Annotated in this window: 96 protein-coding genes and 1 pseudogene (1 of these 97 running past the window's edge); 22 read left to right on the plus strand and 75 right to left on the minus strand. The window is 51.9% G+C overall.

The genetic code is table 11. The features are described 5' to 3' along the window. Window positions 1-363: 363 nt before the first annotated feature. The gene (locus L1N82_RS18975) at window positions 364-2,265 is read left to right on the plus strand and encodes a rhamnogalacturonan lyase (RefSeq protein WP_407946782.1); all 1,902 of its coding nucleotides are present in this window, start codon (window positions 364-366) and stop codon (window positions 2,263-2,265) included. A gap of 74 nt (window positions 2,266-2,339) precedes the next feature. On the opposite strand, the gene L1N82_RS18980 is transcribed toward L1N82_RS18975, so the two are convergent. Beyond that, window positions 2,340-3,743 carry an outer membrane protein assembly factor BamB family protein gene (locus L1N82_RS18980; protein WP_235289037.1) on the minus strand — a complete coding sequence of 468 codons (1,404 nt, stop codon included), beginning with the start codon at window positions 3,741-3,743 and terminating at the stop codon, window positions 2,340-2,342. 153 nt (window positions 3,744-3,896) lie between these two features. Here L1N82_RS18980 and L1N82_RS18985 point away from each other — a divergent pair, with 153 nt between their 5' ends. Beyond that, complete coding sequence (locus L1N82_RS18985) at window positions 3,897-4,247, plus strand: DUF2642 domain-containing protein (RefSeq protein WP_235289038.1); 351 nt, start codon at window positions 3,897-3,899, stop codon at window positions 4,245-4,247. Window positions 4,248-4,376: 129 nt separating this feature from the next. Here the strand turns inward: L1N82_RS18985 and L1N82_RS18990 are convergent, their stop codons facing one another. Then, window positions 4,377-5,450 carry a sensor domain-containing diguanylate cyclase gene (locus L1N82_RS18990; protein WP_235289039.1) on the minus strand — a complete coding sequence of 358 codons (1,074 nt, stop codon included), beginning with the start codon at window positions 5,448-5,450 and terminating at the stop codon, window positions 4,377-4,379. A gap of 249 nt (window positions 5,451-5,699) precedes the next feature. On the opposite strand from L1N82_RS18990, the gene L1N82_RS18995 reads away from it, so the two are divergent. Then, a complete protein-coding gene (locus L1N82_RS18995) occupies window positions 5,700-7,322 on the plus strand; it encodes a carbohydrate binding domain-containing protein (RefSeq protein ID WP_235289040.1) in 1,623 nt (540 codons plus the stop codon). Here L1N82_RS18995 and L1N82_RS19000 read toward each other — a convergent pair. The 5 genes from L1N82_RS19000 to L1N82_RS19020 all read right to left on the minus strand — a co-directional run bounded on the left by L1N82_RS19000 (window position 7,272) and on the right by L1N82_RS19020 (window position 10,974). Continuing rightward, window positions 7,272-8,117, minus strand: coding sequence for an alpha/beta fold hydrolase (locus L1N82_RS19000; RefSeq protein ID WP_235289041.1), 846 nt, complete (start codon window positions 8,115-8,117; stop codon window positions 7,272-7,274). The genes L1N82_RS18995 and L1N82_RS19000 overlap by 51 nt on opposite strands. Next, entirely contained in the window at window positions 8,117-8,662 is a 546-nt protein-coding gene (locus tag L1N82_RS19005; protein WP_235289042.1) for a PadR family transcriptional regulator, read from the minus strand. Before L1N82_RS19005 ends, L1N82_RS19000 begins: the two co-directional genes overlap by 1 nt. Window positions 8,663-8,787: 125 nt before the next feature. Beyond that, complete coding sequence (locus L1N82_RS19010; RefSeq protein ID WP_235289043.1) at window positions 8,788-9,273, minus strand: PH domain-containing protein; 486 nt, start codon at window positions 9,271-9,273, stop codon at window positions 8,788-8,790. A gap of 91 nt (window positions 9,274-9,364) precedes the next feature. Then, entirely contained in the window at window positions 9,365-9,928 is a 564-nt protein-coding gene (locus tag L1N82_RS19015) for a type 2 periplasmic-binding domain-containing protein (RefSeq protein WP_235289044.1), read from the minus strand. A gap of 101 nt (window positions 9,929-10,029) precedes the next feature. Next, window positions 10,030-10,974 carry a proline dehydrogenase family protein gene (locus L1N82_RS19020; RefSeq protein WP_235289045.1) on the minus strand — a complete coding sequence of 315 codons (945 nt, stop codon included), beginning with the start codon at window positions 10,972-10,974 and terminating at the stop codon, window positions 10,030-10,032. Between the two features lie 320 nt (window positions 10,975-11,294). On the opposite strand from L1N82_RS19020, the gene L1N82_RS19025 reads away from it, so the two are divergent. Beyond that, the gene (locus L1N82_RS19025) at window positions 11,295-11,663 is read left to right on the plus strand and encodes an aminoacyl-tRNA hydrolase (protein WP_235289046.1); all 369 of its coding nucleotides are present in this window, start codon (window positions 11,295-11,297) and stop codon (window positions 11,661-11,663) included. Between the two features lie 10 nt (window positions 11,664-11,673). Here L1N82_RS19025 and L1N82_RS19030 read toward each other — a convergent pair whose 3' ends face one another. Further along, window positions 11,674-11,892 carry a DUF5316 domain-containing protein gene (locus tag L1N82_RS19030; protein ID WP_235289047.1) on the minus strand — a complete coding sequence of 73 codons (219 nt, stop codon included), beginning with the start codon at window positions 11,890-11,892 and terminating at the stop codon, window positions 11,674-11,676. 186 nt (window positions 11,893-12,078) lie between these two features. On the opposite strand from L1N82_RS19030, the gene L1N82_RS19035 reads away from it, so the two are divergent. Beyond that, window positions 12,079-12,249 carry a hypothetical protein gene (locus L1N82_RS19035; protein WP_235289048.1) on the plus strand — a complete coding sequence of 57 codons (171 nt, stop codon included), beginning with the start codon at window positions 12,079-12,081 and terminating at the stop codon, window positions 12,247-12,249. Window positions 12,250-12,488: 239 nt separating this feature from the next. Then, a complete protein-coding gene (locus tag L1N82_RS19040; RefSeq protein WP_235289049.1) occupies window positions 12,489-12,617 on the plus strand; it encodes a YjcZ family sporulation protein in 129 nt (42 codons plus the stop codon). 92 nt (window positions 12,618-12,709) lie between these two features. On the opposite strand, the gene rnhA is transcribed toward L1N82_RS19040, so the two are convergent. The 26 genes from rnhA to L1N82_RS19170 all read right to left on the minus strand — a co-directional run bounded on the left by rnhA (window position 12,710) and on the right by L1N82_RS19170 (window position 47,396). Continuing rightward, window positions 12,710-13,369: a ribonuclease H gene (gene rnhA, locus L1N82_RS19045; protein WP_235289050.1), complete on the minus strand. Its 660-nt coding sequence runs from the start codon at window positions 13,367-13,369 to the stop codon at window positions 12,710-12,712. 64 nt (window positions 13,370-13,433) lie between these two features. Further along, window positions 13,434-14,567 (minus strand): N-acetylmuramoyl-L-alanine amidase, encoded by a 1,134-nt coding sequence (locus L1N82_RS19050; RefSeq protein WP_235289051.1) that lies wholly within the window; start codon window positions 14,565-14,567, stop codon window positions 13,434-13,436. Window positions 14,568-14,760: 193 nt separating this feature from the next. Next, window positions 14,761-17,196, minus strand: a complete 2,436-nt coding sequence (locus tag L1N82_RS19055) for a X2-like carbohydrate binding domain-containing protein (RefSeq protein WP_235289052.1) — start codon at window positions 17,194-17,196, stop codon at window positions 14,761-14,763. Between the two features lie 502 nt (window positions 17,197-17,698). Continuing rightward, a complete protein-coding gene (locus tag L1N82_RS19060) occupies window positions 17,699-18,094 on the minus strand; it encodes a (deoxy)nucleoside triphosphate pyrophosphohydrolase (protein ID WP_235289053.1) in 396 nt (131 codons plus the stop codon). Window positions 18,095-18,107: 13 nt separating this feature from the next. Next, window positions 18,108-18,842: an NAD-dependent protein deacylase gene (locus tag L1N82_RS19065; RefSeq protein WP_235289054.1), complete on the minus strand. Its 735-nt coding sequence runs from the start codon at window positions 18,840-18,842 to the stop codon at window positions 18,108-18,110. A 249-nt stretch (window positions 18,843-19,091) separates the two neighbouring features. After that, a complete protein-coding gene (locus L1N82_RS19070) occupies window positions 19,092-20,216 on the minus strand; it encodes a hypothetical protein (RefSeq protein ID WP_235289055.1) in 1,125 nt (374 codons plus the stop codon). 187 nt (window positions 20,217-20,403) lie between these two features. Next, complete coding sequence (locus L1N82_RS19075) at window positions 20,404-22,308, minus strand: zinc ribbon domain-containing protein (protein WP_235289056.1); 1,905 nt, start codon at window positions 22,306-22,308, stop codon at window positions 20,404-20,406. Between the two features lie 40 nt (window positions 22,309-22,348). Continuing rightward, window positions 22,349-23,158, minus strand: a complete 810-nt coding sequence (locus L1N82_RS19080) for a zinc ribbon domain-containing protein (protein WP_235289057.1) — start codon at window positions 23,156-23,158, stop codon at window positions 22,349-22,351. A 264-nt stretch (window positions 23,159-23,422) separates the two neighbouring features. After that, a complete protein-coding gene (locus tag L1N82_RS19085; protein WP_235289058.1) occupies window positions 23,423-25,996 on the minus strand; it encodes a rhamnogalacturonan lyase in 2,574 nt (857 codons plus the stop codon). Window positions 25,997-26,338: 342 nt separating this feature from the next. Then, on the minus strand, window positions 26,339-28,024 hold the full coding sequence (locus L1N82_RS19090; protein WP_235289059.1) for an alpha/beta hydrolase: 1,686 nt from the start codon (window positions 28,022-28,024) through the stop codon (window positions 26,339-26,341). A gap of 148 nt (window positions 28,025-28,172) precedes the next feature. Continuing rightward, the gene (locus L1N82_RS19095) at window positions 28,173-28,463 is read right to left on the minus strand and encodes a hypothetical protein (protein WP_235289060.1); all 291 of its coding nucleotides are present in this window, start codon (window positions 28,461-28,463) and stop codon (window positions 28,173-28,175) included. A gap of 146 nt (window positions 28,464-28,609) precedes the next feature. Beyond that, entirely contained in the window at window positions 28,610-29,065 is a 456-nt protein-coding gene (locus L1N82_RS19100) for a DUF6376 family protein (RefSeq protein WP_235289061.1), read from the minus strand. Between the two features lie 361 nt (window positions 29,066-29,426). Continuing rightward, window positions 29,427-30,410: a BtrH N-terminal domain-containing protein gene (locus tag L1N82_RS19105; protein ID WP_235289062.1), complete on the minus strand. Its 984-nt coding sequence runs from the start codon at window positions 30,408-30,410 to the stop codon at window positions 29,427-29,429. A gap of 74 nt (window positions 30,411-30,484) precedes the next feature. Beyond that, window positions 30,485-30,745 (minus strand): hypothetical protein, encoded by a 261-nt coding sequence (locus L1N82_RS19110; RefSeq protein ID WP_235289063.1) that lies wholly within the window; start codon window positions 30,743-30,745, stop codon window positions 30,485-30,487. Window positions 30,746-30,933: 188 nt separating this feature from the next. Beyond that, window positions 30,934-31,506 (minus strand): hypothetical protein, encoded by a 573-nt coding sequence (locus L1N82_RS19115; protein ID WP_235289064.1) that lies wholly within the window; start codon window positions 31,504-31,506, stop codon window positions 30,934-30,936. A 184-nt stretch (window positions 31,507-31,690) separates the two neighbouring features. Continuing rightward, complete coding sequence (locus tag L1N82_RS19120) at window positions 31,691-32,710, minus strand: endo-1,4-beta-xylanase (RefSeq protein ID WP_235289139.1); 1,020 nt, start codon at window positions 32,708-32,710, stop codon at window positions 31,691-31,693. A gap of 55 nt (window positions 32,711-32,765) precedes the next feature. Further along, window positions 32,766-34,868 carry an alpha-glucuronidase family glycosyl hydrolase gene (locus tag L1N82_RS19125; protein WP_235289065.1) on the minus strand — a complete coding sequence of 701 codons (2,103 nt, stop codon included), beginning with the start codon at window positions 34,866-34,868 and terminating at the stop codon, window positions 32,766-32,768. 66 nt (window positions 34,869-34,934) lie between these two features. Next, window positions 34,935-35,858, minus strand: a complete 924-nt coding sequence (locus tag L1N82_RS19130) for a carbohydrate ABC transporter permease (RefSeq protein ID WP_235289066.1) — start codon at window positions 35,856-35,858, stop codon at window positions 34,935-34,937. Window positions 35,859-35,934: 76 nt separating this feature from the next. Further along, the gene (locus tag L1N82_RS19135) at window positions 35,935-36,909 is read right to left on the minus strand and encodes an ABC transporter permease (protein WP_407946783.1); all 975 of its coding nucleotides are present in this window, start codon (window positions 36,907-36,909) and stop codon (window positions 35,935-35,937) included. A 158-nt stretch (window positions 36,910-37,067) separates the two neighbouring features. Further along, window positions 37,068-38,756, minus strand: coding sequence for an ABC transporter substrate-binding protein (locus L1N82_RS19140; RefSeq protein WP_235289067.1), 1,689 nt, complete (start codon window positions 38,754-38,756; stop codon window positions 37,068-37,070). A 153-nt stretch (window positions 38,757-38,909) separates the two neighbouring features. Next, window positions 38,910-40,643, minus strand: a complete 1,734-nt coding sequence (locus L1N82_RS19145) for a sensor histidine kinase (RefSeq protein ID WP_235289068.1) — start codon at window positions 40,641-40,643, stop codon at window positions 38,910-38,912. A gap of 26 nt (window positions 40,644-40,669) precedes the next feature. After that, entirely contained in the window at window positions 40,670-42,262 is a 1,593-nt protein-coding gene (locus L1N82_RS19150) for a response regulator transcription factor (protein ID WP_235289069.1), read from the minus strand. 141 nt (window positions 42,263-42,403) lie between these two features. Further along, a complete protein-coding gene (locus L1N82_RS19155) occupies window positions 42,404-45,538 on the minus strand; it encodes an endo-1,4-beta-xylanase (RefSeq protein WP_235289070.1) in 3,135 nt (1,044 codons plus the stop codon). A gap of 464 nt (window positions 45,539-46,002) precedes the next feature. Continuing rightward, entirely contained in the window at window positions 46,003-46,176 is a 174-nt protein-coding gene (locus L1N82_RS19160; RefSeq protein ID WP_235289071.1) for a hypothetical protein, read from the minus strand. Between the two features lie 206 nt (window positions 46,177-46,382). Then, window positions 46,383-46,745, minus strand: coding sequence for a VOC family protein (locus tag L1N82_RS19165; RefSeq protein ID WP_235289072.1), 363 nt, complete (start codon window positions 46,743-46,745; stop codon window positions 46,383-46,385). Between the two features lie 156 nt (window positions 46,746-46,901). Then, entirely contained in the window at window positions 46,902-47,396 is a 495-nt protein-coding gene (locus L1N82_RS19170; RefSeq protein ID WP_235289073.1) for a hypothetical protein, read from the minus strand. Between the two features lie 123 nt (window positions 47,397-47,519). Here L1N82_RS19170 and L1N82_RS19175 point away from each other — a divergent pair, with 123 nt between their 5' ends. From L1N82_RS19175 to L1N82_RS19195, 5 genes are all read left to right on the plus strand, one after another. Then, on the plus strand, window positions 47,520-47,756 hold the full coding sequence (locus L1N82_RS19175) for a hypothetical protein (RefSeq protein ID WP_235289074.1): 237 nt from the start codon (window positions 47,520-47,522) through the stop codon (window positions 47,754-47,756). A 404-nt stretch (window positions 47,757-48,160) separates the two neighbouring features. Then, a complete protein-coding gene (locus tag L1N82_RS19180) occupies window positions 48,161-48,973 on the plus strand; it encodes a helix-turn-helix transcriptional regulator (protein WP_235289075.1) in 813 nt (270 codons plus the stop codon). 156 nt (window positions 48,974-49,129) lie between these two features. Then, on the plus strand, window positions 49,130-49,525 hold the full coding sequence (locus L1N82_RS19185; RefSeq protein ID WP_235289076.1) for a hypothetical protein: 396 nt from the start codon (window positions 49,130-49,132) through the stop codon (window positions 49,523-49,525). A gap of 95 nt (window positions 49,526-49,620) precedes the next feature. Then, window positions 49,621-50,085 carry a hypothetical protein gene (locus L1N82_RS19190; RefSeq protein WP_235289077.1) on the plus strand — a complete coding sequence of 155 codons (465 nt, stop codon included), beginning with the start codon at window positions 49,621-49,623 and terminating at the stop codon, window positions 50,083-50,085. Continuing rightward, window positions 50,082-53,975 (plus strand): S8 family serine peptidase, encoded by a 3,894-nt coding sequence (locus L1N82_RS19195; RefSeq protein WP_235289078.1) that lies wholly within the window; start codon window positions 50,082-50,084, stop codon window positions 53,973-53,975. Before L1N82_RS19190 ends, L1N82_RS19195 begins: the two co-directional genes overlap by 4 nt. A gap of 123 nt (window positions 53,976-54,098) precedes the next feature. Here L1N82_RS19195 and L1N82_RS19200 read toward each other — a convergent pair whose 3' ends face one another. The 6 genes from L1N82_RS19200 to L1N82_RS19225 form a co-directional block, all read right to left on the minus strand. Then, window positions 54,099-54,854: a permease prefix domain 1-containing protein gene (locus L1N82_RS19200; protein ID WP_235289079.1), complete on the minus strand. Its 756-nt coding sequence runs from the start codon at window positions 54,852-54,854 to the stop codon at window positions 54,099-54,101. After that, on the minus strand, window positions 54,841-55,194 hold the full coding sequence (locus L1N82_RS19205) for a PadR family transcriptional regulator (RefSeq protein WP_235289080.1): 354 nt from the start codon (window positions 55,192-55,194) through the stop codon (window positions 54,841-54,843). Before L1N82_RS19205 ends, L1N82_RS19200 begins: the two co-directional genes overlap by 14 nt. Window positions 55,195-55,692: 498 nt before the next feature. Next, window positions 55,693-57,699: a class I SAM-dependent methyltransferase gene (locus L1N82_RS19210; protein ID WP_235289081.1), complete on the minus strand. Its 2,007-nt coding sequence runs from the start codon at window positions 57,697-57,699 to the stop codon at window positions 55,693-55,695. 523 nt (window positions 57,700-58,222) lie between these two features. Then, entirely contained in the window at window positions 58,223-59,158 is a 936-nt protein-coding gene (locus L1N82_RS19215) for an SDR family oxidoreductase (RefSeq protein ID WP_235289082.1), read from the minus strand. After that, window positions 59,155-60,234, minus strand: coding sequence for a mannonate dehydratase (gene uxuA / locus L1N82_RS19220; protein WP_235289083.1), 1,080 nt, complete (start codon window positions 60,232-60,234; stop codon window positions 59,155-59,157). The genes L1N82_RS19215 and uxuA overlap by 4 nt, the downstream gene beginning before the upstream one ends. Before the next feature lie 19 nt (window positions 60,235-60,253). Beyond that, window positions 60,254-60,964 carry a GntR family transcriptional regulator gene (locus L1N82_RS19225; RefSeq protein WP_235289084.1) on the minus strand — a complete coding sequence of 237 codons (711 nt, stop codon included), beginning with the start codon at window positions 60,962-60,964 and terminating at the stop codon, window positions 60,254-60,256. 167 nt (window positions 60,965-61,131) lie between these two features. Between L1N82_RS19225 and L1N82_RS19230 the strand changes: the two genes are divergently transcribed. The 5 genes from L1N82_RS19230 to L1N82_RS19250 all read left to right on the plus strand — a co-directional run bounded on the left by L1N82_RS19230 (window position 61,132) and on the right by L1N82_RS19250 (window position 65,810). After that, entirely contained in the window at window positions 61,132-61,692 is a 561-nt protein-coding gene (locus tag L1N82_RS19230) for a TetR/AcrR family transcriptional regulator (protein WP_235289085.1), read from the plus strand. 10 nt (window positions 61,693-61,702) lie between these two features. Continuing rightward, a complete protein-coding gene (locus L1N82_RS19235) occupies window positions 61,703-62,128 on the plus strand; it encodes a DUF3995 domain-containing protein (protein ID WP_235289086.1) in 426 nt (141 codons plus the stop codon). Window positions 62,129-62,292: 164 nt separating this feature from the next. After that, the gene (locus L1N82_RS19240) at window positions 62,293-63,468 is read left to right on the plus strand and encodes a Kelch repeat-containing protein (protein ID WP_235289087.1); all 1,176 of its coding nucleotides are present in this window, start codon (window positions 62,293-62,295) and stop codon (window positions 63,466-63,468) included. Between the two features lie 847 nt (window positions 63,469-64,315). Next, on the plus strand, window positions 64,316-65,284 hold the full coding sequence (locus tag L1N82_RS19245; RefSeq protein WP_235289088.1) for an NAD(P)-dependent alcohol dehydrogenase: 969 nt from the start codon (window positions 64,316-64,318) through the stop codon (window positions 65,282-65,284). 196 nt (window positions 65,285-65,480) lie between these two features. Then, window positions 65,481-65,810: a hypothetical protein gene (locus tag L1N82_RS19250; protein WP_235289089.1), complete on the plus strand. Its 330-nt coding sequence runs from the start codon at window positions 65,481-65,483 to the stop codon at window positions 65,808-65,810. A 152-nt stretch (window positions 65,811-65,962) separates the two neighbouring features. Here the strand turns inward: L1N82_RS19250 and L1N82_RS19255 are convergent, their stop codons facing one another. The 3 genes and pseudogenes from L1N82_RS19255 to L1N82_RS19265 all read right to left on the minus strand — a co-directional run bounded on the left by L1N82_RS19255 (window position 65,963) and on the right by L1N82_RS19265 (window position 68,930). Then, window positions 65,963-66,874, minus strand: a complete 912-nt coding sequence (locus tag L1N82_RS19255; RefSeq protein ID WP_235289090.1) for a dihydroorotate dehydrogenase — start codon at window positions 66,872-66,874, stop codon at window positions 65,963-65,965. Then, a pseudogene (locus tag L1N82_RS19260) lies at window positions 66,871-67,650 on the minus strand (dihydroorotate dehydrogenase electron transfer subunit). The gene L1N82_RS19255 and the pseudogene L1N82_RS19260 overlap by 4 nt, the downstream one beginning before the upstream one ends. 119 nt (window positions 67,651-67,769) lie before the next feature. Further along, on the minus strand, window positions 67,770-68,930 hold the full coding sequence (locus tag L1N82_RS19265; RefSeq protein ID WP_235289091.1) for a hypothetical protein: 1,161 nt from the start codon (window positions 68,928-68,930) through the stop codon (window positions 67,770-67,772). 434 nt (window positions 68,931-69,364) lie between these two features. Here L1N82_RS19265 and L1N82_RS19270 point away from each other — a divergent pair, with 434 nt between their 5' ends. From L1N82_RS19270 to L1N82_RS19280, 3 genes are all read left to right on the plus strand, one after another. Then, a complete protein-coding gene (locus L1N82_RS19270; RefSeq protein ID WP_235289092.1) occupies window positions 69,365-70,243 on the plus strand; it encodes an NADH dehydrogenase FAD-containing subunit in 879 nt (292 codons plus the stop codon). A 1,128-nt stretch (window positions 70,244-71,371) separates the two neighbouring features. Continuing rightward, window positions 71,372-71,662, plus strand: a complete 291-nt coding sequence (locus L1N82_RS19275; protein WP_235289093.1) for a hypothetical protein — start codon at window positions 71,372-71,374, stop codon at window positions 71,660-71,662. Between the two features lie 14 nt (window positions 71,663-71,676). Continuing rightward, a complete protein-coding gene (locus tag L1N82_RS19280; RefSeq protein ID WP_235289094.1) occupies window positions 71,677-72,321 on the plus strand; it encodes an ABC transporter ATP-binding protein in 645 nt (214 codons plus the stop codon). Window positions 72,322-72,381: 60 nt separating this feature from the next. Here L1N82_RS19280 and map read toward each other — a convergent pair whose 3' ends face one another. From map to L1N82_RS19355, 15 genes are all read right to left on the minus strand, one after another. After that, window positions 72,382-73,128: a type I methionyl aminopeptidase gene (gene map / locus L1N82_RS19285; protein WP_235289095.1), complete on the minus strand. Its 747-nt coding sequence runs from the start codon at window positions 73,126-73,128 to the stop codon at window positions 72,382-72,384. A 104-nt stretch (window positions 73,129-73,232) separates the two neighbouring features. Next, window positions 73,233-74,192, minus strand: coding sequence for a 3'-5' exoribonuclease YhaM family protein (locus L1N82_RS19290; protein WP_235289096.1), 960 nt, complete (start codon window positions 74,190-74,192; stop codon window positions 73,233-73,235). A gap of 159 nt (window positions 74,193-74,351) precedes the next feature. Then, the gene (locus tag L1N82_RS19295) at window positions 74,352-76,145 is read right to left on the minus strand and encodes an ABC transporter ATP-binding protein (RefSeq protein ID WP_235289097.1); all 1,794 of its coding nucleotides are present in this window, start codon (window positions 76,143-76,145) and stop codon (window positions 74,352-74,354) included. 32 nt (window positions 76,146-76,177) lie between these two features. Beyond that, complete coding sequence (locus L1N82_RS19300) at window positions 76,178-76,768, minus strand: TetR/AcrR family transcriptional regulator (RefSeq protein WP_235289098.1); 591 nt, start codon at window positions 76,766-76,768, stop codon at window positions 76,178-76,180. Continuing rightward, a complete protein-coding gene (locus tag L1N82_RS19305; protein ID WP_235289099.1) occupies window positions 76,765-78,138 on the minus strand; it encodes an MATE family efflux transporter in 1,374 nt (457 codons plus the stop codon). Before L1N82_RS19305 ends, L1N82_RS19300 begins: the two co-directional genes overlap by 4 nt. A 239-nt stretch (window positions 78,139-78,377) precedes the next feature. After that, window positions 78,378-79,151, minus strand: a complete 774-nt coding sequence (locus L1N82_RS19310; protein WP_235289100.1) for a Cof-type HAD-IIB family hydrolase — start codon at window positions 79,149-79,151, stop codon at window positions 78,378-78,380. A 161-nt stretch (window positions 79,152-79,312) separates the two neighbouring features. Beyond that, a complete protein-coding gene (locus tag L1N82_RS19315; protein WP_235289101.1) occupies window positions 79,313-80,128 on the minus strand; it encodes a metallophosphoesterase family protein in 816 nt (271 codons plus the stop codon). 26 nt (window positions 80,129-80,154) lie between these two features. Next, window positions 80,155-80,985, minus strand: coding sequence for an HAD family hydrolase (locus L1N82_RS19320; RefSeq protein WP_235289102.1), 831 nt, complete (start codon window positions 80,983-80,985; stop codon window positions 80,155-80,157). A 238-nt stretch (window positions 80,986-81,223) separates the two neighbouring features. Then, a complete protein-coding gene (locus tag L1N82_RS19325; RefSeq protein ID WP_235289103.1) occupies window positions 81,224-81,757 on the minus strand; it encodes a glycerol-3-phosphate responsive antiterminator in 534 nt (177 codons plus the stop codon). 33 nt (window positions 81,758-81,790) lie between these two features. Beyond that, on the minus strand, window positions 81,791-82,594 hold the full coding sequence (locus L1N82_RS19330; protein ID WP_235289104.1) for a carbohydrate ABC transporter permease: 804 nt from the start codon (window positions 82,592-82,594) through the stop codon (window positions 81,791-81,793). A gap of 13 nt (window positions 82,595-82,607) precedes the next feature. Beyond that, window positions 82,608-83,468 carry a carbohydrate ABC transporter permease gene (locus tag L1N82_RS19335; protein WP_235289141.1) on the minus strand — a complete coding sequence of 287 codons (861 nt, stop codon included), beginning with the start codon at window positions 83,466-83,468 and terminating at the stop codon, window positions 82,608-82,610. A 54-nt stretch (window positions 83,469-83,522) separates the two neighbouring features. Further along, window positions 83,523-84,875, minus strand: a complete 1,353-nt coding sequence (locus tag L1N82_RS19340; protein WP_235289105.1) for an ABC transporter substrate-binding protein — start codon at window positions 84,873-84,875, stop codon at window positions 83,523-83,525. A 446-nt stretch (window positions 84,876-85,321) separates the two neighbouring features. Then, window positions 85,322-87,766 (minus strand): lamin tail domain-containing protein, encoded by a 2,445-nt coding sequence (locus tag L1N82_RS19345; RefSeq protein ID WP_235289106.1) that lies wholly within the window; start codon window positions 87,764-87,766, stop codon window positions 85,322-85,324. Window positions 87,767-88,059: 293 nt separating this feature from the next. Then, the gene (locus L1N82_RS19350) at window positions 88,060-89,403 is read right to left on the minus strand and encodes a HAMP domain-containing sensor histidine kinase (protein ID WP_235289107.1); all 1,344 of its coding nucleotides are present in this window, start codon (window positions 89,401-89,403) and stop codon (window positions 88,060-88,062) included. After that, on the minus strand, window positions 89,396-90,130 hold the full coding sequence (locus L1N82_RS19355) for a response regulator transcription factor (RefSeq protein WP_235289108.1): 735 nt from the start codon (window positions 90,128-90,130) through the stop codon (window positions 89,396-89,398). The genes L1N82_RS19350 and L1N82_RS19355 overlap by 8 nt, the downstream gene beginning before the upstream one ends. Before the next feature lie 181 nt (window positions 90,131-90,311). Here L1N82_RS19355 and L1N82_RS19360 point away from each other — a divergent pair, with 181 nt between their 5' ends. Continuing rightward, the gene (locus tag L1N82_RS19360; RefSeq protein WP_235289142.1) at window positions 90,312-92,123 is read left to right on the plus strand and encodes a serine hydrolase domain-containing protein; all 1,812 of its coding nucleotides are present in this window, start codon (window positions 90,312-90,314) and stop codon (window positions 92,121-92,123) included. Between the two features lie 71 nt (window positions 92,124-92,194). On the opposite strand, the gene L1N82_RS19365 is transcribed toward L1N82_RS19360, so the two are convergent. The 6 genes from L1N82_RS19365 to L1N82_RS19390 form a co-directional block, all read right to left on the minus strand. Beyond that, complete coding sequence (locus L1N82_RS19365; RefSeq protein WP_235289109.1) at window positions 92,195-93,082, minus strand: M56 family metallopeptidase; 888 nt, start codon at window positions 93,080-93,082, stop codon at window positions 92,195-92,197. Next, entirely contained in the window at window positions 93,079-93,495 is a 417-nt protein-coding gene (locus L1N82_RS19370; protein WP_235289110.1) for a BlaI/MecI/CopY family transcriptional regulator, read from the minus strand. The genes L1N82_RS19365 and L1N82_RS19370 overlap by 4 nt, the downstream gene beginning before the upstream one ends. A 91-nt stretch (window positions 93,496-93,586) precedes the next feature. Further along, window positions 93,587-94,273: a YceI family protein gene (locus tag L1N82_RS19375; protein WP_235289111.1), complete on the minus strand. Its 687-nt coding sequence runs from the start codon at window positions 94,271-94,273 to the stop codon at window positions 93,587-93,589. 303 nt (window positions 94,274-94,576) lie between these two features. After that, entirely contained in the window at window positions 94,577-95,932 is a 1,356-nt protein-coding gene (locus L1N82_RS19380) for an MATE family efflux transporter (protein ID WP_235289112.1), read from the minus strand. A gap of 197 nt (window positions 95,933-96,129) precedes the next feature. Next, on the minus strand, window positions 96,130-96,762 hold the full coding sequence (safA, locus tag L1N82_RS19385; protein ID WP_235289113.1) for a SafA/ExsA family spore coat assembly protein: 633 nt from the start codon (window positions 96,760-96,762) through the stop codon (window positions 96,130-96,132). Window positions 96,763-97,108: 346 nt separating this feature from the next. Then, window positions 97,109-99,124 (minus strand): pectate lyase family protein, encoded by a 2,016-nt coding sequence (locus L1N82_RS19390; protein ID WP_456238739.1) that lies wholly within the window; start codon window positions 99,122-99,124, stop codon window positions 97,109-97,111. Window positions 99,125-99,440: 316 nt separating this feature from the next. Here L1N82_RS19390 and L1N82_RS19395 point away from each other — a divergent pair, with 316 nt between their 5' ends. Continuing rightward, window positions 99,441-100,202, plus strand: coding sequence for an exodeoxyribonuclease III (locus L1N82_RS19395; RefSeq protein WP_235289115.1), 762 nt, complete (start codon window positions 99,441-99,443; stop codon window positions 100,200-100,202). Window positions 100,203-100,280: 78 nt separating this feature from the next. Beyond that, entirely contained in the window at window positions 100,281-101,048 is a 768-nt protein-coding gene (locus tag L1N82_RS19400; protein ID WP_235289116.1) for a TIM barrel protein, read from the plus strand. A gap of 71 nt (window positions 101,049-101,119) precedes the next feature. Here L1N82_RS19400 and L1N82_RS19405 read toward each other — a convergent pair whose 3' ends face one another. The 11 genes from L1N82_RS19405 to L1N82_RS19455 all read right to left on the minus strand — a co-directional run. Next, window positions 101,120-101,854 (minus strand): hypothetical protein, encoded by a 735-nt coding sequence (locus tag L1N82_RS19405; protein ID WP_235289117.1) that lies wholly within the window; start codon window positions 101,852-101,854, stop codon window positions 101,120-101,122. A gap of 18 nt (window positions 101,855-101,872) precedes the next feature. Beyond that, entirely contained in the window at window positions 101,873-104,419 is a 2,547-nt protein-coding gene (locus L1N82_RS19410; RefSeq protein WP_235289118.1) for an Ig-like domain-containing protein, read from the minus strand. Window positions 104,420-104,724: 305 nt separating this feature from the next. After that, window positions 104,725-105,471 carry a 4'-phosphopantetheinyl transferase family protein gene (locus tag L1N82_RS19415; protein ID WP_235289119.1) on the minus strand — a complete coding sequence of 249 codons (747 nt, stop codon included), beginning with the start codon at window positions 105,469-105,471 and terminating at the stop codon, window positions 104,725-104,727. Beyond that, window positions 105,471-105,809, minus strand: coding sequence for a hypothetical protein (locus tag L1N82_RS19420; RefSeq protein ID WP_235289120.1), 339 nt, complete (start codon window positions 105,807-105,809; stop codon window positions 105,471-105,473). The genes L1N82_RS19415 and L1N82_RS19420 overlap by 1 nt, the downstream gene beginning before the upstream one ends. A gap of 18 nt (window positions 105,810-105,827) precedes the next feature. Continuing rightward, window positions 105,828-106,397, minus strand: coding sequence for a CPBP family intramembrane glutamic endopeptidase (locus tag L1N82_RS19425; RefSeq protein ID WP_235289121.1), 570 nt, complete (start codon window positions 106,395-106,397; stop codon window positions 105,828-105,830). Window positions 106,398-106,560: 163 nt separating this feature from the next. Next, window positions 106,561-109,440, minus strand: coding sequence for an SAM-dependent methyltransferase (locus L1N82_RS19430; RefSeq protein ID WP_235289122.1), 2,880 nt, complete (start codon window positions 109,438-109,440; stop codon window positions 106,561-106,563). A 27-nt stretch (window positions 109,441-109,467) separates the two neighbouring features. Then, on the minus strand, window positions 109,468-112,023 hold the full coding sequence (locus L1N82_RS19435) for an ABC transporter permease (protein WP_328284500.1): 2,556 nt from the start codon (window positions 112,021-112,023) through the stop codon (window positions 109,468-109,470). 10 nt (window positions 112,024-112,033) lie between these two features. Further along, entirely contained in the window at window positions 112,034-112,747 is a 714-nt protein-coding gene (locus tag L1N82_RS19440) for an ABC transporter ATP-binding protein (RefSeq protein ID WP_235289124.1), read from the minus strand. After that, window positions 112,744-113,937, minus strand: coding sequence for a M50 family metallopeptidase (locus L1N82_RS19445; RefSeq protein WP_235289125.1), 1,194 nt, complete (start codon window positions 113,935-113,937; stop codon window positions 112,744-112,746). Before L1N82_RS19445 ends, L1N82_RS19440 begins: the two co-directional genes overlap by 4 nt. 82 nt (window positions 113,938-114,019) lie before the next feature. Then, the gene (locus L1N82_RS19450) at window positions 114,020-114,175 is read right to left on the minus strand and encodes a hypothetical protein (protein ID WP_235289126.1); all 156 of its coding nucleotides are present in this window, start codon (window positions 114,173-114,175) and stop codon (window positions 114,020-114,022) included. Window positions 114,176-114,259: 84 nt separating this feature from the next. Further along, a protein-coding gene (locus L1N82_RS19455) for a radical SAM/SPASM domain-containing protein (RefSeq protein WP_235289127.1) crosses the window boundary here: on the minus strand, window positions 114,260-115,343 show its 3' portion. 374 nt of this gene lie beyond the right edge of the window; only the last 1,084 of its 1,458 coding nucleotides appear in the window; the start codon falls outside the window, past its right edge — the gene reads right to left on this strand; the stop codon is at window positions 114,260-114,262.

The raw sequence follows: 115,343 nt of genomic DNA on the forward strand, positions 1-115,343 counted from the left end.
AGAAACAAGACAAAGCCCCGAAGTGGGGCTTTGTCGACAGTCTGGCCGCTGTCTTTCCAAGACAGCGGTTTTTTAATGCTTGCGAACCTCGGATATTTGAACAATTATGTCTGATTTTTCATTACTCTCTAATTTTGTAATCGTTTACAATACGATCAAGACGGAAATTCATGTCACGCTTCTGTAACAATTGGAGAGCCAACCGCCTCCATCATGCCGCGCGTGCATGAGGGACAGCCTTTACCTGCCCGTTCAGGCTGTCTCCCGTCTTTTGCTTATTTCATGCTAAAAGGAGGGGAATTACAACCTTCAGGCTTTCGTCCGTCCGCTGTTCAAAACGAATATTTTAAGGGAGGAATGTTTATGTTCAGCCGTTTGTCATCTCCTTACCGCTTGACTGCAAAGTTGCTACTGGCGGCCGCAGTTGCATTGGGTGCACTTCCGTTGTCCGCAGCAGATCCTGCTGCGGCAGCCTCTGCCCGCCAGATGGAGAAGCTGAGCCGCGGCCTGGTCGCCGTTAAGGTTAACTCCGGCGTATTCTTAAGCTGGCGGCTGCTCGGCACCGAAACCGCCTCTACCGCGTTTAATGTGTACCGGGGAAGCACGAAACTGAACAGCAGCCCGATTACCGGCAGCACCACCTATACCGATCCGCAGGGCAGCACGTCATTAAGCTACACGGTACGGGCTGTTGTGAACGGCCAGGAGCAGTCTGCCTCCTCCGCCGTTTCGGTATGGGGGCGACAGTATCTGGATATTCCCGTCCAGAAGCCAGCCGGCGGTACAACGCCTGATGGTGTAAGCTACAGCTACTATCCGAATGATGCAGGTACAGGCGACCTTGATGGCGACGGCGATTATGAAATCGTGCTCAAATGGGAGCCGACCAATGCCAAGGACAACTCGAAGAGCGGCTATACCGGTCCCGTCTATCTGGATGCGTACGAACTGAACGGCTCCCGCCTGTGGCGCATTAACCTGGGACGCAATATTCGTGCAGGAGCACACTATACGCAGTTCCTCGTCTATGACTTTGATGGAGACGGCAAAGCTGAGGTTGTCTGTAAAACCGCTGATGGAACTGTCGATGGAACAGGCGTTACAATCGGCAATGCCAATGCGGATTACCGGAATTCGGCGGGCTATGTCCTGGATGGCCCTGAGTATCTTACCGTATTCGCCGGTGCTAACGGACGCGCTCTTACAACTGCCAACTATGAACCTCCGCGCGGCAAGGTCTCCGATTGGGGGGACAGCTATGGCAATCGTGTTGACCGTTTCCTTGCCGGGGTTGCCTACCTTGACGGGGTGCGGCCCAGCATCATCATGGCCCGCGGCTATTATACGCGCACCGTACTTGCCGCTTACGACTGGCGGGGCGGCCAGCTGACCAAGCGCTGGATCTTCGACAGCAGCAGCCCGGGCAATTCAGCCTACGCCGGTCAAGGCAACCACAGCTTAAGTACGGCAGATGTGGATAACGACGGCAAAGACGAAATCATCTACGGTTCAATGGCGGTCGATGATAATGGAAGAGGCTTGTATTCAACCGGCTTGGGCCATGGCGATGCCATGCATGTAAGCGATTTCAACCCAGACCGTCCCGGACTGGAGGCTTTCCAGGTGCACGAGTCGAAGAGCGCACAGTACGGTGCTGAGATGCATGACGCAGGTACCGGCCGCATCGTCTGGGGTGTGCATACTGGCACAGATACCGGCCGCGGCATGGCGGCAGACATTGATCCCCGCCACAAGGGCGCCGAAATGTGGGCCTCTGGAGGAGTAGGTCTGCATACGGTCCAAGGCGTACGGATCAGCACTGCTGGCCCCAGTTCCTATAATTTCGCCATCTGGTGGGACGGCGACCTGCTGCGTGAGCTGCTTGACCACAACTGGTCCGGCTCCAGCGCCACCGGAGTCGGCAGAATCGACAAGTGGAATTATAGCAGCCAGCGCCTTAATACCATACTAACCGCTTCAGGCACCAACTCCATTAATCATACGAAGGGAAATCCAAGTCTGCAGGCCGACCTGCTCGGTGACTGGCGTGAAGAGGTTATCTGGCCGCGTTCGGACGGCAATGCGCTCCGGCTGTACACGACAACTGCCCCAACCTCCCACAAGCTGTACACCTTAATGCATGATCCGGTGTACCGGCTCGGTATCGCCTGGCAGAACACCGGGTACAATCAGCCGCCGCACACCAGCTTCTACCTTGGCGAAGGCATGACGGCACCCGGCCAGCCCAATATTTTTACCCCGTAATGGACATGAAGGGGGCTGTCCCATAAGTCATTGCGACTTAAGGGCCCCCCTTCTCCCATCTCCATAACAATTCCTTACCGCAGCGACTTCGGCAGCTTAACGGCGGTAAGCTTGCCCGGTGTCTGAATGATGATGATGCCATCTGTCTTCAAGGTAGGCGCATATTCCATTGCTCCCGTTCTTACCTGGAATAACGATTGGCCGGACGTCAGATCCATCCCGTGCAGTATACCGTTCTGCTGGCCTCTGAATAGTCCCTTACCGTAGATATCGATTTGCACAGGCACCCCTTCTGCCCGCAAATCAATTTTCTGGCCGTTTACCGTCTTCACGCCCGTCAGCTCACCCGTTTCAATGTTCCGGTACATGAGCCGTTCCTGCACAATCCCTACCAGCTGCAGCATGTTGTCATATGGGTTGGTGAAGGTGCGAACCGGCTTTGAACCTTCCTTGTAGCTCATAAAATCATATACAGCGATCCTGTCACCTTGCTCGATGTAGAGAGTATCCCCCTTAAGCAGAACCTTACCCGATACATGCGTGTAAGGAGGCTCACCCTCCAGCTTCCAGCTGTATACCCGCTCACCCTTCTTCACTCCGGTCTTCAGGTTAAAAGTATTGATCACGACACTCTGTTCCGGCTTATCTTCCTCCAGCATGGAGCTGTCATAAATAGAGTAGACCAACCCATTCTCAACCTTGAGCCCTTCCCCCTGAAGAAAATGTCCCCACAGCTTCTTGCCAGTCTTCTTGTCAAAGGCATCAAGCTGAACCGATGTAATCGCGCCCTGAATCATAAAGGTCCGAAGCACAACCCCGTCCGCTTCAACGAGATAATCAGTGCCATTGCCTTCGGCCATTGGCTCATTGGCCGACCAGCGCAGCTTGCCGCTAGCTGCATCAAAGGCAAAGGTCATACTTCCCTTAATCACATAAATGGTGTCCCTCGCCGGGATAATCGCTTCAGTCCGTACCCGCGTGTCAATCCAGGTGGATTCCTTCGATATCCACTTCTGCTTGCCGGTCTTGGCATTAACGGCATACAGCATGTGTCCGCTCGTAAATCCGTAGACGGTTCCTTCACCATACGCGACCATCGGCACCAAATCCTTACCATAGGTCCACATGCGCTTGCCGCTTGAAGCGTCCCACGCAGCCAGCTTCCCGCCGGTGAAAGCAAAGACCCTCCCATCCTCCGCCGCCGTTTGTGGAACTGGTCCATACTGCATTTCATGGTTCTTATAATTATCGACCTGGGCGGTCCATACAGGTTTAATGACGGGTGAAGAGTGTGTAAGCCCTGGATAGGTATGTCTCACCGAAATATCAGCCTGCTCAGCCAGGGCCGTACCCGGCAGCATCGTTATGCCCGCCTGAATCAGCAGAATGCCTGCCGCAGCACCCGCCAGCAGCGTTCTAGCCCACAACCTCTTGCACTTGTTCTTCTTATCGCTTGTCACAGATGAATGCTCATTCATATTAGCGCCTCCATTCTTATCTAGCGGTACCTGCCGCCAATCATTTGACGCCCTGTCCAAGCGGAAGGTTTCATTACCGCGGCTCTGAAGCTACATAACCCGCTTCGCAGCGGCATATATAATGAGGAATACGTAGTTGAGGGGGATTATACAATGGATAAAATGGCAACTACTTTGGGTCCGATTGTGCAGCCGCTGCAAATCGGGTATCAGCCGGCTGCCGGAACCGTGATCGGCGCTGTCCCGGTTGTGCCACAGCCCCACCACTATGGGCTTAGCTATGAACCTGTTTTCGTCGACCATCTAAGCAGGCATACCGGCCAGCGAATTGGTGTCGTGACGATAGCAGGCAGGGTGGAAGGAATATTGAGCGGCGTGGCTGTCGATCATATTCAACTGGATGTGGGAGGCAAAGCATTACATATGCGAATCGCCCAACTCGTATATTTTGAGGGGCTGCCCATCACTTACGAGCATCCTGCGGGTCCCGGCCTTCAACCATAACAATCCGTAGAAGCAGCTGTACTCCGGCCGGCAGGCATACGTAGGAAACAAGCAAAGGGAAGCAGGGCGTAAGGACGCCACGCTTCCCTCTGGTCTTTCTTTATGTAATAGGCATGCGCCTCACATCTCTTAGCTGGAAGTGCACTTCGCAGATAAGCTGATCCGGTCTCTTCCTGCCTGCTTGGCAGCATACAAGGCCTCATCCGCCAGGTAAATTAACTGCTCTGATACAGGCGCTTCTGCGGAGTCGACAGACGCCACCCCTATACTTAGGGTTACGAAGCTGCTGACCGGTGATGCCGAATGCGGAATTTGCAAGGAGCGAACTTCCCTTCTGACAAGCTCGGCTAGCTCCATGGCCGTCTCTGCAGACGTGTTATCCAGCACCGCCACAAACTCCTCGCCGCCATAACGCGCCACCTTGCAGGTATCATGATGGAATACGGAAGCCATTACTTGCGCAACCTGCCTCAGGCAGTGATCTCCCGCAATATGACCATAGGTATCGTTGAACTGCTTGAAGTGATCCACATCAATCATAACAGCCGAAACAGGACCAGCTGCCTCTCCCCCCGAATACCTGCTGCAGCCGAGAAGCTCCTCCAGAAATCTGCGGTTATACATTCCCGTAAGCGAGTCCGTATAGCTAAGCATACGGAGCTGATCGGACATCCGGTCAAGCAGGCGGTTCTTGTGCCGGAGCTCAATCTCCGACATCACCCACTGACTAAATTCCACAAGCAGATCCGTATCCGCCTCCGCCCACTCCCGAGTCTCCCCATCCATGAGAAACAGACTCCCGAGCACATTGCCCCTGGAGGAAACCAGCGGGACTCCCGCATAGAAGCGGACCGTATATTTTTGCAGCAGATCATTATGCTTAAATCTTGGATCCTCAAGCGCATTATGTACAATGAACGGCTCTCGGTAGGCCACCACATATTGGCAAAGCGACACCTCACGTTTAGTGGAACGGGCTTCTTCCAGTTCAGGAGGCAGTCCCAGACAGGATTTAAACCACTGCTTGTCCTCTGTTATCAGGGATATGGCACAAGCACCTGTACGAAAGACCCGCTGGATAATCCGGGTTATACGATCAAATGATTCCTCAGGGAGGGTTCCGACAAGATCCAGTTCTCTAAGCTCTTGAAGCCGGCTCTGCTCACCCGGCATTAACGTATAATCAATTTTCTCACTGTCCATAGACGATACATGCCTCCTTGCTGCCAATACCTGATTTTAGCATAAACCAGCCCCTTCGCCCGTTAAAATTTCTCCAAAGTCTATACTTTTTGTCTGCTGCTGTATAGTAGCTATTCGTCAAGCCCCGAGAAAATCATTAGACCATTTTGTCGAACAGGCCCGTATAACACCGCAAACATCCTGCCTAAAGCCCATCGGAATTGCTCGTTGCTCATGGTATGGTAATGGAAAGTGGAAGGAGTGTGCAGTTTGGCCAGGAAATTTTCTCGAAAACAGTTTGTTACCCTGCTCGGTGTGGCCGGGGCCAGCTTTCTGGGCGGGAGGTTCTTCCCCTCCGGCGCAATGCTCCCGGACACGGACATAGAAAGTGAGAGCATGGTTTATGCCAAGAGCTCGAATGCTGCTGATGAGAACAGTTCAAATGCGGTCTTAAAGCTGGGCAGAAGACTCTCCAAGGAGAAGACAGATGATGGACGCTTGCAGCGGGCAATACGCCAAGCACTGTCGTATCCGTACGCGGTTATTCAGCTGGAAGCTTCGGAGCTTGTTCTAACCCGTACCGTCAAGATAGATGTCTCCCGTTTTGCCGTTGCAGGTGTGGGGACTGTACTGAACTTTAAAAAGCTGCGTGATGCGACTGCCATTCACCTGTTTGCCTCTGCCGACTATATGAAGCAGTATCAGAACACGCATGTAGCCCTTCACGGGGTTACGCTTAAGGCCGCCAGCCAGCAAGACAGCCCGCTCAAAGGGACAACCGGCCTGCTCATTGGCGACTCCAAGTTCCCAAACAATTCCATGTTTGAGGTATCGGATGTTAATCTAGAGGGCTTCGCTTACAATATCCGGTTTACGCATAATGCCTGGCGGGTTAACTTCGTACGGGTCATCAGCCGCTGGGGAGCTCACTATGTGCCGCAGGAGCTGAAGAATATGGGAGAGAATATCAGCTTTGAACGCTGCGCGTTCTTCGATAACGGTGCCCATTGGGAGATCGGGACAGGCACCTTCCATTTTCACATGACCTCGTTCAATAACTCGAATATTACGGTCAACGGGGATGCAGTCGTCACCCTTGAGCAGTGCCACCTGGAACGGCCGGGAAGTAAAGCCTCAAAGTCGCACCGAATTCGTATCGAGCATCCAGGCGCCTCCGTGCATGTAAATAATTCGGTCATCGTCCCTCCCGGCGAACAGGTGGATGAGTTCCTCGATACGATGTTTTATGTCACAGATGACAACACGCAGCATGGCCTAACCCTTCATAATATCCGTCTAACGCCCTCCAGCAATTACTTGCCCTTCAAAAGCATGGAGCAAAGCGGCGGCGGACGGCAGCTGCTGGTAAGCGGCAGAGGTCGTGTGCAGGCGGACGGCCTCTCCATCGGCAACCACTCCAACAGCTTCGCAGTGGCTGAATCGTTAAACCTGATTTATAACGGGAATGCAAGCAAAAGCACGGATGGCTGGTTTGTCACAGAGGGCTCGTCGTTTGCCGTTGATCTTGCGGAGAAGAAGTTTGGCGGGGGCTCCTTCAACCTTTCCTCCACAGCCGGGACCACCTCCAGCGTATACCAGGACTTCCCCGTTACGCCTCAGAAGCTGCTGTGCGGACAGCTGTGGAGAAAAGTGAGGCTGACCGGCAGCGGCCGTGCCGAAGTTGATATCAAGTACTTTAATTTTGCGGGGCAAACCATCGATACGGCCATTTATACGAAGTATGAAGTGTCTAGCAATTGGGAGAACAAGAGCACCAATTTCTTCTCCGTTGTACCTCCGGGAGCCTGCAGGGCGCGGCTTATTCTTCGTGCGGTCTGTGATTCAGGACAAGTCGACTTCTGGCTGGATGATATCATTATTAATGTGGTCTAAGGAGCCGTCTAGGAAAGCCGCCAAAATCTTAACTGTTTCTACAGGATATTCAAGATGCGGATAGTGGCCGCTCCCCGCCAGGACGATCTTCCTCGAGTCCGGAAGCCGGTTAGCTAACAGCTGACAGGCCTTTCTGTTGAAGGGATGGTCATTCCCTGCTTCGATTATCATCACCGGCTGCCTGACCTCCTCAAGCCGTCCAAGCGCGTGAGGCTGCAGCGGCTTTGCAAGCGTTGGACGGCTGCTGTAGAATACCTTATTCGCTGTGTACATCTCCAGCAGCTTCTGCGCCCGGCTCTCGTTACGCGGTATGAGGTAGCGCCAAAATCTGCTGTTCATAAACCGCCGGGCAGCTTTCTCTATCCCCACCCGGTTCACCCGCAAGTAATCGGCCATGCCCTCCCACTGCATGCGCAGCGGATACTTCATGCCGTGAATTGAAGGAGCGACAAGCACAAGCTTGCTCACATATTCCGGATGTGCCAGTGTAAAATCGATGGCTGCTGCTCCCCCGAAGGAAGAAGCGGCAATATGTGCCTTGCGGATGCCGAAGTAGTCGAGAACGGACTTGATATCCTCATAGTAGGAAAATGGCTCTGAAGGGGCTGCGCTTTCTCCATAGCCGCGCTGGTCATAACGGATAACGGTATAGCTTATGGCCAGCCGTTCTGCAAGCTCATCCCAAACCGTCATGTTCGAATAGCCGCCGTGCAGCAGCAAGAGCACTTCTCCTTCTCCCTTTACCACTGTTCTTAGCTTCGTGCCGTTTACTTCACAGAATCCGTTCCACTCCATTAGCGACCCACTCTCCCTCCCAATAATTGCAGGGCTTCCCTGCACCAGCTGAGTCTGGCCTCCGTCGAGACAATCCCATAGCGTAGCGTGAGCAGCCAGGTCGGGAACTCTCTTGTCTCAGAGGCGGCCTTCAAATCTTCCTCCTGCAGCTTCAAAATATCGAGTCGCTGCTGCAGCTCCATCTTCTCCTGACGGAGAAGCCCCATGATAACCTCGTCTTCCTCCATCCCCGCGAACGATACCTTTAGCAGCAGTTCATCCCGGTAATTAATTGGATTGACAGGTTCGGACAGCCATGACCGAAACACCTCACGCCCCTCATCCGTTAAGCTGTAGACCTTCTTCTGCCGAGGATGGCCGGTTACACGCATCTCGGCATACCCCTTGCTCACCGCTTCCTTCAGCATGGGGTAAATCTGTCCGTAGCTCTCGCTCCAGAAATACCTCAAGGATTCGGTGAACTGCTTCCGGATGTCATAACCGGTTTGCGGGCCCCTCGTTAATATCCCGATAATGGCAAACATCGTGTTGTTCTTCCTGGCCAAATAAACACCCCGCTTGTTAATATATCTAATAGATATATCTGTTAGATATATCTTAGTCAGAATTTCCTCATGTGTCAACTACTTTCTCTACTGCATAAAAAAGACAGCCTGCATGGCAGGCTGCCTCACTCGATCCTTGCCTCAGGGCACCTTGTCTTCAGTTCATACAGAAACCGATCTTCATCCAGGGGCGAGATGTGAACAACGTCATACTTGTTGTAGTAGAGTTCGATTCTTCTGCGGGAGGTTGCCGCGCTTGCAGCCCATGAGCGAACCCGGCTGGCTGACTTCACCCTGCTGTATGGAATAACCTGCCTCATCGGTCCCGAACGAACGACAAGCTCCGATTCTTCCATCACGTAATACGTCCCCACCCAGAGCCAGGCCGTAAACAAGGCGAATCCCAAGCATGATATCAATAGAACCGCACTGCCCACAGGACCCGGACCGTCAAGGAAATAAGGGGACAAACCCGACAACACCAAAATTAGAACGCTTGACCAGATAACCGCTCCCAGCCATCCGTCTCTTCTCGGCACGAACTTCACAGCACCATCTCCTTTGGAAGAATGGGATTTAACCATCTGTATAATAGTGTACTTAATCCCCATGATACCGTCGACTTTCATTTTACTTACATTTACATTGCAGCCATGACAAACATGCATACGACGCAAAGGCCGTATGCATGTTGGCTCTTCTTTATTTGGCGCTGTCGTACCACTCGTTTACTTCCTTGGTAATCTGCTCGCCTCCGGACTTCTTCCAGTTCTCCACCATCGTGTCAAATGCGTCAAGCGGCTGCTGGCCGTAGATGATCTTGTTGTAGGTCTCATTCAGCAGCTTGTTCAGCAGCTCATTCTTGCTCTGCATCGTCTCAGTCAGCGGCCCCATATAATAGTTCTTCATCCGGATGTCCTTCTGGTCCATCACGACCTTCATGGCGTCAATGTTTTCCTGGGGACGGGTATTCGCTTCCTGCTTCTCGTAAGGCGTCTCAGGCTCCGCCCCCTCCGCCAGCTTCACTAGCGACTCGGCATACAGGGTCGGAATCCGCGCTCCCTCGAAGGTAAGCGTGTAATACAGCGGGGGAGCAGTCTGGCCCTTCAGCCCCGGGAATTCCTCCGGATACTTGGCAATATCGGCTGTAACGGTGCCGTCATCCAGGACGGCGTAATCGTAGCCCTCCGCAAAGCCGTTAGCAAACTCACTCCCCGGCTGCGGGTTGGCCGTGTTGTCGAAGAACCAGTTGTAATAATGCAGCACAGCCTCCGGATGCTTCGCATTCTTGTTAATGAACAGGTAACCGTTCGCCGGCGGATTGCCGCTGCTTGCATTTAACCGGCCCGTGCATGACGAACGATCCGCTACCCCGACCTCCTCCGCCTGCCAAGCATCCCGCGCATGACAAAGAACAGGTTAGCCGGGCGCTCTGCAATCCGCCTGGTAAAATAAGCGTACCACTGTTCGCCGAAGGGCGTGTAAACCCTAACCTTATAGCCTTCCTTTCTCAGCTCATCCTGAAGGTCCTCTGCAATGCCGTACAGCATTTGGTACTCACAGCGGACCGGCTTGCCTGAGCCGGTTCGCTTCACCTTCTTCAGCCGCTCAATAATCTTCCGGTCATGTGTGGCAATCGCCGTATAACAGCCTGCCCGCAAGTGCGCCTCTGCCAATGCAATGTACTGCTTGTCGACCTGCTTCTTATCCGTAAATGCGACATCGCCCGGCTCGCTGTAGGCCCCTTTTACAATGCGCAGATTCGCATCCAGCTTCTCCAGGCGCTTCCTGTCCCTCGCCGTACGGTACAAGTAGGATTGAATGACGACGCCTACATGATCGCCGCCGTGACGATCCCGGAGGCGTTCATAGATCTGCAGCGTAACCTCGGTAACCGAACTATCCTCCATATCAATTCGCACGAAATTACCCAGCTCTCTTGCCCTGCCCACTATCCGGTCCATCAGCTCCATGCAGTACTCTTCATCCAGCAGCAGTCCAAGCTGCGTCAGCTTGACGGATACATTGGAATCCAGCCTGTGTGCATGAATGGCCTCGAGCGTCCGCAGCACCACCTCCGCCGCCTCCGCCGCCATCTCCCTGCTGTCCACACTCTCTCCCAGATAATCCAGCGTTGCTGCAAGCCCCCGTTCATTCAGCTCCTTGACCTTATCTACCGTACCTTCCAGCGATTCTGCCGCCACAAATCTCCCAGCGCCTAGACGCATGCCGTATGTTGTAACAAATCCCTTGACCAGCCGGCTTCCCGTCACCGTCAGAATTGCTTTGCGAAACAATAGCACACGGCCCATCCGCTCGCCCCCCCTGGTTCATTCTGTGCGTTCTCACCCTCACCGTATTGTATGCGCCCAGACGGCCGGGTAAGCCCACCTAACCCTGCTTCAACCAAACATTAAACTGCAACAAACCTTCTCCCCTCTGCGTCTGTGATTATTACCGGATTGATACTGAGAAGGGCTTCGAGCTGCGGGAACGACAGAGGCCGCCGGGAGATTTGTTGTCCCGGCGGCCTTCGCTGTTTTGTATTTGTGGGATCATAATTCTATGTCTCTGTCGTATACTGATAATAGAGTCATAGACCTTTAGAATCTGAAAGGAATGAAGCCTGACGATGAATTTTGCTTCCAGCAAGGACAACCCTATCGTACAGTATTATATCGTGAACCATGATTTAGGCATGTCAGCCGGTAAAATTGCCGCTCAGACTGCGCATGCCGCAACCACTCTTACCCTGCATACCCTGCTGAATGACAAGGGAAGCAGCCAGGAGCTGTTCCGTGCCTGGCTCGAATCAGGGCAGCGCAAGATTGTCCTCAAAGCTAGGACCGATGAACTCACAGAACTTGCCAACAACGGGTACCTGGCCATCCGTGACGCCGGGCATACCGAGGTTCCGTCAGGCTCCCTGACAGTTGTCGTGCTGCCTCCGATGCTGAAGAGCGAGGCGCAGAAACTGACCGGCCGCTTCTCGCTGCTGTAACACGTTTATCTTAAAGCTTGCTCCCGATATAAGCCGAGAGGCCGGCCAGCAGGAAGAAGATAACGGCCAGCAATGCTGACCAATTAACAATCTTCCTCTTCAGCTGCCGGTCCTGCGGGTCTTCTGTCCGGTACTGGCCCTGTTCACGGTCTACGCTCGGGAACCCCCTCAATGCAAAACCCGATACCACCAAGCAAGCGAAACCTGCATAAATCAGCCATTGAACCACCTGTTGTGCTCTCCTTCCACGTAATGTCTGTCTGTTCAATACCTTACCATGAAATTTTAAGCGATGCATCCTTCGCAGCACGGAAACATTAATCATTTCTAACGATGATAATAGTTTGATGGAACGGGATACGGTTATATCTATAGAGAGCAAGATATTCCTTACTCTGGGAAGGAGGTTGTTCCGATGCTGAAGATGAAATGGACAAAGCTGTCGCTGACCGCCGTCATGAGTGTATCACTTGCTTTCGGTGCGGCCGCTTGCGGCAATGCTGATAACGATGTTACGCTGGACGGTCCAGACACACAACCGGACACAACGGTTGAGATGAACGAAAACAATACGCTGGCTGAGTAATAACATGTTTGCAGACAGACAATCACCGCCTTAAGACGGTTTTGCTGCCTGTTATATCACCCCCTCTGCTATATGCAAAAGGCACTTTTATTCCGGAAACGGAACAAAGGTGCCTTTTGTCTTAGCTGCTGCCCATTTCAGCTGTACCCCGTCATACGTCCATACCGGCTGTTGTGCCTCCACATATGCTGTGTTGAGAAGTGAGAGCTTCTAACTTTAAGGAATGGAGTGATTCTCAAATGGCATACGGAGCAGGCGTAGGTGCAGGTTGTGCCCCAGTTGGCGGTGCTGGTCTGTGGACATCGACTGGTGCGATTCTGGTTCTGTTCATTCTGCTGGTTATCATCTCCCGCGCATTCGTAATCTAATGCAAGCGAACTAAACATTTTTTAAAAGAAGGCTGTCCCCGGCAGATTCCTGCCTGAGACAGCCTTCTATTCTTGGAGTTTGGCTTTCTTCCTTACTTCCTGCCGTAATCCGCTTTGATTTCACCCCACAGGTGGGTCTGCCACTTCAAGATCTTGTTCGGGTAGGTGTGAGTCCGCAGCCATTGCTCAGCCTTATCAATCAGGAACCAGATCTCCCGTGTCGATTCATCCCGAGGGAGTGTGGTAGCCACCGCCTTCTGCTTGACCCACTTCATCGCATTAACAGAATCGCTGTACACCGTCTTGCTGCTGCCGCGTTCCTTAAGATATTCCAGCGCATGCACAATAGCCAAAAATTCACCGAGGTTGTTGGTTCCCTTACTGACCGGTCCGTAAGCAAACAGAACCTCCCCGGTACGTGTATCAACACCCTTGTATTCCACAGGCCCCGGATTGCCGCGCGTCCCGACATCGACCGAAATGCTGTCGTAATCGATCTCACCAGCTTCCTCCAGGGTGACAGCCGCCGGCCGCCTGAAGCTGCCTGCAGAACCGCTTCCGCTCTTGGCTCCCCCTTGTCCCCAGTGGGCCCCGGCCCCTTCCTTGAAGGCCTTCTCTGCCTCAGCTTGCGAGCTATAGGATTTAAACTTCGCCTGCGGAAACTTGTTAACCTGCTTTTGACAATCCGCCCAGCTTGTATAGATGCCTGGCTTATGGCCGGCCCATACGACATAATATTTATTCTGCGCCATTAAGTTGTTCGGCTCCTTTTATTCCCGGTTGCGGTCAATACCGCTTCTGACCCGTCTGCTCCCATCATTGCCAATAGTCCTGCAGCCCATCCGCAATGGCTGCTGCCGCCTTGCGCTGGTAGGACGTCGTTCGAGCCTGCGCTTCATCCCGCTCATTAGTGAGAAAACCAAGCTCCACCAGTGCAGATGGTACGGCATTTTCCCGCAGAACATGGTAGTCGCCATATGCGATGCCATTGCTCTTGATACCCGTATCTGCCTTGGAAAGCCGGGTTTCGATTGCCCTGGCAAGCTGCTCATCCTTATCTTCCGAGTAATAGAAGGTTAATGTTCCTGATGTATTCTTCGGAGATGAATTATAATGAATGCTTACGAAGGCAGAAGCGCCTGAGGCTGAAGCCAGCCCCGCCCTCTCGGCTAGAGACGGCTTGCCGTTGTCGCTTGTCCGCGTCATGACTACTTTAGCCCCTCGGGCTCTTAACTCTTCTGCCAGATACATAGAGGTGGACAGATTAATTTCCTTCTCTACGGTCTCATATGTAGTGCCGATCATGCCGGGGTCACTGCCGCCGTGACCAGGATCGACCACGATCGTCTTTCCTCTAAGAGATCCTGAGGAAGCGCCCCCTGTTAACGAGGCAGTGGTTACAGCCAAGCCGGCAGATGTACTGCCCAGCGTCACAAAATCTGCTGCCACCCATCCCTCTTCATCCGCTCCTGTGCGTATCTTAAGCCAGCCGTCACGGCTTTCCAGCACGATCAGAAGGTCTCCCTTCTTCACGCCGGTAACAACCCGGTACCCGAGTCCCGGACCCGACCGGACACGCAGCGTATTCGCTGTAACGGTCGCGCTTGTCCTGCTGCTGACAGCCGCCGCTGCGGACGGCTTACTTCCTCCTGAGGCGGTTGTCACGGCTGCTGTTTGAACTGCGGCCCCGCTAACCTTCTTGAGATAATACCCTGCTACCCATCCGGTTACATGCTCATTCGTAACATTCATCCACCCATGCGCTTCCTTGGTCACTCTCACCAAGTCGCCACTGTTCAGCTTCCCGACAACCTCAGCGCCCTTGGCCGGTTCACTGCGTACATTGAGTGAATCCGCATAAACCTTATACAGAGTGCCCGTTGTTCCTGCTGCGCCGAACGAAGACCAAGTTAAGCTCACAACTACGTATACAACAAAGACTGTCAACATGAATGCTCGCATAATTACCTCGCTTTGTTGGTAGAATGTTCTATCATTATATCAATCTTGGCCTCAGGGTCAAAAGGTTCCTAGATTCCAATTGACCAAATTCCCGGGAGAGAAGGCAAAAAAAAGAGAACGGCCCTTCTGGAATTAACCAGAATCGACCATTCTCTAATCGGCTTCAGCAAAAATGATTCGCTTAGGGCTCTATCCCCCACTTCAAGCTCCCGGAAATATAGACGGTTATCCTGGATGCATCAACGTGGCTCGCAGCAGTCCCGTTAAAGGAATAATCGTCGGTCTGGGTGTAGGAGCCCCAATCATTCTTGGCGACACGCAGCTGGATATCGATTGACTGCCCTGGGGCAAGACTGCCCGCTCCGCTTGTAAATCCGATCTCCAGATAAGTATCGGCTCCTGTCTTGGGCGAGGCCGGCTTCACGAACGCCCCTGTGATATTGGCGCTGTCCACATGAGACCAGTCAACATACATATTCTGAGGCTTATCGCCGTTAACGGTGTAATAGTAGCGCAGCTTCACATTCGACAGCTGCAGGCTGCTCGTTCCTGTGTTCACCAGCTTCAGCTTCGGATCAAGTGCATTGACAGCAGCGGCCGTACTTCCGTTATATGACTGCACCTTCAGGCTGCCGCTGTCCGCCGGAGGCGGAGTCGTTCCTCCTCCGCTGCCGGTTGAATCGCTGACGGTAATGACAAGTTCCGGATCGGAACCGGCGCTAAAATCAAATACGAGTGCAGTCGTGCCAACCGGGCGCTGTGCCAGATAGCTCTTCTTCAGCGTTACCGTGGAACCCGAGACCGCATAATCCGTTCCGGCGGCAAGTGCGGTGCCGCTGTGCCGTATGGCTTGCAGCGTATTTCCGTTAAGTTCCATCTGCACCTGAATATCGGCCTGTTTCGCGGTATTCTTGTCAAAGCTTGCTGCTCCTGGTGTTATTGTGGCGTTGGTCGGCGTGCCGCCTGTTGTAACTACTACCGGCAGCTCGACCGTTCCAGACGGCCACATTTCGAAGGTTACCGTAGCATTGCGGTCAAACATGTTCGCGAAATCCTTGCGAAAGGTAACTGTACTCTTATTATCATACGTATAGTCGCCGCCCCCTTCCAGATACTTCGTCCAATTGTTCACCTTATCTACTGGCTGGCCTGTCTCATCGACCGCCCACGCATGCTTGATCTTCATGCCGTTATAGTTGAACGGCACCACCAGATCACCGGTAAACGGCTGTGACTTATTAATGACAAGCGGCTGTACTGTGGCGGTCTTATAACGAATGACGTTGACCTCGTTATCCGCGCCCTGGCTGAACTTGAAGGTCAGCACCGCCTGCTGGCCAAGCTTGCTCGCATCCAGAATTTTAGTCAGATAACCTGCCTTCAGAGTAAAGGTTGTGCCGCTTACCGTGTAGTCCGTACCGCGCGTTAGCCTGGATGTGCCATTGTAGACATCCGTCAGTGTATTGCCGTACAGATCGAGCTGTGCTGTAACATCGGTTACCGCACTGCCTTCACGGATATAGAACTCGCCCGGCCAAACGAAGGAATTCGGGATGCCCTGCGCGGCATTTAGAATGTACTTGATATAGTTATCCGGCTTCATCTTCAGATTCACACGGTCAAAGCCGCTATTCCAGCCATCATCCCAGAACATCGTGGTAATGCCATTCTTGTAGGCTTCCTTGTTCACGTTATCCATGAAGAAGCGTGCTTCAGGCCAATAGACAATATCACTCATCATCGCGTACTCGCCTAGAATAACAGGAATACCCTTTGCCACATATTTATCATGCAGCTGCTTGAAGATGCCGGCCACGCTCGCTCTGTTCTCCGGTGTATTCCATACCGGCATATTCCAGCTGTTCGAGGCAAACTGATACGGATAGTAATGAACCGTCACTGCCACATTCGGATCATTCGGAGCTGTGAAGGATGCCAGCATTTTCTCCGGATCATTCCATTCGCCGCATACAACAACGAGCCGCTTGTCATTGTAACCGCCTGAGCTCCGGATCAGCTGCAGAATATCGTCGTTAATCTGCATCATCTGGGCCGATGTCTGATGCGGCTCGTTCAGGATTTCGAACACCAGCTTCTCGCTCTTGTTTTCAAACCGGTCTGCGATCTGGGTCCACACCTTCTTGAACTTTTCCATGCTGGCCGCATCGCCCGGCATCTTGTCCGCCCATTCCCAGGAGTCATGATGGACGTCCAGCATGACATAGAAGCCCCGTGCAAGCGACCAGTCCACTACCTGCTCAACACGGTTCATCCAGACCGGGTCAACTGTGTATGTCGGTGCAGGGCCAATATGAGCTGTCCATGTCACCGGCAGACGGATGCTCTTGAAGCCGGCGCTCTTCACCATATCAAGCGTCGGTTCATCTACAGGAAGGTTATTCCAAGAGCCTTCCGTAGGAATCGCATCCAGTGTATTACCGAGGTTCCAGCCCGGCATCATCTCCGACACTAGCTGCATGCGCGGCTTCTCCTGGAAAGCGGCAGCCTGCACGCTCTGTGACTGAGTGCCTTGGTCCTGTGCGGATGCAATGGAACCAAAAAGCGTAAGCAGCATGGCTGCCGCCATAATGACAGGCAGGCATTTCTTGTTCTTCATCATCATTCCTCCTAATTATGATATTGCTGTAGTTTGGACGGCTATCCCCGAATTCGTCGCTCTGCTGTACCGCCTCCTCACTCTTGATTATGGTCGGGTATCCCGACAGCCTAGAATGAATACGCTTTCATAGTAACATGTAAGCGTATTCCGCCAATACCTGCATAATTACACATAATTTCATGAGGAAATTACAGTTTTACCATTAAAGAGGTACCCTCCTCCCTGGCATCGGCAGATTGCCTTTCACCAGAGGCAGCCCTGCATATGGCGCATACTCAAATTGAAACGAAGCATACCAGGGGAAAATAGTGATATAAATTCGGAAGTGAGGCGGGCAGTGAACCTGTGTTGTAACCTCCTAAGAGTTTAATTTATAATAAAACAGCGATAGTCTAGACTGTAGTTCCAGTCCAGGACTATCGCTGTTTATATTCTCCTGACCAGTCAAAAAGCTGCGACAATTAGCGCCGGATCAGCACATTCACTCTGCTGCTTACTTTTACAGAGGACTTTCGCCTGCTGTCAGCATGTCAACAAACTTCAGATCTGCCGGAGCAAAGTTAAACATGCTCAGCTCATTCCTCGCTACCCAAGTGTAACGGTCATGATCGGCCAGCTGCACTTCCCCGCCTTTATAGGAGGCCATGCAGGCATGCAGCCGTATGGTCCGCTCACCATATGTATGAATGCTCGTACCCAGCAGCTCACCCGGCTCAATGTCCAGATTCATTTCCTCCTGCAGCTCGCGCTTGATACAGCTTTGGACCGTCTCGCCTGCTTCCAGCTTCCCGCCGGGAAATTCCCAGAGCCCCTCCTCGGGCTTGCCCGGCTTACGGCGCGCAATCAGAATATATCCCCGTTCATCCTCTATAACCGCTGCTCCCACTTCAATCATTCCCACCATCTCCTCAACTAAAAAGCGAGCCCAGTACCTTGCCGATCCGATCCCTGATAAGCAGCCGGGCCCGACTGTCATATGGTGTCGCGGATTCGTTAATCAGCACCAGCTTATTGCCTGGGTAATAACGGACAAGGCCTGCTGCCGGATTAACCGTTAGCGACGTGCCTCCAACGATTAGGATATCAGCTTCCGCGATAACGCTCGCTGCTTCTTCCAGAACCTCCGTATTCAGCATTTCTTCGTACAGAACGACATCCGGCTTGATTATCCCGTCACACACCCTGCATTTCGGAACGGAAGAAGCCGTTTCCAGCACATCATCCAGACTATAAAATGCCGAACAGTCCTTACAGTAATTACGTTGAACAGAGCCGTGAAGCTCCAGTACCCGCTTACTCCCGGCGGCCTGATGCAGCCCGTCGATGTTCTGGGTAACAACCGCTCGGAGCCGGCCTTCCTGCTCCAGCCTTGCCAATGCCAAGTGGGCCGGGTTGGGCCTTGCGTCCCGGTATACCATTTTTGACCGGTAAAATTCATAAAACAGCTCCGTATGCTCCATGAAGAAGCTGTGGCTTAATATTCGCTCAGGCGGATAGGCTTGATGGCTCTCCGACTGGTACAGTCCGGCGGCAGACCGAAAATCCGGGATGCTGCTCTCAGTCGAAACCCCCGCTCCTCCGAAAAACACGATTGTTCCGCCTTCCTTGATCAGATGCTTCAAGTCAGCAAACCGTTCCTCCATTATCCTATCCCTCCATACCAGTTCTATGACTATTGTAACATTAGGCAGGCTGTGTGCCAAAAATTGGTCACCGCTTCGTTTCATGTTGTGCGGACTTTTGCTCCCTGCTGGTGCTGCTTGGCAGATTAGCGGCTTGCTAAATGCCAGAATTCATACACAAAGAGCGTCCCCGCGGGGACGCTCTCTTCTCATATCTCAAAACTGAGCCGTAACGTTCAGTCATATTCCCTATTGTTATTATATAGGGCCTCAGCCTGCCAGCTCTTCATTGTTCCGGTAATATTCCGCCGACAGCATGCCATTCAGCTCTGTGGTAAAAGCCAGCTCCACGCGGTAGCCTGTTCCGTCAGAATTTGTTGTCAGGATCCAGTAGGTGCCCCGGGCGCCCGCCGCATCCATACTATCCCAGACGACGACGAAATGCCAGTCGTCCCCGTATTGCAGGTCATAGTCCCGTACTCGGTTCTCCGCCAGCTCCTCCCGGTAGACCGGCTCAATGACCAGAGACTCCACCGTACCGAAGCGATTAACCCAGTCAGTGAACGGCTTAATTGCTGCCCCGTCTTGTCCGCCAAAATAACTGTCATTCCCGCCGGCCGCCGCTGTGAAGGCAGCTTCATCCCCTTCTTGAGCCGCCTGATACAGCAGTGCAACCGTATGCTCCGGCGGCAGAATTGGGGCGGTATAGATGTCCGCTAGAAAACGCCTGTCCTCCATGGCGGCCGATATGCCGGCGTCAGCCAGCTCTTCGTGCGCTGCACCTGCACCCAGGCCATATGCGCCATCGTAGATCAACGCCTCGTCAACCACCTTCGCGCCGCCCCCCAGTGGTGTGACAATCCATAGGACCGTGTCAGACTCCCGCTTCTCCATCACAATCTCCGCCTGAGTGCCGTATGTATGTGCAAATTCCTGCAAGGTGGAGGGGGTAAGCAGTGTCTTGTCAAAAAGCTCCAATGTGCGTTCGGCGGGGGGGACCGCTGACGCTTCTTCCTGAACCTCGTTCAAACTGTCCGGAGTAAACATAACCCTCGGTATTTCCGCAGTCTGTGCGTAGCTCGGGCGGTCATCACGATACAGTGCCTCATACATCGCCCGGACTGTATCCACCGCTGCAAGCGGCTCCGCGCGATCGCTGCCATCCAGCTGACTGGAAGCCAGCGCAGCGGCTGACGCAGGGGCGGCAGTGCGCCCTGTTCCCGCAGATAAGATGCCAACCGCATCAGATTCGGCTTTAGCTTGTGTATCCGGTACTGCCGGCATCCCTCCTGGCTGTTCCGCATTCTTATCCGTGCATGCCGCCATAACGGACAGAGACAGCACAATAGAGACTGCAACAGGTACAATAACTGGTACTCGCCGTTTCCTTTTCATAGCAGATCCTCCGCCCGCGTGTAGATGAGAGAATTATACTAGTTCTTATGACTCTATTCTAACACATTTATTACTAATCAGGTCTATTCCTGTCGAGAAAATATAAAAAAAGACACTGCTCACGGTATATATCCGTCTGCAGTGTCTCTTCCTTCCCGGCTGTTCCTGCTACCTTATGCCCAGATAATTACACTTGCTCATCTGTGTTGATCAGCGTATGCAGCAGCCAGCCGTTTGTGTCGCTGAACACAACCTTGTACTTCGAGATAAACTTGCGGTTCTTGGACGTGCCGTCCTCGTAGAAGATGGTATAATGCTCAGCTGTTGTTACCTCGTAGGCTCCGTCACTGACTTCCTCTGCTTCTTGGACCTTAACGTCAAGAAGCTCTTCCGTAATCCCCTTCTTCTCCAGATAAACAATGTAATCCGCAGATTCCTTGTAAGCTGGACCGGAGGGCTCCATCAGCGGGGATACATAACTGAAATCCCGGTTGTTAATTGCATCAACCGAGGCAGTTAGATAGCCCGTCATGAATGTCTGCATCTGTTCCAGAGCTGAACCCGCCGGTGCGGCAGCTGCAGCAGCAGCCCCTCCCCCAGCCCAGACGCTGGTATGAAGCGCCGGCTTCTCTTCGGTATGTGTAACCATGCGCTCATCGCTAAAGCCATAATTATGTTCAACCAGCTCCACCAGCCATGTCTTCGCCGTCTCATCATATACGAGTGTAACTTCATACATAGTTGAGAGTTCTTCCAGAGCTGGTTCTTCATCGGGATAAAAATGGTCCTCCTCGACATGCTCGCGGGTGTTCAGTGTCACATACCACACACCTTCGCTGCGGTAAAGCTGGAAGGAATCGAGGTCAAAGTCCGTTGCAATGTATTTGCCTGCATACCCGTAACCGTGCTGCTGATTGTAGTCAACACTCTCCTGCAGACCCGCTTTATAATCTTCTGTCGCCGTCGTCATTCCATCTACCTTGCCTGATGTGAACGCCTCTAGAAATTCACGGGTATTAAGCACTACAATATCAATAATACCTTGCTGAAAATCCTCATTGTCCGCAAGATTGATTTCTACGTAGCTCCCCTCAATCGGCGATTTACCCGACTTCATCGTACCCCAGGGGTACTCCACTTCAATGGATGCTTCCATTGAGCCGTCTGTTAAGACCGGGCCAACCGCAGACTGCTCGAACGGATTAACGCCAGTATCTTTATCGTTAAGGAACAGCCTGGCCTTGAGCCCCTCTGTATCGTCCAGCGTGGTATACACCGATACATCCTGTCCATCCAAATATAAGTCTGCAGTATACTTACTGCCAACTCCAACCAAGCTGATGTCCTCGGTGCGGGAAAGCTCCACAATATCGCTGTTCAGCTTCGCTTCCAGTGTAAAAATCCCCGGTGCGTAAGGGCCAAATGTCTTGCTGTAGTCCGGCTTGTCGGTCACCGCAAGCTCCTTGCCCCCCAGAAGCAGGCTGACATCCTTATAATTGGTCTCTACGGTTATATAGACCGGTTCGACGGTCAGCTCGTATTTGTCGAAGACTAGAAACTGCTTTCCCTTCTTCTCCAGTACGACCAGACCATCCAATCCATAGTTATCCCGGGTACCGTCGTATTCGCTAGTCAGCGAGGAATTCTCATCCAGTCGAGAGGACTGACTCTGCAAGCTGGCGATCACATCCTTCACCGCATCCGGATTGGAGTCAAGATAACGCATGAATCCTGCGACGGATTCTTCGTTAATGACCAGCCGATCATCTGTTGAGGTCAAGTACCCCGCTACAGACTTAGCATCCTGCTTATTCAATGCCTGCTCAAACCCGGCTATCAGACGTTCCTTCCCAGTCAGATGAGCGCCAGCCAGATAGCCCGCTGCCAGCAGAATAATGAAGGAAGCACCTGCAATAAGCCGAATCTTCGATTTCCTGGACAGCGGCGCTCTCGGCTTTGCAGCCGCCTGCTGCACAGGCCGCTGCTGCCCTGCCTGAGCCTGAGCTGGTTGGGCAGTAACAGATGTACCGCAGGATTTACAAAATTGGGCCCCTTCCGAAAGAGCAGTACCGCATTCCCGGCAAAATGTCATGATGTCATATCCTCCAATGAACTAAAATACACACAAATGCCTAGTAATACGAGTAAAACGGAAGCTGACTGACAATCTGCTCGATGAGATAAGAAGCCATTAATATAAGGGTAATGAAGGTCGCTACATAAGTAAGGACCGTACCGTAGATGGCATCAAGCCCTGAGCCTGGACTGTGGTTAAAGCTGTTTACAACGAAAGCTGGAACGGTAAAGATGGCCCCCACAAACCCTAGCAGCAGGAATATGCCAAGCAGCGATGACTTCATGGCAGCAAACACAAGAGCGATGATCAGCAGCGCCACGAACGGCACAAGAAAAGCCCCGAATCTTGCTACTACTTCCTTGAAGCCTGCCGGGGATTTAGCCAATCTGACGGCTGCGAAGCAATAGGTGGCAACAAGCAGCATGAGAACAGCATAGGTAATGGCTGGTTTAATGACCATATTTCCAAAAGACGGCTGGAACCGTTCCCCTAATGTCAGCACGTAGAACATGAGCGGAATGAGGACCGCATACAGTACGATGGTGATTATTCCGTTCAAGAACTGCTCCCCGCCCATCTGGCGGCCGACTGCATAAGGGTTCTTAAGCGTATTTAGAAAATAATTCAGGTACATCTTGGAGCCGGACTTCGCCTTCTGCAGATAAGGGTTCAGCTGATCCGTCACAGAGGGCCCCGTGCTGCCTGGTCCTCCCTGTCCCCCTTGGTTTACATTCGTCATTATAGGCGCCGCAGAAGCTGCTGCCGTCTCTGCTGCTGCAGAATCGCCCGGTGCAAGCTTAGTCCCGCATTTCTCACAAAAATTCCCGCCTTCACCGGCGTGTCCACAATTTGAACATTGCATCATAATTCCCTCTCATTTCATCAATAGTATGGAAGCCCGGGCTGGCCAGCCCGATGATTCCTAGCATCTCCCCAAGTAATGGGTCAAAGATCACTCTATTATGATAGAATCGAACAATTTTGACAATGTTTTATCCTCCTTTTATCCTATTAATTCAATGTAAGGTTCCATAAGAACGAAAAAGAGAGAGCATCCGCCGGCTGCGGAAGCGCTCTCCCTCATTTTGTTGCTGCTCCTTATTCTTCAAGCATAACACTCCGGTTCCCGTTATACGCTCCGGCTCCACTCGGTCATCAGCCGCTTGACAAGAGCTGTCAAATTGTTCCGGGCAAGCTCGGATATCTGATCATTCTTTGTCTTGCCCTCCAGGTCGGATTTGAACTTCTCCATGAATTTGACCGCTTGCTCGAACGCTCCCTTGTCCGCATGGTGAAGCGCTTGCTTCAGTGAATTCTCCAGCTTGTCAGATACCGGGCCCTTCACATCCCCTGCTGCAATGTAGTCTGCCAGCATGCTGCTTAATTCAGCTCTGGAATCCGGTGCAGGGGCGGCAGCCGCATGCAGCGGTACTCTAGACCAGTCCATGTCGGAGGCAAAATAGAAGCTTGGGTATGCCGGCTGGTTGTAGCCCGAATTCTGCCAGGCAATTCCGGTCCGGTACTGCGCGTCATGCATCAGCGTATACAGCTTGCGGTCTGTCACCTCAGTGCTCAGATAGATCCGGATTGCCGTGCTGTCGGCAGTTCGGACAAGCAGCTCTTCGCGCCAATCCCCGAAGATGTCGGCAACCAGCGACGGATTGCCCTTCGTATGATTGTTCGTCCGTGTTCCTTCCGCGGTCAGAAGGATGCCCCGCTTCCAGTCTCGGATAACCGGTGTGGCATCGATCGCCCCGTCCACAATCTGGGTCGTCATGTTGGCCGCCCACTTAATATTCATGTTTGTGCCGGGTATTGTGGTCCCGATCTGCTCACCATCCGCCGTCCATAGGCCGACTGCCCATGTTTCCAGTCCCCGGTGATCCGGATCAATGTCGCCTATCATACCGCGCCCGGTATCCTTACCGGTGTAACCGCCGTAGATGACCTCGCCCGTCTTGGCATCGCGCAGCGCATAACCGTACGGTGCCCAAGGCCCGCCTTCGAAGACCATGAAGATTTCCAGTCCCGGCCGGTCCGGATCAATATCTGCAACATGCAGGGCATCACCATGGCCAAGTCTCGCTGTCGTTCCAGGCGCTCCGCTCTGCGGCGGCATCACGTCCATGGAGCTGTACAGCAGGGAGCCGTCATGATCAATCGTTGCCCCGCCGTATATAATTTCATGCTTGCCGTCCCCGTCCACATCTGCCGTGCTGAAGGAATGCGCACCTTGAGTTGTTATCGTGCCGAATTCCGGATCTGTTCCATCCCGTCCATGCGGTCCGTCGTTGAATGGATTGGTCATTGGTGTCCAACCGCTGTCCACATACCAGTATTCCTCAAGACTCTTGCCGTTCCAGCTGTAGGAAACAAGCGTGGCACGCGTGTAGTAACCTCTTGCAAACACCGCATACGGCTTCTTGCCGTCCAGATAGGCTACGCCTGCGAGGAAGCGGTCCACCCGGTTGCCCGGCTCGATCCGCGACATCGCATAATCGCCCCACATCAGACCGTCGTCATGGCGGCCAGGCTTATATTGAATGGTCTGCAGCTCGACTCCCGTCTGACCGTCAAAGACCGACAGATATTCCGGCCCTTCCAGAATGAAGCCCTCGAATGCCCGAAGGTTATTGCGTGCACTGCGGGAAGGCGCATACACATCTACAAAGTAGTCCGCAAGGCTCTCGGCATCAACACGTGACAGCGGATAAGAGTAACGCTGCTCAATCCCCCAGCTTTCTTCCAGCGTTTTCGGCCAGCTGCCGTTTACAACCTCTTCATGCTCATGCCAGCCCATAAACATCTTCACTAGATGCTCATAATAGTCGCTGCTGCTCATTCGGTAGTCATCCGCATGGCTGTAGCCTGCCGCGATATCCTCCTTCGGCATGGTGATGAACTTCTCTGAGGTGACATTCCCTTCCCGGTCATACCGGATGATCTTAGTACCCGGCGCGGTTTTGAACATGAGCTCCGCCCTGTTATCCCCGTCAAAATCGTACACCATAAACTGTGTATAATGAGCACCCGAACGAATATTAACGCCTAGGTCAATCCTGTACAGCAGCGTACCATCGATGGTATAGCAGTCAATATACGTATTGCCCGTGTAACCAACCTGCGAGACGTCCTTCGAGTTGGATGGATCCCATTTGACAAAGAACTCATACTGTCCGTCGCCATCCACATCTCCGACACTCATATCATTCGCGCGATAGGTATAAGCTTCACCTGCGGGGGTTACGCCATCCTCCGGCTTTGTCAGCAGAAGGTCATAATAGGCATTGGCCCAAGGCGATACGGCCTTGCTCTGGCCGGTCTCTCTGCCGCCAGATACGGCAGCTACATAATACTTGGAAGTTACACTGCCGTCCTTATCGAGGTAATTCGTGCTGTCGGTTACCGCTGCTATTCGCTTGCCATCGCGATAGATGTGAAAATCTGTTCCCGTCAGACCGTCAGCCGAATAACCGGTCGCTTCCTCCGCAAGCAGACGCCAGCTGAGGAACACACCTTCGGACGTGCGAGCGGCCACGAGTCCCCTGTCCAAGCTCTCCAGCTGCATCCCTGTACTCTGACCGCCTTTCTTGCCCTGAAGTTCAGCTGCAGTTAAGCCTGTGGCTCCCGTCAGCATGAGCGGTACTGTCAGAGCTGCTGTTATAATCGTCCGACCTATTGAAAATTTGCCCCTTGCTGCCATCCATGATCACCATCCTGTTTGTATTCATGGTTCAAGTTCGTCATCCCGTCGCTCCCCTGGCAGTCACCCGCTTTGATGCTGAGCTTCCTCATAACAAGCTATTGATTGCGCTTACATACCTGGTGTCAGCTTCACCTCCAGGGCCGGATTTGACCTGCTGGTCCTTTCAATTTCCCTTTCATTATAGAGTCACCATCCTTCCCCACACATGCAAAAATCCGAGTTTTTATGTGAAAAAACAGAGTTTTGGTATTCCATATCGGGAAACTCCGCCTTCCAGTTGCCAGCTGTATACGAAAAAGCACCCTGGCAGACCGTGCAGGCCTGCCAGGGTGCTCGCTTCTACCGATATTGGTACATGAAGCGTTCCATATAATACATAAAAGGACGGTTATAATAACTGGCGAAATACATGTCGCTGCCATGGCTGGCAAGCGGCATCGAGATTAAAGCAGCTCCACTGTTCCCTGCCGTCTCATAAGCTTCCTTAAACGCTTCTGCTATCCGCGGATCCACAATTCCATCATGCGTGCCTTGGTAAATTAATGATGGCGGACTATCCGCCTTCACCAGAAGGGCTGGATCGGTAAGCTCATCCGTCCCGTCTATCCCCACATATTCGGGAAGACCATTCGCCGGATAGAACGGTATTATCCCCTTCACGGTCAGCCGCGGATCGAGCAGCTCCTCGTATTCGCCGCCAGCCATGGCAAGGGCGACCGCATTGGCGAGCTGCCCGCCGGCTGAACCGCCTGATACGAAGACTGAAGAGAGGTCTGCGCCATATTCCTCTGCCCGGTCGGCCATGTAGGTAGTGAACAGTCCGATATGTCTCACCATGTCGTCAATCGTGAAGTCGCCTACAATATTTTCCGGCACCTCTGCGTAGTCGATGAACTTCTCTTGACTGCTTAAGCCGTACTGAACATCGAAGACGATATAGCCCTGTTCGGCAAAATACTTGTTAACCTCGGCAAAATTACCCGCACCCTTGTCCCCAATTGTCCAGCCGCCCCCGTGGATCCGGATGAGTACAGAACGGTTGCCCGGCAGCTGTTCAGATGGAGCTGCAGGCATGTATACATCGTAATGAAGCTTAATGCCTTTATCTGCACCCTCTGTTCCCTCGTAGAAGAGAACATTCTCCTTCACCGTGTAACCGCCAGACGGCGTGCCATAAAAGTATTCGGGGATGGAGAAGGGAATATCCATGAATGACGCATGTACCAGCGCAGCTGGTTTGGTACCGAACGCCCGTTCATACTCCGTATCTGCACTGCCCAGCATGGAAGGCACCCGGAACAGCGGCAGGAACAGGATGATGACGAGTGTAGCACCTATAATGCTTACAATACGATTAAACCATCCGCCGGCACGGTTCCGCCGAAGCTTAAGCAGCAGAGCCGCGGCCCCCAGCATCATCAACGCCAGAAACAGCGCATATTCAGGGACCATCACCTCCAGAATACCCGCACTCTTCTTCGTCAGCAGCTCGTAGCTGGTATAGATGCCCGCAAGCAGGATCAGGCAGCATACAACCATTACAGCGATTCTCACCGAGATCTTAAGACGTCCCGGACGATCGGTGAACCGGAACATGATCTCCTGCTCGGGGTACCGGAGCTTATTCAGGGCAAGCAGCCCGCCGAGCAAGAATAGAAGCAGCATAACCACAATCGCCAGCGGGCTTCTGGATGACAGATTCGTCACAGCCGACGAAGCGCCTGTGTTCATTGCCGGGACCAGCAGCATACCTGCCGTATGCAGCGCCAGATAGCTATAGGCAAGTCCTCTGTTCTGTTCCCCCCTGGCTGCCAGGATCGGATTGCCAATCAGCACATACAGCATAAGAAGGCCGTATGCGTTCCATAGCCCGCCGAACTCATCCGGCTTGACCGTTACGAATATTAGGCCCCCAGCCAGCGATATAACATTGAAGGCCAGCAGTACACCAGTTAGCACCGCGCCCAAGCCTGTCCTTGCCCCTGGACGAAGCGAGGTTTGCGGCGAGATTCCATAATACGCCATTGTTACAAACTCCCCCTAAGCATGCACATCAGATATGTATTCCAAGTCGACAGAAACTTACACCATTCTATTATCCTATCAAAGTGGCATAGCCGAGGCAACGTTTTAGGGGAGGAATCAGCATAGGAGCAAGGTCCGGCAGCACTAATTATGGCTTGTCGGCCGCCGACCATATAAGTCCGACAAGCAGGGGATACAGCATAAACAAACCGACTGTTACAGCGGATAACCAGCGGATCAGCAGGGTCTCCTTCGTCCTCTTGCCTACCAGAGTAAATACGAAAGCAAGACAGAAACCCGCCATGAACAAGGCGTACAGCGTGCTGTTGGTTATTCCGATATTAATGTTTAGCGTGTACAAGCCAAGGAAGATTGCGGATAGGATAAACATGATTCTGGCGCCAAGCATTTCAAGCACCTCCAGCGAATTTATACTCATTATTCATATATGGTTGTATATAGTAAACTTACTTCACCATATGTAACTCTCCCGAAACATTCTTCTCTTTAACGAAGGAAAGGCCGCCGGTCGTACCGGCAGCCTCCATTGTCCGTATAACTTTACTAGCCACTGCTCGTGCTGTTCTACTGTCCCAGCTGTCTAAGCTGGTCAAGGGTACCTGTAATCTCATTAAGAGTCTGCGCCATAGGCGAGTTTTGCAGGCTCTCCAGATTAATGGTGTTGTTCTCCAGCTGCTCCAGATACGTGTTAACTTCGGTAAGCAGCGTTTCATTATAGCCCATCAGCTTCTCGTGGACATTCTCCGCAAAGGCAGGTGCCGTAAGCTCGTTAAACTGGATGATGTCGTTCTTCATATCCTCGAAGGACTGCTGAAGCTCATCTCTAGCCGCAGGGTCCAGCAGCGCCTGCTCGGCCCGGTATGGAAGCGACTCGGCGAATGCGGCCGCATCCGTCACATACGAAGTCGCCTCATTAACGTAATCCAGCGACTGGTCTACCTTCTCAATCAGCGAACAGCCTGAGGTTATCAATACGCCGATCAGCAGCAGCGAAACCATCAAGGAACGTGTTAATATCATTTCACCAGCCTCCTAATTATTTGTGAACCTTATTCTTACCCTATACTACTCCTTTAGCTTAGACGAGGTTTCGTTATTCTAGAACACCGGGTGTTACAGAAGGCGGGCAACAACACGGGCAACCGAGGAATCGGCGCTGATGTGCAAGGGCAGTGCGATCACTTCAAAGCTTGCAGAAACAGGCAGCTTGTCAAGGTTGGTGAGATTTTCAGCTATAAGAATGCCGCTTCGGAACAGCAGCTTATGAACGTTAAACGGGTGCTAAGCTAAGCACGGCACACAAGGAGGAAGCTATATAAAAAAGATCGCTATGGTGTATTCACCCATAACGATTCGTAATTTCCAAGGAGCTAACCTACAGCTATGTACTGCTGACGTAGCGGTCACCGAGAAGCTCTTGTATTAACATTATGCTGTAGGTTTCCTGTTCAAGAACCCGCTGCAACCTGGATAGAATGCGTTTTTCATACGTACTGTTGTAATCCGAGAGATAAGATTTAATTATCAGGTTAGCAATAACCATCCAGCTTTGCTCCGCAGCTGCATAAGCATCGGCTAATTGCTGCTCTCCCACAGAAGCCAGATAGCGTTGTAAGTGGTATCGGGTATGAGATACCTCCCGAAGCTCATCAGCAAATCGTTTCAGGAGCTTTGTTTGAAAGGCCGTATCCCCGATTTGCCCGATTTCGCGGATAATGTCCTGTGAGGCGCTGACTGCCGGCAGTCCTCTCACTGAACCGGGAATGGATGGCATGTCCTGGTCCAGCATAGCTTTAACGTTATCAAGGAATACTTGCTCCCGAGCTAAAGGCACATTCACCGCCTGGTTATGGGGATCGCGCGGCCTGAGGTAATGGGTGTGTAGCTCTCCTCCCAATAAACCTCCCATGGAATACTCAATAACTTGGCTCATCTCTTGCAGGGATAGCGTTCCATGACAGTTATAATAGTGATCACAATATTCGAATTCCTTGTTCTTGTAGCCGATCAATTCAATGCAATGGTTCGCGTGCAGCTGTTCCTTGTAAGGGCTGAATGGAAGGTAGTACAGATCAGCCTCCATGATTACCGATTGATTCTCAGCCAGGTATTCCAGAATGGCTGCCTCATAATCCTCCTTGTTGTTCCATCTACCCGATTCAAGGTACATATAGGTCCGTTCCCTTATAACTTGGTCAATATTCTTATAGTAAGGATTAATTACAACTCCGTCATCTATTTTGGTAACGAGATACCCGGACTGCGTGAACAACGGAACCGTATCCACCTTTTTTCGGAGAAGTGCCGCTGCTACACATACATGAAAACAATTGAAGCGTGTTTCGTTATATAATGTAAAATCCATCTCATTCCCCTCCAATATAAGAAGGAGAGACAAGCAGTATGCTTATCTCTCCCGCCCCATAGATGGTATTAAGCTTATGCCATCGCTTTATAAGCAGGTCCCGCGAAGGAGGCCTGTCCTCTGTCATAATCGTTCAGCTGGAGTTCGCTTTTTGCCGGGGAAGAAGCAGCCTGGCTGTTAATCCAAGTGAACGAAGTCTGGGATGCCCCCGATTCGGTTACGGAATAGGATGTTACACTTGCAGTGGACGATGCCGCAGCAGGCAGTGCTTGGCCAACTACAGGAGATGCAAGTACAGCCGTAGCAACCACAACAGAATACACAACTTTTTTCATTGAAAATCATCCTCCTCATTGTAATTTACAGTCTTGGCCGAAACATACGAACAGAACAAAGCGCCGGCGAAGCACGGCTAGATTTGACGCCTTGGACTATCCTCCTTCCTGTAATGGGGTGGCTTGCCCATTCATCTTCTCATATTGACACTATAGTCACTCTGCTTATTGCAGGGATATCTGCCGCTTTATTTTTCCATAATCCCAGAGTCGGACTGCCTGTCAGCCCGCTGCTTCTCTTCTATCGTTATAGCAAATATATGCATGCAGAGATTATCCCCCAGCTTTATTCCATCAATAGCACATGGCAAATCAACGACCAAGCTTTCACACCACATTGTCGGCTTAAACTGCGGCAGAGCTCCTCCAATGCTGTGCAGACAGCTCATCGTAATAGCTGCTCTGTTGGTCGCGAAAGGGGTCTGTGAAATAAAGTAGGATAATCTCAACGGCTCCTCGTGAATACATTCGCGGTGTCTGAGCAGCGCAAGGGGCTCCATCATGTTGCCGTCGTTGCTTGCCCCCAGGACATGGATCACCGCAAGCTCGGATTCCGGGAATTCAATGATTTGCCCTTCGGGCACCACATTATCGAAGTCCGTTCCTCTGCTCATATAGAATGGAACATCGTCCACAACAAACACTTCGCAAAGCGGCAGCTCTTCAGCCGGATATGAGCAGCCTGATCCATTAAGCTCACCTTTGCCGAATTCGCTGATTGTCGTTATTCCCCGGTTATTCATGCAGCGGGTTAGATCCAAACATTTAAATTGGCGCAATGTCGCAGCCCCTTTCCGTACGATTTTACTTCTATACAGATAGGGTTACTGTAACTTCCGCAAGGCTGCTGCTGCTCGTTGTATCTTGATCTTTCGCAGGCACGAAACGCGAAATTTCCAAACACATACAAAAACAGAGCCCTCACGGGCTCCGTTATCTTGCAGCTCACTCTTCCCAATCCGCAATTCTCCAGAACGAAGACTTGGGCTCATGCTTCTCGTCAAATACGAACGGCCAGTTCTTGCGGCCCCGTACTGGAAAGTCATTCAGCCACGTATAGTCGTCAGCGGCACCCCAGAAGGTCACGGCCGTTATCACGTCCTTGTATTCGCGCAGCAGGCGGAATACCGCATCGTAGCGCTCGGACTGCTTCTCCTCCATCTCTGCGGTCGGCCTTACAAGCCCAGTGCGCCTGTCTTCGAAATCAAATACCGAAATATCCAGCTCCGTGATCTGCACCTGCAGTCCCAGCGAGGCATAGCCCTCGATGGCTGCCCGGATCTCTTCAAGGCTCGGGCCGTTCAGATTCCAGTGGCCCTGCATTCCCATACCGTGCACCGGAACGTCCTTTTCCTTCAATGAGCGGAGCAGGCGAATGATTTTATCGCGTTTAACAGGATCAGACTCATTGTAATCATTATAGAAGAGCACCGCCTCCGGGTCGGCCTCATGGGCGCAGCGGAAGGCTTCGGCGATGAAATCCTCGCCCAGAATATCCAGCCACGGAGAGCTGCGCAGCCAGATATCACTCTTATCCTCAATGACCTCATTCACGACATCCCATGCATACGCGCGCCCCTTGTAGCGGCCGACAACCCTATCAATATGGAATTTCATCCTCGACAGCAAAAGCTCCCGGCCAGCCGTCTGTCCGTCCTTCCCCTTAAACACCCACTCCGGCGTCTGGTTATGCCAGACAAGCGTGTGGCCCCGCAGCTTCATGCCATGCTCCTCCGCAAAGGCGGCGATCCGGTCCGCCGCTTCGAAGGTGTAATGCCCTTCCTCCGGCTGCAGCCGTTCAAACTTCATATCATTCTCAGCGGTAATACTGTTGTAGTGCTGCGCCAGCAGATCACGCTGCGACTTAATCGTTGTCAGGTTCACTGCCGCTCCAATATCAAAATAATCCTGGTACCGCGCAGCCAGCCCGGCTGCTCCAGTCTCGTTCCGCTCAACCGTACCCATTGCCTGCACCTCTTCTCCTAATAACATTCTATGCCACCAGAACTGAACCTCGTCTCTAGTAGATCACTCTTCCATGAGCATCGGGAATGCCGGATTTACGGTAAAAGTACGTATTGATCACATCGCGCCACTGCCTGGCGTTCTCAAGCTGCATCTGCAGCCGCTCCAGGATGTGGGCATAGCGGTCGGCATCCACCCTGTCCGCCTTCAGCTGCTTCCATTCTGCAATCCACTTGTCCACCTGCTCTACCCCGGCAAAATGGGTATCGTAGATATGCTGGATGACCGTTGCCCCCGACTTCAGAACATGCGTATAAGGCACATGATGGAAGAAGAGCAGCAGCTCATCCGGGCAGGTATCCAAGTGCTCATAACGTTCACCCACCTCTGGCTGATACTGAGCCGTATAGCCGGTGCCCGTTGCCTGCGTCCGGTCTACCCCAATCCCGTCCCGGTCGGCAAAATGGTACGTACCCCACTTCGAATACTCGTAGCCGTCCACATCCACCCCGTAGTGATAATGGGGCGATACCATCCAGCCAACACCAAGCGGAGCGGTATACTGCTCATAGGCAGGCCAGGATTCAAGCAAAATCCGGTGGGTGACAGCCGCGTCAGAATCTTCCCGCTTCAGTCCGAATGTCAGCCCGATCCATTCCAGAGCGATCTCCTCCGCGGACAATCCGGGATTCCAGAGCAGCCGGCCGTAGCCGTACAGGTTCGCAGCAGCAAGGTGGTGCCCCGTCCAGTTCGCGTCATCCCCGACGCTGGACACCGCCGTAATCCCGCTGTGCTTATACGGGTGAACCTCTCCAGCAGCAATCCGCCTCACCGTGCTGCCCTCCCCGCAGCAGCGGGTATCGAAGTCCAGCACTTCCTTCCACTGCGGCACCAGATAGCACACATCCCGCTGCTGTCCGGTATATTCCTGCGTAATCTGGAACTCGACCATCTGGTTCGTCTGCTCCATGGCACCAATCAGCGGAGATACCGGCTCACGCACCTGGAAATCCATCGGGCCATTCTTGATCTGTAAAATAACATTATCCTTGAACCTGCCGTCCAGCGGCTTGAAGTGGTCGTAGGCCGCCTTAGCCCGGTCAGTCGACCGGTCACGCCAGTCCTGATGGCAGTTATACACGAAGCAGCGCCACAGCACGAGGCCCCCGAACGGCTCCAATGCTTCGGCCAGCATGTTGGCGCCATCCGCATGATTGCGCCCGTACGTAAACGGCCCCGGCCTATTCTCCGAATCAGCTTTCACGACGACTCCGCCGAAGTCTGGAATATAGCGGTAAATATCCGCAATCTTATCCCTCCACCAGGAACGTACCGATTCATCCAGCGGGTCAGCTGTTCCCAGCCCGCCAAGCTGAATCGGACTAGCGTAGTTGACGCTCAGATACAAGGTTATACCATAGGAGCGGAACACATCGGCAATACGGGCAACCTGCGGCAGGTAACGCTCTGTGATCAGCTGCGTTTCCAGCTCATGCACATTGACATTGTTAACGGCAATGCCGTTGATGCCGATTGAGGCCATCAGACGGGCATAATCGGTGATCCGCTTCGAGCCGGCCAGCACCTCGCCGTCCCGGAAGAAGATCGACCTGCCCGCATAACCGCGCTCGATACTGCCGTCCATATTATCCCAATGGTTGATCATCCGCAGCGCGAAGGCTGGATTCTCCGTGACATCCAGCGCAGTAAGATCATGCCCTGTACGCAGCAGCCTGAGCAAATGGAATGCCCCGTAGAGTACACCCTTCTCTGTCATGCCCGCCAAAACAATGCAGCACTGCTGCGAAGCACTTCTCTTCCGTACACGTATACAGTAGCCTTCCGGGCCAACAATGCTACCGCCGCTGCTGCTGCCGCTCAGCACGTCATCAATGACAGCGGATGTCCTAGCTGTTCCGATTAGTACACAGCTGCCTGACCTTCTGGACTCAGCCACCACCTCCGGCCGCCGCCCCAGCAGAGCCTCAAGCCCCTCGGCCAGTTCCTCAACCGCTCTCGCTAACGGCCCGCAGCCAGCCAGGTCTGCAGTGACTGCAATTTGTTCAAGCCGGAGGCCGCCGCCTGCATCTAAGCCCGAACCTATTGACCCGGCATTCCGTCCGCTGCCCAGCCAGGCCTCGTATCCTATATCAGTCAAAGGCTGCTCCTCCTCCTGCTCTCTGTTGTTTCAGCATCTCTCAACCCCGTTAATTCAGCTTATGGCTTAGCCCTTTACGCCGCCGACCGTCATCCCCTTGACAAAGTACTTCTGCAGGAACGGATACACCATAATGATTGGCAGACTGGCAATAATCGTCATCGTGGCCCGGATCGAGGTTGGCGTGACCATTGACGCGCCGCTCTGACCGGCCGCGAACTGGTCAGCAGCCGACATGGAGTTAGCCGCCGTGTTGGACGTGGAGAGGATCTTCATCAGCTCATACTGCAGCGTGCTCAGCTCAATCCGCGAGGAATTGTACAAGAACACATCAAACCACGAGTTCCACTGGCCGACCGCCACGAACAGCGAGATTGTCGCCAGCGCCGGCACCGTCAGCGGCAGTACGATCCGGATGAAGGTCATAAACTCGCCCGCTCCGTCAATCTTGGCTGACTCCATAATCCCTTCGGGCAGCCCCTCTATGAAAGAGCGAACCACAATCATGTTGAACACCCCGATAATGCCCGGGAAGATATAGACCCAGAACGAGTTGATCAGGTCAAGCTCACGAATAAGCAGGTAGCCGGGTATCAAACCGCCGCTGAAATACATCGTAAAGACGAAAGCGATGGTCACGAACTTGCGCAGGACGAATTCCTGGCGGCTGACCGTATAAGCGAGCATCGCGGTGCAGAATACCGATATAACGGTGCCGACGATTGTCCGGAGCGCCGAGATCAAGGTAGCATGATAGATCGATGATTCATTGAAGATGTACTTATAGTTCTCCCATGTCCACTCCCTTGGCCACAGGTAGATACCGCCGCGGATGGAATCATTCGCATTGTTGAAGGAGAGCGCAAACATGTTGATAAACGGGTACAGCGTGACGACCACCAGCATGCACAAGAAGATGATATTGCAGATGTCAAAAATTTTATCGGACCAGCTGTTGTACCGTTTCCGGGACGCGCTCAAGTCACTCATCATGATGCCTCCTTGAGAATAAAGTCAGGCTGTACCGCGAGCCTGCGGCCGGCGCCTCTCCCCGGGAGGAGCCGGCTTAGAACAGCCTGCTCTCTCCCATCCGCTTCGCAATCGTGTTAGCCGACAGCAGGAATACGAAGCTCACAACCGTCTTGAACATGCCAGCGGCAGTCGCCAGGGAGTAGTTGCCCATGTCCATGCCATACTTCAGCACGAATATGTCGAGGTTGTCGGAATAATCGACGGTCATGCCGTTGCCTAGCAGGTACTGCGGCTCGAAGCCCGCCTCCAGAATATGCCCGAGATTCATGATTAAGAGGATAATGATTACCGGCTTCAAGCCCGGCAGCGTTATATGCAGAATGCGCTGGAAGCGGCTTGCCCCGTCAATCTCAGCAGCTTCATACTGGGAGGGGTCGATGGTCGTAATGGCTGCCAGGTAGACAATGGTATTCCAGCCGACATCCTTCCACACCTCCGATGCTCCGAGAATGCCCCAGAAGTATTCGCCCTTGCCAAGCCACAGAACCGGCTGGTCAATCAAGTTCAGTTTCATCAGCAGAATATTGACGATGCCCTCCGGCGCCAGCGCGGTTGAGATGATGCTCGCCGCTACAACCCAGGAGATAAAATGAGGCAGATAGCTGATGGTCTGTACGACCCGCTTAAACACAATATTGCGCAGCTCATTCAGCAGAATGGCCAGCGTAATGGCCGTCACAAATCCTAATACAAGCTTGATGGAGCTCATCACAAGCGTGTTGCGGAGCACCTGGTAGAAGGTTTCATCCTGGAACAGGAACTTGAAGTTGGCCCAGCCTACCCACTCCTGATCGTTGAAGGCCTTGGCCGGTCTGTACTTCTGAAAGGCAATTGTCCAGCCCCAGAGGGGCACATACTTGAATAGGAAGAGCCAGAGCAGGAAGGGTACGGACATCAGCACAAGCATACGCTGCTGCAGCAGCTTCCTGAAGAATGGCTGGAGGCCGCCGCCCCGTCGTGCGGGCTTCTTCGCCGTTACAGGTGCTGGGTTAATAATGGTTCTCTCCACCGGGTTGTTCTCCTTTCCGATAGGGCCTCACCTTGCGCCCGTCTAAATGACGGAGGACCGGAACGTATAACGCCTCCGGCCCTCTGTAACCATTGCCGCAGCGCGGAGCAGCCATCCCGCTCAATTGCTCCTGCCGCGCTAACCAGCGTTATGCCGAATTACCAGTTCCCCGCTGCACGGTCCTTCACAATCTTCGTCACGAATTCTTCGTACCCTTTGGCATCCAGCTTGCCGAACTCGCCCGTATATTCATTCCATATCGACTCAAATTCACCCGGCTTCGCCAGAATCAGACGCGGCAGGTATTTCTTCTGCAGGTCGCTCGCCTTCTGTCCAAACATCTGCTCCGGCGTGCCTTGGCCCTTGTTGATACTCCATGCCGGATACCAGGGACGATTGTCAGGCTTGGAGAAGTACCCGGAGAAGGTTTGCGCGCCGTAAGCCTCGAGAATTTTCTTGTCGCCTTCTGTATAACCCGCGGAGGCAACCTCAGGCTGATTGCCCACTGCGTAGGCGTTGCCGTCCGCCAGCAGCGAGTTGTTGCCGTAACGCGGCCAGCTGTACTCGAAGTACTGGAAGCCGAAGGTCCGCTTGAATTCCGGGTCATCCCGCTTTGTTTTCTGGTCATCATCCAAATAGAAGCGGCCATTCTCATCCACACTGTACGTCTCACCCTTGATGCCCCACTGCACAAGAATCTGGTTCTCTTCCTTCAGCAGGTTGTCGAAGTATTGAATAATCCTTACCGGGTCCTTCGCTTTGACGGAAATCCCGATACCGCGGTTGTTCACGAATGCAGGCGGATCAATATACTGGTCCTTGATCGTCTCGTCGAACACAATCGGCAGCGGCGCATAGCGCTTCTCGTCAATGCCTGCCATCTTCAGGTTGTTCGTTGCATCTCCGACCTGCCATCCGTAGTTGAAGTAGCCGAGCACGCGGCCCGAGGTCAGTTTAGCCAGATACTGGTCCTTGTTCATCACGAATGATTCGGGGTCGAATAAGCCTTCGGCGTTAATCTCGTTCAGCTTCTGTACCCAGCGCTTCTCGTACTCACCCGCTTGGTACACCTTCGCTTCGTGTGTCTGCATATCAACAATGACATCGCCGTCGTTCGGATAGCCTGCCAGGTGCATGGCTGGATTCGTCAAGGTGAAGAAGTTGTCAGCCACACCGGCGAATGTTACGAAGCCGATGATATCCTTGCCGTCCACCTGCGGATACTTCTCCTTGTACTTCTTGATCAGATCAAAGTATTCATCCAGCGTCTTAATCTTCGGATAGCCGAATTCCTTCAAAACCGAGCGCTGAATCCAGAAGGCGCCCTGGCTGATGTTCGGGTCCCCGATATAACCGATGTTAGCCGAGAAAGGCAGGTGATAGATTTTCCCGTCCGCCTGGCGGAATTTATCCATATAAGGCCCGTAAACACGCTTGATGTTCGGACCATGCTCTTCTATTAATTCATCCAGCTCAATGAACGCGCCAGCATCCATCAGCTTGTCGATCTCGCCCTCGGGAACGATGACATCCGGATAATCGCCGCTGGCGATCATGACACCCGACTTGGTCTTCACGTCTCCCACCAGGAATTCCATCTTCCAGTCGACACCTGTCTGCTTCTGCAATTCCTTGCCGATTACCGTGTCGCTGGCCATAACATCCTTGCCCGTAGAGAAGCTGTAGTAGGTAAAGGTAACTGGCTCCTGCTGTGCGCTGCCCTCGCCCGTTACTGCCGCCGGTGTATTCTCCGGTGTGTTGCCGCCCCCCGCTCCATTGCTGCAGCCGACCATTGTAACCGCAAGCACAGCCGCAAGGGCGGTGCTGAGCCATTGTCTTTTGCCCATATCCCGATCTGCCCCTTTCAAGTCACTTCGTTTTGTAAGCACTTTCATTATAAAATGAAAACGATTACCTGATTACCCGCCAAAGTTTAGTTCCTACTTTGAAAAGCATAGTGAAAACAATGATCTTCCCCGATATGGACAAAGCGCATTCGTTCAGGCAGGCTGCTGAAGCGGCAGACGGATGATAACGGTCGTTCCGCTCCCCTGCTTACTTTCGATATGGAAATCAAACGTTTCCTTATAGCAGAGCTTAAGCCGGTAGTAGGCGTTCTTCATTCCCACATGGTCGCCCATATGATCATCCTGCTGCATATAGACGAGCAGCTCGTTCAGCTTTCCCTCCGCCATGCCGATGCCATTATCGCTGAGCCTGAACACCAGCGAGTCATTCGAAATTCCCATCTGAATGACAATCAGGCCCATGCCCGGCGAGCCTTCGATGCCATGAATGCTGGCGTTCTCCACAAAGGGCAGGAATATCATCTTGGGGATATGCTGCTCCAGCACCGCGTCCTCCACTGTAAGCTGATACTGCAGCTTGTCGCCGAACCGGTATTTCTGGATTTCCAGGAAGCATTCAATTAGCTCCAGCTCCTCGCGCACGGTCACCCAGTCCCGGCTCCACGAGATGGATTTGCGGAAGATTTTGGCCATATGATGGACGGTTCTGGCCGTCTCGGCCTCTCCCTTAATCAGGCTGCGCATTCTTATCGTCTCCAGCGCATTGAATAGGAAGTGGGGATTGATCTGGCTGTGAAGCGCATGAAGCTGGGCCTGACGCCGCTTGATTTCCAGATCCTTCTTCTGAATATCGGCCACGTAAACATCATTGATCAGGCTGTGGATCGTCTCGGTCATTCGGTTGAAGGCCACCGTCAGCTGACCGATCTCATCCTTGGAATCCGCCTCCGGTATGGTCTCGAAATGCTGGTGCTTCACCCGCTTCATATAGCGCAGAATCCTCACCAGCCGCACATGGATCGACCGCGAAATCGCCGCAATGATCAGCGAGGGCAGCAGAAAGTTAATGCAGGCCAGATAAATAACGAACGTGCCCGACTTGTGCACATCCGCCAGCATCGTCCGTTCATCCATAATCCCGTGCAGGCTCCAGCCGTTCAGGTAGTTGTTGTTGGAGTATGCTTTGGTAAAATGGATCGACTTGTCCGGTGTTCTGACATCCGCCAGCACGATACTGCGTCCTCGCCAGTCCATATCCCAATCATTTGTATAGTGAATGGTCCCGTCCTGCCCGGTAAAATACAGCTTCCCCTGAAAACCCGTATTAAGGAACAGCTGCCGGACCGTGTCCATGTTCAAATCGATTTTAACCAAGCTCGAATAGCTGCCTGACTCCTTCAAATCAAGGCGCTGAACAAGGCTGAATACACCCCCGCTCTGTATGAGCACCGGGTAGGAGACCCGTGTTCTTAAAAATACCTGATACCAATCCGTCCCGGTCACATCCGGAGTCAGGGGCCGGATCGGCCCCGAAGCCATGATGGTCGGGTTGTCGGTGTACACGGTCGTCTCCCGGATGGTCTTGTACGCCTGCTCGGACTTATTGAATACCGCCCGCAGCTGGGTATGGTAAGCTTCGACGTATTCCACCTTCGTCGTGAAATGCTTGTCCATATGCTCGCTCAAAATGGGATCGATGTAGTAAAGATACGAAATTCCTGCCGCCTCATCGATAACGGCCCGCAGCTCCCTCTGCAGCTGTTCAATCGCAATATCCGCATCCCGTGTTTTCTGGCTCTTGATGTTATTCGTTGTGACCTGATAGAAGATGACATTCGTTAGCACGATCGGTATAAAGACCGATACCAGATACATCAGCAGGAATTTATCCCGCAGCTTGATGTTGTGTAGGCTGAACCTGCTCATGTTAATAACCGCCACCTGTTCCTGTTCTAAGGTTTGCCCGTCCTGCCCCGCAGCTTGTTGCGGTAGTCCGTCGGCGTCATATGCTCGAGCTTCTCGAATTGGGTGACAAAATAATCCGCATTGGCAAAGCCCACCTTCTCGGCAATCTCATACATGCGCAGGTCTGTCTGGCGGAGCAGCTGCTTCGCTTCGTTTACCCGCAGCCCGAGAAGGAAATCGTTGAAATAGATGCCATATGTCTTGCGGAACAGCTGCCCGAGATACACCGGGTTCATATAAAAGATTGAAGCGATTGATTTGAGATTCAGGTTCTCCCTGTAATTCGCTTCAATATATTTGCGGATCTTCTCGATGCCGCCCTTGGCCTGCTCCCCGCGAAGCCGGGAGATCAGCTCCGCCGCTTCCGCGGCAAATGCCGTCATCAGCTGCCTCAGTCCCTCCAGCCGGACATGCCTGCTCTGCCAGTCCAGCATAGCCGGCAGAGACTGCAGCTGGTTCTCATTCCCGTCCATCTTGCGGATGATGTTAATCACCCCGATCACGCAGCGGGTAATGGCATTGGTGACTGCATTTGGCGCAAATCGCTGCTCCCGGAACACCGCAAACAGCTTGTCAATCGATGCTGTATAAGCCTTCTTGTCATTCTCCTCCAGCTGCTCCAGCAGCGAGGCATACAGCTCCTGCGCCATGTCAAAATAATACAGCGGTGTCCCCCGGACATCGTCGATCATAATGATATCTCTGCCATCCTCGGCAAATTTATAGGACAGCGCCTCGTTGGCGCTCTGGTAAGACTCCTTCACATCCTGAAGCCGGTCCACCGTCTGGCCGACATACAAGGTCACAGCGGCATTCTTAACCTTGGACAATGCCCGCCTTAGCGACTGATACACCGGCATGGCTGACGGATCACCCTGCTCTGCGGCAAGCTTACGCAAATCCAGCAGCACGCCGTACATGCCGGGGCTCTGCTCGAACACCGGTATCCGGCTGTCTGACCGGTCCGCCAGCGGCTGCAGTGCGCATACCACGTCCTTCGCCGACCACTCCGGCGACCCCGGCGCCTCCTCCGGCGCTGCCGGGTGCAGCTCGGCGAGCACATAGACAAACCGGGACTCCTGAGGCAGCCCAATTGCGGACGCATACTGGCTTATATCACGCTCCTGGTAGGTTCCATGGAGAAGCGTCTCCATTATAGAGGCGGTTACGTGGTTGCCGCCGGCCAGTGTGGCGAGCTTGCGCATGCCCAGAACCCCGGCAAGCTTGCGCAGTGTGGCCGTGAGCTCCTCTTCATCAATGGGCTTCAGAATATAATCATTCACCCCGTAACGGAGCGCCTGCTGGGCATACTTGAAATCGTGGTAACCGCTTACAATAATAAAAGCCGGATTCAACTGCCGCTGGTTAATAACAGCCGCGATCAAGCCAAGACCATCCAGAACCGGCATCCGGATATCTGTCACCACGAGGTCCGGCTGGCATTCATCCATTAAGGCAAGCGCCTCTTCACCATTGTCCGCTTCGCCGCAAATATCATAGCCGAGCGCTTCCCAATCAATCAGATTCATCAGCCCTTTACGGACAAACATCTCGTCGTCAACCAGCAGTACTTTATACATGGCTTCTCCTCCCCTGCTCGCCTTCATTATAGAATATGTTCGCCTTGGGCACAGCACCAATAATTAGCTTACCCACGGCAAAGACCGCTGACCGGCATCCAGCCGGCAACGGTCTTAATCGTGCTCACCATGCAAAAGTCTTTAGTTGGCCAGATGAACAGCTCCGAATTTCGCTGTGCTCCGGTAGGAGTCACCTGTCTGATCGTTCCAGATCGTGACCGTATCCCGCTTGCCGTCGCCATCTTCATCATTGTTGACCTGAATATCGAAGCCGATCACCCGGCATGGCTTCGAGTCAGGCAGCTTGATCGCCGCTTCGACCACATAGCCGCCCTCTACGATCTTTACTGCCGACTGAATCAGTTCATCAGCGGCATTCCCGCCGAAGGTGCGGACGTTATGGAAGTTAATGCGGAACTGGCCGTCATCCGGCTCGTATTCGCTGCTTTTGCTGTTGTCCGCATCCAGGAAGATTTCAACCGAGTCCTGCTCATAAGCATTTGCGCTAGCATCACTGAGCAGGCGGTCATCGACCTTTGCCAGTACGTATAGGTAATTTTCATCCCACATGACCTTTACCTTCGCACTAGCGCCGCCTGTTCCCTGCACCTGGACATCCGTCGACAGCTCAGACGCTCTGCTCCATCCGCTGTCCTGGGCGCCGTCAATCACGGGCTTGCCCTTGACCGCCTTGTGGATCGATACAGCCTTAACCAGCTTAAGCTCGCCGAACCGGGATGTATCTGACTGCTGGCTTGCGGTCGTATCGCTCCAGGACACCTGAGCGCCGGTCGTATCCGCATCCGTAATGCGGATATCGAAGCCTTTAAGCCCGTTTTCCATCGCTGCGGTGATTGGAATAGAGGCTTCAAGCCGGTAGCCGCCGGAGCGCTCCTTCACATTGTAGGACACGCCGGAGACAGACTTCCTTGAGCGGTGCAGCGTGTAATGCTTGTCGTCCGCTTCATAAGCCGCCGTTCGGCCATTGTTATCATCGACGAACAGCTCGACCCGGTCGTTCGGGCTGCGCGTGCTGTCATTCACATCCACCAGAACATAGAGCCTCTTGGCATCCCATAACGTTTTGAATGAAGCGGTAACGGTCTCCGAGCTGAGGCGGACTGCCTTCTGGGCCTGCCAGAGCAGCTCCTCCTGCTGGTCTACCTTGGCGGTACCGAAGGCTGCATCATGGCTTTCGTAACGTGCAGGCAGCCTCGACGGATCTACTATCGCCCAGAACGCCGGCTTGGACTGCAGCTGCTCATCGAAGAGGAGCGGCAGGTCAAGACGCGCAATCGGAAAGTTTTTGAGCCATGTGTTGTCATCTGCCATGCCCCAGAAGACGACAGAGCTGATATAAGGCTTCAGCCGGATGAACGCCTGCATCAGCTCGCCGTACCGGTAGCCCTGCTGCAGCAGCACCTCCTCCGGAACCGTTTCGTATTTATCCGTATCGTTGCTGTAGACCGTCACATCAAGCTCGGTAATCTGATTGTCGAGGCCCAGCTTGCCGAACATCTCGATGGAATCGGTAATCTGCTTCAGTGATGGTGAATCAATGCGAATATGAGTCTGGTGGCCGACTCCGTCGACCGGAACACCATCCGCCAGCAGCTCCGTGACCAGATTGTACAAGTCCTGCGCCTTGCGCGGGGAATGTGTATTGTAATCATTGATGTACAGCAGCGTGCCCTCCGGCGCGTACTTGCGGGCGTAGCGGAACGCTTCCTTGATATAGTCCACTCCGCAGATCCGATACCACTTGCTGTCCCGCAGCCCGGCTGAATCCGAGATGACCTCATTAACAACATCATAAGCGTAAACGTCTGTGCCAAAATGCTCGACGACCGTCTTGATATGCGTCTCCATCCGCTTCAGCAGCAGCTCCTTGTTCGCCTGCCGCTTCACCGGATCGGTCTCGTCGACCATCTCCTTGCCTTCCAGGTCCCTGAAGAACCAGTCTGGCGTCTGGCTGTGCCACACCAGCGTATGGCCGCGGATTGACATGCCGTTCGCCTTAGCGAATTCTACAATTGCATCCGCACGCTCGAAGGTGAATATGCCTTCCTGCTTCTGCAGGTAATCCGGCTTCATCACATTGCCCGCTACGACGCTGTTGAAGTGCTTCTTCAGCAGCTCGCCATGCTGTCCCTCAAGCTCGAACGGCTCGACGGCCGCGCCAACTCCGTATTTGAACTGCCCCGCCAGCGCTTCATGCAGAGACGGGATATCCTGCTCAATGGCAACCGGCGGAATATAGGCTAGGGTGAAATCATCAAGGTAAAAGGACGGCGTGCCGCTTCCCGATTCTACGTAAACAGACAGGGAATCCACCGCGCTGCGCAGCTGATAATCGCCAGTCAGTCTCACCCACTCCCCTGAAGTTACGGGGGTATTGCCAACAACCGTATCATAGCTGTTCGTCCCCTGGTAGCCCCGCTGGATGCTGAGCCTGAGGTCGGCGGCACTCTCGCCTGGAGCAAGCTTCACCCATACCGACAGCTTGTATTTGCTCTGTTCATGCATCTTGCCAGTTACGCTGAGGCTTGGTCCCGAGTAGGTCTGTGTTCGTCCTGTTGTCAGCAGGCTGTACGTCCCGCTCTTCGCATCCGCATCTGTCACTGCGAGTGTTTCACTGCCCATGCGCGGCAACCAGCCCTGCGCGGTGTCATTCTCAAAATCCGTTGCAATGCCCGACTGGTCAGCTGGCGGCTGTACGACAGCACGAATGACCACATCGTCCACAAGAATGACTTCCTGCGCCTCCGAGCTCTCCACATAGAGCGTCAAGCCGTCCATAGGCGCACTATACGAGTAGGTGCCCCTCAGCTGCACCCAGCTGTTATCCGCAATGGAAGCCGAGACAATATTCGGGTAAGCGGTCGTCCCGCCCGCCGGGTCTTCCTGCATCGTCAGCTTCACTGTACTGGCTGCTGCGCCTGCCGCCTTCTCAGGAAGCTTGACGGAAGCGGATATCTCATAAGACGCTCCCGGTTGAAGCAGGCTCTTCACATTCAGACTTGGACCATTCCAGGCTGCCGTCCGTCCCGTCGTCTTCAGGCTGTATACACCAGAGACCGCGCTCTCGCTTGTGGCGCTAAGCGTCACGCCGCCGCGCGGGCTCCAGCCCTGTACCGTGCCGTCATCGAAGGTATAGGTGAACGCGTCCCCTTCCGCCGCCTTCACCTCTGAAGCCAGCTGTCCGCCCATCGGCAGCAGCAGACTCACGAGCAGCAGGCCCGCTGCCACAACCTGCAGCGTCTTGGATCTTAACATTACATAACCCCCTTCAAGAATGGAATGATGAGCGATCCCATACCATACCATTGCTTCCGCAAGGTACAGCCTGGCCTATGTGATTTGGAATCGCTTACATTTACAATTGTATGCGCTCCTGCTTGTCCTCCCTACCCTATAATCTTTATAATTTACTTTGAAGATTATAGGATTTTCGATACAGATTTACCGTGCTTTGAATGTTTAGACATACTGATACACTTTACTGTTGCGATATAGGAAGTTCATAACAGATGGATGTCTCGAAGATCGTGATATTGATACTTCCATAGCTGTCTATGGAAGAGTATGAGAAGAACCTGATTAAAGTTTCCGTGCTGGTACGATAAGTGGCGTAAAAAATCCACTTCATCCCTGTTGGGACGAAGTGGATCGTTGCGAAGGGAGTCATATGCCTGAGCTCCGGTCCCTTCATTACCCGCTGTCTCTCAAGAACATTAGTGTTACTCTTTCGCTTCACCTTTTTTAATGGAGTAGGAGCCAAAACGGTTGATCTCTTCAATCGCTTTTCGTCCGAAGGATTCGATTACAGCTGCTTCAGTCAAGATATTCTTATCGTTGATCTGCCCATTGTATTCTACAACCTTGCCATCCTTCACTACATACAACGTTTCCATTTGCATATCTCTCCTTTCGCATGGGTTATATCTATAGTACCCGATTTTGATGTCAGATTAAATAACATTCGAACCATCCCTGCCAATCAGGTTATGTTCACCTTTATCGCTGCTTGAGGCTGTTATATCTTCACATCGAATAGGCAGCCGGTCCCCATGACCGACTGCCTTCTATTCATGACCTGCCATATCTGGAGCCAGAGTTGCTACAGCTGAATGACACTGACCATATTACCATTAAGATCGGTAAGATCAAATCGCTTAGGCTCACCAGTTCTTATCTCAGAAACTTCCACTCCACTGCGCTCCAGCCTTGCCCTTACTTCCTCTACATCCTTGACGACGAAGTTAAACGGGGTGTATGTATCAATAGGCTGAAAATCCGGAATCTGAACTAAATGAAATCCGCAGTTGGGGGCTATTGCTAACCCGGCCATTCTCTCATTGCTCCAGCGCAAACCGAATCCGAACACCTCTTGGTACCATGCTAACGATTCCTGAAGATTACGCACCGGCAGAAAGACTGCATCAATACGGTCAACAAACTGCTGAGTTGCCTGTTCGCTCATTGGATAACCACCTTTATAGCAATTTACAGTAAAATACTACTATACCAGGTAATCTCTGTACATCTAGTTATTCCATTCGTATTGCAGTGACCGGCCTCTACTTAAGCGAGCAGTCTTCCATCAGCGGAAAGGCGCTATCTTTTGCGATTAAATAGCTCAGTTCATCTGCTGTCGGCTTACACTTACACGAATACTGCCTTCCAAAGTCGATCCGTCACTTGATGTTACGCTAACTATTCGCCGACCTCTGGCAGCCTCGGTATTCCTGATGACAGAACTAGAGTTGGCCGCCAATGTAAATTCCCCTTGAACATGATCAGCTTCATCTTTCAGTAGAATGTTATACGTAACATAACTGTCATTATTAATATAAATATTATACCAATCGTATGGATCGGATATCTCAAAAATTATACTTTGCGAACCAATCTCTGACGTTAAACCTTGATCTATTACAGCATGAGAGATTCTCGCAGGCTCCATACCGCTGCCTCGATCAACAGTAGACACAATTATAGATCGGTCAGATGTTTGTTCAGTCAAAATACCGGAAATCTCCCTGACAAGATTATGAGCAAAAGTAAGATATGCCGCAGTTACAAACAATGCCACAGCAGCAAACAACCCTGTTACCCTGAAACGCTTCCTCATCCTGTAATCCTCCTGTCATCTGAATCCGCTAATTGCATTTATCTGCATTTACAGCACCCTGCCACCATTGTAGTAAAAGAGGATGTAAATTCAATGTGAGTCGGTTACAGCGTATTAAGTAAATTGAAGCTGAAGAACTTCATGCCAGCTGCCGGGGACTATGGGCTGAAGGATGTTGAATTTGAAAATTTCATTAAGTTTCTTGAACGAAATGGCTATATCAAAGGAGCTCTCCGGGTCGAAGATGCCTATTCCCTAAGGCCGGCAAGGCTTACCGTTAAGGGGTTAATCCTCTTGGAAGAACATAGCGAGCTTGAACGTGAATATCCTGCAGAGAGAACGGGTTTAAACCATGGGTAGAGCTTGACAACATCCTATACAGCAACGGAGCCGAGGACCCAGACTAAAGGGCATCCACTAACGTTAAGACCTTGTAAATATGGAAATAGTTCACGCTCTATACCATTGCTCGCTAGTTGACGAGGCAGTGTATTAAATATACTATATTCAACATAACCAATAAAAGTATAGGGAGGTTTATTATGTAAATAGTTATCAACCTGTGTGCATAACGGCACCGGCAGAGCGCCACTCCATGGTCTTTTGGCGGTTATTTGCTGTGCAATGAAAGCAGATACTCTGATTTTACCGTTACCCTGATAACTCCATTCTCTAATCCATCATTCTCTGATATAACATAACTTTTCAATTATCTTCAGTAAATTTTATGTTCTTTCTTCGCACATTGATTGGAGGGGAATGCGTTGTCTAGTATATTTTCTACAGCCCCAATGGATACAGCTAGGGTATTCGAATTAACACCAGACGAGCAAAGTGATCTAACAAAGCTCCTGCATAAGCAATATCCCCGTTTATCCGCGGACTCGCGGTATCTTCATAAGCTCCGGGAACAGGAAGTCAAGCGTTCCCTGGAGACTAACGACTATCTGGTTCTTAGCGTTCAGCAGAGAATGCTGACACTTCAGTTCCCTCATTTGTTCCTCATCACCGACTCATCCGGCATGGTGCTTTACGTGAATGGGAGCGAACAAGTCGTGAAGAAAGCAGGGGGCTTTCAGATATGTACAGGTTCTTCTTTTGCTCTTGAGCATGCCGGACTAAATGCAGTATCGGCTTCCATTGAGCTGCACAGGCCATCAATCGTTTGCGGCGAGGAGCATTCTCTCAAAATCCTTAACGAGTGGAACAGCTGCTGTACTCCCATCGCTGGAAAGGACAGGGCAATTTCCGGCTTTCTAGTCGTATTTACGGATATGACATTTGACTGCAGCGTACTAATTAATCTTCTGGGTTACATATCTTCTGTTGTAGGGCATGACATTCTCGAAAAAACGGATGATGACATCAATCTGGATCAGCTACTAAACCCATTTCAGCTAACAAACCGTGAAAAGGAAGTCATGAGATATTGGTTTCTAGATTATGACTATAAGCAAATCGGCCAGCTGTTAAAAATGAGCCCGGCTACTGTAAAAGTGAACGTAACCAATGTCTATAACAAAATGAACGTGAACTCCAAGGCCTCCTTTATCTTAAAGGTGCTTGGGATCATCTGATCATACGAGTAACTTACTAGTATAAGATGATAAAGTATACCACATAGACTCCAATTGTAAAATACACCCAAGGTAATATTTTCTAATTACCTGCTATCTATTACTCTATAAGTGCAGCAACCATTAAAACCATTTTTCTAAGGAGTGAATTTTGTGTTGAATGAAAAGTTCAAGAAGGTAATCCTGGCAACTGTAGCATCCGCCGTAATTGCTGTTCCAATGACTTCGGCTGCTTCCGCGGCTACCATGACTACAAGTGCTACAGCTGTGGCAAAATCGATCTCCACCCCACAGAATGTTAACGCTCAAATCAAACTGAAAACTGTAGCCGCTATGATTCGTGCAGGCGGATGGGCGCTTGAAGTTGCATTGAAGCCTTTCAGTAAAAAGGCGGCTAATTATGTTCTTAAATATCGCACAAAAATCGCAAATGCTTTGGACAAGATGGAAGACTGGAGCAAATCTAAGTTTGTCAGCCTGCTGACGAAAGCCGGTGTACCGAAGGACGTCGCTGAATCCATTGCAGATGTAGTCGTATTCCTTGTACTTTAATTCCATCCAAGGACCGTCGTTGGCTGTTTATTCAGCCTGCGGCGGTTTTTGGCGCTGCATACATATCTTAACATCATTGATGGAGGTGCCTGTTGTTGGGCAAGGGTCGCTTCAAGGAAAACATCAACTTACTGGTAGTCCTGGCCGGAATCATTCTCATTCTAATTGCTGTGCTTGTGTTTTCTGTCTATTCACTCCAGGTTTTTGATTTTATAAAGATTCGTATCACTTCAATAGGTTCATTGGTTGCTTTTATCGCTTTATTATTTCTGGGATTAGGAATCCTGGGTATTATCGGTACCTTTCTTAGCACGCTGAGAAAACACTTATTTAAAGACCGCTTCAAGTTAGCCGTTATAACGGTACAGGAAATCGTGCTGATTGCTATTTTTGGCGTCATTATTTATACGATTGACCTTTGGATCGACGGTGTGGTAATTGAAAATGTTCAAACCGAAATATTACTCGCTCTATTCTTATATGGACTCATCTCTCTAATCGGCAAAATGGGAGAGCAAATAAAAAAACAAGACGAAGCAAAGAAAGAGAAGGACTTATGAACTGGAACAGATACTGGATTTGGTTATGCACCGTAAGCTTATTGGTATGCACGCTTTTCCCTTCAGCCGTCCATGGGGTGGAATTAACCGAACCCGTTCTCCTCTCCTCCGCAAAAAATGATGAAGCGATTGCGGGTCAATGGCTGGTCTCTTATCACGCTCCTCCCGGAATACAAGCTTCAGAAGAGGGCTTCCGCTCGATGGCCTCGGTCCCTGCTCACATCGAGCTGATTGAGGTCCAGCCGGGAGAGGAAGCACGTATGGCAGAAGAGTTGGAAAATAATCCGTCCGTCGCTTATGTAGAACCTAACTATCAATACCGGGCAGCTGCTGATATCACTTCCGTGTCAGACCAGGATCCGCTGATCGATGATCAGTGGGGTCTTAGGGCCGTACAAGCCCAGGAAGCCTGGGACCAGATGAAGCCGATTAACGTACACGAAACGGAGCCTGTTATCGTTGCCGTCCTTGATTCGGGTATTGAGACAACTCATCCTGATCTGCAGGGACGTTTTCTCCCCGGTTACAATGCGATTGAGGATTCGAATAATATTGAAGATGACTTTGGACATGGAACAGCCGTATCCGGTATTATTAACGCTGTTTATTCGAACAATCTGGGCATAGCAGGTATTGCTGGCCGATACCCTGTGCAGGTTCTCCCAATTAAAGTGCTCGACGAGACTGGCAGCGGATCGACCTACACGGTCATTAAAGGGATTGAGAAGGCTGTTGAATCCGGAGCCGATGTCATTAATTTAAGTTTTAGCGGCAGCGGCAACAGTTATTTACTCCAGGAAACCATCCGGCAAGCTGTCGGGCGAGGCATCGTCGTCGTAGCTGCCGCCGGAAATCATGCCGATCATACCTCCGGGTACTATCCGGCGATGTATCCCGAGACAATTGCCGTCTCAGCCATTAATGAAGCTGGAGAATTCGCGTCGTTCAGCAACTATGGGACGCCGATTGACATAGCTGCTCCTGGTGAACGGATTTTGACAACGACACTGGAAGGAAACTATGAATACCATGACGGGACCTCCCTTGCTGCGCCCTATGTTGCCGGTGCAGCAGCCTTGTTAAAGCTCACTCGCCCAGAATGGAGCGGACAGGAGATCCGCAGCGCTCTTGAACATTCCGCCAAGGACCTCGGCTCTGAAGGATTTGACGTTTACTTCGGACATGGGCTTCTTCAAATTCAATCAGCGCTGTCGCCTACAGGGAAGCCCGGCAGAACTTCAGGCTTGCAGCTGCTAAAGCCTAATCGTTTAGAGCAAGTGAAAGGAAAAGTGGATGTTGAAGTACGACTCCCGGAAGGAATCTCCCATCTGTCCATCATCGATGCACAGGGACTTCCGGTAACCCCAGATAATTTGCAGGTACGTATACCCGGGGGAATTGCTGCCTTTTCATTGAATACGGAGCATTTGGCTGACGGCATACATGCATGGACGATCCAGGCATTCAGCGATACGGGTGAACCCGTCGGGGAGAGTCTTGAACTGCGTCTTCTTGTCAGCAATACAATACCATCAGGAGTCCCGGTAACCGTATTGGATACGAATCAGAAGCCGGTGCACGGGGCTATAGTCCACTTAATGAGACTATCCAAGGAAATCACGGCTGAAGAGCCATTCGATACAATATTTCGTGCGTATACGAACGACCAAGGCTTAGCCTTCTTCCCGAGACCGCTCCTGCTGTCCAACGAGAACTATATGGTCAAGGTTTCGTTCACGGATGACAGAACCGGGCTCGAATATACGGCTGTTCAGGAAATCGGAGTGGAGAAGCCCTCTCTTCTGCTCGATTTCCACAGACAATATGAAGTGGACTTTGCAACCACCGGAAAACTCCCTTCATCCGTTCAGCCTGCTGAGGCTCAAGTGCTCTACACGGTCGTCCCAACCGTTCACCATCAGGAGTTATGGGATATGGCAGTACGGCTGGAGCCAGCTATGGAGACCAACAAGGTGAATACCGTGCTCCCTGCCGGAACCTACTCCGCCTATGCCGTATACCATTCCCCCGAGGGCAGTTATATAGGAAAAAGGGAACTAGACCTGAGAGCCGAAAACATGGAGGATCAACCAAAGGAGATACAGTTTGTATTAGATCACGCCTTGAATATGGCGTACAGCTTACCTGGCTGGTCGCATAAGGCAAACCTGTATCTGGAACCCGGGATTAGCGGTCTAGAAGACCCGCTTGCCCTTCAAGAAGGTAAGCCGCTGTGGCTTGACAGCTACTCAACCGCACCGCATACCATTGAATTAATCCAGCTTGCGGAGGAATCAGAATGGGAGTATCTGCTTTCTTCGAAAGAGCCGCTTCTCCAGGCAGGGGTAGATCCCCTCAATCTGCCCGAGCACGCTGTGCTGGCGAGAGAAGGCGGGTCAACTAAAACCAGCCGTCTTACGCTTCGCCCCGGCGAGACAATCGACACCAAGTACTCCTTAACGCTCGGCGACTCATTGTCCATAGACCAGATTCTGAAAGATGGCGAACCGGTGAATCCTGCTGCCGTACTGGTGGACCGGAAGGGGCGGGAGATATCTCGCACGGACATATATGACTCGTCTTGGACAGTGCCGGATCATATTCCGAAGGGGAATTATTCCTTGTTCGTGGATGCCTCCGGGCTGCCGCTTCCGTTCTCCGGGTCAAGCCGGGTGAAGCTGTATGATGTTCGTATAAAGGACGGCATGGATACAACCGTTACTATCATTTCGCATGACAGCCAATACAGCTTACTCTGCGAATTAATCGTTGCGGATCCCAAGACAGGCAAGGAATTATTTTCCGAGATGATGTTTTATGAAAAGGAGGCAAGCTTCGAAGTGCCGGGGCTTTCGCCAAACAGCAGCTACCTGCTGAAAATCCGCGGATTGACGAGCGACCAGACTCCTTTTTATACGGAGATGATGGTTAAAGCAGGAACCGAGGACAGCCTATCGATCGACTTAGCGTCGGAGCAGTCGGGACTTCGCTTGGTTTCATACGCCCTGCAGGCCGGCCAATTCTTCGACTTGTCCAAAAATGGCGTAAATGTCGCTTCCACCTCAGCAGAACAGGACCACACATTCTCGGCTTGGGTGGGCAAAGGAAGCTATACGATGACGCTGGTTCAGAAGAACAGCGAGAAGCCTTACTATTTCAAGAGAGACATTAGCATAAATCAGAATACAACTGAGTTAAATACTGATCCCGACTACTCCTCCATGCTTATGGTAGGGTGGCAATCCCCTTTCCGTAACGCAGATGATCAGATTGGAATCAAGGATAAGCAGAATCCGGTACTCAGCGACCATATCCTCTTTCCATTAAATCAGGAGCAACAGCTGTACGTCAGTCCGGGGGATTATGATTTTGAACTCCTGGATATCGAATCTGCCGGCCAGGTTAAGATCGCCCATGTCCTTCAAGCCAAACCCAAGCTGTCTGGCAGGAAAATGATTTTCCAATCTGACCAGCGTTATACGGCATGCTTGTGCACTCAAGGCAGCAGCTTACAAGAAGTACGGGGGGCTGTGAAGGTGACCGACAGATTCGGCAATCGGCTTATAAATTTGGTCCAGCTCACCTATGAGGACTGGAATGCAATAAGAAGCACAGCTATGCCGACTGTCGATCCGTTGGACCGCTCTAAAGGACAATCAGCCGAAGATCCACAGATGGCCGCCTTCCGTAAAATCGGGGAACAGTCCATTCACCCAACTCTACGGCTTTGGCATCAGGACCAGCTTGTTGCTGAGCAGCAAGGGACATGGGGAGAATTTGTGCTTAAGCTCCCTAAAGGATTAAAGAAAGGTAAGTATACTCTTGTCTGGGAAGTACAAGAGGCAGTGTCATTGACCGCCGAGCGAAAGATCAGGCTGAACGGTCATTAAGCTGTGCGATGAGCATCTGTGCTGCAGGAGAGTCCCCGGTGGGGACTCTCCTCTCTTCATTTATCCACTTCACTGCTCGTATAGATTGACTCTCGGATATTCTGCAAGTTTATTATCTGTACTCTAATGCCGTGCCCGGTACACCAAATAAGCCGGGATATTGAAGAGTGAGATCGCGATGATCCAGAAAGCGCCCAGTTTACGAGTCCGATAGGCCTGCACGACCGCCCAGATTGCAAAAAGCACCCAGTAAATAACCAGACATACCATTATGCTGTTGATCCATGCGAGTTGATAATGTTCATAACTAATTCGTACATCCCATATGCCGTCACTCACGGCCTCACCCGCAGTGGCATTCCAATACATCACATGGCTAAACGGCTCTCGGTATAGCAAATCAGCATCTGCTGGGTTTGAGTTCGCTAGCGAGATTTCCAGGGATTTAATCTGCGGAGCGGCGTCTGCAATTTTGACCAACTCCCGCTTACTCTCCTCACTAATCTCCGGTCCAACACTCAGCACCTCCAGGGCTTGCTGCTTAACATGCTCGCGCTCGCCCGTCAGCTGATATTCGTTATAAGCAAACAAACATCCTAGCAAAATACCCAGGGTCGCGAAAACAATGGCCGCTCGCAGCACATTCACAGCAAACATACGCGGGATTTGAAAATATTCAGCTACCTGCCCTCTTATCATGCGCTCATCACCAAAACGCTCTACGGCGATCTTGACCGCCTCTTCTTCCGTGTTCCCATCAGCCATTAACTCCTGGGCGGCTTGCAGCAGATGTGCTCTCATTTCTTCTTTCAACTCTTCTGCTTCCGTTCCATCAAGGTTGGCATACACAGAATCAACATACTCATCAATCTGTTTCATTCGGCTCATTCTCCCTTTCCAAAAAAGAATCCATCATTTTTTTCATGAATTGCCACTCTTCATACTTACGGTCTAACTCTTCCTCGCCCAGCGGCGTCAGTCTATAATACTTCCGCCTTCCCCCAGGGCCCTGCTCTTCCCCCCAATAAGACTCAACCCATTTGTTCTGCTCGAGTCTCTTTAACGACAAGTACAGCGTGCCTTCTTTGAGCTCAAACGTATTGCCGCTTTTCTCCCGGACTGTCTTAGCTAGATCGTATCCATACATATCCCGGCTATAGAGCAATGATAGGATCAGCGTATCAATATGGCCTTTTAGAACCTCTTTATTAATATCCAAGTCATTCACCTCTGGTATAAGTATAATTATAAATACTCTATAATACAAGGTATTACTATAGTGCGTTAAATTTCCTTATAACCTTTGCTGACTACAGCCCGCATATATGCTCTATACGGCCGCCTGCTGCTTCCTCTCCATCTGGCATAATGCGGAATAGGGAATAAGTTGAAACACGTCATGCTCCCGCGGGATGAAAGACAAGAAGAGTCCGTGCCAGTCTGGTAACTGGGCGGACTCTTCTCGTGCCTATCAAACAGCCTTGTTATGCCTACGGGCGGCTTTGTTGCGCCTATCAGGCAGCCTTCATGGCCGGGTTCATGCAACTGGTGTTTTGTGAGTCGTGTCTGTTTCCAGAGCCGGGCTATGCATAGGAAAAAGATGCATAATCGCAGGAATTTCGTCCAAGCTAGCCCTCCTTTACCCTACCCTCCTCCTCAGCCCTTCTCTATCACAATCAGACACGTGCTGTCCGGGAGCGCTGTTTCGTTCCCTGCTTCATCCAGGAACCGCACCTTGCTGCGAAGCGCCTCCGTGTAGCCATCCTGCAGGAAGTGGCGCAGCTCTATAATCTGCGCAGTTTTCCCCCAGCGTCTCCCGAATCACTTCTGCGTACTGCGCAGGTGTAAAATACCCGAACTGCTCCTGTACTTCATGTATATACGACTCCTCGCCCCACGTGTAGGTGTACAGGAACTCCATCGCATCGTTGACCTTCATCTTGACGGACCGGTCTCCTACCCGCTCATAGCTCACAACCCTGCCTTGAAAATCCCTGCAGTAGCTGTCCAGCATCTCCTGACCTGCGCGATCCAGAAACTCGATGATCCGTACTTGATCCTCAGGCTCGGTCATAATGCCATCCCGGATAATGATCCGGCCTCCCCTTGGCAGGATCGAATATGCACTGCGCAGCGCGGCCTTCACCGTCTCCCTATTAAACCGTTTCCCTTCATAGGGCACATACGAATACAGCTCATGCAGCACGCTGCTGAACAGGACCGTGTCCACCTCGCCCTCCTGGAAGTACTCTTCCAGATGCAGGGCATTCCCCTTCTTCACGTTCCATTTCCGGTTCTCGACAACCCTGCGCTTATTCAGAATATCAATGACATTCTCCGACAGGTCAATCCCCCAAATTTGCTCATACGGATACAGCTCCTCTACCAGATCGAGCATGACACCGCCGCCCGGACCAACATCAAGGACAGTCCCGCCCACAATATAGTCAATCATCACACGCTTGAAATCGGAGGAGCCATTCATGTGGCTGATGTATTTCTCTTCATTATGGAACCGGTCAAATTCATCCCGCCGCAGCCCAAAATAATCATAGAGCATCAGAATGGCCCGCTCATAAAGCACATCCGAGTTTTCCGCCGCCACGCAAAAATCAATCAGCTTCTCCGCCACCGGGTTGAAAGCAAAGGTCACAAAGCAGGTGTCCGGCAGGCCGTCCTCCCGCGTGATCTTCAGCTCCACATGCTTGCCCGGCGCAATCGTTCCGGCGTTTACCGCTTCGAAGGTCATGCCGGAGAGATATTTTTCAATAATGCGCTTCTTGTACAGGTTGATCTTCTTCGTCCCCTGGTGCTCATAATAGAGCATGTTCATCAGCGGCTCGAACACCATATGCTTGGCGGCATCAGGTTGATTCAGCACACAGCTGATGATTTTCAGGAACTCCTCCAAGGAAAAATCGCCCAATGCGCTCTCGACAAACCAGACGGTCCTGCCCTCGATTTTCTGAAGCGATGCCTGCAGGCCCTCATGGCCTTCACACAGTTCGCTGAACCGCTGGTCGAACGGCTCGCCATTATGAATCGACAGTTTGCGAAGTGCCCGGTAGCGGTCCATCAGGTCCCCCGCCCTGTCATCCTGTCCATGTACCAGCTGCTTGATCACTGCCTTCACTTCTGCGCGGTTCACTTCCCACAGCTCTGGAGATACACCCGTCAAGATGCAGTCGTTAAGCACGTTCAGCACATCCGCCAGCTCATCCTCCGTGAGCAATCCGGAATCCATAAGCTTCCGCACACTGCGGCTTTCGCTCAGCTCCACCTCACCCCGCAGATACTGCCCGATTAATCCGTGCGTGTGGATAAGCTCACGGACTACAGTGCCGAAGGCATCCAGCGGTGAATAATGACTGGCATAGATTTGAGCCGAGCCGATATTATGTACGAAGAGATTGAAGCCAGCCTTCAGCCATTCAGTCCGCCGTGCAATCGTCCCGCCCTTGGCTGCCTCCGACCATATCAACACCTCTGCGACCAGGTCCTTCAGCCAATACGAGCAAGATAATTCATTTAATCTTCTAAGTGTTCGTTCTACATAATCCAATGTAGGATTGCTGTTCTCCAGCTCCTTGAAGGAAACGAATCGTTCCGCGTTCACAAGCTTTATTTCGGCCTCCGCCAAATACCCAAGCGCCGGATATTCGTTGTAATCGACTGGTGCGCCTGCTTTGTATGCGTTAATTGCCGCTATATAGTCTTTACTCATCGCTGCCTGCCTCGCTATTCTTCAATAATCGTGATTTGGTAATATACAAGTATACCACGCTCTATTTGCCGGACACTGCCAGAAATCGCTGCATGCAGAGTGGGCATGAGCTGCCTTATGGATAACATTCCTCGCAATAGTTAAAGGGATAACTTAGCAAATAGACGCTTGCTCCAATTAGCAACAGACATATCGCAAACCACAGATAACGATTAATCTTATAGGGTATGAGCAGAAAGTACGATAATACGTAGGCAGACATGACAACACAGCCTCCGAGCACACTAGCAAGCGGAGGTTTCCAGTAAAAACCTGCAACCAGTACAGATACAATACCAAATACCTGCAAAGAGAAAGCAGCATAAGCAAGCGTGATTAGAGAAAACGTTATGATTTTCTTTTTAGCCTCTGGGCTCACTCACTTACCTCCCAAAATAAAGCAGCATGAAAAAGAGTGCCCTTCCGCCAGCAAGCATCAGATTAATGCTCCTCGGTGATGGACACTCTCTATTATAATCTTGCGTTAAACGCCCGAATAGGCCATGAACCCGCCATCCACCGGTACGGTGATACCGGTCACGAAGCCGGACATGCTGTCATCGGCCAGCCAGATCAGCGTGCCCAGCAGGTCCTCCGGTTTGCCGAACCGGCGCATCGGGGTGTGGGTAATGATTTTGTGCGAGCGCTCGGTCAGGCTGCCGTCCTCGTTCGTCAGCAGCCTGCGGTTTTGCTCCGTCAGGAAGAACCCCGGCGCAATCGCATTCACCCGAATGCCTGCATCCGCCATATGCACCGCCAGCCACTGTGTAAAATTGTTCACCGCCGCCTTCGCCGCGCTGTAAGCGGGTACCTTCGTCATCGGGCTCGGCGCGCTCATCGAGGAGATGTTAATGACCGTGGCCCCCGGCTTCTCCAGCATCTGCTTGGCGAAAGCCTGCGTCGGAATCAGCGTGCCGAGGAAATTCAGATTGAACACATAGCCGAAGCCTTCGGTGGTCAGATCGAAGAACGTCTTCAGCTCTTTGCGCTCCAGGTCGCCCAGCTGGAGGGTCTCTTTCGTCGTGCTGCCGTCCGGGTGGTTTCCGCCTGCGCCGTTGATCAGGATATCGCAGCCGCCAAGCTGCTCCGCTACCTGTGCTGCGGCTTCGCTCACACTCTCGCTGCTCAGCACATCACAGCTAAGCGCCACCGCCTCGCCGCCGTCTGCGTGGATCTGCTTCGCGATCAGCTCGCCCTTCTCCACCGTGCGGTTCAGGATCGCCACCTTCACACCATGCCGTCCCAGCTCACGGGCCATGGCCGAGCAGAGCACGCCGCTGCCTCCTGTCACAACCGCCACTTTGCCTGCCAGGTTGGCATGCACCGGAATCGAGGCAGGCTCAGCCAAGCTGCCGGCATCCCTAGCACTTTCTACAGCCCCTCCGCTTGCCAGTCCGCCCAGCATGTCACGCTTCGTCATCCGTTCATCCGCTCCTTCTTCGCCCGTTCAGCGGCATCCCAGACGCCCCACAGGTACATGATGCCGAGCGCACGGTCATAGAGACCGTAGCCCGGGCGGCATTTCTCGTCCCAGATGTGTCTACCGTGATCCGGCCGCGCATAGCCTGTAAAGCCGATGTCGCTGTACGCGCGCACCACTTCGACCGTATCGACCGAACCATCGCTAGCCCGGTGCGAGGTCTCCACGAAATCCCCATTCTCATACACCTTCACATTGCGGATATGGGCAAAGGGAATCCGGTCCGCAAACTCCCGCACCATCGCCGGAATGTCATTCGCGGGGTTCGCCCCAAGCGAACCGCTGCACAGCGTCACGCAGTTGTACGGGCTGTCGACCAGATTCAGCAGCCTGCGGATGCTGTCCTGGCCCGTCATGATGCGGGGCAGGCCAAACACCGGCCAAGGCGGATCATCCGGATGGATCGCCATCTTGACATCATGCTCGGCAGCTGCAGGTACGACGCGCTCCAGAAAATACTGCAGGTTGCCCCACAGATCCTCTTCGGTCACGTTCTTGTAGGCCTCGAACAGCACGGACAGCTGCGCGAGCCGCTCCGGCTCCCAGCCCGGCATCGTCAGATCGGGCTTCACCGCGATTTTCCGCACGAGCTCATGAGGGTCCATGCTGTCGATCGCCGCCTTCTCATAGAAGAGCGCCGTCGAGCCGTCCTCCAGCTCCTTGTACAGATTCGTCCGCGTCCAGTCGAAGACCGGCATGAAGTTGTAGCAGATCGTCTTGACGCCAACCTTGGCCAGCTTCTCAATCGTGCGGATATAATTCTCGATATACAGGTCCCGCGTAGGCAGTCCCAGCTTGATATCCTCATGCACGTTAACGCTTTCAACAACCTCCAGGTGAAGCCCGTAAGCATCCGAGAGCTCCTTGTAGGCCATGATTTTGTCCATCGGCCATTCCTCGCCCGGCATCATGTCATGCAGCGCCCACACGATGCCCTCCACGCCGGGAATCTGCTTAATCTGCTCCAGCGTCACGGTATCATTGCCTTTGCCGTACCATCTGAACACCATCCGCATGAATCCGTCTCTCCCCTTCCTAATCGGTAAAAAAATCCGGCAGCTTGCTGCGCAGCTGCGGTATTTCATGCTCCAGGCTCCCGAGATGCTGCTCCATCAGTATGCCTGTCTGGTCGGCTCTGCCCTGCGCCACTGCCTCCAGCAGCGCTTCATGCTCCTTTACCACGCGGTCCATTGTCGCAAACTCCCGCATCGCCAGGCAGCGCAGCCGATTCAGGTGCCCGCGCATCTGGTAGATAACCTGCAGCAGCGTCGTGTTGCCTGTCACCTCGATGATCCGCTGATGAAACGCTTCGTCCAGCTGCAGGAACCGCACGGCGTCCTGTGCTGCAGCCGCTTCCCGCTGCTCGGCAATCAACTGCCCGGCCGCTGCCTGCACCCCCGCATGACGCTGCGGGTCCCACAGGCTTGCCGCCAGGCGGAACGCGCCCAGTTCCAGCTGCTCCCGAATGAACCGCGCTTCACTTACCTTGCGTACCGAAATGCGGGCAATTCGTGTGCCTCGCTGCGGCAGCACCTCGAGCAGCTGCTCGCTGACGAGCAGGCGGATTGCTTCACGGATCGGCGTGCGGCTCACCTGCAGCGCTTCGGCCAGCTCATTTTCATACATCATGCTCCCAGGCAGCATCTGCAGCGTTACAATCTGCTCGCGGATCGCATAATACACCTGATCCCCCAGCGACCTGCGCTGCTGCAGCTGCTGCAGCGGTCCGAACGGCGGCATAGTCATGGCTGTTCGCCTCCTTATCACCCTTACTATACTTGTATCCTTGTATACAAGTCAATCTGCTTCATTAGACACATGGCTATATTCTGAACGATACCGTACAGATATAGACGGAAGCTGGCATTTTCACTATACTCTTCTTATAGACGCCATCGTACAGAAGGTTGGTGATGATCATGCCAAAGATTGTGGCCACAGAAGAGCAGTGGATTCAGATCGGTATACACCGGTTTGCACAGAACGGGACCGAGGGCCTTGTCATTGAGAAAATGGCGGCAGAGCTTGGATGCAGCAAGAGCAGCTTTTACTGGTATTTCAAGAATCGCCAAGAGTTTCTCCATCGAATTGTTCAAGAGTGGATTAATATGAGCACGAGCCAGGTCATACGTACCTCTCTGGAAACTGCGGCGGCTGAGCAGCAGCTCGAGAGCTTGCTTGACCAGATGTTCTCTGCAACCCGCAAAGGGGATTTTCTCTTTTACTTAAGGAAGCTGGCGAGCACCGATCCCGCTTATCAGCCGGTCATTGACCAGATGGAGCAGAAGAGAATGGACTACGCAGAGGAACTCTTTAGGAGAGCCGGCATGTCTGACGAACGCGCCAGACAAAAGTCAGTGATCCTGTATCACTATTATCTGGGCTGGTATGAGCGGCACAAGCAGGCTGAGATTGCGGATGAAGAGCTGCAGCGGCATATTCGCATGCTGCGTGAGCTTATTATTGAAATTTAGGAGGTATACAATGGTTGCACTGTTCACTTGGATCGTAAGCAGCATATTGATTGTACTCAGCGGGGTTCATGTGTACTGGATGCTTGGCGGGAGGAAGGGCGTTAGGGCAGCGATTCCAAGTGACAACGGCGGGCGGCGATTTCATCCGTCGAAAGCAGCCACAGGAGTGGTTGCCTTGGCCCTTGCCAGCTCCGGGTGGTTCACCCTCGAACTTGGCAGGATGTTCCACAGCTCCCTGTTTCCCGGGTGGCTGCTGGTCTATGGAGGCTGGGGCTTGTCGCTGGTATTTATCCTTCGGGCAGTCGGGGATTTCAGATGGATGGGCTTCTTCAAGACGAGGAAGGGGACTCTGTTTGCCGAATGGGACAGCATTTTGTTCACACCGCTGTGCCTCTTCCTGGGATTAAGTCTCGGCATGATCACGATGTTCAGGTAGACGTATAGCCCTACCATTCCGTGTCCGTCAGACTTAAATTCTTGAAGAAAAAAAATGATACGGAGTATCTATACCGTGTTAAATATTTTTAATTGGATATCTTTACAATTTTAATTTTGTGTTTTAGTATAAGTAGGCAATTAACTTACTTTTGGAGGTATACAATGAAGAAGTTAACATCTTTTTTTCTTGCTTTCGTTTTTTTGTTCACATCTAGTTTAGTAACACATGCTTCATCAAGCTGGACAGTAAAATCTCCATTACCGCAAGGCTTATACTTTTTAGCCACTGCATCTGTAGATGGTAAGGTATACGCAATGGGAGGTTATAATGCAAGCCATCCCGTTCCAGTTCTCTATGAGTATACCCCTAGTACTGATAAGTGGGTCAGGAAAGCCGATATGCCTGAAGCCAGAGCTGGACTTACTGCAACTTCTTATAACGGGAAAATATATGTCTTCGGCGGAAGCTGGGGTTCAACAACAAATGCAAAAGTTTTTGAATACAATCCCAAGACAGACACTTGGACACAGAAATCCACACCTCCTGTGCATAGAAATGGTGCGGTTGCTGTGACGCTAAATAATAAAATTTACTTGGTCGGCGGCGGCTGGAATTCAACAGCATATACCAATGTAGATGTTTATGACCCTCAAACTGATAGTTGGACAACGGAAGGCAAACTAAATTCAACATACGGAGAGGGTTTTGGTGCTGCTGCTGCTGAAGGGAAAATTTATATTTTTGGCAGAACCCAATATGAATCTTATGATCCTTCAACAAAAACCGCAAAAATTGAAGGAACAATGCCAAAGGAAAGTGTGTATCATAGTGCTGTTTCACTAAATAACAAAATCTATATTAGCGGCGGACAAATAATTACTTATACTGGCGGTGTTGCTACGGCAAGTGTTACGATGTTTGATCCAACGACGAACAGCTTTACTGAAAAGGAATCCATGAATGATACTAGGTTTCGCCATTCCACTGTAGCAACAGATAATAAAATTTATGCTATCGGTGGTCATTATACAGATCGAGTCGAAGAGTATACGTTAACTGGTACTGATACTAATCCACAACTACCAGATCCAATTTATGAAGATGCTAACAGGGCTATTCTTACAATTAATTTAACAAGTGGAATAGAAAAAGAATACGATTTAACTATGGCAGAGATTAATGCATTCATTGCATGGTATGATTCAAAGGCAAGCGGAAGCGGACCTTCCTATTACATTTTTAACAAAAATTGGAATAAAGGGCCGTACAAGAGTCGTACGGAGTACATCATATTTGATAAAATAGTAACGTTTAGCATTGATGAATACACCCTTTAAAATGGCTTGCTCGATTAGCGAATTACTATCTAGGTGCTGATTCAAAAGGCTCATTGGATTGGACTTTTGATCCCCATAATCATCATATTAGTAGTAAGAATGGCGTCACAGGGTCTTATTCCAGTGGCGCCATTCTCTGCTATACTCTTTCTCCCGCCAAAAATCAGTTCAGGCTGTTCATTGCTTCTCTGATTGCTGGACTAAGACTGAAGGAATTAAGGTTGGTCTCGATCGATTCGGCACGTGTTGCTCCACTGGAGGATCAAAGGCCTGGCCTGTTTTACCGGTAAAGATCCCCAAGGCTGCTGCTTGTTTGTTTTCCTTTTGCATCATAAACCCCGCCCAAATCATTGAAGCATACATTAGAGCTATCCTCGTTAAGGATCTGTGCGTTTAAGACGCGAGTGATCATCAGTGTCATTTCTTGACGCGTAATGGTTTGGTTAGGCCGGAGACCAGAGGCATGCTTGCTAAGCAAGAGAAAACAACTTGCTTTTCTACCATCTCATTCTGCGTTGTTCCTTCCATTCTGTTATATGCTAAGATTATGGTTATAATCTGAAATGAATGCTTTTAAATCTGTTAATGGTTAGTATATGCGTTATGCCATGAGCCCCCTTACTAAACTTTTTTCGACATATTTTGTTTTTCGACTTGATTAATATAGCAGGAGAGCAAGTCGTGCAACAATCACTAAAACAAGAAAAAAATCGTCTTTTCCCTTTACCCGCTAGCCCCAATTATCACAGGATGGCATATGAATATACAGCCTTTGGAATACCGACATTATTCCCCGCATAATAAACACATGTAGGCTTTACATTATGCAAGTAGAGGGGATAGTGATATGAAAGCAGTCTTATATCATGCATACGGGCCGCCGGAAGTGTTAGTTCCCCAAGAGATAGCCAAGCCCATTCCCCAAGACCATGAATTGCTGATAAAAATTCATGCTACAACCGTTTCGGCCGGTGATTGCAGGATGCGTAAGGCCGACCCGTTCGCAGCACGTTTCTTCAATGGTCTTATGAGACCTGCAAGAATCCGGACGCTTGGCTTTGAGCTTGCTGGCGAGGTGGAAGCTGTCGGCAGGAAGGTCACCCGGTACAAGGCAGGCGACCAAGTTTTCGCTTCGTGTGGAATTAAATTCGGTGCATACGCAGAATACCGTTGTCTGCCTGAGGATGGCGTGATCGCTGTCAAACCGTCCAACTTGGACTACAGCCAAGCTGCCGCCGTGCCGATTGGCGGAGGTACAGCTTTACGTTTTCTCCGTGCAGGGAAAATTCGGGCCGGCCAGAAGGTTCTGATCTATGGCGCTTCCGGCAGCGTCGGCACCTATGCGGTTCAGCTGGCTGCCATATTCGGCGCGGAAGTAACCGCCGTGTGCAGCACAGATAACGTTGAGCTGATGAAATCGTTGGGAGCCAGCCGGGTCATTGATTATACCTCTACGGACTTTACTCAACTGGAGGAACAGTATGATCTCATTTTTGATACGGTGGGCAAGACCAACCCAGCGCGCTGCATCAATCGATTAAGGCCTCGTGGCTGCTACCTGAACGCATTCAGTCCCGGATCGCTTCGGATGCTGAACAGACAATGGATGAAATGGAGCAGCGGCAGGACTTTCATTACCGGAGCCGGACCGGAGAAGGCAGAGCATCTGCTCTTTCTCAAAGAGCTGTTGGAATCGGGCGAACTAAGACCAGTCATTGATAAAGCTTATCCGCTTGAGCAAATAGTCGAAGCTCATCGTTACGTGGACACCGGACGGAAGAAAGGTAATGTCGTTATTCATGTGCAGCAGCCGTGATTCTGTCCAGGCGTATTTCTCTTTAGTAGGTAACGAATGCAATTGAAATTATAAGGAAGGACATTCTTATGAATAGAAAGTCCCTTAAGGCATATTTCATTTTGTCCATCATTATGGCCATATGCTTGAGCTGTCAAAACAATGACAAGCCGAACTTGACAACGCTGGATAAAACACCCCGGGAGTTTGAATCCTTTTGAATCCTTTTGAATCCTTCTATCCGGGAGATATTACAAATGTAAGCTCCATTGAAATATTGAGTGGAGACGGGGGGGAAAGGAAAACGATCAACGACAAATCAGTTATTAAAGAATGGCTAGAAAAGATTCGTCATGTACAAGTTGTCCCCGAGCCCGACCAAGAAGACTACACCGGTTTCTTATATGTTTTTACTTTATATGAGCATGGAGAGGAAATGTTAACATTCTCCCCCCTCATAATCAATGGCATAAAAGTAGAAAGCAGCGACGAAATCGTATCTCTTATGCATGAGCTATATTTTTTGGAGAGCAACAGAGCAGCATGAAGCATGAAAGAGAGCCCCCCTGCACCAAGTAACATTAAATGAATCCGGTGTATGGACGCCTCTACTTAACCTCTTGTTAAGCAACCGAATAAGCCATAACCCCCCGTCCACCGCAGGTTATGCTGGTTAAGAAGACAACGCCGGACGTGCCATCAACGCCAACCAGCCCCCGTCAGATCCCCGATCCGGCTGACCCCCATCTTATCGAGCTGCTCTGGCAGCTCCTCAATAATCGTGCGGCAGACGAACGGGTCCACGAAGTTGGCTGTACCAACCGCAACCGCGCTGGCACCCGCCAGGAAGAACTCAATCACATCCTCAGCGTCCATGATGCCGCCCATCCCAATAATAGGAATCTTCACAGCCTGGCTGACCTGATAAATCATCCGGATGGCAACCGGCTTGATGGCCGGGCCTGACAGCCCGCCTGCGCCGTTAGCCAGCACCGGCCTGCGGGTCTTCAGATCAATACGCATACCGAGCAGCGTGTTGATCATGGACAAGCCGTCAGCCCCTGCCTCCTCTACCGCCAACGCCATCTCCACGATGTCCGTCACATTCGGGGACAGCTTGACGTAGACCGACTTGTTGGACACCTGTTTCACCTGCCTGGTCAGTTCGGCTGCAACAGCGGGCACGGTTCCAAATGCGATGCCGCCCTTCTTCACGTTGGGACAGGAAATGTTAAGCTCCAGAGCCTGTACATTAGGCGCTTTAGACAAGGCTTCCGCAACGCGGACATACTCCTCTGCCTCCGCCCCTGCGATATTGGCGACGACGGGTACATCATATTGGGCAAGCCAAGGCAGCTCCTTCGCCAGCACATCGGTTAGGCCCGGATTCTGAAGCCCGATCGCGTTCAGCATGCCCCCGGGCGTTTCCGCCACACGGGGAACCGGGTTGCCGAAGCGCGCCTCCGGTGTCGTCGCCTTCACAGCAATCGCGCCAAGCAGACTCAGATTATACAGCTCCGCATATTCACGGCCGAAGCCGAAGCAGCCCGATGCGGGCATGATTGGATTTTTCATCCGGAGTCCGGGCAGTTCTACCTGAAGTCTGTTCATAGAACCACCTCCCCTACAGGAAAAACAGGGCCATCTGTGCATACCTTACGGTAGGCGGCCCCCTCCGAATCGTTCTGCAGCCTACACACACAGGCCAGACAAGCCCCGATCCCGCAGCCCATGCGCTCTTCGAGAGATACATACCCTCTGCTGCCGAGCCTGCTTGCCTCCAATGCCCGCAGCATGGCAGCCGGCCCGCATGCATAATAGACATCGCAGGTGGTCATACCCTCCGCTCTAAGCACATCCGTCACATAGCCCTGCAGCCCGCGGCTGCCGTCCACTGTAGCAATATGCGTGGGTCCAAGTGCCTCGAACCGCTCTCTGTAAAACATATCCTTGGCCGATGCGAAGCCCAGTACATGCACTACCTGAACACCGCGGCTCGTCAATTGGCGGGACAAGCAATAGAGTGGCGGCACGCCGATTCCGCCTCCGATCAGAACTGCTGTCTCCCCTGGCGCAGCCGCATCAACCGGAAAACCGCTGCCGAGCGGACCCAGGACATCCACCTGCTCACCTGGCCTCCGCTCTGACAGCAGCTGCGTACCCTTGCCCTCCGCCCGGTACACTATTTTAAAACGTCCCAACGTCTTGTCTACGTCGCAAATGCTGATCGGCCTGCGCAGCAGCGGATCGACGCCCCCGCTTACCTTCACGTGCACGAACCGTCCCGGCTCCAGCATGTCCGCAGCCATGGTTCCTTACAGCACCAGCTCATAGATCCGGTCCGCAATTCTGTCATGGCTCACAACTCTGCATAACTCTGTTTTCATGCTCCGACTTCCTTTTTTTAGTCCACCTTACCGCGAACCCCCTGCATGGTCTGTGGATTAAGTCACAGCGTTCGGGCTTGAATTGGGACTGACAGCCGACCATTCCTGGCCTGCCGATTTTACAATGCCTTCTGCTCAATAATCAGAAACCGGTCATGTACTTCTTCAAGGACAATCAGACCTTTCCCAATAATCTCACCCTCATCATCTGCATGCTCCCGCATGACAACCGCCATAAGCGCAGATTCATCCTGAGGCAGATACTTACAGGTATATAATCTCCCCGCTTCCAGACTTAGAAAGTGCTCTCCAGCCCGGAGCTTGACCACCCGTTCACCTGACGCACGATCAATAACGGTCTCATTGTCACCCTCCCTGGCTAGCAGGAACTGACTGTCTCCGGCCTTACTTAGACGGATATGTATCGGCCATGTTCCCACAACCTCCTTGCTTGACCGGGCAGGATCGAAGCAGGTAAGCGTGGTTGATCGGCTGATAAAGTTATCCTTGTAATACATGACCCTTCCTTCGTGGATAAAATAATCCGCGAGTGAGCATTCCCTGCCGCAGCTCTCTATTTCGAAATCATCGAGGGACAGCTCACCAGTCCGTACACCACGAACCAGTTCATCGATGGAGATGAGGAACAGATGATCCGATATGTGGGGCTCAACACGGTCGCTCCTCCAGACTGCCTCCTTTTCTCCAGACATGTACTGTCCCGACTTAAATAGAAGCTTCAAAGTACCATCTTCGCATTCCAGCAACTGCAGATCTTCAAAGTCAATCGGAATCGCGCCCTCCGGAAGGACAAGACATTCCCGGCCAACACTATCCAGCAGCAGCCACTTAACCGCCCTCTCGCCGAACAGCTGCATCAGCGCATACCTTGCATTAATGCCCCTAAGGGTATAATGAGCGTTCTGCCCTTCTCCGCTGCCTGCAATTTCAGCTGGCTTCAGACTCATAATCTCCGTGGTCTCCAAGGTTCTGCAATTCAGCTTGTATATCGTGACCCTTTGCTCTTCAGGATGATCCACAGTGTAATACAATGTTCCTTCCGTCCCGGAACCGCTAACATGTGTTATATTGTCTTGGGGAAAAATGAACGTCCGCCAAGCCGCTTCAGGATAGGAATACCATGCGGCCCCTTGGTACGTCATATCTTCGTCTGGCTGCCACGTATCGCTGACCATCGTATATATGCGGGTCTCATCCATATAAACATTCGTCATGTAAAGGATATATCCCGGTACTCCGTTAATCTTCGTAAATGGCATGTATGCCTCCTTCTTAAACGTCTATCCCGTTTTCTTGTGGTACCCCTATACTGGCCACACTTGATAGAGTGACCAGTATAAAACCACGTCATCCGCCCAGCTCTTAAAGGATCGATGCCGTTTATTTTCCATCAAGTGCAATAGTTACTTTCCCGCTCTTAATTTGTTCTTCCTGAACGGTAACCGCAAGACCTCTGCCACTAACGGTTACAGGCGGATTGACCGCCTGTTACATCCTGCCAATATCAGGTGGGTTCCATGCATATAGCTAATTAGGCTGGAATTGAACATAAATATTCCCTTTTCTTACAATCTATAATAAAACTATATGAAGCAGGTATTCGTCTGTCAATTAGTATGAAAGCTAGCCTTGCCTGCTTTATAAACTTAACGATACTTATAATTACAATGAACCTATACATTGAGGTGTACCCATGAATGTTGAATGGCAAAAGTTCTTCAAGAACAAGATGACTTATCTAAGCCTGATCGCTCTACAGGTCATTGCGCTTTTGGCTATATGGAAGGGAGCAGCCTATTTCAGTGAAGAATACGATCTGGCTGCGAGATTGTATCATGACTACCCGGATGCACTGGCACTGTTTTCATCGCATCAATACTGGGTTGGTCTATCAGACACATTCTTTTCTTCTTTCTATTACTTTGTGTTCCCCCTTCTCGTCTCTCTGCCTGTTGTAGATAGCTTTTACAAGGAGAAAGCAACCGGCTATCTTAATTTCGAGCTGCTTCGGGTAAGCCGGCGAGCCTATTTCGCAAAGAAGTTTCTTTTTGTGTTTGTTTCTTCTTTCTTTATATTTACTATTCCACTCGTCCTATCGATGTTGTTCGCAAATGCAATGAGCGGAAATTGGAATTTTGAAAGCTACTCGACGGCTTATAGTAAGCTGATTAACGGAACAGCAGCCCTTCCGGATACGAATATCTTTTTTTCACAGGAAAAGCTTTTATTTTCAGAACTATTACAAACCTCTATTTACCTGTATATTCTCGTCTACTATTTTATTGGCGGACTCTTTGCCGGGGTCTATGCATGCTTTGGGCTTGCCGTTTCTCTATTCCTTAACAATCGCTATCTCATTCTATTTATTCCAATGTCTATCTACTTGGGAATGTGGACTATCTTTACTCTTCTTGGATTGCTGGCATGGGATCCATTCAACTTTTTGGATCCGAGACAGCCTGTCTCAAAATTGTCTTATGCATCAATGATCGTTATGTTTGGTCTTCTTCTAGCCGCTACCATTACTACCTATATTATAGGAGTGAAGAGGCATCGAGATGTATTTGCATAAGGCAATAAACTATGCGATTCGGGATGTCGTCGACAAAAGAGTATATATCGCTTCGTTAATGATAGTGCTGCCTATAGTAAATCTACTGAGTGTCCTTCCCATTTCTACATTTACCGCGGCGTCTTGGTCATCCGTCCAAGATCTGATTCGATTACTAAGGTTTGAGTTCTTTTTTTGCCCTCTCCTCATTATCCTGCTTGGTTCACTATTAGAGCTTAGGGTATGGGAAGTTATAAGGAAATATGGGTGCAGAGTGGAAATTGTCATTCACCAAACCATTCTAATCTTTATCGTATGCGCTATATTTACATTTTGCGTGTTTACCTTTGCGGCTCTCACAGCTCTACTAGCGGAATACTTGCCGCTTAACGGTTCCAGATCACCGTTTCTTCTTTATGCCCCAGAAGGAAGGAACGAAGCTTCTATGCTGTTGTTTATGTTCTCTTTTTATTCCATCTCATCTTTAGTAGGTCTACTCTACTTTCTCGCCAGATCATGGTTAGACAATGGATTCTTGTCGGCCGTTGCGGTTATTTCTATGGTTGTGCTGGATCGGTTTACAATAGCTGTCATTCCGAGAGTGTTCAACTTAGGCCTTGCACCTCTTCCCTTAAAGGTGTTCGTTATTGCTCTTATAACGGCAAGTGCAATGGTCATGGTATGGATAACCCGGTGGCGCTTTAAATCAATAGATTTCAGCGGTTAGGGTGAGATCGTTTGAATCATATATTATCTGAGTACAGATTGTTAAAGAAAGAAATCTTCAAGGCTGGCTTCATCACGTTATTGATATCTGCTTTAATAAGTCTGCTATATGCGGCTGACGGAACTCTATACTCCATCCATTCGTCAAGCGAAGTGGTGCGACTGATATTTGGTTCAGTCACTCACACACCGTTGAATTGGGTTTACTGGATTATCTTGTGCGTCGCATACCTTATCATGCTGCAATTCATATGGAAATCCAATTTACATCTGTTTGAGATCCTTCAAATTTTGCGGTTCAGAAATATCTCACGGTACTGGATTTCAAAATTCCTTTACGGGCTTCTATTTACTATTTTTTATGTCCTGACTTTTATTCTCGCCACCTATATCATGTGTTATTTGTTTGGAGTAAGCATCGATATGGACAGTTATGTGACTTGGATTTTTCTATGTTTAAGTCTGAATTTGTACATTCATGCTTTACTGTGGTTGGCCATAAAGCTGTTTTTCTCCGTAGAAGCCGCCCATATTATGACTGTAGCCTTGTTCTATGCGGGTGTGCGGATTGTTCAGCCCTATGCCCCCCTTTACTACAGCATGTATGAACACATCAGCCCACAAGTCATGGTTGTATTCTTACTAGAAGCAGCCGCTATTGCGATTCTAGTTACGCTCATTTTATGGAGAGCTAAAAAAATTGATTATTTCTAAGGAGAATGAGTCCAATGTCTGTTGTCGTAAAATTGAATAAAGTAAGCAAAAAAATAAAAGGCAGGACGGTACTTGATAACGTAACGATTACTCTGGAAAAAGGGAAGGTTATTGGGTTTGTGGGCCATAACGGCTCAGGCAAGTCTATGCTATTTCGTATCATTACAGGTCTTGTAAGGCCATCCTCCGGGGAAGTGACCGTTCTTGGCGAAACGCTTAACAAAGAAGCTTCATTTGCAAGAAATACCAGCGTTATTCTAGAAAAACCCGGATTTCTGGATCACTATTCCGGGTATGACAATTTGAAGTTTCTGGCTGATATTCAAAAGAAAATCGGCTCAGAACAAATTCATGCAGCGATTCAACGAGTAGGATTGGACCCGGCAGATAAACGTCCTGTAAAATCATACTCATTAGGCATGAAGCAAAAGCTTGCCATAGCCCAAGCTATCATGGAAGAGCCAGACCTTATTTTATTGGATGAGCCTATGAACGGTTTAGATGAAGAAGCTGTAAGCAGAGTCTATTCTATTATCAGAGATGAAATCGATCGGGGAGCGACAATTTTATTGGCATCCCATCATAAAGTGGATATTGAAACGCTGTGTAACGAGGTCTACAAAGTGAATTCCGGAGTTGTTACTGGGGCAGAAAAATAATCTGCCCCAAAACTCTTTTATACGCTCATACGAACGACTCAGGGGCGGTTTCGAAAACTACTAAACCACCGTCACAATAATCGGCTTATCCTGCGTTATGATAATCGTGTGCTCATGCTGCGCGACGAAGCTTTCGTCCGGGACACTCAGCGTCCAGCCATCAGGCTGCTCCAGCACATAATTCGTACCTGTCGACAAGAACGGCTCGATCGTGATCACCATGCCTTCCTTCAGGCGGCGCTTGTCGTGCTTGTTGTAGGTCGGCAGAATTTCCGAAGGCGATTCGTGGATGGACCGGCCGACGCCGTGGCTGCACAGATTTTGAATAACCTGATAGCCGCCCTTAGCCGCCTCCTCCTCAATAATCCGGCCTATCTCGTTCAGCCGTGTACCATGCTTGAGCGACATGATCACCTTCATCATCGTCGCATGCGTATGATCGCACAGCCGGGTCAGATCCGGGTTAACCGGCTCCAGCTGGAACGAGTGGCCCGCATCGGCAAAATAGCCGCCCTTCTCCGCACACACATCCACATTGACCAGGTCGCCCGGCTCCATAATCCGATCTCCGGGGATGCCGTGTGCCACCTCGCGGTTGATGCTGATACACGTGTAGCCCGGAAAATCATATACCTTCTTCGGCGCCGATACCGCGCCTTCGCCTTCCATCACGCGGCGGCCGATCTCATCGAGCTCTCGTGTCGTTATGCCCGGCTTTGCGTGCTTCTTCATCTCTTGTATTGTCAAGGCTACAATCCTACCGATCTCCTGTAAGCCTTTAATATCCTCTTCCGTCTGCACGATCATGCTGCAAACTCCTCTCTGCCCGCTGTATATCCCAGTATTTTACCATATTCATTCAATTATCAAAAAGACACCCTGCCCAGCCCGCAATTCATGCGGTCAGCCGGTTAGTTCGTACCAAGCTTGTAGATGGCCTTATTCTCCAGTCCCCGGATCATCGGTGTCCACGGCTCCGTCTCCGGCGTCGTGTCGAGCGCATCCTCTACCATCTGCAGCTTCGCATCAAGCGCGTCGATATGGTGGAGCGCAACCGCTTCAGCCGTCTGCGGCTGAACCGGACTTCCCCATTCGCCAAGATTGTGATGGGACAGCACCAGATGCTGCAGCCCAAGGACGCACTCGGCATCCAGCGGTATGCTGCTGTGAATCGCCGCTTCCGTAATCCAGTTCGAAGCCATCGCAATGTGGCCGATCAGCTTGCCGTGCAGGCTGTATTCGCTGACGATGCCGAGCTGTGCGACCATCTCCTCCGGCTTGGCGATATCATGCAGGATAATGCCTGCCTTAACATAATCCGGCTTCAGGAACGGCCGCTGCTTGCAGATGAAATCCCCCAGCTCAAGCATCCGCGCCATGTGATAGGCAAGCCCCGCAAAATACGCATGATGATGCGTCTTCGCTGCCGGATAATGCATCAGCTTCTCCTCCACCTTGCCTACACAGTAGGCCACAATCTGCCTGATCTGCTCATCCTGTATGCTATTCATCGACTGCTTGATCGCATGCACAAGATCCACCGGGCGGATTGGCGCCGAGCGGATGAAATCCGTGATGCTCACATTATCCTCGTCCGTCACCTTGCGGATTCGCGTTACCTTCACCTGAAGCCGTTCCCGGTACAGCTGCACAATGCCCCGTACCTTGACCAGCATCATCGGGAAGAAGGTTTCCTTGTCGGCCGTGCTCACATCCCAGTATTTTGCCGAAATCTGACCGCTCGAATCACTCAGCACGATGTCAAAGTAATCCTTCGGAGGCGTCGCATTCGTCTGTCTAACGTCCAATTCCTTCAATAAATAGTAGCCCGTGAATTCATCCTGCGGGCTGAGCTGCTTAATCTCTGTCATGCCGGTTCCTCCCCACTATGGTAGAAACCATTATACTATGAAGTTCAGCTGTCGGCATCCTTATAAGGAACAGTGGATTCAGTAACATTAGAGCAAACAAACATGAGCCCCCTTCTCTGGGGGCTCAATAACTTTATGAGGACTTTGTTCTTCCAACCGTTACTCTATCGCGTGCTGCGGCGTGTGGTCTTGGTTATGCCGGAACTGCTTTTTCGTCCATTCCGCATAGGAAGAATGCGTTTCAAGCAGTTCATGGTGACGTCCCGTGCCGGTAATCTGTCCGAATTCAAGAACGACGATCTGATCGGCGTTCGTTACGGTCGAAAGCCGGTGTGCAATAACGACCGTCGTGCAGCTGCTCATCAAGCGCTGCAGAGCTTTCTGAACTTCATGTTCAGAATCACTGTCAAGGCTTGCAGTCGCCTCGTCCAGCAGCAAAATATCCGGATTGCGCAGCACTGCCCGGGCTATGGCAATACGCTGCTTTTGCCCGCCCGACAGCCGAATGCCTCGTTCGCCGACCTCCGTATCATAGCCATTCGGCAGCGAACTGATGAAGTGATGGGCATAGGCCAGCTTACTTGCTTCAATCATTTCTTCTTCCGTTACCGGGTCCATGCGTCCGTAGACGATGTTGTCCCGAATCGTTCCATGAACAAGAGGGCTTTCCTGTGAGACATAACCGATCCTGCTCCGAAAAGATGCGATGTCGAAGTCATCGATCGGTTGGTCACCATAGGTGATCATTCCTTTTGTGGGCGAGTAGAACCGTTCAATAAGCGAGAAAACAGTCGTTTTCCCGCTCCCACTCGGGCCAACCAGTGCAGTGACCTGTCCGGCACGCAAGGTGAGATCGACGTTTTTAAGTACCGGCTCATCAGAAGAATAAGCGAAGCTTACACTGTTGAACACGAGATCGCGCTGGTCGCTGGGCATTGCAAGGCCTTTCGCTTCCTGTTCGGCTTCCGCTTCAAGAATAGCCTTCAATCTATCGGCTGCTCCTGACACCTTCTGCAGATTAGAATAGAAAGTAGCAAATGTGTTAATTGGGAGTATAACTTGGAACAAAAGCAGAACGAATGAAACGAGAACTCCCGTACTTAAAGCACCCGAAGAGACACGCATGCCTCCGTAAGCCACGACAGCAACAAGAAGCACGACCATGATCATGGACATGAGCGGGGAGAGAATCGCGTATATCTTCGTTTCCCTCATACTGAGCCGAAAAAGATTGTCAACTTTCTCGAATCCGTTTGTTTCCTCGCGCTTTTCGGCATTTGAATATTTCACCAGCCGGATTTCCCCAATGACCTGAGTCAATACGGAGGCGAACTGCGCCAATTGATCATACATTTTCATTGAGATGCCGTACATTTTACTTCCGATCGGTACAATGATGGCCGCACCGAGCGGGGCAGCAAGCAGAACGACAAGTGTCAGCCGCCAATCCAGCCAAAATAGAATCGCGAGTGCGCCGATGACCGTTAACAGGTTGGAGAAGAAAGAAATCAAATGTTCGGTAATGAGCGTTCGGATCTCGTCCGTATCATTGGCAATTCGGCTCATTACATCCGCTGACCGGTGCCTGTCAAAAAAATGGATCGGCAGGGATAACGTCTTACTCCACAGTCGTTTCCGTAGCATCGTAACCGTCTGATTTCCCGCGTAAGCCAGCATATAGTAAGATACGCCCGAGGTTAAAGCCTCTAAGAGGAAAACACCGACCAGCAGGGCAATTAATCCTCCATTCACTCCTCCGGTTGTAAACTGGTCGATGAATCGTCCCGTCATCACCGGCCAGACGAGACCGGTTAACGAAGAAGCGATGCTCAGCAATGCGGCTGTGCCCAGCAGCATTTTGGGCATGCCGGACAGGCTCACAAGTTTGTACAGATAACTAACCGACGATTTCTTCACATGTCCGCTTGTTTCTTTTTCGAGTTGTACCTCCATTGCATAGTTCCTCCGTGAGTCCGCTAATTAACTTAACGACTTCTCATCCCATTGAGTAAAGTGTGGATGGCTTTGCGATAGAGAGTTAAAGGTTCTTCCGGAGAGTATTTCGATATATCGCTCAACCCCTCGAACATGGCTTCCAAAATTATAGCCAGCATATGTGAATCGTCCTTGGCCAATTCTCCATGTTCCATGGACTTCTCCAGCATCTTCCGAATGGAGGCGATATGGTTGGTGATATAGGCATCTACCATTTCCTTTACTTCGCTGTTATCCCATTCATCGTCGAAGAATTCGTCTGCCGCCTTCGTTAAAGGGTGATTCGAGTTGCTGTCGAGCAGATGCTCGGCCAGCGCATACAAAGTATCTTCAATCGTCGTGTACTGATTCGCTTTCTCTTCCCATTGGGAATTGAATTCCCGGTCCCATTCCTCCAGCAAATACATAAACAGCCCTTCTTTGTTGGTGAAATGATAATAAATGTTGCCTTTGCTTCCTCCCGCAAGCTTCACAATGTCTTCGATTGAAGTTCCTTTATATCCCTTTTGGGCAAAGAGAATCTTTGCCGCCTCGGCAAACTTCTTCTTGGTCTCTTCGCTCTGGATCTGCTTTTTGCTCATTTGCTCTGCTCCTTTATTAATTTTCCCTGTAGTACGCTATTGTGAACAAAATACTTCTTATAGTAAAGATAAATCGTAAGCAGCACAATGCCTTCCGACAGAGGGACAGCGATCCATACCCCTTGAATCCCAAAGAATGGCGGCAGTACGGCCAGGAAAATCAGCATCAGGATAATCTCCCGGGCAGCGGTAACCCAGATCGCCATTTTCACATGATTGATCGATTGAAAGTAAGTCATCATTACAAAGTTAACACCGACAAAGAGGTAGGCGATCGAAAATACTTTAATCCCGTTTACGGCAAGATCCGTCACTTCCTGCGGAAAATCGCCGAAAATTTTGACGATCGGTGCTGCCCAAAGCTGTGTAACTAGCAGTAGTAGCACTCCGGCTACCAGTCCGGCTTGAGTGGCAATCCGTACCGTATGGCGTTTTCGTTCTTCCTGCTGTGCCCCGTGATAATAACTGATTAAAGGCTGTATAGCCGAACCCAGCCCCAGAAAAGCCAACAACATTACGCCGTGCAGATAACTCAGTGTGGAAAAAGCCGCTACTCCCGCTGTGCCGGCCAATCGTTCCAACACGACATTATGAGCTACCGTAAAGATAGACATGCCGACTTCCGCGATAAAGCTGGGGAAGCCGATTAGGATAATGACCATCAGCATCTTTTTATTCCACTTGAATTTCCGGAACTTTAAGTGCGTATCCTTTTTCAGGAAATGTGAAGACAGCACCAGCAGTCCGACAAACGCGGCAGTCATTGTTCCGATCGCCACGCCCTGCACCCCCGTATCCAGTACATACAGGGCAATAGAGTTAAATAGGACATTGGATAGCGCAAAAGTGACCTGAGCGGCCATGGCTAGATTCGGATTTCCGTCGTTCCGGACGAACACGCTAAGTGCACTCTCAACGGTGATGATAAACCCGAACAACAGCATGATCTGCAGATAAGCAAAAGCGTGAGGATACGTCTCCTCATTAGCTCCTAACGCGTAAACCAAAGGTTCCCTGAAGATATAGGCGGTAACCCCGATGATAAGGGTCACCATAAAAATAAGCGTCAACGACTGGGAAAAGACCTCCTTGGCCTTCGTGTAATTCTTTTCGCCCATTGCTTGGGAGTAGATGGTTGCACCGCCTATTCCAATCCATAGGGACATCGCCGCAAACAGGGTATAAGCCGGACCTGCGATCCCGACTCCCGCCAAGGCTACAGCCCCCAGTTTATTGCCGACCATGATACCATCGATGATAAAGTTGGCTCCCATGATCAGCATGCCCAGAAGCGAAGGAATCAGGTATTTTAGAAAAGCGCGACCTATTGATAAAGTTTCTAATGGATTTACAGCATGGGTCTCTCTCATGACATTTTCCCATCTCCTTTATGAGTTCCAATTTCTTCTATTGTATTTTGAATGAACGTTCAGTATACATCTTAACAGACCTTTTCTATTTTGGCTATGTGTTTGGCTAAAACTTGGGCACTGTCAATATAAAAAAAACGACCCGCCGCTTGGGACAGGTCGTCTTGTAAAGATATTCTTAACCATCATGCAAATGCTTGCTGAACTAAGCCTTGGTCCTGCGCAGCAGAACACCAGTCCTACAGCAGGCCTGCCTTAATCAAGCCATTGCGGATGCCGCCTTCATCGACATGCGTGGTCACATAGTCGGCATAGGGAATCAGCTCAGGATGTGCGTTCCCCATAGCAATGCCAAGACCAACGTACTCCAGCATCTCCTTATCGTTCAGACCGTCGCCGAACGCCACCGCTTCCTCCTTGGAGATGCCAAGCAGCTCCAGCATAGCCGCGATACCCTGAGCCTTGGAGCCGCCTGCCGGCAGCACGTCCATCGCCTGCGGATGCCATCGGATCAGCTTCAGCTCGGACAGCAGCTCTTCATACAGATGCTCTTCCCCTGCTTCGCAGTGCAGGAACATCTGGAAGATATCATTGCTCTTCCAGTAATCCGGGTCATAGCCCGGCATATCTACCTTCAGCGACATAACCGAATCCTTCATGAACGGATGCAGCTCCGCATCGGTATAGTATTCATTTTCACCCTGGAACACAAGAGAGTGGCCGTGCTTAGCCGCAACATTGACCAGTGCCTCAATGCTGCTTCGCGACAGCAGTCTTCTATAGATCGGGTCGCCCTTGTAAACCGCGTAACCGCCATTGAGGGTCACGTAGGAGTTAATTCCGAGACTCTCCGCCAGCGGCTTGATGAAATATGGTGCGCGTCCGGTCGCGATAACCGGCTCTATGCCTTTGGCCTTCAGTTCATGTACCGCATCCATCGTGTCCTGCGGAATCTGCTTTTCCTCGTTAACCAGCGTGCCGTCGATGTCGAAAAACACAATTTTGTATGCCATCTGCATTCTCCTATCCGTCTGCCGGCCTGACCTGCCTGCCAGCTTTGTCTGTGTGCTGCTTGTACATGCTTCCTATAAGTAAACACCGAAACGGAGCAGAAGGCAACTAACGAGATGTGGCAAATATCCATATACAGGAGAATGGGCAGCTTCCTCTCGCCCTACAGCTTCAAATCCGACACCAGTCCCTGCTCACCCGGTAAAATAAACGGCACGGCATGAAGCACGCCACCCCTTAGCACGCACAGATTGTAGCCGATCCGGTCGACGTAGCGGATCGACTCCTCGCCGCACGGCTCGAAGCCCACTGAAGCGCCTGGAGCCGTAAACGTCCCAACCCCGTGAAAACTCCCGAAGAACGGATAATGAATGTGGCCAGACAGCAGCCCTAGCACATTCTTCCCCGCGATCGCCTCCGCCAGCTCTTCATGGTTAATCAGCCGATGCTCATCCAGCAGACCGCCTGCCGTCAGGCCCGCCGGATGGTGAAGCGCGATGAGCGTGCCGCCGGAAGCCGGCTCTTCCAGCACCCTGCGCAGCCAGTCCATTTGCGCCTCGTCTATCCGACCCGGCACCTCGCCCGGCAGCAGGGAATCCAGGACGATCAAGCGGACATCATCAATATCGACCGTGTAGTAGTAAGGGTCATCCCCCGATTCACCGAGGTAGCCTTCGCGGAACGGTCCGCGCAGGTCGTGGTTGCCCAGTGCCGGATACAGCGGAACGCCGCCGAGCGCAGTCATCTCTTCATTCATCAGCTGCCGCAGATACCGGTAGTCTTCCGCATCTCCGTCATGGGTCAAGTCCCCGCTCACCACGACGAAAGCCGGCTTGACCGGCAGCGTCCGGATATGCGCGAATACCCGCCGCATGTTGGCGGCTGCCTCCACACCGTACATCGGTGTAAGCCCCGGCTTATTCACATGCGTGTCTGTCAGATGGATAAAATACAACTCCTTGCCGCTAACCGCTACCATGACAGCAGCCTCCTCTCCTCACTACTTTATATCTCCACAACAGGCGTCACAGGCCCGGAGTTCAGGCAAAACCTCCGGAGCGCCTCCACAACTCCGTCTCCGTACCCCGCTTCACACACATAGTCCGCCTGTGCCTTCAGTTCATCCGGACTATTCGCGACAGCAACACCAATTTCTGCCGCCAGCAGCATATCGAGATCGTTCATCTGATTCCCGATTGCCATAATCTCATCCGGACGAATGTCCAGCCGCTCTGCCAGCCGCCGCAGCGCGGCTCCCTTGCTCTGGCCGGGCGGGATGATCTCCCAGTAATTAATCTCCGACTGAAAGGTGGAATACTGCAGCTTCAGCCCCGGCTGATGCCGCTCCCAGAGCGGCCGGATGACGTTCATATCCCCCATCAGAATGACCTTCTGCACCCTTCCCATCCGCCAGGAACTATCCGCCGTACGGTCAACGAGCGAGCAGGCAACCTTCTCCTTGGCCTCGTATGCGGCAACCGGCTCCGAAGCCCGGAACACCGAGACGCCGCCCTCCCCAAACATCAGCACATCCACCAGCTGCTCATCTGCTTCCTCAAGCAGTCCGGCCAAATCGTCCAGCATGAAATCCTGGCTCTCCACAATTTGTCCTGTACAGGCCAGAACCGACCCATTGCACAAAATATATGGCAGCTGCAGCTGCAGCTGCGTCTCGAAGGCCGCTGCCGTAAGGAATGGCCGTCCGGTTGCGAAGGTAAACAAGCCTCCCCGTGATGTAAATTCCTTCACAGCATCAATGACCGACTTCGACAGACTGTGGTCAGGCGACAGCAGCGTTCCATCCAAATCACTGACAATAAGGCGTATTGCACTCATGAATTCCCTCTCCCTGCTGCACATATATGTAATAAGTCAGACAACAGACAAAAAAACCCGGGCATCATCAGCGTACGGGTCTGCATACAGCATGCAGCATGCCGTTTTCACGACAAGGACAAGTACGAGGCAGCATCCAGATGCCTTCCCTGTACAGCCTAAAGCCTGTCCCGCAGCGCTGATTGGTAGCTCCAAGGTTTTCTCATCGTCTCCACCTTAGGATTGTCAATCTCACGTCTTACCAGAATTGATGATGGCCGACGGACACGAAGTCCGCGTTATTATCCAGTGCTTCCTGAATCTCTTCCTCATAGCGGATCAGACCGCCGACGATCAAGGGCTGGCTGACCTTGCCTTTGACCTCTCTAATAATCCGCGGCATCAGGCCGGGCATAAGCTCCACTTCATCGGGCTTGCTTGTATGAATCATCCGGATTGCCGTCTCCACGGCTGCCGTATCAATCGCGAACACGCGCTGAATGCTGCGAATTCCCGCATGGCGTGCTGCTGCAACTGCGTTGCTCTTCGTCGTCACAATACCGTCCACCTTGAACGTCTGCGCCATGTACTGAATGGCGGATGTATCGCGGCCGAGACCGTTTACCATTTCCATATGCACATAAACCTGCTTGTCTGCTTCATGCAGCTGCTTCACGATGGACGCCAGCGTTGTAATGTCCCCGGTCATCAGGTTGACCCGCCGGACGCTGCTTGCCAGCACCTTCTCGATCTGCTCCACTCTTGTAATTGAAGCGATGATCCTCTCTTTCATCCTGCACCTGCCTTCCTTGTTCCGCATGACTGTCTACTTAATGCCCGAATGGATGAAGCTGTTCATGAACTGCCGTTGGAAGAGCATGTACGCAATAATCAGCGGTATGATGACGATGATCGTCGCCGCGGTCACTTCACTCCACTGCGCTCCCGTCTCGAACGACTGCGCAAAGATCGCCAGTCCAACCGTCAGCAGACGATTTTCCACCGAGTTCGTCACGATAAGCGGCCAGAGGAAGTTGTTCCAGTGGTAGCTGACCGACACAACGCCGAAGGATATGTAGGCCGGACGCGAAAGCGGGACATAAATTTTCCATAGAATCTGCCACAGACTACATCCTTCCATCCGTGCCGCCTCATCCAGCTCGTAGGGCAGTGTCTTGAACATCTGACGGAGCAGGAACACGCCGAAGGCGGAGGCCAGGTACGGCATCATGATGCCTAGCTTCGTATCGAGCAGCGACAGATCGCGGAGGGTCGTATAGTTTGGGAAAATCAAAATATCCGCCGGAATCATAATCTGGGCCAGGAACAGAACAAAGACAAGCTGCTTACCCCAGAAGTCAATCCGCGCGAAGGCGAACGCCGCCATAGTGGCCGTCAGGAACTGCACAGTGAAGATTCCCACTACCACGAGCAGCGTGTTCAGGTAATAGGTCGAGAATGGTGCGCCCTGCCAGACATGGCTGAAGTTCGCGAGTGTAAAATCAAACGTGATCGAAGGCGACAGCGCCAGCTTCTTCGGTCGGAATGCGGTCCAGAATGTCCATACGAGGGGGATAAGCCAGATGATGGCCATCGCATACATCAGGGTGTAGCTGATTTTCTTCGTCATGTATGGACTCCTCCTAGCGGTAATGGATCTTCCGGTCCAGTCCGAAGAACTGAATGGCGGCAATCAGCAGCAGCAGCGCAATCATGACGGTGGTCAGCGCGGATGCCATGCCTTGATCCCAGAATTTAAAAGCCATCTCATATACATAGTACAGCAGCAGGTTACTGGCATTGTCAGGCCCGCCCTTGGTCATAATCCAGAGATGGTCAACCAGCTTGAATGAATTGGTCAGTGCGATGATTGAGACGAACAGCGTCGTCGGCATCAAGAGCGGGAACGTGATCCGCCAGAACACCTTCCACTTGGGTACGCCGTCCACTTCGGCAGACTCATACATTTCCTGAGAAATATTTTGCAGTCCGGCCAGGTAGAACAGCATGAAATAACCGGCTTCCTTCCATACCACCATGATGATCATGGCGATCATGACAAGGCTCTGCGTGCCCAGCCAGTTAATATCCCCCACGCCAAAGTTTGCGAGGAAACGGCTCAGCATACCGTAGCCCGGCGTGTAGATAAACAGCCAGATGTTGCCAATCGCAATCATCGGAATCAGCGTCGGGTAGAAGAATGCTGTCCGCACCAATCCTTTGGCCCTGACAATCTTGTTGGCGAACACTGCCATCAAGAGCGCCAGCAGTATACTTGTCGGCACAGTCCCGACCGCAAACCAGATGTTATTCGTGAATACTTTCCAGAACACGTCATCTTCCATCATTCCCTTGTAATTGTCCAAGCCTATGTAGATGGGCTGGGGCGTGCTCAAGTCAGCCATGTAGAAGCTGGTCTTGAGCGCCCCGGCCACGGGGTAGAAGGTGAACAGAATGAGAAAGATGAGGGAGGGAAAGAGCAGCATCCAAGCGAATGCGTTCATCTTCAATTTGTTGCGTCTAGCTGTCTTCACAAGCAGCCCCCCTCAAATTCGTCCTTACTTGTTAAATGGCGCGAGCACCTTGTCCGCTTCTTCCTGCGCCTTTTGCAGGGCAGCAGCCGGATCAGCGCCGCCGGTCAGCACCGATTGCAGGCTGTCATTGAACGCCTTCACGACCTTGCCGTTGTTATGGGTGGACAGCTCGGCCGATGCGTACTGCAGCTGGTCGCGGGCAACAAGCGCCTGCGGGAACTCTGCGGTGTAAGCCTTCATTTTCTCCGTCTCATATGCGGATTCACGCGGTGCAACATAGCCCGTATCAATACTCCACTGCGCCATACGCTCCGGCTCGGTCATGAACTTAATGAACTTCCATGCCGCCTGCTGCTTCGCTTCGCTCGTACCCTTAAAGATGTAGAAGTTGCCGCCGCCGGTTGGTGTACCGTGCTGCTTGCTCGCCGGCAGAATGCTCACGCCGAAATCGAACTGCGCGTTGTTCTTGACGTTAGTCAGGTTGCCTGTCGTGTGGTACATCATAGCCGTCTTGCCTTCGATGAAGTCGGATGGAACAGTAGCCCATTCGATCGAGCCCTCCGGCATCGCCTTGTGCACAGCGGACAGGTCACGCCAGAATGTAAGAGCTTCGACGTTCTCCGGCGTATTGAAGAATACCTGCTTGCCGTCGTCAGACATCAGGTTCTTGCCGTTCTGCAAGGCGAAGGTCTGGAACATCCAGTATTGGAAGCCGGTTGTCGGAATCTCAAGACCCCACTGGCCGTCCTTCGTCAGCTTCTTCGCATAGTCAGCCAGCTCATCCCAGGTTTGTGGCGCCTTCTCCGGATCCAGTCCAGCCGCCTTAAAGGCCTCCTTGTTGTAGTAGAGAACGATCGTGCTGCGCTGGAACGGAATCCCCCATGTCTGGCCGCCCGTCTGGGAATTGGCCATGAAGCCAGGGTAGAAGTCATTAATATATTCGTCGCCGCCGTCTGCAGCGATCATGTCGTCAAGCGGAACGATTGCGTCCATGTCCAGCAGCGTGTACAGCTCCGTGCTCAGCAGAACCGCTACATCCGGCGGCGTCTTGCCTTGTACGGAAGCCTGTGTCTTAATCATCGTATCGTCGTAGCTGCCGGTGTAGACAGGCTTGACTGTGATGTTCGGATTTTCCTTCGTAAAATCAGCCGCCATCTGCTCAATAATCTGTGTCAGCGGGCCGCCAACGGCCACAGGGTAGTAGAATGTCAGCTCCACCTTCTCGTCCGTGCTTGCCGCTCCGCCGTTCTCGGCAGCCGCTGGCTCGTTCGAGGCTGGTGCCGCACTGCCCCCATTATTCGCCGTGTTCGAGGAACAGCCCGCCATGATCATGATGCTTGCGAGTACTAACAGAATCGCCTTCATTTTTGAACGCATGTTTTCTCTACTCTCCTTTGGTTTGAATGTTACGAATGTATATAACACGGGTCCGTCCGGCCCGGCTGGCTACCGAAGCCCGGATACCCGGTGTTAACGCTGCTCGATTGACTCTGTCCCATGAACATACTAGCGGCTTGTCCCAGCCTGCGCGCTGCGATGCTGCCCCTGCCCGTTACGAGTCCTAACTATAAAGGCTGTTTATCAGAACAGATGCGAGGAAATGTTTACGTATTGTAAAAGTTCCGGGCCGTTGTGAAGGATGCAAAAGCGCACGCCAAAAACCCTGTTCGAAGAAGCCTCTAGCATGTCCGCGGACAAGCCAGGCTGTCATCAAACAGGGTTTTCTCATCATCTCAACCCGTACATTTGTATGCATCTGTTAAAGCCATTATAGGGTTGCAGCGTCAAGCCAGTATCAAGCAGATGTTATGGTTGTGTAAATATTAATTCAGCCCGTAAGCCGCCCAACGATCGAGGTTGATCTTAACCATGCGGTCCATGATGTAGGCTGTGGTATAACGATACTTGTTAGCACCCGATTCCAGCAGCACATACAGCTCACCATCCACCTCGGTAATACCCTCCGACATCGGTACGATGACCGCGCGGCTGTTCGTTTCCTTGGCAGACTGGCCGTCCAGGAACCATACCGGAACCTGGCTTCCGTTCAGCGTGACCGCTGTGTGCGGCGTCTCCTTCAGCGGATTGTCATAACGATACAAAATGCTGTCATTCGCCCGCCCATAGGATGTGCTGAGAATGATGCTGTCAGCTCCGACTGAAGCTCCCTGAACCTTCCCGCCAATTGACAGAATATAGTCCGGATTAGCACCTGCCGATGGCTCGTCCGTCACTGCATCCAGCTTGTACCCGAGCATCCAGGCATGGTTGGTGTTTCCGTCACGATTGCGCAGGTGATGCGATGAATCGGTCGGGTAGCTCTTGGCTTCATAAAACTCACCCACCCACAGCACGCCATCCGAATAGGTGTTGAACGCCGCCTCTACCGGAACCGGGAAGCGTCCCGCAAACCGGACATTCTCCCCATCAGCCGACTGCACGATTTCATCCAGCTTCATCTTATACAGGAACTGCTCCGAGCCAATCCATACATGCTCGCGGCTGACGGCTACACCTCCGGCATGGCCGGTATACGGCGAACCGTCTTCATTGTACAGATGAACCGACTTTATATGGGAACCGTCGGCAGCACGGATGACCGAAAGCGTGCCCGGTCTCCCATCATCCAAGTAGCTGACCATCATCAGCCAGCCCCGCTCCGCATCATAGGCAAGTCCCTGCGGTACGATATCCTCGGCAAGCCCGGGGATAACCGGCCCCACCTCACTAATGTCCCAGAGCATCTCATATTCCGCTGCGTAAGGGTTTACCGCCCTCTCCTGCTGCGTAATCGTCTGGTGGGCAGGCACCGCACGGGCAGCTGCCGATTTCCCCGACTCGTTCCCGGATGTATCCGCCGCGGAAACCTCAAACCCGTAACTTACCCCGCCGGTCAGACCGTAAACCGTGAACTGCTGCTTCGCAGCCGGGACCGTATATTCCAGCTTCCCGTCTCGGTAAATATGATAAGCCCAGATATCGGCTTCACCGCCGGATGTCCATTCGAGATTCACCCTGCCGGCTCCTGCCTGAGCCGAAAGCACAGGTTCCTGCGGAGCCTGCTCGTCAAGCTGCCGTTTCGGCGGCGTCTGCTCCTCCAGCGCCCAGCCCGGTGTAGGCTTCTCTCCAGCTCTCAGCAGTCTCATCTCACGGGTGCCGTCCGTCGGATAGCCGTAGACAATGGATTTTCCATCCGTCACTTCAGCGCCTGTATAACGAGCCTTAGCCGCTTCTGCTCCGCTTGGGTCATATACCGTTACCGACTGTATGCTGCTGTTCACAAGCCCTCCAATATCGTCCAGCTTCATCACCCGGTCTTCCGTTATATACTTGCTCGCGTAGGAAGCGTAATAATAGCTGTTAAAGCCCTCCAGCGTAAGAGAAGCGATCTCCGCTCTTCTGGTCCAGAATACAACCGTGCTATGTGGCGCCACCTTGAACGCCTCGGTTATGGTCTTATTCCAGCTGCCTGAGGCGATACGGTATCCTTTTAAATTCACTTCATACGGACTGGCGTTATACAGCTCAATAAATTCGAAGGCATCAAAGCCGGCATAATTGGCTGTATTGGGAATAAGCTCCGTAATCACTAGATCGGCTGGTACAGACGGAACAACCAGCTGCTCAGACACCAGGGAACCAGGGGTTGGCATTTGGTTGTTCCGCAGCTTGACAGCCTGAGCGGAACCGCCAGCGGCACTGTAGATAACACTGCGGCCGGTAATACCGTCTACTGCACCATCATTGATCATTGCCCAGTTGATCAGCGCTCCGCTTGATCCGGCGATGCCCACCTTGCGGAGCAAGCTGTCGTGCAGCCCCTGTGCGGACGTTGTAAGCTTGACCTCATACGCCTGCTCCTGGCGGAGGCTGGTGCCATAGGCTGCATTGAAATCCGTCAGCGGCACATTCGGATAATCATACTTTTTGAGCCACAGAACTAGCAAACCCTTCGCCTGAATGGTTGTATCTCTAATCGTCCATCGATTGGCCGGACGTTCCATATTACTTGTGAAATACTGCAGCTGATAGCCGTCCAAGCTTATGGGCTGACTGGTTGTATTGTAAATCTCCACATACTCATAAGGCTGTCCCTGTCCGTCTGACTTTGGCACAATCTCCGTGATGACAAGCGGCGGTGCATCAGCTGCCTCGGCGGCGGAAGCACCGTCTGCTGCCCCTTGCGGAATGAGCTGAGTCACAAGCAGCGTCAGCACGACTGCCCATACCGACATTTTTCTCCACAGCTTACTTACATTCCTTGTCATTAAATCCCTTCCCCTCTTGTACAAAATCAACTGAGGGAACTTCCCCGGGGCTCGGGCACAAAAAAGAGAAAACCGCTGTCTGGCCGGAGAGCTCAACGCTCAATCGGTTCAAACAGGGTTTTCTCATCGTCTCAACCCGGGTTCCTTCAGTTGTTACTGCAAGTATAGGGAGGAAAGATCATCGCACCGTTAATAAGAGATTTAGATTGTGTTAATTCAGTAAGATATCACCAGGCGATCCTTCCATTATGATGTAAACGGCATGCCTGCAGCTTCAGTAATGCCTTCCTCACTTACCCAGCCTGCCGGTTAAAAAATAACATGATTTCGAATGTTTTGCCGCTGCCATCCTCACGGAGGTTAAGTGTACCGCCATGACGCTCCACAGCCCTGCGGGCTATGGCCAGTCCAAGCCCGGTACCCTCGCCGCTTTTCCTGACCTTATCTCCGCGCATGAATGGCTGAAACAGCTCCGCCTTAACCTCATCTGGAATTTTAACGCCATTATCCTTAACTTGAATACTGGCCCAGTTGGCTGTCAACTCGAGCACTAGCCCCGCTTCTGTCCCCGGTTCATTATGCTTAAGGGCATTGGACAGCAGATTAGCAACCGCACGGTACAACAGCTTGCGGTCCATACGGACAACTACTTTGGACTCCGGAATGTTAACCGACAGCATGATCCCTTTGCGCTCGAACTGGTCGTAATATTCGATTGCAGTCTGGCGCAGCAGCTCCGCCAGATCCACCTCTTCCGGCGCGTACGGATAGTCCGGGCTGTCCAGTATAGCAAGCTGAAACATATCCTCAATTAAGGAGGTGACAATGCCCGCTTTACTAACGATAATATCAAGATACTGCTGCCTCTTCTCCGGCGTATCGGCCATCTCCAGCTGAAGCGCCTTGGCATACCCCTGGATATTGGTAATCGGCGTCTTCAGGTCATGGGACAGATCCAGCAGCATCCGCTGCCTGCTCTGCTCCAGCTCCCGCTTCTCCCGCTCTGTCCGCTCCAGATTGATGCTCATCTCGTTCAGGTGCTCCTGAATCTGCATGAGTTCAGCATTAGCCTGAAATGACAGCCGCTCGCTGTAATGCCCGCTCCGTATCCGCCGGATCGCCTTCACCATCATCTCAAGCGGCCTGGTGATGCGTCTGGCCGTCCAGCGGCTGTAAATTACCACACACAGGGCAAACAGCAGCAGCAGCGGAAAATTAAGATGCAGCTGTGCATAATTTGCCGCCGCAGGCATAACCGCGAGCAGCCGGTAGGACTCACCGTCTTCGCCTGTGAAGGAAGCGATCGTATGGCGGTACCCGGATTCATTGCCTTCCGATACCAGCTGAAGCAGCTCCTCTGGTGAATACGACTCCTGCCCTCCCGGCCGGCCTGCCGCCATGACACGCTGTCCGTCATGATTCAGAACCTCGACACGGCCCCCGGCTGCTTCAATTGGACCAGCGCTTATCTGCCAGTAATCCGGCTGGACGAGTTCACCGGCTGTTAGCTCTGAAGCCCTTCCGATGACCAGCCACTCCTGCATGTAATAGCTGAGCAGGCCGTTAATAATTCCTATGGTCAACCCGAAGAAGACAAAGGACTTGGTTAGGCTCGTAACAAGCTTCCGGCTAGACATCAGATACCTCAAGCTCTGCCCTGGCCGCAAATTTATATCCTAGTCCCCGTACGGTCTTGATATAAGTCTGTTTGTTCTCATGTTCTTCGATCTTATCCCTTAACCGTGAAATCTGTACCATTACGGTATTGAAATCCTCCAGGTAAGGTTCGCCCCATACAAGCTCAAACAGCTGCTGCTTCGTAAATATACGTCCGGGAGACCGCATAAGCGTTTTCAGAAGCTTATATTCGAGAGAGGTCAGCGGGATAGTCTCTCCTCTGCGGATTAGTACGCAGGCTGCATGATCCAATACGAGCGGCCCGACCTCCGTCCGCTCCTCGTGCTGATCCGGCTGGTCCGTCTCCCCCCACCCGGCAAAATCATAGGCACGGCGCAGCTGTGCCTGCACACGCGCCACAACCTCAAGCGGGTTGAAGGGCTTGGCGATGAAGTCGTCCGCCCCCAGCTGAAGGCCTAATATTTTATCCGCATCATGATTCTTCGCCGAGATGACAATAACCGGAACCTTCTGCTCTAATCTCAGCCGCTTTAACAGCTCCAGACCGTTAAGCCTCGGCATCATGATGTCGATAATTGCGAGCTGGACCAGCTGCTTGTTCAGCAGCTCCCAGGCCTCCTCTCCGTCATAAGCCGCAGCTATGTAGTAGCCCTCCTTTTCCAGAAAGAGCTTCAGCAGCTCCACAATCTCCCGTTCGTCGTCAGCAATCAAGATGGTTTTCTTCATGCGCACCGCATCCTTTTCCGCTTGGTAAGTCTTCGAACATGATGTTTCTCGGACAAGCCCGGCAACTCCTGCAATGTAAGGTAATTTTAAGGCTGGAGGCAGTTAGATGTAAGGGTACGCTGCTATACTGACCAGTGTAAAGAGAGACTATCACGATAGGAGGCTTGCGATTTTGAAAACTATGATAAACGTCTGGCTGAGGAGGACGGTAAGTCTGCTGCTTGTCCTTGCCTTGGTTCATTGCGAAGCGGAAGCTTCCACGCCGGACAGGAAGGATTTGCAGTCATTCACCGATGCCTTCTTCAAGGACAGCATGGAACGCTACCATGTGCCGGGCGCCGTGATCTCAATCGTTCAGAACGGCACAATCGCCTACATGAACGGCTATGGTCTGGCTAACTTGAAGGACAAGAAACCGGTTGATCCAAAGGAGACCCGCTTCCGCGTCGGTTCCCTGGCCAAGCTGATGACCGCCACGGCTGTCATGCAGCTCTACGAGCGGGGCCAGATTGATCTGCACACCAGTATCCAGGCGTATGCTCCTGATCTCGACATCGATTATTTCCGCGATGCACCGATCACCTTTCACCACCTGCTCACTCACACGGCTGGATTTCCCGAGATGATCTATGAAGTTGGGCGGGATCAGAACCGGCAGCTTACACTCTCGGAAGCAATTGAGCACCACACGGCAGACCCTATCCGAAAGCCCGGAGAACAGACGGCCTACAGCAACTTCGGCATGTCCCTGGCAGGCTACCTGGTGGAGCGAATCGCCTCAATGCCCTACAGTGAATATGTCGACCGCCATATCTTCAGTCCGCTGCAGATGGAGAATTCAGGATTTGCGGTGGACGAGGCGAGTTCAGACCTTGCCGTTAGCTACACGTATGACAAGGGCTCCTATCACTCGCTGCCTTACGCCTACACCTACCATATTCCCTCAGGCTCGCTCGTTACTACCGCAGAAGATATGGCACAATTTATCCTGGCGCATCTCGGACAGGGTAAGCCCCCGAATGGCAGCCGCATATTAAAGGAGCAGACAGCCCAGCTTATGCATCAGACACAGTTCACACTTCATGAACGCATACCCGGAATGGCATACGGTTTTACGGAGCGCTATGTGAATGGGCAGAGGCTCATCGGGAGCGACGCGGAAATCGACGGGTTCAGCGCGAATCTCTACCTGCTTCCTTCTGAAGATACCGGCATCTTCATGGCCGCCAATTCAGGCGGCGGCGTTGCGATGGTTGAGGCGTTTATCAAGGCTTACCTGGATCAGTACCACCCGGCTCACGAGACAACGGAACTGCTGAACAATCCCACTCCTGCACAAGAGCTGCGCAAGCTGGAAGGCTTCTATATTCCAAGCCGGGCGCACCTGGTCGGACCGTTGAATTTTACGCAGAACTTGTCTGCCGTAAAAGTGGAGGTAATCGAGGACGGGGTTGTCACCTTGGATAACGAACGCTATGTGGAAGCAGAGCCCTATCTGTTTCGGCAGGAGCAGGGTACAGCCATGATTTATCTGGACAAAGACAAGGGGCTGCTGGCATCCAGCACAGACCCCAAAATGCTGTATGAGCTAAAACCTGCCTCATACCACCCGGCCCTGCATCTCATTCTGTTTGCGGCAGGCGCTCTGCTCTATCCCATACAAGCACTCATTTCGATCATTCGGCGGGTGCTGAATCTGCTGCGGGTCCGGAAGACACGGGCAGCCGATTTGCCCGAAACAGCCGTCTCCATCCTGTTCATCCTCTACTTCCTGTTTGCAGTGTCGACACCCGAGCTGTTCGTGCATACCGTTCCCTGGTGGGCTTATCCGCTGCTGTTCCTCCCTGTACTTTGTTCGGCTGCCCTCTTCGTCCGGGTGATCATGCTGCATATTCGCAAGCGCAGACCGGGCGCAGCACACTATGCTTTTGCTGCGGTCACCTTACTGTTCACCATCTATATGTACATGTGGGGATTTTTCCAGCTCTCATAAGGTGCACAAAAGAAACAGACTGCGGCCGAAAGACTGCAGTCTGTTTCCTTCTAGTGTGTCCATTCTATTATTCATCCTTCCAGTACAAGCACTGTCATGCCAACAAAGAGCAGCAGCGTATAGAAGGACAGGAGCAGCGATACAGTTGGAAGCTTCACCGGAATGCGCTTCTGCGGCTCCAGAAGCTGCTGCAATCGGTAATTAATAGCCCCGTCTGCACTGGCAAAATAGATGATGACCGGTACAGCCCCAGCCGACTTAGCCCTCTCGTGGACTCGCACGAGCTTGAGAAGCGCACTGCCGATTCCCCATTCGGAGCCCGTCTTGCGGATCGCATAGCTGTCTGCCTGCAGCTCGCTCAGAATCTTCGCATTCTGGTAAGCCCACTTCGTCAACGGGATAAACCATATCGTCTGTGCGATCAGCTGAAGCAGGAAGATCCGCAGCGGATCGTACTTCATCCGGTGATAAGACTCATGCTCCACTACCGCCTGCAGCTCATCCCGGTCCAGCATATCGAGCAGCCCGTTGGAGAGCACAATGACAGGCTTCCAAAATCTCATCGTGAAGGCCAGTGGTTCCGCATGGCCGATGACCATGAGCTGTCCCTCATCCAACCCGCACGCTCTGCAGACGCTGCTGCTCAGGCCGGCATCGTAAAGTGCCGCAATACGTCCTCTGAACCGGCGGGCTCTGCTGTACTGCAGCGACACCCTTAGCAGGGTATGAATGACAAGATATACGATAAAGAACTGTACGGCGAACAGAACGAGCGAGTAATAGAACGTATTCTGCCTGAAGAAGCTGGTGCAAAATTCAAACACGTTGAACATCTGAAGATTAACGCCAAAGAGGAGATGGGCCGCATACATTCCGATTTGAAACCAGACGATAAGCGCGATAGCCAGGCTAAGCCCGAAGGTCAGCATGTTCTGTTTCCGAAAGCGCTGCTCTCTCATAGGCTGTCCTTCTTCAGCTTTTGGATTTTATCCTCCAGCTGCGCCAGCAGCTTCTGGTCGGCATGGTCAAGTGCGTCAATCATATGCGTGATCACGACTCCTCCGAATTCGTCCAGCAGATTCTGGGTCAGCTTCCTAGACTGCTCCCCAATGAATTCCTCTCTCGTCTGAACAGGACGGAACAGCGATAGCCGGCCCTGCGCTCTTTTCCGCAAAATCCCCTTATCGACCAGCCGGTTCATCACCGTCATCACGGTATTGAAGCTCAGCGCCTTATCACGTTCCAGCCGTTCCTGCACCTGCTTAATGCTGAGCTCTCCCGCGTCCCACAAGTAGTCCATAATTTTGGCTTCGAGAGGTCCGAAGAATCGGTTCAGCCCAGTCTCGCCATATTTATATGATTTAATGTCCATTGTTGTCAGCCTCCACTACACAGTATAGTGCAGCAGGCCTGCTCCTTCAAGCCCTGAACGTTCACACAGCAGCATCCCGCCGCCGCTGCCCTCAGGCTTGCGTCTTATCAAGAATCAGCTGGAGCTGGATCGTGACATTGTTCTCGGTCTCTACCAGAACCTGATGCGGGTTCTCCATCCCGAAGTCGGCAAAGGTGACAACCGTGCTGCCTTCCATCTTAACCTGACCCTGCTCATAAACAGCCTTGCTGTTGAAGACAACATCCTTCGTTATGCCTCGGACCGTAAGCGTGCCCTTCATCTGAAACTCTGCAGGCACGCCTTCCTGCCACTGCTCCGGGAGTCCCTCGAATGCTGACGCCTCGAAGGTCGCCTCCGGATACTTGCCGGTATCGAGGAAGCGGTCACCCTTGATATGATCATCCCGCGTAGGATTGCCGGAATCCACACCGCTAAGATCTATTTTACCCTCGCCCTTCATCTGGCTGGCATCTCCCGTGTTGATTGTCCAGCTGCCCTCTACCTTCCCCAACGTCATGTTCACCGGTTCCTTGGATGTCTGCAGCGACAGATACACCTCCGACTCCTCCGCCAAATGCCAGACGCTATCCAGCTGTTCCGCCCCCACTGCCGTACCGGATGCAGCTGCTGCAGAATCCGCTTTACCAATGACCTCCCTAACTTCCACATGATTGCCGGTAAAATAATCGTAGGCCGCATAACCGCCACCCGCCAACACAACCGCTGCCCCGAGTGCGATCCAAGCTGTCTTCTTCATTAATAATTCCTCCTCATGATTTGCCGCCCCATCTCACACTACATTATGTAGTTCTGTTAAATAAAAAAAACTGTCCCCTGCAGTACCTTTTCGTCTTATCCCCACAGTCACGGGGATAATGAAACATCATAACTACAGGCTGTAGTGTTAATGAGGTGACTGAATTAGCCATCAGTGTACCTGCCCATGCTGAAAGCAAGCTTAAGCGAACCTTAAAAGCATATTAATTATCAAACGCCGGGTCAAGAGGCCCGCCGGGGATGCAGCCCCTGCGAGCCTGCTTCGAACCAGTCCGGCCGAAGGTCACGATTCCCGAATCGTAACTATACTCCAATTCGTCCGGTAGAAGCGGATTGTAACTGCAAGTCCGAACAGGACGAGGTAGGAGTAAAGCGCAACCCAGGCGCCGATGCTTCCCCACTTGAAGATGAAGATAGCGAGATATGCCATCGGCACAAACACAAGCAGTCCAAGCACGAACGAAATGATCAGCAGAAACCGGGTATCTCCTGTTCCCCGCAAGCCCCCCGCATAGATGTTCAACAGACCGTCGAACAGCTGCAGGAAGGCCGATATCATAATCAGCTGGCCGGCCAGCTGATACACTTCCGGGTCAGGCGTGTAGATCCGGGCAATCGGCTCGGCGAAGAAGAACTCCACAATTCCGATGATAACAAGCAGCATCGTGCCGACTACAGCCGTATCGGTCGCAAGCCTTCGCCCCTCAAGCGCCTTGCGCTGTCCGATCCGCTGGCCGACGAGAATCGTCGCTGTCGAACCGAAGGCAAATGCCGGCATAAAGCCGAGACCCATCACGCTGAGCGCGACTTCATTGGCTGCAAGAGCCACCTCTCCAAGCACGGCAACGAACATCGTAAACAGCAGCATCGCAAAGCTAAGGGAAAATTCCTGCACCCCGAGCTTGCCGCTCTCCTGAAGAATCAGCTTGGCTTCCCTGCGGTTCCAGGCGATTTTCGAACGAGTGCCATATACCGGATGCAGGCGGATAAAATAGACATACAAGCAGCCCAGCAGACCAACCGCCTCGCCCAGGAAGAATGCCCAGCCCGCCCCGGTCAGCCCGTAAGCCTGAAAGCCGAAGTGGCCGTAAGTCCAGGCGAAAGTAAAGAAGATCATCAGTATATTGGAGAGAAGCGAGAGCACCATTGGCGTTCTTGTGTCCCCAATCCCGCGGAAGAAGCCGTGGAACACGAAGTTGAGAATACCGCATGCCATCGCATAAAAGCGGATCTGCAAATATTCCTCACCAGCCAGCAAGCCTTGAGAGTTCTCGCCGCCGATCAGACGCAGCACATCTCCTGACAAGAAAGCACCGGCAAGGAATATAAGCACGGCCATAATAGAAGTCACATACAGCGCGATATAGGTCCTCTCAATGCCCCGTTTCATATCCCCTGCCCCAAAGTTCTGGGCAACCAGATAGTTGACGCTGTGCCCGATGCCCGAGAAGATCGCCCAGACATTATAGATGACAATGTTGGCGACACCGACGATAGCAATGGCCTCAGCACCCAGCTTGCCAATAATGATCAGGTTCAGTGTGCCCGAGAGTGTAATCATGGCAAACGATATGACGGAAGGCAGCGCAAGCGACAGAATCAGTCCCCAGTTTGCCGTAAACTTTTTCAACATTATCATGCCTTTCACCTGTTTTGTAAGCATTTCGTAAGAGAAGCGGATGCACTCCTCCCATTTTACGATGACAGGCACTGAAAAAGCTACACGACCTGCCTATTGGTAAATAAAAAAGCCTGCGCCAAGGATCAGCGCAGGTGGTTGCAGGGAAAGGCGCCCGGCGGCAAAAAGTGAGAGCCGGATCGAAACATATCATTCAATCATTTCCCTATAAACATTTGTGTCCAGTGGTTGCCTCGTTCGCAATAACCGACACCAATATGAGTGAACTCGGCTTTTAAAATATTCGCCCGGTGACCGCTGCTATTCATCCAAGAATTCATTACCTCTTGCGGGGATCGCTGCCCTTTGGCAATATTCTCACCGGCGGTTCGGTAGGAAATACCGAATGCTCTCATCATATCGAATGGTGATCCGTAAGTTGGTGATTGGTGACTGAAAAATCCTTTTTGCGCCATATCGCAAGACTTGACTCTTGCTGTTCTTTGAAGTTCCCAATCCATCTGCAGAGGTCGGAGTCCGGCTTTGGATCGCTCTTGATTCACGATCGTCAAAACTTGCTGTTCGACATTTTTGGTTTGGTCAATATTTGGTATGTTCACTTTGTCGCCCGGATAGATCAGATTCGGATTTTTAAATTGAGGGTTGGCGCTGATAATTTCACTTACACCGATCTGATATTTAACAGCAATTTTCCAAAGGGAGTCTCCCTTTTGAACTATGTAAGTATCGGTCGCCGCATTTGAAACGCTTGTCAGCAGCATAAAAAGAGCCATTGCCAAAAGTGAAATTCGTTTCACTGGTTCCATCTCCTTTTTTTCTTTTCTGGGCATATATAGCATCCACCCTGGTTTCCTGGTTTGGGGTATTCTTCCATTAAAAAGTTTCAACTTTGTATTCTTAAGATATTAAGATATCCGGCAAGCGGAAATATTATCGGTGCCAAATTCAAGAAACAAAAAAAAAGCCGCCCAACACGCGAAGGCGACTTTTTTCCGCTTCAAGATAGCTTTCATTTTGGATTCACAAACCATAGGAACTCAAACCCTCTTGCATAAGTTGCTGCCGCTTTAATGTCCCCCTATTATTAGAGATAACCTTAATTTATACTTTCCTGTATGTAAAAAAACAAGCCAACTATGAATCAAACATAGCTGGCTTGGCCATTATTACTGCTAATTAATACTTTGTTATCTGCCAGCTGCTCTTGCTCCAGCCAAGCTGTCCGGCTCCGGCACCGTTGCTGCCAGTGAGCTGAGCCTTGAGGCCGGACGGGTCTTCAGCCTTGTACGTATATGGAAGGGTATCGAAACCATTCCATGCGAATGCCTTAACTGCCGCTGGCTTTGGCGATAGCGGACTTCCGGCATCCTCACTGCCGCCTCTGAACGTATTGCCGTCCAGCGTGTAGATCGTATTGACGAGCTTTATTTTACCCGTGTAGGCAGCGTTGCTGGCACTTGCCTGATTGTTGCGCACAGGAGACGCTACATCGATAATTTCCGAGTTCTCCAGCAGCAAAGCGCCTCCCTCAGTTGAGATTGCCCCGTTGCTTGTTACGCCAAAATGATACCCCTTCGAAGCGATAGCCGAGCTGATCTTCGAGGTCAGGCGTTTCTTCGACGCACGCGTTCCCGCACTGTCCATCACGATGTTGTAAACATGCACGTTGCCCCCGCGCAGACGCGGCATCCGGTCTTGAATATCCTTGTAATAATTGTGGTGCAAGGTAACCTCCAGATTGGCGTTATCTACCGCAAATTCGGTAGCGCCAATCAGATGCCCCTTCTTCTGCCCTGCTGCTACTGCAATGATATCCTCCTTGCTAAGACCGAGGCTGCGCAGGTAGTTGTACATCGGATAGCTGGAGCGGCTGCCTTCCATCGCATTGATCTGCTGAGCCACCCAGCCGGTGCTGCTCTGATTATCGCCCCGGAATACAGACCACGAGATCGTCACACCATTCGAGCCTTTCTTTACGTCAACTAGCCCGTCGTAGGCTTTGTTAAATGTACAGTGGTCAATCCAAATCTTGCTGGATGCTTCCACCGTGATATAATCCCAGTCATTGCGGTCATAATCACCCTTGGTTGCTTCATCCCATTCCCACAGCTCGTCAAACTCCAGGTTGCGGATGATGACATTTGAGCTGCGTTTAATCGTGAAGGAAGCGTGCTTGAGCTTCGCGCCATTCGTAGAGAATATGGTCAGCCCGTTGAACCCTTCAATCGCAATCTTGCTAACACCCGTCTTGAGCAGTACAGGATGCGTCAGCGGCGTGTTATGGGTAGAGAATGGAGCCGTCTTGGCTGCCGAAGGAATTTCGTTCCAGCCCAGATTCAGGTCATTCATTATCTCGATTACTTTGACGCCGGAGCCCTTCTTCAGAGCGGCGGCCAAATCAGACGCCGTATAGACCTTCTTGTAAGCGGCATTCGTCTCTCCGATATTCCCGCCGCCTGTTGTACCTGCAGCAAATCCGGTCAGGTCATAGTTAGACTGCAGCACAGGAGCAGGCGCTGGTGTTGGCTCCGGTGTTGGTTCTGGTGTTGGTTCTGGTGTTGGTTCTGGTGTTGGTTCTGGTGTTGGCTCCGGCGTTGGTGCCGGCTCAGAGCCTCCCGGCACTTCAGCACCAGCGCCCGCTACCGTCACATTATCAAACTGTACGGCTGTCTTATAGCCAATTAATCCCACACGACCCGCTTTCAGCTCACTGTCTGCAGCACTCAGCTCCAGGGAGCCGTTAATATATACCTTAAGCTCCGAACCAGCTGCCGCAAGAGCAACGCGGTAAGCAGTGCCTTCGGACATCGGGTAATCCTTCGATACCAGAGTCGTCGAGGAGCCTCTTACCTTCTTGCGCAGCTCCAGCTTTTCACCGCCTGTAAGAGAAACTGCATAATAATTGTTGCCATCTATGTATCTGCCTGCCAACATGGCCCGGTTCGAGCCGTTAAAATCCAGGACGTTAAGGTCAGCTTCCACCCGGTAGTCCGTCCAGTCTGTGCTGCCTGCGGATGCGCGTGCTTCCTTATCTAGGGCAGATTGCTGATAAGCATAGCCGCCTTTAACCGTTACCACGGACCAAGATCCGTACTGCGTTTCCCAGCCATCCGCCTGTCCATCCTCGAACGTGTCACTAAACAGCGAGGCTGCCAGCGACTCCTTGCTCCAACCAATTGCACTGCCTGACATGATCAGACTGAAAATAAGTAGGACCTGCATCATCTTGCGTTTCACGTATACTACTCCTCCAATAATCATAATTTGACAGCATTGCGCCACTCTATTGCGCACAATCCAATAGTATAATGGGCTCTGTCAAATATTACTATCGTGCAAAATGTATAAAAGTTTAATATATTTAATCAAAATCAGGTACATAGTACTACCTGATAAGCAGTCTGTTATAATTGGTTCACCCGTCAGCGATACACGTGTGATAAACTCGATAGAGTCATTGCTATGATGTCTAATTACTAGAACTGCCAGCATAAGGAGAACATACGACATGAAGCTTATATCCTGGAATGTTAACGGTCTGCGCGCTTGTGTGAACAAGGGCTTCTATGATTATTTCAAGGAAATGGATGCCGATATCTTCTGCATTCAGGAGTCAAAGCTGCAGGAAGGGCAGATCTGCATGACCTTCGGCAGCGAGTACCACCAGTACTGGAATTACGCCGAGCGGAAAGGCTATTCGGGAACCGCTGTGTTTACACGGAGGAAGCCGCTGTCTGTCCGCTACGGGATGGAAGAGGACAGCGAGCCGGAAGGGAGAATTATAACGCTTGAGTTTGAGGCCTTCTACCTGGTTACCGTCTATACGCCTAATTCCAAACGGGATTTGGCAAGGCTTGATTACCGTCTCGAGTGGGAGGACCGCTTCCGCGCCTATCTGCTCGGACTTGATGCGGTCAAGCCCGTCATCGTATGCGGCGATCTTAACGTGGCCCATCAGGAAATCGACCTTAAGAATCCCAAGTCCAATGTGAATAACTCCGGCTTTACGCCCGAGGAACGCGGCAAAATGACAGAGCTGCTGAATGCAGGGTTTATTGATACGTTCCGCTACCTGTACCCTGACCGTGAGGGTGCTTACACCTGGTGGTCATATATGCCGAAGATCCGGGAGAGGAACATCGGTTGGCGTATCGACTATTTTCTCGTATCGGACCGCCTAAAGCCGCTTATCCGTGAAGCTCAGATTGACGCCCATATTATGGGGAGCGACCACTGCCCTGTCATATTGGAAATAGACGAAATCACCTAAAAATTACGCTTACTGCTTAAATATCTTCCCCTGCGTGTATTAGTTACCTAGACACTACTGCTATTGGGGGAAAATAAGATGAAGCTGTCGTACAATACGGAAACCCTGTTTCAGGGAATGAGCATCTACGAGGCGATGGAGATATTGGCGGCAAACGGGCTGAAGACCATTGAATTCTGGTCCTGGGAGGACAAGGATCTGAACCGGATCAGACAGCTGATGACCGACTATGATATGAATGTTGCCTCCATTGTCGTCAAGCTTGAAAGCCTGGTGGACCCGGCACGCCGGGAAGCCATCGTCGATGCTGTCAAGCGGTCCGCAGAGGCTGCCAACCAGCTCGGCTGTTCAACCATGGTACATACCGTAGGCTTCGAGGCTGAGCATCTGTCCCGCGAAGAGATGCGCAAGAGCCTGGTTGAAGGGCTGTATGCCTGCATTCCGGCCCTTGAGGAGGCTGGTGTCACGACGGCAATCGAGCCGCTGAATACGAAGGTGGATCTGGAGCTCTCCGGCTACTATCTCACCACCTCGGAGGAGGCGCTTGACATTGTGAAGGAGATCAATCATCCGCTTGTGAAGGTATGCTATGACATCTACCATGTGCAGGTGATGGAGGGGCATGTTATTTCCCGTATGCAGAACAACATTCATCACATCGCTCACATCCAGGCAGCCGGTCACCCGGGCCGGCACGAGCTGTATATCGGGGAACTGAATTATGACAACATCTTCGACGCCATCAAGCAGATGGACTACAACGGCTATGTCGGCATCGAATATTTTCCGATTCATGATCCTATCGACGATTTGAAGCGAATTCATGCCAAGCATCATACCGGCTGACAAATAAGATAAGGAGTTCCCGCTTGGGGAGCTCCTTATCTTTATTTTATATCCACTATGGGTCCGAAAGCTTACCTTCCCGTATAGGTCAGTCTTCCCGCCTTGCTCACAGCCAGCCAAGACTCATGCAGTGATTTCACGTAACCCTCCGCCCGGCCGCGCGCTTCCTGTACACGGATCCGGACTGATAGATCCATCCTATCGATCTTCTTCTTGTAGACAGCTGCCAGAAGCTGGTCGACCTTGTTCGCCGCCTCGAGATCGCTCACCTTCTTGCGCACCTCAACCAGGAACGCACCCATCTCCTGCTCCATCTTCCTCCCGGCATCATAGCAGGCTTCCGCTGATTCCAGCGCCTGCGTGTACATCGCTTGGTAGCCGTCCATATACGCATTAAACGCCGTCACGAATTCACGATTCTGAGCGAGCAGCGGGGCCATGATCCCGAAGGCAAAATTGCCGCTGTGCGGCAGCTTCAAATTGAGCACCTGGTTCAGTGTCTGGAACAGGCGGTCTGAAGCGGAGACATACTCTTCCACATTAGCCTCCGCCTCCCGAACCGCTTCATCGATCGAGTCCGTCTTGACTACTGCAGCGACCACCTTGTAGAGATACTGGCCATGGACGGAATGCAGCTTGAAGAAAATCATGCCCGGCTGGCCGTCAAGCAGCCCCTTGGTTTCGTTAAGAATACTGTGCAGCGACCGGAGGTCCAATAATAAAGAGACTACATATCCAGCCTCGGGGGGCATGGAAAGCGCGGACTTGTTCAGCACGCGGTCGCTGTTCTTAAGCGGATCGGACATCCTGCCATCCTCCCCTCATCAGTCTGCAGTTCCTGCGTCAGAACCGGATGCCCCGGACGGGTCTTGCGGCTCGGAGGGCTTATCTCCCTCTTCCTTATCGGCCGGCTCGGTCTGATTGAGCATCTGATACAGACGGGCGGCAAGCTCGTCGCGCTTCTGCAGAATGGTAAGGGCGTAGGAACGCATCCGGTTCTCATTGTAGAGCTCCTGATTTCTAAGCTCAAGTCCGCGAATAGTCTCATCCTGCAAACTTCTCGAGTAGCTGTCCAGCGCCTCTCCCTGACCAAGCAGGGCTTCCACCACAATGCCTTCGGTTCGCATCACATATTTGTTGGCGGCCAGAATAATGCCCGGCACGTTAAAGGTGGTGCCTGTCGCATCGTCATGATACTCTGAGACATAATCCTTCTTGACCCGCAAATAGCTGGACAGCTCAATAATTTTGCCCTCTTCATCCAGAAAAGGCGTTTCCTCGACGAAGCGGTGATGGCGATCCTTGTAATCAAATATGTTCGTCAGCTGATGAAGAATAGAATTGCGCACCTCTACGCGTGCTTCAGGAGCAATAACATCATTCAGCAGGTTGTTAAGCTGCGGCAGCGGCACCTCCCGGTAATAGTCGGCCTCCTTGCCGTCGACTGTAGCTGCTTCATAATAGCCAACCCTCACATCCACCAGATGCAGGACGGAGATATACTCCTGGTTCATCTGCCGGAATACATAATTCAGTGTGCGGCTCACATTGATATTTTCCACTTCCCGGCTGATTGTGGCTTCTTCGGATGTAAGAGAGCGTTCCTCGGTGCTCGTGTTAACCTGCACCTCCCGCTGCGAAGAAGCCTTCGCCGCGTGCTTCTGAATGCTGTTGGAGACATTCTTGGCAAACTCCTCGCGTGCTCCGTTAGTGTCCGAGCTGACGGATGCCGAAATTCGAGCGCTGCCCCAGCCCCAGCTGGCCTTCGCTTCGCCGTCGACCGTATACTTGAAGCTTTCCTTATACTGCTTCTGGTCGGATTGTTCATCCATCAGGGATTTCTCAAAATCCTGCGCACTCTCCGCGTTGAAGGAGTCCAGGATACTTGATGCCTTCTGCGCTTTCGTTTCATTGGACTGGTAGCTCTTAATGCTGATCTTCGTCTTCTCGCCCGGCAGGAGAGAGAACGTCTTAAGAACCCGCCCTGCCCCGTAACTGCCGAGATAAGTCGACAGCATATACTTCTCCACCAGAAACAGCCGGCGCGAATGTGAGACGACGTCCGGCAGAATGGATACTCTGACCGGTATTGTAACTTCTGTCGTGTTATTGGCCTTATCTCTGCATCTGGCTGTTATAAAGTTCAGGCCAGGGTCCGTCAGCGTCAACTTCCCAGACCATGAGCTCCAATCATCCGGGCCCTTCGGCTGAACGGGAACCCATACCGGGTTGTGTCCAATCGTCAGTTCTACAGCCTGAACCCCGTTAGCATCGGATGCCGTTCCGGTTACTTCAACCAGCACACCATTCGGCTCCACTCCCGTCAGCTCAGCCTGCTCATTCGGTGAGGTAATTGTGATGGAAGGCGGCTCCACATCAACGGTTACCACCATGCTTGCCCTGCCTTCAAGTCCGGCGGCATCCACACAACGTGCGTGGATCGTATTGGTACCGCCGCTTAGCTTGACGGTTCTGGACCAGTTCAGCCAGTTGTCTCCGCTCTCTGCTGCCTGGTAAGCTCCTTCATTAACCGCTACCTCGACCGTAGTAATAGCCCGGTTATCGGAGGCTGTACCCCGAACGACTACCGTGGTCTCCTCGTTACCGCCAGGCACATATCCTCCGGCAGGAGACGTGATATTGACCACTGGCGGGACGGTATCCGGCTCCGCACTCAGCGCGATATGCACAGTAATTTCACGTGCCGCCGTTGTATATCCGTCAACATGGGTGGCGACAGCCCGGATTACGACAGGTCCCGGCGAATCCGCAAACGCATTCGACAAGGTCCAGCTGCCGCCTGTACCGAGACCCGCTGTTTGCCAGGCTTGGTTGCCGACCCGTACCTGTACGGATGCTACCGTCCCTCCATAAGCATGTGCTTTGCCGGTTATTGTGAAGGTTGCGCCGGTATGAGGCCCGTTAATCGTCCCTCCTGGAGCAGGCGATGTAATCGATACACTAACATCATGGGCCGGCTCGTCGGGAATCGGAACATGGTCGTAGTCGTCCCGGGGGCGCATCGGAGTGACTGGCCCGTTCTCATCATGTATAGGCAGCGGCGCCCTTCCGAACGCGGCTGCAGGGCTTCTACCCGGAACTGTGGTAGTCACAAGCTCGCCTGACATCGAGCGGTATACAAGCGGCTGCTCTTCCTCTGTCTTGCTCTTATTTGCAATACTGCTGCTAGTTAAAGCCTTACTCTCCAGCTGGGCTGCGTCTCTCTTGCCGCCTCTGTAAATGTTTTCACCGAGCTGCAGCTCGATGAAATTCCGGCCCGTGTAGGCAATCGTTTCGGGAACGCTGTAGCTGATGACTGGTGCCGAGCCTCCTGCCTGCATTTTAATAACCGGCCCTTGATTGTCTGCCATATTGACCCTCTCCCCATAATTAGTACCTGTCAGTCTTGTTGTGTACTCCAATCTTAATGACGGAGGGGTACTGCTGCAAGAGTCTATCATCCACATTTATCCTTTCTTTAGAATTTATGACAAAATCCATCATTCCCCTGCTCAGGTTTTTGAAAACAAGATAAAGCCAGCATCCTTAGACTCATCTAAGAAAGCTGGCTTTAATACCGTAATGATGCCTTTAAGCCTATTTTCGCTGCTGCTCCTAATGGTGTGCTTGATACAAAGACAATTGCCGGACATTCTGTCAGCCTGCCTTACGGCCTTCAACCTCCGATCTGTTCAAACCGTCCCAACAGCTCCTCCAAAGTCCAAATCTGAATACTGCCGGGATAATTCAGCTCCGTTGAGCAGACTGCCAGCTTGTAACCGGGATCCACATTATACTGTTTGAATTGCCAATTTCCCAGCGCTGCCGATCCAGGATCGGCAAGCAGTTCAATATCGCCATCCTCATGCAGGGTGAAGCTGAACGAATCCAGCGGAATCGACATTCCCGCACCAACTGCCTTTATATAGCTTTCCTTTAAGGTCCACAGCTCGAAAAAGCATTCCAGCTGCCGATTAAGCGGCTGAGCCCTCAGATACTCAGCCTCCGGCCTTGAGAAGAACCGGTCCGCTATAGCCAAATTAACCGTATGTATTCGTTCCACATCAATTCCCACCGGGGTACTACCGAACACAGCAGCAACCCACCGCCCGGAATGCGATACATTGTACTGGCAGTCCGGGCGGCCGTATAAATATGGTTTACCATAACTGTTGGAGCCTCGCAGCTGCTCCAGCTCCAGCAGCGCCCACCTCTCAGCTGCATACACGCGGACCAACAGCTCGCCCGCCATCGACCGCACGCGGTCATCTGCCTGCCGGTAGGCGTCAACCTTGCCCTGTCTGGCCGGACTAAACTTCGGCAGCACACGCTCCCGCAGCAGCTGCTCCTCCCGGGCAAGCTTATCCAACTCCGCGGCCGAGCCGCCCCGGCAGCCGCCAATCTTAACGGCGATAATATCCATTAATGGCCTCCAATCCATAGCTGTTTCACAACGAACACAACAGCCGCAAGCAAGACCGGTATCAGCCAGCCAAGCCTTAGGCTGTCAGCTGGCACACTCTTGCTCTCATCAGCCGGACCCCGCTCCACAAGTCCCCGTATATATCTTAGCAGCCGCCACCCTGCTAAACCGGCAGCAACCGACAGGACACCCGTACCAATGACCGTCCACGTTTCGGGCCCGTCTGGCGTACTGAGCTCTCCAAGCATATCCCCACCCCGGATGTAGGACGTGACCACATAAGTGATATTGGTCAGCAGATGAATCAGCAGCCCGGGGATAATGGAGCGGGTGTACAAGACAATGACAGATGATACCTAGGCAGATGCGAACAGCTCTGCAAGCCGGTAAGGGTTGTCATGGAACAGCGCGAACAGCAGCGAGCTCACGGCGGCAGCAAACCACTGTCCCCTCTGCCCATAACCGGTAAGCAATGCTCCCCTGAACAGCAGCTCCTCACAGATTGGCGGTATAATGCCAATGCATAACACAAGCACGAACAAAGCGCCAAGATGTTCAGCCATTGGATAGACAGAAATCTCATATGTCCGGCCAAGAAGCAGGGAAACGATCTCTGTCAGCTGGTGAAGGAAAAGTATCGGCACCTGACTTAGTGCGTATACCGCCAGACTGAGCATTAACACCTTCAAGCTGACTCTCCGCCATTTGAAGTTTAAGGACAGATTATACCCCCTCAGCTTGCACCAAACAAGAGCCGGCAGAAGATTCAGACCGACTTGACCAATAACCACGTACATCAGGAAATACCCCAGCTCGGTGTGAAGCCTGTCCGTGTCCGTAAAGAGGTAACCGGACAGAATGATTCCGCTAACATAAGAGAATAAAAATATCCATCCTGCCTCTGCCGCATTCAAGGTTTTTCTCATCTGCCGGCACGGCTCCTTCTCTCAACATTCGATAAAACTTCCAATAAATCCTAGACTTATTATAGAGTCATCCATTACTGCCCAGCAACCGGTTCACAAAAGTATAAAAGAACCGCCCCGGCCATCAGGCCTCTAATGCGGTTCTTTTGTAAGAAAAAACGTATTACTTTATACTGAAGAACATTCGCTCACGCAGAGCGCCGTAGCAAAAACCAACCGTCTTGCGCGTAACAGACCAGCGCTCCCATAAGCTTGCGGGCAGCAGACTTCCTTCGGAGAGGGAAGCGGCAGCGAGAATCTTGCAGATATGCGGCTGCATTCCTTGATCAGCGGACGCTATATGATACACCGGTGACTCCGCCCACAAGGAGCTTCCCCGCCAATTAGCATTCCCGGGTGTATCTTCCCCATCTGCCCAACACATTCCAACAAACATAAGCTCGCCCGTAACATAATCAGCATGAAACTTAATCATGGCGTTACTGTAATCCGACCACTCCGTATCATTTAATTGTTCGTGCCACGCAATTCCCCGGTGCTGGGGGTTATATACTACATTACGGATTGCTATCGAACGGTCCTTGTCCAGCAACTCCACCTTTGGACCATCGGAATTACTTGCAAGAGAAATAGAAATCATAATAGAAGAGGGCAGGAATGTCCCGTCCTTTCTTTTGCGAATCGTACCGTAGCGACCGCACCAAGCTTCCGGTGAAGACTGTGAGCTGGATAACAACTGTTCTTCGACAGTGCCGCGGATCAGACCGCCCACAAAGCAGCGCTGCTGATGCTCTGCTAGCTGAAATGTGCCCTCAATTGCTGTCCCATCCTGTGCCACTGCGTGCAGTGTGCCATTACGGAACGTGTAATTTGTCAATTGATCCCCTATGTACACGGCTGCGTCTGTAGCAGATGAACTACAAGACACAGTTAGGGGAGTAGGAACGTGCCCTTGACCCTCCATATGCTTATACCCTCCAGCCCAGACGCTCAGCGGGCGGGGAACCCATCTGCCCCGAAGATTATCAGCCGTCGGCATAGAGGCACCTTCTACCCATATGCACCCGGAAACTGCTGGCAGTCCGGTGAGCGGATCCATGTAGATCGTTAAGCATCCATTGTCAAACGCTCCGCCGGCTTGCAGCCAGCATACCGTCCCCCCAGAACGGTCAAGCTTTGAGATGCGCTTATTCCCTATATAAAGAGCGCTCCCTCCGTCATAGAGTTGATAGAATGGGCTCCATTGCCCCTCTTGATACAGCTGAATAACGAATTGGCCGTAACCACTGTCAATTCCGGCTTCCTTCTCATGCATATTTTGGCCAGGGCATGGGAGCTCGGTCGCTATAAAATTGTTTACTTCAGGCGGGTGATCTCCCCTCCAAATTTTCCCTTCAGCCAACCTGGCAAATTGGTCCGTCATCCTAACTGGCATGCTGAACGTCAGCATACCATGACACGGATTACCATCTTCTTGACTCCAAAACAGTGTAGCGTTGGCAAATGAATATTTACGGATTCGGGTGTTGTTTAAATAGATGAGACAATCTGACAGTTTCTGGCTGTCACTCATAACGATCAAGGTCAGGTCGCTTTCCGGGCAATAATAGGCACCTGTCCAGGGGAGCAGCAGAGTCGCCCCCACATTCGGAAGTGCGGCTCCAATGTCACTTACCGAAATAGGATATCCCTGACTTTCATGCCACTGCTTAAGGAAAGCTTCAGGATCTGCGGCCGTTTCCGACAGTTCAAGAATGCCGCTGTACAGCTCAACTAAGGACGAGGCAGCCAGCAGGTCGATGATCCACTGTTCACCGGGGGAACGAGGTGTATCCGCCCCCTTCACGGCACAACTGATATTGCTAGGCTGTCTGGTGGCCAGAAGCCGCCTTTCCCAAGCGCCGAGACCCGGAAAACTGTCTCCTGACAGTGCGGCGGATGGGTCACGCTCAAATAACTTCTGAAGTTCGAGATTATGCGTAAGCTCCAGCATAAAATCTGCAGCCCGCGTCCGCTCCGGGTGCTGGTAGTCGGCCGGAATCCGAAAATTCGATAATTCGCGGATCGCCTGGACCTCCCGCTCGTCATACCGGTCAATGTCCTTGTGGGCCGGGTAGGTCCACGGCTGGCTGCCCGGCTTTGCCATCCCGATTCGCACCGCCATTTCCACACAGCATTCGGTAGCATCCTTCGGCGGAATATAAAAGGTGGACAAGCCCTGTATACCCGCCTGGACATCCGGCCGCAGAAGCTCACTGAGCTTCCAGCGCTCAATGATTGGCGGGATTGTCGGATAATGAGCGGCGATATAGTGGGTGATGACATAGTCCCGTCCGTATACCTGTTGGAGAAACTCGACCAGCACATTGAAATTACGGTTCAGATAACCACGCCGGCGAAAGCCCGTAACGCCAACCAGCCCCACCTGCCACAGGACAACATGCATGGTCGTGTCGGGAGCTTTCCCTCTAAGGAGCATGTCCGTCGCTTCCATCGTCTGCATCCCTGGATAGCTGGGGTCTACGCCAAGGTCAGCGCATAAACAGTCCAGCGCCGATATACCAGGCTTCATGATGGCATGATGTCCCTCCCGACGCGCAATCGATACTGCCCTGTGGGTAGACAGGGCAAATACGCCGGGATGCCCGTAATAGATGGCAGCGACGGTTTTACCCTGCCGCACATAGTACAGCATAGCTTCCGTCATCTGCATGTACGTGCTGTAACGCGGCTTGCTGTCGCTGTATAGAGCGGAGAGATCGTAGGCATCCGGACGGCTCTCCTTGATCCAGATCTTCGTAACGGCATCCGTTACGACATAAAACACATAGTCTGCGGCCTTTATATGCATTTCTGTGTCCCGAGTGAAACCCACGGATGCAATTCCCGAGCCCATGATGATCAGCTTGCCCTTCGGACCCTCACCCGCTGCGCTCCCCTGCAGCTCTGCGTTGTCGCTTAGCCGGTCGGCCGTTTGCGCAATTTCCCTCATCAGTTGTTCTAACTGCTTTTCAACTCCGGCTGCAGCATGCGGCAGTTCCATCATTCACAACCCCTTTCCAGGGGAGGGTTAACTCCCCCGCAGCATATTTAAAGGCTTGGCGCCAAGCGACTGAAGGGAGGCGATCAGCGTCACCGTTGCGGTTGTAAGCATGGACAGCAGAATACCGATGATGCACCAGGTCAAATTAAGATCGACGTTGCCCTTCACGAACAAGCTAAGCGCAAGCAGCGCAAACACCAATCCTGCGAACGATCCGATAATACCTGAGAGCGTGGCAAGTACCAGATTCTCCGATAGAATGGATCGCAGCAGCCTTCTGGTGGACAGGCCGATTGTCTTCATAATGGCCACATCCCTGTTCTTCTGCACAAGAGACAGCACAACCTGGTTGCCGATCATGAGGATCGCTGTAACGAATGCGAAGAGGGCCATCGCCGAGAAGAAGGTACTCTGAGTGCGGAGTGTCTTCTGAAGGCTGTCTATAATGGAGCTGTTAAGCGAGTAGGCGACAGCTGATGCAGGCAGACTGCGGTTCAGAGCAGACATATGCTCCTGAAATTCCCTTGATGAAATTTCCACATAATAATTTAACCGGGTCGGAGACCCGTACGCCGCCAGCGTGTCCTCTGTCACCCGGATCCCTTCGCTCTTCACGACTCCAGATTCATAGAACCCGACAATCTCAAGCGGGACGGTCTCTTCATTAATCCTGACGGCTATTCGATCCCCCAGCTTAAGATTCAGATCCCTGCCGTAATCCTCGCGCAGGATGGCCGAGAGCCTGCCGTTATCTTCCGAACTGAGCCCCCGGCCTTCTTTCACAGTATAGGAGCGGGCGCTTGCGGTAGGGTTCACCCCCTGAATGGTCACGCCGGTCGTGCTTAAGTAGCTGATCTTCCGCTCAGCTGTCGCCTTCACAAATCTCTCAGCAGCGTCCTCTCCGTTAATGCGAACGAACGAACCCTTCAGCTCATATCCCCTTGCATAGTGCTCGACACCTGGAGTGCTTTCCAGAACACGGTTCATCTCCTGCTCTTCCATGACAGATGCCGAAATGATGACATTCCCGTTGATCTGCTTCTCCATCTGGGACTGCACGGCACGTACCAGATTATCGGTAAACAGCTGACTGGCCACAACAAGCAATACTCCGACGGACAGTGTAATGGTCAGCAGGGCATTGCGCTTGTAATCCGAGCCCAGATTATGAAACAGGAGGAACCATCTTACGGGCATCACTGTCTTAAGTTTTCCCAGCAGCCGGTACACAAGCCCGTAACCGAACACGAAGAGCTTCATGATGACAAACAAGACAATCAGAATCAGCATGGACAGCACAAAGGAGGCGATCCACTTGAAGACGATGCCGTCCTGATTAGATGCAAGCAGGGTTTCGTGCAAATAGAAGCCCATCTCTGCACAGATTACAAGAAACAGCTTCACAGAAGTTCTCCACGGCAGTCTTCTCTGCTTATGCACCAGTCCTGAATTCCGCAGCAGCTCCAGCGGTGATACCTGTATGGCGGAATAGACGGGTGACCAGGAGGAAATCAGGGCAACCGTAATTCCCACCACGAAGGAAAACAAAACAGAGGGAAGATAAAGCTTCCACTCCATTGGCAGAAGAAGCATCCTGGACATATATGCCGACATGCCGTAGCCGATGATGCTTCCTATGACAATTCCTGTAATAGTTCCGATAAAACCGAGAAGGCCCGCTTCAAACAGAAAGTATCGTGAAATAATTGAACGCTGCATGCCGACCGATTTCATAATGGCAACATCCTTGAGACGGCCGGCCATGTTGATGGTCATGGTATTAAATATGGTAACCGCCGCAATCGCGACAGCTAGCAGGGAGAACAGCTGCATGACCAGCATCGTTCCCTTGGTCCCTTCCAGCATCTCAGCCTTCTTGTCCTCCAGATCCGCCACCTTGCTGCCTGCGATCTGCTTACGGATATTGTCCTTGATCGCTGCGGATTCAGCCGGATTATTTAATTGAATATACACCTCGTTGACCGTACCCGGCGGAACCCGCGTCAGTTCAATGCTCCTCGAATAGGACATGTAAGCGGTGCCCCAAAACGAGCTATCCGTATAGGACTCTTGGACACCATCAATCAGCCCCTTGACACGAAATTCATTTAAAGTTCCGTCCTGCTGGTTAATCAGCGATACCGAATCTCCCGCTTCGATCTGTAAACGTTCAGCCGCCTGCCTGGATAACAGGATCTCATCCGGCTGCAGTGACCTGATATCCGGAAAACGCTCTCGCCCGTAATAAGGATAGGCGTCCGGATCGACTCCCTTCAGGATAATATTGGACGTCTTTTGGTTTGAACGGATGGCCGAAAGCGACACCCACGCGCCTGTGACTGCCCTGCGCTCAGTCTCTGGTATGATGTCCCGTATTTCCTTCATTGTCGTTGGCTCCAGGTAAGCCTGAACCGACAGATCCGCACCAAGCGCCTGTCTGCTGGACTGGTTAACCGATTCGGGCACCAGCTGAGTCATCGCGGACATGCAATATAAACTCGCCGTACCCACTGCAATTGTCAATAACGTAAACAGCGTGCGGAGAGACGATCGCATTAAGCTGCGGTAAGCAGATATCAGCATGATGTATGAGTCACTCTCCCTTTGGCTGATTGACGTGTTCTTCCAAGATCTTGCCGTCAGACAGATGAATAACCCGGTCCGATAAACTCGCTACATTCGGGTCATGGGTAGCCAGGATAAAGCTCATCCCAAGCTTGTCGCGGAGATCGAAGATCAGATTCAGAATCATCGTTCCGGTCTTCTGGTCCAGATTCCCGGTCGGCTCATCAGCAATGACAACTACCGGATCATTGGCTATTGCCCGGGCAATGGCCACGCGCTGCTGCTGCCCGCCTGAGAGCTGGCTGGAGAGGTGATTCATTCTATCCCGCATCCCTACCAGTGCGAGGAGCTCCTTTGCACGCTGCTGCATCTGCCTGCGGCTTTTGCCCTTCACGGATATCATAGGCAGCATGACATTCTCGAGGGCACTCATCGTAGAGATCAAATTATAGGATTGAAAGACGAAGCCGATTTTGTGGGCACGATAGCTTGCGAGGTCCGTCTCAGACAGACTCGTCACATCCTTTCTCTCAAACAAAATGCGTCCGTCAGTTGGTTGATCGAGTGTGCCGAGAATGCCGAGCAGTGTTGATTTCCCGCTGCCGCTCGGCCCCATGATGCTGATAACTTCGCCAGGCTGTATCTGCAGATTGACACCCTTCAGAATGTTGATTTTGCCCGCTTCCGTCTCATAGCTTTTGAAGATGTTACGGACCTGGATGATTGATGCCGCTGCCGTCATAATTCATTATCTCCTCCTATTCGCCTCTTTTTAATTTTGACTTTGCTGCATACCAGAATGAGCACGCGCAGCAGCATGACGCCGAACACCAGCAGTATGCCTTGATTTTGTCCCGGCTCTCCTGCGCTCCACGCGGCCGCGGAGCGGACCAGCCCTGCGGCGATTACCGTCAGAACGGTAATAATGGCTATGGAATACAGTACCGCATAGACGGCAAAGATCCGGCGCACGCGCTGACTCAGAGTCGACAGTACATTCTGATATTGAGCCCTGTAATGTTGCCTCCTTGTTATAGACGATAGAAGGAAGTATTTGGTTATCTTCTTGATTCTGGGATGCAAATTCACAATACCGAGATAATCGGTCAGCACCCAGAATCCGTCGTAACGGAGAAGCGGGTTCAAATTGTGCAGCACATTCAACAGCATCATAATATTCGCAAACAGGAAGGCAGGACTCCCGATTAACCAGCCTAGAATCCCTGAGATACCCATAAACAGAAGCTGGAAGTATATTCCCGCGAGATTAACTACGATCCGCTGGGTACGGGGTATCTGCCAAAGCTCACTCAAGTCCACAAAAAAAGCCGGCATCAGCATGTACAGCCCTATCCCGACATCGCGGGGCTTGACTCCATAGCGGAAGGCCGCTGCGATATGACCGAGCTCGTGGAGAAACAGAGAGAGAATAAATATTGCAAATGCCAAAACAAGCTGGGATGCCGACTCATACAGCGAACCCATACGGATGTCCGGCAGCTGAATGAGCGTCATGCCCACAGCAGCTGCCAACCAGACCATACTTACCGCAGCAATCCTTTTCTCGAACAGTACCCGAAGCGGCCCTGCCGCCCGCTTGAAGGCCGTCCCCTTCATAAGAGCTGTACGGAACATGATTGCTGAATCATGGCCAGGCTTGCCGGCATACCCTTCCAGTATTCCCTTAGGCTTCAACTGCTTGTCGATAAGCTGAAGCAGTTCATCCGCTCCAACCGTCATATTCATCTCCTGCTCCACACGTTCGCAGATCCGCTCAAGCGTATGGCTGCCGTCAAAATACTGTAGAAGCTGCACCATGCGGGAGGTCACCTTAAGCTGAAATTGATTTTCGAAGGCAAGTATGAACATATCCCCTTCTTCGGATACATCCATCGGTATAGCTTGATATGGAATCAGCTTCGGGAGTATCATGCCTGTTCTCCTCCTGTGAGCGCCCCGTAATAGAACCTAAACTCCGCACGAATGCGGAGTTTAGGCCAGAAAGCGATAAATCCTAGATTTGGAAGCAGCAGTCGATGCACCAGGTGATCTCAGGATTCACAGCATTTGTTGTCGTCATCTCGTCGCGATTTTCCAGCTCTTCCACCTCAGATACCAGGTTCGTCCACAGATTTTCATTCTCGTTGATTGCACGAACCTTGAATGTCATGATCGAGCACCTCCTTTCCATTCAGAGTATCTATTTATGAAAGGCGCTAGGGGCACCTCTCATAACGGAAAGAATAAACTGCTCTTACGTTACGGGAGCGGTCATGAACTTGTCTTCATTAAGCTTGATGTAAGTCGAAATGGACTGATGCGAGAAGTTGCAGTACGGCTTGTTAATGGCGCCATTGCGCATCAGGTTGGAGTAGGCGCATCCGCCCCCGCAAAACATGGAGACGCTGCAGGAGCTGCACTGCTCGGAGGTTGTAAAGTCCTGGCTCCACATGTTGTGCTTGTCCGTGTCAATGTGGTACTCCGGAAGGAAAGTGCCCACTGCAAGCTCTTCCCGGCCGACTGTCTCCGGGCAAGCATAGATCAAGCCCTCTGAACCGAAAGTGTAATACCGGTGATCGCGGGCGCTGCACTGCTTGAAGATTGGCACAGCCGAAGGCACCGATGCACTGCAGGTATCACACGGGTTGGATGACCACCCTTTGGAATAAATCGCCTGGCGGATCCGGGAGGTACGCATGCGAAGATCGGTGCCAAGCGTTGCATTGAACTTATCCATGAATTGGTGCATATCCCCAAACTGTTCCTGCAGGGCAATCAGCAGATGATGCTCGGGCATATGATTCGGCAGATTTTCAGCAAAATGATCATAAACCGGCGAGATCTGCCAGGCAAACAATTCGTGATCATGCCAGCCGCGTGACTCAATGAATTCGGCCAACTCCTCCAAATAGGGAACATTGTCCTTGTTCACGTTCGTACGCAGCGCGATTTTGAAGCCGCGTCCGAGAGCCATATCAATATTATTCACAATACGGTCGAAGGTGCCTTGCCCGCCTGCTGTTATCCGGCGCTCGTCATGGATATGCTTCGGACCGTCAATCGAGATCTGGAAGAAATCCCACATCGACTTGTACTGCTCGAAGAAATCCAGATACTCATGCAGGAATGTGCCATTGGTAATGGAGTAGGAGCGGAAGCCATAATCCTCGATACCACGGCGGACAACTTCATGGACAGTCTTTTTGGTTGTAGGCAGCAGCGGTTCTCCGCCGTAGAGCAGCATGGTATGCTTGGCATTGTGGAACCTTCCGCGTGCGTGCTCCATCTCCAGAATGCGGTCAATGGCATAGAACATTTTGTTTATTTCATCCTGAGAC

Source organism: Paenibacillus tarimensis (genome assembly GCF_021532315.1).
GTDB lineage: Bacteria > Bacillota > Bacilli > Paenibacillales > Paenibacillaceae > Paenibacillus_I > Paenibacillus_I tarimensis.

Excerpts from the sequence above, each read along its gene's own strand:
- L1N82_RS18975 (WP_407946782.1), top strand. The coding sequence starts at position 364 with ATGTTCAGCCGTTTGTCATCTCCTTACCGCTTGACTGCAAAGTTGCTA.
- L1N82_RS18980 (WP_235289037.1), bottom strand. The coding sequence starts at position 3,743 with ATGAATGAGCATTCATCTGTGACAAGCGATAAGAAGAACAAGTGCAAG.
- L1N82_RS18985 (WP_235289038.1), top strand. The coding sequence starts at position 3,897 with ATGGATAAAATGGCAACTACTTTGGGTCCGATTGTGCAGCCGCTGCAA.
- L1N82_RS18990 (WP_235289039.1), bottom strand. The coding sequence starts at position 5,450 with ATGGACAGTGAGAAAATTGATTATACGTTAATGCCGGGTGAGCAGAGC.
- L1N82_RS19000 (WP_235289041.1), bottom strand. The coding sequence starts at position 8,117 with ATGGAGTGGAACGGATTCTGTGAAGTAAACGGCACGAAGCTAAGAACA.
- L1N82_RS19010 (WP_235289043.1), bottom strand. The coding sequence starts at position 9,273 with ATGGGGATTAAGTACACTATTATACAGATGGTTAAATCCCATTCTTCC.
- L1N82_RS19020 (WP_235289045.1), bottom strand. The coding sequence starts at position 10,974 with ATGGGCCGTGTGCTATTGTTTCGCAAAGCAATTCTGACGGTGACGGGA.
- L1N82_RS19025 (WP_235289046.1), top strand. The coding sequence starts at position 11,295 with ATGAATTTTGCTTCCAGCAAGGACAACCCTATCGTACAGTATTATATC.
- L1N82_RS19035 (WP_235289048.1), top strand. The coding sequence starts at position 12,079 with ATGCTGAAGATGAAATGGACAAAGCTGTCGCTGACCGCCGTCATGAGT.
- L1N82_RS19040 (WP_235289049.1), top strand. The coding sequence starts at position 12,489 with ATGGCATACGGAGCAGGCGTAGGTGCAGGTTGTGCCCCAGTTGGCGGT.
- rnhA (WP_235289050.1), bottom strand. The coding sequence starts at position 13,369 with ATGGCGCAGAATAAATATTATGTCGTATGGGCCGGCCATAAGCCAGGC.
- L1N82_RS19050 (WP_235289051.1), bottom strand. The coding sequence starts at position 14,567 with ATGTTGACAGTCTTTGTTGTATACGTAGTTGTGAGCTTAACTTGGTCT.
- L1N82_RS19055 (WP_235289052.1), bottom strand. The coding sequence starts at position 17,196 with ATGAAGAACAAGAAATGCCTGCCTGTCATTATGGCGGCAGCCATGCTG.
- L1N82_RS19060 (WP_235289053.1), bottom strand. The coding sequence starts at position 18,094 with ATGATTGAAGTGGGAGCAGCGGTTATAGAGGATGAACGGGGATATATT.
- L1N82_RS19065 (WP_235289054.1), bottom strand. The coding sequence starts at position 18,842 with ATGGAGGAACGGTTTGCTGACTTGAAGCATCTGATCAAGGAAGGCGGA.
- L1N82_RS19070 (WP_235289055.1), bottom strand. The coding sequence starts at position 20,216 with ATGAAAAGGAAACGGCGAGTACCAGTTATTGTACCTGTTGCAGTCTCT.
- L1N82_RS19075 (WP_235289056.1), bottom strand. The coding sequence starts at position 22,308 with ATGACATTTTGCCGGGAATGCGGTACTGCTCTTTCGGAAGGGGCCCAA.
- L1N82_RS19080 (WP_235289057.1), bottom strand. The coding sequence starts at position 23,158 with ATGATGCAATGTTCAAATTGTGGACACGCCGGTGAAGGCGGGAATTTT.
- L1N82_RS19085 (WP_235289058.1), bottom strand. The coding sequence starts at position 25,996 with ATGGCAGCAAGGGGCAAATTTTCAATAGGTCGGACGATTATAACAGCA.
- L1N82_RS19090 (WP_235289059.1), bottom strand. The coding sequence starts at position 28,024 with ATGGCGTATTATGGAATCTCGCCGCAAACCTCGCTTCGTCCAGGGGCA.
- L1N82_RS19095 (WP_235289060.1), bottom strand. The coding sequence starts at position 28,463 with ATGAGTATAAATTCGCTGGAGGTGCTTGAAATGCTTGGCGCCAGAATC.
- L1N82_RS19100 (WP_235289061.1), bottom strand. The coding sequence starts at position 29,065 with ATGATATTAACACGTTCCTTGATGGTTTCGCTGCTGCTGATCGGCGTA.
- L1N82_RS19105 (WP_235289062.1), bottom strand. The coding sequence starts at position 30,410 with ATGGATTTTACATTATATAACGAAACACGCTTCAATTGTTTTCATGTA.
- L1N82_RS19110 (WP_235289063.1), bottom strand. The coding sequence starts at position 30,745 with ATGAAAAAAGTTGTGTATTCTGTTGTGGTTGCTACGGCTGTACTTGCA.
- L1N82_RS19120 (WP_235289139.1), bottom strand. The coding sequence starts at position 32,710 with ATGGGTACGGTTGAGCGGAACGAGACTGGAGCAGCCGGGCTGGCTGCG.
- L1N82_RS19130 (WP_235289066.1), bottom strand. The coding sequence starts at position 35,858 with ATGAGTGACTTGAGCGCGTCCCGGAAACGGTACAACAGCTGGTCCGAT.
- L1N82_RS19140 (WP_235289067.1), bottom strand. The coding sequence starts at position 38,756 with ATGGGCAAAAGACAATGGCTCAGCACCGCCCTTGCGGCTGTGCTTGCG.
- L1N82_RS19145 (WP_235289068.1), bottom strand. The coding sequence starts at position 40,643 with ATGAGCAGGTTCAGCCTACACAACATCAAGCTGCGGGATAAATTCCTG.
- L1N82_RS19150 (WP_235289069.1), bottom strand. The coding sequence starts at position 42,262 with ATGTATAAAGTACTGCTGGTTGACGACGAGATGTTTGTCCGTAAAGGG.
- L1N82_RS19155 (WP_235289070.1), bottom strand. The coding sequence starts at position 45,538 with ATGTTAAGATCCAAGACGCTGCAGGTTGTGGCAGCGGGCCTGCTGCTC.
- L1N82_RS19160 (WP_235289071.1), bottom strand. The coding sequence starts at position 46,176 with ATGGAAACGTTGTATGTAGTGAAGGATGGCAAGGTTGTAGAATACAAT.
- L1N82_RS19165 (WP_235289072.1), bottom strand. The coding sequence starts at position 46,745 with ATGAGCGAACAGGCAACTCAGCAGTTTGTTGACCGTATTGATGCAGTC.
- L1N82_RS19170 (WP_235289073.1), bottom strand. The coding sequence starts at position 47,396 with ATGAGGAAGCGTTTCAGGGTAACAGGGTTGTTTGCTGCTGTGGCATTG.
- L1N82_RS19195 (WP_235289078.1), top strand. The coding sequence starts at position 50,082 with ATGAACTGGAACAGATACTGGATTTGGTTATGCACCGTAAGCTTATTG.
- L1N82_RS19200 (WP_235289079.1), bottom strand. The coding sequence starts at position 54,854 with ATGAAACAGATTGATGAGTATGTTGATTCTGTGTATGCCAACCTTGAT.
- L1N82_RS19210 (WP_235289081.1), bottom strand. The coding sequence starts at position 57,699 with ATGAGTAAAGACTATATAGCGGCAATTAACGCATACAAAGCAGGCGCA.
- L1N82_RS19215 (WP_235289082.1), bottom strand. The coding sequence starts at position 59,158 with ATGACGAAGCGTGACATGCTGGGCGGACTGGCAAGCGGAGGGGCTGTA.
- uxuA (WP_235289083.1), bottom strand. The coding sequence starts at position 60,234 with ATGCGGATGGTGTTCAGATGGTACGGCAAAGGCAATGATACCGTGACG.
- L1N82_RS19225 (WP_235289084.1), bottom strand. The coding sequence starts at position 60,964 with ATGACTATGCCGCCGTTCGGACCGCTGCAGCAGCTGCAGCAGCGCAGG.
- L1N82_RS19230 (WP_235289085.1), top strand. The coding sequence starts at position 61,132 with ATGATCATGCCAAAGATTGTGGCCACAGAAGAGCAGTGGATTCAGATC.
- L1N82_RS19235 (WP_235289086.1), top strand. The coding sequence starts at position 61,703 with ATGGTTGCACTGTTCACTTGGATCGTAAGCAGCATATTGATTGTACTC.
- L1N82_RS19240 (WP_235289087.1), top strand. The coding sequence starts at position 62,293 with ATGAAGAAGTTAACATCTTTTTTTCTTGCTTTCGTTTTTTTGTTCACA.
- L1N82_RS19245 (WP_235289088.1), top strand. The coding sequence starts at position 64,316 with ATGAAAGCAGTCTTATATCATGCATACGGGCCGCCGGAAGTGTTAGTT.
- L1N82_RS19255 (WP_235289090.1), bottom strand. The coding sequence starts at position 66,874 with ATGAACAGACTTCAGGTAGAACTGCCCGGACTCCGGATGAAAAATCCA.
- L1N82_RS19265 (WP_235289091.1), bottom strand. The coding sequence starts at position 68,930 with ATGCCATTTACGAAGATTAACGGAGTACCGGGATATATCCTTTACATG.
- L1N82_RS19270 (WP_235289092.1), top strand. The coding sequence starts at position 69,365 with ATGAATGTTGAATGGCAAAAGTTCTTCAAGAACAAGATGACTTATCTA.
- L1N82_RS19275 (WP_235289093.1), top strand. The coding sequence starts at position 71,372 with ATGGACAGTTATGTGACTTGGATTTTTCTATGTTTAAGTCTGAATTTG.
- L1N82_RS19280 (WP_235289094.1), top strand. The coding sequence starts at position 71,677 with ATGTCTGTTGTCGTAAAATTGAATAAAGTAAGCAAAAAAATAAAAGGC.
- map (WP_235289095.1), bottom strand. The coding sequence starts at position 73,128 with ATGATCGTGCAGACGGAAGAGGATATTAAAGGCTTACAGGAGATCGGT.
- L1N82_RS19290 (WP_235289096.1), bottom strand. The coding sequence starts at position 74,192 with ATGACAGAGATTAAGCAGCTCAGCCCGCAGGATGAATTCACGGGCTAC.
- L1N82_RS19295 (WP_235289097.1), bottom strand. The coding sequence starts at position 76,145 with ATGGAGGTACAACTCGAAAAAGAAACAAGCGGACATGTGAAGAAATCG.
- L1N82_RS19300 (WP_235289098.1), bottom strand. The coding sequence starts at position 76,768 with ATGAGCAAAAAGCAGATCCAGAGCGAAGAGACCAAGAAGAAGTTTGCC.
- L1N82_RS19305 (WP_235289099.1), bottom strand. The coding sequence starts at position 78,138 with ATGAGAGAGACCCATGCTGTAAATCCATTAGAAACTTTATCAATAGGT.
- L1N82_RS19310 (WP_235289100.1), bottom strand. The coding sequence starts at position 79,151 with ATGGCATACAAAATTGTGTTTTTCGACATCGACGGCACGCTGGTTAAC.
- L1N82_RS19315 (WP_235289101.1), bottom strand. The coding sequence starts at position 80,128 with ATGGTAGCGGTTAGCGGCAAGGAGTTGTATTTTATCCATCTGACAGAC.
- L1N82_RS19320 (WP_235289102.1), bottom strand. The coding sequence starts at position 80,985 with ATGAGTGCAATACGCCTTATTGTCAGTGATTTGGATGGAACGCTGCTG.
- L1N82_RS19325 (WP_235289103.1), bottom strand. The coding sequence starts at position 81,757 with ATGAAAGAGAGGATCATCGCTTCAATTACAAGAGTGGAGCAGATCGAG.
- L1N82_RS19330 (WP_235289104.1), bottom strand. The coding sequence starts at position 82,594 with ATGACGAAGAAAATCAGCTACACCCTGATGTATGCGATGGCCATCATC.
- L1N82_RS19335 (WP_235289141.1), bottom strand. The coding sequence starts at position 83,468 with ATGAACGCATTCGCTTGGATGCTGCTCTTTCCCTCCCTCATCTTTCTC.
- L1N82_RS19340 (WP_235289105.1), bottom strand. The coding sequence starts at position 84,875 with ATGCGTTCAAAAATGAAGGCGATTCTGTTAGTACTCGCAAGCATCATG.
- L1N82_RS19345 (WP_235289106.1), bottom strand. The coding sequence starts at position 87,766 with ATGACAAGGAATGTAAGTAAGCTGTGGAGAAAAATGTCGGTATGGGCA.
- L1N82_RS19350 (WP_235289107.1), bottom strand. The coding sequence starts at position 89,403 with ATGTCTAGCCGGAAGCTTGTTACGAGCCTAACCAAGTCCTTTGTCTTC.
- L1N82_RS19355 (WP_235289108.1), bottom strand. The coding sequence starts at position 90,130 with ATGAAGAAAACCATCTTGATTGCTGACGACGAACGGGAGATTGTGGAG.
- L1N82_RS19360 (WP_235289142.1), top strand. The coding sequence starts at position 90,312 with ATGATAAACGTCTGGCTGAGGAGGACGGTAAGTCTGCTGCTTGTCCTT.
- L1N82_RS19365 (WP_235289109.1), bottom strand. The coding sequence starts at position 93,082 with ATGAGAGAGCAGCGCTTTCGGAAACAGAACATGCTGACCTTCGGGCTT.
- L1N82_RS19370 (WP_235289110.1), bottom strand. The coding sequence starts at position 93,495 with ATGGACATTAAATCATATAAATATGGCGAGACTGGGCTGAACCGATTC.
- L1N82_RS19375 (WP_235289111.1), bottom strand. The coding sequence starts at position 94,273 with ATGAAGAAGACAGCTTGGATCGCACTCGGGGCAGCGGTTGTGTTGGCG.
- L1N82_RS19380 (WP_235289112.1), bottom strand. The coding sequence starts at position 95,932 with ATGATAATGTTGAAAAAGTTTACGGCAAACTGGGGACTGATTCTGTCG.
- safA (WP_235289113.1), bottom strand. The coding sequence starts at position 96,762 with ATGCCCAGAAAAGAAAAAAAGGAGATGGAACCAGTGAAACGAATTTCA.
- L1N82_RS19390 (WP_456238739.1), bottom strand. The coding sequence starts at position 99,124 with ATGTCAGGCAGTGCAATTGGTTGGAGCAAGGAGTCGCTGGCAGCCTCG.
- L1N82_RS19395 (WP_235289115.1), top strand. The coding sequence starts at position 99,441 with ATGAAGCTTATATCCTGGAATGTTAACGGTCTGCGCGCTTGTGTGAAC.
- L1N82_RS19400 (WP_235289116.1), top strand. The coding sequence starts at position 100,281 with ATGAAGCTGTCGTACAATACGGAAACCCTGTTTCAGGGAATGAGCATC.
- L1N82_RS19405 (WP_235289117.1), bottom strand. The coding sequence starts at position 101,854 with ATGTCCGATCCGCTTAAGAACAGCGACCGCGTGCTGAACAAGTCCGCG.
- L1N82_RS19410 (WP_235289118.1), bottom strand. The coding sequence starts at position 104,419 with ATGGCAGACAATCAAGGGCCGGTTATTAAAATGCAGGCAGGAGGCTCG.
- L1N82_RS19415 (WP_235289119.1), bottom strand. The coding sequence starts at position 105,471 with ATGGATATTATCGCCGTTAAGATTGGCGGCTGCCGGGGCGGCTCGGCC.
- L1N82_RS19425 (WP_235289121.1), bottom strand. The coding sequence starts at position 106,397 with ATGAGAAAAACCTTGAATGCGGCAGAGGCAGGATGGATATTTTTATTC.
- L1N82_RS19430 (WP_235289122.1), bottom strand. The coding sequence starts at position 109,440 with ATGGAACTGCCGCATGCTGCAGCCGGAGTTGAAAAGCAGTTAGAACAA.
- L1N82_RS19435 (WP_328284500.1), bottom strand. The coding sequence starts at position 112,023 with ATGCTGATATCTGCTTACCGCAGCTTAATGCGATCGTCTCTCCGCACG.
- L1N82_RS19440 (WP_235289124.1), bottom strand. The coding sequence starts at position 112,747 with ATGACGGCAGCGGCATCAATCATCCAGGTCCGTAACATCTTCAAAAGC.
- L1N82_RS19445 (WP_235289125.1), bottom strand. The coding sequence starts at position 113,937 with ATGATACTCCCGAAGCTGATTCCATATCAAGCTATACCGATGGATGTA.
- L1N82_RS19450 (WP_235289126.1), bottom strand. The coding sequence starts at position 114,175 with ATGACATTCAAGGTTCGTGCAATCAACGAGAATGAAAATCTGTGGACG.